Here is a 111356-nt window from a genome sequence, read left to right on the forward strand (position 1 = left end):
TGAAATCGAGTAGGACGGAGCACGAGAAACTTTGTCTGAATATGGGGGGACCATCCTCCAAGGCTAAATACTACTGACTGACCGATAGTGAACTAGTACCGTGAGGGAAAGGCGAAAAGAACCCCGGAGAGGGGAGTGAAATAGATCCTGAAACCGTATGCGTACAAGCAGTGGGAGCCTACTTTGTTAGGTGACTGCGTACCTTTTGTATAATGGGTCAGCGACTTATATTCAGTGGCGAGCTTAACCGAATAGGGGAGGCGTAGCGAAAGCGAGTCTTAATAGGGCGTTTAGTCGCTGGGTATAGACCCGAAACCGGGCGATCTATCCATGGGCAGGTTGAAGGTTAGGTAACACTGACTGGAGGACCGAACCGACTACCGTTGAAAAGTTAGCGGATGACCTGTGGATCGGAGTGAAAGGCTAATCAAGCTCGGAGATAGCTGGTTCTCCTCGAAAGCTATTTAGGTAGCGCCTCATGTATCACTGTAGGGGGTAGAGCACTGTTTCGGCTAGGGGGTCATCCCGACTTACCAAACCGATGCAAACTCCGAATACCTACAAGTGCCGAGCATGGGAGACACACGGCGGGTGCTAACGTCCGTCGTGAAAAGGGAAACAACCCAGACCGTCAGCTAAGGTCCCAAAGTCATGGTTAAGTGGGAAACGATGTGGGAAGGCTTAGACAGCTAGGAGGTTGGCTTAGAAGCAGCCACCCTTTAAAGAAAGCGTAATAGCTCACTAGTCGAGTCGGCCTGCGCGGAAGATGTAACGGGGCTCAAACCATGCACCGAAGCTACGGGTATCACCTTTTGGTGATGCGGTAGAGGAGCGTTCTGTAAGCCTGTGAAGGTGAGTTGAGAAGCTTGCTGGAGGTATCAGAAGTGCGAATGCTGACATGAGTAACGACAATGCGAGTGAAAAACTCGCACGCCGAAAGACCAAGGTTTCCTGCGCAACGTTAATCGACGCAGGGTTAGTCGGTCCCTAAGGCGAGGCTGAAAAGCGTAGTCGATGGAAAACAGGTTAATATTCCTGTACTTCCAGTTATTGCGATGGAGGGACGGAGAAGGTTAGGCCAGCCTGGCGTTGGTTGTCCAGGTTTAAGGTGGTAGGCTGGAATCTTAGGCAAATCCGGGATTTCAAGGCCGAGAGCTGATGACGAGTTGCCATTAGGCGACGAAGTGGTTGATACCATGCTTCCAAGAAAAGCTCCTAAGCTTCAGATAACTGGGAACCGTACCCCAAACCGACACAGGTGGTTAGGTAGAGAATACCAAGGCGCTTGAGAGAACTCGGGTGAAGGAACTAGGCAAAATGGCACCGTAACTTCGGGAGAAGGTGCGCCGGCGAGGGTCAAGGACTTGCTCCGTAAGCCCATGCCGGTCGAAGATACCAGGCCGCTGCGACTGTTTATTAAAAACACAGCACTCTGCAAACACGAAAGTGGACGTATAGGGTGTGACGCCTGCCCGGTGCCGGAAGGTTAATTGATGGGGTTAGCGCAAGCGAAGCTCTTGATCGAAGCCCCGGTAAACGGCGGCCGTAACTATAACGGTCCTAAGGTAGCGAAATTCCTTGTCGGGTAAGTTCCGACCTGCACGAATGGCGTAACGATGGCGGCGCTGTCTCCACCCGAGACTCAGTGAAATTGAAATCGCTGTGAAGATGCAGTGTATCCGCGGCTAGACGGAAAGACCCCGTGAACCTTTACTATAGCTTTGCACTGGACTTTGAATTTGCTTGTGTAGGATAGGTGGGAGGCTTTGAAGTGGGGACGCCAGTTCTCATGGAGCCATCCTTGAAATACCACCCTGGCAACTTTGAGGTTCTAACTCAGGTCCGTTATCCGGATCGAGGACAGTGTATGGTGGGTAGTTTGACTGGGGCGGTCTCCTCCCAAAGAGTAACGGAGGAGTACGAAGGTGCGCTCAGACCGGTCGGAAATCGGTCGTAGAGTATAAAGGCAAAAGCGCGCTTGACTGCGAGACACACACGTCGAGCAGGTACGAAAGTAGGTCTTAGTGATCCGGTGGTTCTGTATGGAAGGGCCATCGCTCAACGGATAAAAGGTACTCCGGGGATAACAGGCTGATACCGCCCAAGAGTTCATATCGACGGCGGTGTTTGGCACCTCGATGTCGGCTCATCACATCCTGGGGCTGAAGCCGGTCCCAAGGGTATGGCTGTTCGCCATTTAAAGTGGTACGCGAGCTGGGTTTAGAACGTCGTGAGACAGTTCGGTCCCTATCTGCCGTGGACGTTTGAGATTTGAGAGGGGCTGCTCCTAGTACGAGAGGACCGGAGTGGACGAACCTCTGGTGTTCCGGTTGTCACGCCAGTGGCATTGCCGGGTAGCTATGTTCGGAAGAGATAACCGCTGAAAGCATCTAAGCGGGAAACTTGCCTCAAGATGAGATCTCACTGGGATCTTGAATCCCCTAAAGGGCCGTCGAAGACTACGACGTTGATAGGTTGGGTGTGTAAGCGCTGTGAGGCGTTGAGCTAACCAATACTAATTGCCCGTGAGGCTTGACCATATAACACCCAAGCAATTTGAGCCTAAGACGCCAAATTGTGGTGGTGAAGATGACACGAACCGAAAGTTCGCAACAACCCACAAATATCGCATATCCGGATTCGCTGGGCTGTCCATCTGGACATTCTGGCTACAGAATTTCTTGACGACCATAGAGCATTGGAACCACCTGATCCCATCCCGAACTCAGTAGTGAAACGATGCATCGCCGATGGTAGTGTGGGGTTTCCCCATGTGAGAGTAGGTCATCGTCAAGATTCATTTCGCAAAACCCCTATCTGCGCATGCAGGTAGGGGTTTTGTCTTTGCAGCGCAAATACCCCAGTCCTGCCCGACTCCCTGTAGGAGCAGCCTTGTGCTGCGAAGAGGCCGGTAAGGCTAAAGATTATCTTCGACTGCAATGGCCTCTTCGCAGCACAAGGCTGCTCCTACAGGGATCTGTGGTAAGTCGCCTCCCACAATTCGAGCCAGAACACTAGAATAGGCCCACGCACCTATCCAGAAGCGCTATATGCCCAATCCTGTCGAACCCGAAGCCCTGGCCCAATTGCCGTTGGACGAGCTTGTCGCCTGCCACGAATGCGACCTGCTGCTGCGCAAGCCTGTGCTGCAGCGCGATGAAAAAGCCGAATGCCCCCGCTGCGGCTACGAGCTCTATGCCCACCGGCACAATGTAGTCAACCGCAGCCTGGCCCTGGTGCTGACCGCGCTGTTGCTGTTCGTACCTGCCAATTTTCTACCGATCATGCAACTGCACCTGCTTGGCCAGACCTCGGACGATACTGTCTGGAGCGGCGTACTGGGCCTGTACAATTCGCAGATGCGCGGTGTGGCGGTAGTCGTGTTCCTGTGCAGCATGGCCATCCCTCTGGCAAAACTGCTTTGCCAGCTGGCGGTATTGCTGAGTATCCGCTTGAACGTGGGGCGCAACTTCGGCCTGCTGTTCTACCGCATCTATCACCACTTGCGTGACTGGGGCATGCTCGAGGTCTATTTCATGGGTGTGCTGGTGGCTATCGTCAAGCTGGTGGACCTGGCAGAACTGACCGTGGGCCTGGGGCTGTTCTGCTTCATCAGCCTGTTATTGGTCCAGGTATGGCTGGAGGTGGTGATGTCGCCGCACCAGATCTGGAGTGCGCTATCGGGGGAGGACCTGCATGCGGGCGATTGATGCAGGCATTGTTGTCTGCAATGAATGTCATGAACTGAACCGGCAAGTGCCAGATGGCACTTCGCAGACCTGCACACGTTGCGGCGCCATTGTGCATGCCCGCCGCCCGAACAGTATCGTACGTACCTGGGCTCTGCTGATTGCCGCGTCGATCCTGTACATCCCGGCCAACCTGCTGCCGATCATGACCGTGAGTACACTCGGCCAGGGCAGCCCCGACACGATCATGTCCGGCGTCATCACCCTGCTCAAGCACGGCATGGTGCCGATTGCCGCGGTGGTGTTCATTGCCAGTATCCTGGTGCCCACCTTCAAGCTCGTGGGCATCGGCTTGCTGTTGTACTCCGTTCAGCGTCACCAGCCGCTTTCAGCGCGGCAACGGATATTGATGTACCGCTTCATCGAATTCATTGGGCGCTGGTCCATGCTCGATATCTTCGTCATCGCCATCCTGGTGGCAGTGGTGAATTTCGGCCGAATAGCCAGTGTCGAAGCCAATCTGGGCGCTGTCGCCTTTGCAACTGTGGTGATCCTGACAATGCTTGCCGCTTTAACTTTCGATCCCCGACTGATTTGGGATAACACGGAGTCGGATGACGACCATGAGTGATCTGCCAACGGCTAAAACCCGGCCAGCCTCGAACTGGTCGGCCATCTGGATCCTGCCTTTGATCGCCCTGATGATCGGTGGCTGGCTCGCGTGGCAGGCCTATAGCAAGGCCGGCGTGGAAATTGAAGTCCGCTTCGAGTCGGGTGAAGGTATCGTCGCCAACAAGACCGAAGTCATCTACAAGGGCATGCCGGTAGGCAAAGTGAAGAGCTTGTTGCTCGACGCCAAGGGTGACAACCAAGGTGTGATCGCCACCATCGAGATGAACAAGGACGCCGAACCACACCTGACCAAAGGCACGCGTTTCTGGCTGGTGAAGCCGAGTGTCAGCCTGGCGGGTATTACCGGCCTTGAAACACTGGTGTCGGGTAACTACATTGCCGTCAGCCCGGGGGAGGGTGAGCGTACCAAGCGCTTTACCGCCCTGAAGGTTGCGCCGCCGCTCTCGGATTCGGAGCCTGGCCTGCATCTGACCCTTAAAGCCGACAGGCTGGGTTCGCTCAACCGTGACAGCCCGATCTTCTACAAGCAGATCCAGGTGGGTCGGGTGAAAAGCTATCGCCTGTCCGAGGATCAGAGCACCGTCGAGATCAAGGTGTTCATCGAGCCCGCCTACGCCAGCCTGGTGCGCAAGCACACGCGTTTCTGGAACGCCAGCGGCGTCAGCATCGATGCTTCGCTGTCAGGTGTGAAGGTGCGCAGCGAGTCGCTGTCGAGCATCGTAGCCGGTGGTATTGCCTTTGCCACGCCGGAATACCGCAAGGACAGCCCGGCTACCGACCCTAGCCTACCGTTCCGCCTTTATGAAGACTTCGACGCCGCCCAGGCGGGTATACGGGTCAAGGTGAAGCTGAGCGATTACGAGGGCCTGCAGGCAGGCCGCACGCCGGTCATGTACAAGGGCATTCAAGTGGGCTCGTTGAAAGCCCTGAAGATGGAAGACAACCTGTCCAGCGCATCGGCCGAGCTGACGCTGGACCCGCTCACCGAAGACTATCTGGTCGAGGGCACGCAGTTCTGGGTGGTCAAGCCGTCGATTTCCCTGGCAGGTATCACCGGCCTGGAGGCGCTGGTCAAAGGTAACTACATCGCCATCCGCCCGGGTGAGAAGGGTGAACGGCCCGAGCGTGAGTTCGAGGCCCGCGCCAAGGCGCCGCCGCTCGACCTCAAGGCGCCAGGCCTGCACATGGTGTTGTTCGCCGATACCCTGGGTTCTCTGGAAATCGGCAGCCCGGTGATGTACCGCCAAGTCAAAGTGGGTAGCGTGCAGAGCTACCAGTTTGCTCGTAACAGCAACCGTATCCTGATCGGTGTGCATATCGAGAAGGAATACGAAAAGCTGGTCAACGGCTCGTCGCGCTTCTGGAACGTCAGTGGCATTACCCTGACCGGGGGGCTGTCGGGCATCAAGATCAAGAGTGAATCGCTGCAAACGCTGATGGCCGGCGGTATTGCGTTCGACACGCCACGGCCCGATGTGGCGCTGAAACGCCACATTCCACGCTTCCGTCTGCATGACAGCCAGGAAGCGGTAAACCGCGCGGGTACCTTGATCACCGTCCGTGTAGACCGTGCAGATGGCCTGAAGCCGGGTACGCCAATCCGCTTCCGTGGCCTGGATGTGGGCAGTATCGAGAGCGTCGACCTGACCGATGACTTGCAGGCAGTGCTGCTGCGGGCACGTATCACCGAGGCGGCGGGCCGTATTGCTCGTGCCGGTACGCAGTTCTGGGTGGTCAAGCCAGCCTTGGGCCTGGTACGCACCGAGAACCTCGACACGCTGATTGGCGGGCAGTACCTGGAGGTGCAGCCGGCAGCCAAGGACCGTGGCCCGCAGCGCGACTTCATCGCTTTGGCCGATGCCCCGCAAGTGGCTGGGCCTGAGGTGGGCTTGCCATTGACGCTCAGTGCGCCACGGCGTGGTTCGATCAAGCCCGGTGTGCCAGTGACCTATCGAGAGGTTGCGGTTGGCAAGGTGACGGGTTTCGAGTTGGGCCAGAGCGCTGACCGCGTGCTGATCCATATCCTCATCGAGCCGCGCTATGCAGCCCTGGTCCGTAGTGGCAGCCGCTTCTGGAACAGCAGTGGCTTCGGTTTCGACTGGGGGCTGTTCAAGGGGGCTACCGTGCGTACCGAGTCGGTGGAGACTCTGATCGATGGCGGTATCGCCTTTGCAACGCCGGATGGCGAGCAGATGGGCAACCCGGCGCGGCCGCAGCAGACCTTCGCGTTGTTCGACAAGGCAGAGGATGACTGGCTGCAGTGGGCGCCGAAGATTCAGATAGCCAAGTAATGTAAAAAAAGTAGGGCCGCCAACCGCGGCCCCGCTTTTTTGTGGGAGCGGCCTTGCGTCGCGAAAGGGGCGCGTAGCGGCCCCTCGGTCTTGGCGCAGAAGCTGAGATTGCCGGAGCTGCTCCGCAGCCCTTTCGCGGCGCAAGGCCGCTCCCACAGAGACCGAGTTTCATATGGGGCCGTGCCAGCAAGCATAAATCGCAGGCAACAAAAAACCGACCCTAGGGTCGGTTTTTCGAATAGCGCGTCGCTTAGGCAGCTGCAGCTTCTTTCAGCGCCTTGATGTGGCCATTCAGACGGCCTTTGTGACGAGCAGCTTTGTTCTTGTGGATGATACCTTTGTCGGCCATACGGTCGATTACAGGTACAGCCAGAACGTAAGCGGCTTGCGCTTTTTCGGCGTCTTTTGCGTCAATGGCTTTAACTACATTCTTGATGTAGGTGCGGACCATGGAACGCAGGCTGGCGTTGTGGCTGCGACGCTTCTCAGCCTGTTTTGCACGTTTCTTGGCGGAAGGTGTGTTGGCCACCGTCGAGCTCCTCGAAAGACTTTAGGTAAATAGCAAACAAAATAGGCCGCGAATCATGCCGATCAAGAGATCGATTGTCAAGGCCACCTGCAAGGTTCCGCCGAGCGGTGCGCCAACAAGAGGGAAAGATTCCTTTCTGCTGCGCGACCTGTACACTCGGGAATTTTTGGCTCCCCTGCGAAGGCGCGGGAGTATCGCACATTCGGACGCTGTCTGGCAGCGTCCTCTGCCATTGGCGTGAATCTTTTCGATGAACCTGCTCAAATCCCTGGCCGCAGTAAGCTCGATCACCATGATTTCGCGGGTGCTGGGCTTCGTTCGCGACACCATCCTGGCGCGCATCTTTGGTGCCGGCGTCGCCACCGACGCCTTTTTCATCGCGTTCAAACTGCCCAACCTGTTGCGGCGCATTTTTGCCGAGGGTGCGTTTTCCCAGGCCTTTGTTCCGATCCTGGCCGAATACAAGACCCAGCAGGGCGAGGAGGCGACACGTACCTTCATCGCTTATGTCAGCGGCCTGCTGACCCTGGTCCTCGCCCTGGTGACTGCCATCGGCATCCTCGCGGCGCCGTGGGTGGTGTGGGCAACAGCCCCAGGCTTTGTCGACAACGCAGAAAAATACGAGCTGACCACCTCCCTGTTGCGGGTGACCTTTCCTTATATATTGCTGATCTCGCTGTCTTCCCTGGCCGGTGCGATCCTCAATACCTGGAACCGCTTCTCGGTACCGGCCTTCACCCCGACCCTGTTGAACGTGGCGATGATTGCCTTCGCCGTGCTGCTGACGCCGTACTTCAACCCGCCAATCATGGCCCTGGCCTGGGGCGTGCTGGCGGGTGGCCTGGCGCAGTTGCTGTACCAGCTGCCAGCGTTGAAGAAGATCGGCATGCTCGTACTGCCGCGCCTGAACCTCAAGGACGCGGGTGTGTGGCGGGTACTTAAACAGATGCTGCCGGCGATTCTCGGGGTGTCGGTGAGCCAGATTTCGTTGATCATCAACACCATCTTCGCCTCGTTCCTGGTGGCCGGCTCGGTGTCGTGGATGTATTACGCCGACCGCCTCATGGAGCTGCCTTCAGGCGTACTGGGCGTGGCCCTGGGCACCATCCTGCTGCCCACCCTGGCCAAGACCTACGCCAACAAGGACCGCGAGGAATACTCGCGGATCCTCGACTGGGGCCTGCGCCTATGCTTCCTGCTGGTGCTGCCGTGCACCTTGGCCTTGGCCATCCTTGCCGAGCCGCTGACCGTTGCGCTCTTTCAATATGGCAAGTTCAGTGCGTTTGATGCGGCCATGACACAGCGGGCGCTGATGGCCTATTCGGTAGGTTTGCTGGCGATCATTCTGGTCAAGGTGCTGGCACCCGGCTTCTATGCGCAGCAGAATATCCGCACGCCGGTAAAGATTGCGATTTTCACCCTGGTCTGTACCCAGTTGTTCAACCTCGCCCTGGTCGGCCCGCTTGCACATGCCGGCCTGGCATTGGCAATCAGCCTGGGTGCCTGCCTGAATGCCGGCTTGCTGTTCTGGAAGCTGCGCAGCCAGCAGTTGTTCGAGCCACAGCCAGGCTGGGCAATGTTCCTGCTCAAGCTTGTCTTGGCAGTGGTGCTGATGTCGGCGGTACTGTTGGCCGGCATGCACTACATGCCGGCCTGGGAGCAGGGCATCATGCTTGAGCGCTTCCTGCGGCTTGGGGCGTTGATTGTGGCAGGTGTCGTGACGTATTTCGGCTGCCTGTACCTGTGCGGCTTCCGGCCCCGGCACTTCGCTCGCAAGGCCCTGCACTGAGGCGTCAGGCGGGTCAGGCGTCGGTTTTTCATATTCCACGCCGCCCTTGGGCGCTGCTGCCTGTCACCGGCGCCCGGGTGTGGTTATAATCGGCCACTTTATGAGCAAGAAGCGCGTTATGCAGCTGGTTCGAGGTCTTCACAACCTGCGCCCCGAGCACCGGGGCTGTGTCGCCACCATTGGCAACTTCGACGGGGTTCACCGCGGCCACCAGGCTATCCTGGCGCGCCTGCGCGAGCGTGGTCAGGCCTTGGGCCTGCCGACCTGCGTGGTGATCTTCGAACCGCAACCACGCGAGTACTTCGCCCCCGATACCGCACCGGCGCGCCTGGCCCGCCTGCGCGACAAGGTCGAACTGCTGGCCGCCGAGGGCATCGACCGGGTGCTGTGCCTGGCGTTCAATCAGCGCCTGAGCAAGCTCAGCGCCGATGCCTTCGTCAAAGCCATCCTGGTCGACGGCCTGGGCGTGCGCCACCTCGAAGTGGGTGATGACTTCCGCTTTGGCTGCGACCGCGCCGGCGACTTCGCCTTCCTGATCGAGGCCGGCAAGCAGTACGGCTTCACCGTCGAGGCCGCCAACACGGTAATCCAGGACGGCCTGCGGGTCAGCAGCACCGAAGTGCGCAAGGCCCTGTGCGAAGGTAACTTCGAGCTGGCCGAGCACCTGCTGGGCCGCCCGTACAGCATCACCGGCCGTGTGCTGCATGGCCAGAAGCTGGCCCGCCAGCTCGGCACACCTACCGCCAACATCCAGCTCAAGCGCCGCCGCGTACCGCTGTCCGGGGTCTACCTGGCCAGCATCGAAATCGACGGCAAGGCCTGGCCGGGTGTAGGCAATATTGGCGTGCGTCCCACCGTTGCCGGTGATGGGCGCCCGCACCTGGAGATTCATCTTCTCGATTTTGCCGGCGACCTGTATGGCCGGCGTCTGACGGTGGAGTTCCACCACAAGCTGCGTGAAGAGCAGCGATTCGCCTCCCTGGAGGCGCTGAAGTCGGCGATCGATGCGGATATCGCCGCCGCACGTGCACATTGGCACGCTCAACCGCTAACGAAGAGCCTGAAATGACCGACTACAAAGCCACGCTTAACCTTCCGGACACCGCCTTCCCCATGAAGGCCGGCCTGCCTCAGCGCGAACCGCAGATCCTGCAGCGCTGGGACAGCATTGGCCTGTACCAGAAGCTGCGCGAAATTGGCAAGGATCGTCCCAAGTTCGTCCTGCACGACGGCCCGCCCTATGCCAACGGCAAGATTCACATCGGTCATGCGCTGAACAAGATCCTCAAGGACATGATCGTCCGCTCCAAGACCCTGGCCGGCTACGATGCGCCGTATGTACCGGGTTGGGACTGCCATGGCCTGCCGATCGAGCACAAGGTCGAGGTTACCCACGGCAAGCACCTGTCTGCCGACCGCACCCGCGAGCTGTGCCGCGAGTACGCCGCCGAGCAGATCGAAGGGCAGAAGACCGAGTTCATTCGCCTGGGTGTACTGGGTGACTGGGACAACCCGTACAAGACCATGAACTTCGCCAACGAGGCCGGCGAAATCCGCGCCCTGGCCGAGATGGTCAAGCAAGGCTTCGTGTTCAAGGGCCTCAAGCCTGTGAACTGGTGCTTCGATTGCGGTTCGGCCCTGGCTGAAGCGGAAGTCGAATACGCCGACAAGAAATCCCAGACCATCGACGTGGCCTTCCCGGTTGCCGACGAGGCCAAGCTGGCTGCCGCCTTCGGGTTGGACGCGCTGGCCAAGCCAGCCGCCATCGTGATCTGGACCACCACCGCGTGGACTATCCCCGCCAACCAGGCGCTGAACATCCACCCGGAGTTCAAGTATGCCTTGGTCGATACCGGCGAGCGTCTGCTGGTGCTGGCCGAGGAGCTGGTCGAGTCGTGCCTCAAGCGTTACAACCTGGAAGGCTCGGTCATCGCCACTGCCCAGGGTTCGGCGCTGGAGCTAATCAACTTCCGCCACCCGTTCTACGACCGCCTGTCGCCCGTCTACCTGGCCGACTACGTCGAACTGGGCGCCGGTACCGGTGTGGTTCACTCCGCGCCTGCCTACGGTGAAGACGACTTCGTCACCTGCAAGCGCTACGGCATGGTCAACGACGACATTCTCACCCCGGTGCAGAGCAATGGCGTGTATGTCGAGTCGCTGGAGTTCTTCGGCGGCCAGTTCATCTGGAAGGCCAACCCGGCCATCGTCGAGAAGCTGAGCGAAGCCGGTGCGCTGATGCACACCGAAACCATCAGCCACAGCTACATGCACTGCTGGCGCCACAAGACCCCGCTGATCTACCGCGCAACCGCGCAGTGGTTCGTCGGCATGGACAAGCAGCCAAGCGCTGGCGAGCCGCTGCGTGAGCGCGCCCTCAAAGCCATCGAAGAAACCAAGTTCGTACCGGCCTGGGGCCAGGCGCGCCTGCACTCGATGATCGCCAACCGCCCGGACTGGTGCATCTCGCGTCAGCGCAACTGGGGTGTGCCGATCCCGTTCTTCCTGCACAAGCAGACCGGCGAGCTGCACCCACGTACCGTCGAACTGATGGAAGCGGTGGCCAAGCGCGTTGAACAGGAAGGTATCGAAGCCTGGTTCAAGCTGGATGCCGTCGAACTGCTGGGTGAAGAAGCAGGCCAGTACGACAAGATCACCGATACCCTGGACGTGTGGTTCGACTCCGGCACCACCCACTGGCACGTGCTGCGTGGCTCGCACGATATCGGCCACGCCACCGGCCCGGTCGCCGACCTGTACCTGGAAGGCTCCGACCAGCATCGTGGCTGGTTCCACTCGTCGTTGCTCACCGGTTGCGCCATCGACAACCACGCGCCGTACCGCGAACTGCTGACCCACGGCTTCACCGTGGACGAGAACGGCCGCAAGATGTCCAAGTCGCTGGGTAACACCATCGAGCCGGAGAAGGTCAACAACACCCTGGGTGCCGACATCCTGCGCCTGTGGGTTTCGGCCACTGACTATTCCGGTGAAATGGCGGTTTCCGAGCAGATCCTGCAGCGTAGCGCCGACGCCTACCGCCGTATCCGCAATACCGCCCGCTTCCTGCTGTCCAACCTGTCCGGTTTCGACCCGGCCCGCGACCTGCTGGCCCCGGAAGACATGCTGGCACTGGACCGCTGGGCCGTGGACCGTACCCTGCTGCTGCAACGCGAGCTTGAAGAGCACTACAGCGAGTACCGTTTCTGGAACGTCTACTCCAAGGTGCACAACTTCTGCGTGCAGGAGTTGGGCGGCTTCTACCTCGACATCATCAAGGACCGCCAGTACACCACCGGCGCCAACAGTGTCGCCCGCCGTTCCTGCCAGACCGCGCTGTACCACATCAGCGAAGCGCTGGTGCGCTGGATTGCGCCGATCCTGGCGTTCACCGCTGACGAAATCTGGCAATACCTGCCGGGCGAGCGCAACGAGTCGGTGATGCTCAACGGCTGGTATCAGGGCCTGAGCGAGCTGCCGGAAGGCACCGAGCTGGACCGCGCCTACTGGGACCGCGTAATGGCGGTGAAGGCATCGGTCAACAAGGAGCTGGAAAACCAGCGTACCGCCAAGGTCATCGGCGGCAACCTGCAGGCCGAAGTCACCCTGTATGCCGACGAAGGCCTGAGCGCCGACCTGGGCAAGCTGGGCGACGAGCTGCGCTTCGTGCTGATCACCTCGGCCGCCAGCGTGGTGCCGTTCGTGCAGGCACCGGCGGACGCCGTGGCCACCGAAGTCGAAGGCCTCAAGCTGAAAGTGGTCAAGTCCGGCCATGCCAAGTGCGGCCGTTGCTGGCACTTCCGCGCCGACGTAGGCAGCCACCCGGAGCACCCGGAAATCTGCAGCCGTTGCGTCGATAACCTGACCGGTTCGGGCGAGGTGCGTCACTATGCCTAACCCGGCAGTGGGGCGCTTCGGGCGCCTTGCATGGCTTTGGCTGAGCTTGCTGGTGCTGGTCGTCGACCAGGCCACCAAGCTGTATTTCAACAACGCCCTGACCATGTACCAGCAGATTGTGGTCATCCCTGACTACTTCAGCTGGACCTTGGCCTACAACACCGGCGCCGCTTTCAGCTTCCTCGCTGATGGCGCTGGCTGGCAGCGCTGGCTGTTCGCCCTGATCGCAGTGGTGGTCAGTGCCGTGCTGGTGGTGTGGCTCAAGCGCCTGGGGCGCAACGAAACCTGGCTGGCCGTGGCGCTGGCGCTGGTGCTGGGTGGCGCCATTGGCAACCTGTACGACCGTGTCGTGCTGGGCCATGTGGTCGACTTCATCCTGGTGCACTGGCAAAACCGCCATTACTTCCCGGCCTTCAACGTGGCCGACAGCGCCATCACCGTTGGTGCGGTGATGCTGGCGCTGGATATGTTCAAGAGCAAGAAGTCCGAGGATCCGGTCCATGACTGACACCCGTATCGGCCAGAACACCGAAGTCACCCTGCACTTCGCGCTGCACCTGGAAAACGGCGACACCGTCGACAGCACGTTCGACAAAGCCCCGGCCACCTTCAAGGTTGGCGATGGCAACCTGTTGCCGGGCTTCGAAAACGCGCTGTTCGGCTTCAAGGCCGGTGACAAGCGCACCGTGGTAGTGGCCCCGGAGAACGCCTTCGGCCAGCCCAACCCGCAAAACGTGCAAGTCATGCCGCGGTCCAACTTCGAGGGCATGGAGCTGTCCGACGGGCTGCTGATCATCTTCAACGATGCCGCCAACGCCGAGCTGCCGGGTGTGGTCAAAGCGTTCGATGACGACCAGGTGACCATCGACTTCAATCACCCACTGGCTGGCAAGACCCTGACCTTCGAGGTGGAGATCCTCGAGGTGAAGGCCCTGTAAGCCTGGAGCCGATCATGCAAATCAAACTCGCCAACCCTCGCGGCTTTTGCGCGGGGGTGGACCGGGCGATCGAGATCGTCAACCGCGCGCTGGAAGTCTTCGGCCCGCCGATCTATGTGCGTCACGAAGTGGTGCACAACAAGTTCGTGGTAGAAGACCTGCGCAACCGCGGTGCCATCTTCGTCGAAGAGCTGGACCAGGTGCCGGACGATGTCATCGTCATCTTCAGTGCCCACGGTGTTTCCCAGGCCGTGCGCCAGGAAGCGGCTGGCCGTGGCCTGAAAGTGTTCGATGCCACCTGCCCGCTGGTGACCAAGGTGCACATCGAGGTGGCCAAGTACAGCCGCGACGGCCGTGAGTGCATTCTCATCGGCCACGAAGGGCACCCGGAAGTCGAAGGCACCATGGGCCAGTACGACGCCAGCAACGGTGGTTCCATCTACCTCGTCGAAGACGAAGATGATGTAGCCAGGCTGCAGGTGCGCGACCCTGACCACCTGGCCTTCGTGACCCAGACCACCTTGTCGATGGACGACACCAGCCGCGTCATCGACGCCCTGCGTGCGCGCTTCCCGAACATCGGTGGCCCGCGCAAGGACGACATCTGCTACGCCACCCAGAACCGCCAGGACGCCGTCAAGCAACTGGCGGGCGAGTGCGACGTGGTGCTGGTAGTCGGCAGCCCGAACAGCTCCAACTCAAACCGCCTGCGTGAGCTGGCCGAGCGCATGGGCACCCCGGCCTACCTGATCGACGGTGCCGAGGACATGCAACAGGGCTGGTTCGAACAGGCGGCGCGTATTGGCATCACTGCGGGTGCTTCGGCCCCCGAAGTGCTGGTACGTGGCGTGATCGAACAGCTCAAGGCCTGGGGCGCTACCGGTGCTGAAGAGCTGGACGGGCGTGAAGAGAACATCACCTTCTCGATGCCAAAAGAGCTGCGGGTTCGCTCGCTGATCTGACTGAAGCCTGTACTGGCCTCATCGCCGGCAAGCCAGCTCCTACAGGTACTGCACAAGCCTTGAAGGCAGTGATATCCCTGTGGGAGCTGGCTTGCCGGCGATAGGGCCGGCAAGGTCGGCTCAAGGCTATGTACTTGCACAGCGAGTATTGTTTCGGTCCTCTGCAAGCAATCTGACTCTCCCGGTCGATGCCAGCACCACTTGATATCGGCTGCTGGCAGATGAGCGTTCACACACTTCCAGCGTTGTTCCCAACCAGCTGTTGTTCAGCGCCATTGGAACGCCCAGCGCACTGAACTTGAACTGCTCCCCGCGATTGCTCGTAACCTTGAGCGGCCTCGAAAGCCGCTGCTCGCGCAGCAGCTGCTGGTTATGCTCCAGCACCACCCGCCAACCATTCCCCCAATTACCGTCCAGCGCCTGCACCAGCACCGGCTGGCTTTGCAGCATCGCGTGGCTGCGTGCGCTGCGCAGTGCCTGTGCCAAATCACGCGCCGCGGCTGCCCTGTGTAGGTCGTCGCTCATCCTGGCGTAGGCCGGCATACCGAGCTGTGTCAGCAAGACAGCTATGGCCAAGGCCGACAACATTTGTATCAGTGTTACGCCTCGTTGCTTCACCGTGCATTCCTCCCTGGAAGTGCTTGGCTATAGCTTCACGTTCGCTGGCCAGGCGGTCTAGTCGGCCAGGTTCAGGGCTATTGCAGGAAAAGTCGCAGGAGGTGCAGGGATGCACGCGAGGCAACGGGGCATGACGCTCATGGAAGTGTTGTTGGCGGTCGTGGTTGTGGCCGTGGGCATGTTCGCAACGGCATCAATACAGTTGCAGGCATTGCAGGCTGCGGACAGCGCGCGTCGCGATGGGCAGGCGGCAATGGCGGCGCACAGTGAGCTTGAGAGGCGGCGATGAAGGCCCGTCAGAGCGGGTTCGGTTTACTTGAGGTGGTGATGGCGCTGGCCATCGGGTTGATGCTGCTGGCCGCAGCCAGCCAGCTCTTCGCTTCGGCACACCAGACGTGGCGCCTGCAAAGTACCGCGGTGCGCATGCAGGATGAGGCACGTCAGGCGTTGCTGCGTATGGCTCAGGATATTCGCATGGCCGGAATGTTCGGCTGCCTGCGCCTGCGACCTGACGACTTCAAGAGCTCCACTGCACAGCAGGCCTTCGCCCGTCCTCTGGAGGTGGCACCGTCCATGCTGAGCCTCGTGGTAGCAGAGCTGCCCGGGCAGGCAGGAGCACCTGACTGGTTCTTGCAGACAGACTGCCTTGAAAAGGTATCTGTGGAGGATGGGCAAAGCGCGAGCAAGCCCCACCCACTGGCGTATCCCGTTAGCAAGTACGTCTACCAGCTTAACGGCGATACCCTGAGCTTTAGACGACGAACCAGCTTCCAGCCGCTGGTGGAGAATGTGCGAGAAGTGCATTTCGAGCGTGTGCAAACGCTCCGGGGAGAGCGGGTAGATATCGCACTCACGTTGTACGAGCCCACGCTCAAACTCGAACAGCGCCATGAACTGAGCGTGGCACTGCGCAACCCGGTGCCGGGGCCATGAAGCGTCAACGCGGTGTTGTGCTGCTGTTGGCGTTGGTACTGAGCTTGCTGCTCGGCTTGTTGGCGGCCTCGGCCCTGCGCGAGGCCTTGATGGAGACGCGAATGGCTGGCTACATGCGCGATGGTCTGCTGGCGTTCGAAGAGGCCGAGGCCGCGTTGCAAGCAGGTGAGGGTGAGCTCAAGCGGGCACCTCCCGATCGGTGTACCGCGTGCTTGCCGCCAGCTCGACCGCACGATCTGGCCGGGCAGTGGCAGGGCACACAGAGCGGTTACTTCCATGTACAGAACCTGGGCACGAGCACCTGCGCTGCGCATATGCCGGATGAGCTGCTTGTCACCTTGTTCCGGGTAACGGCCGTCAGCAAGCAAACCCAGTCCCGGCATGTGCTGGAGGCCGTCTACGCCGTGGCCGGCGACACAACCCGGCGCATCACCTGGCGGCAAAGACTCAGGGGAGACTGACATGCAGCAAGGCTTGAGCCTGATCGAGTTGTTGATTGTGCTGGCCGTGACCGGCATTCTGGCAGCCATTGCCTACCCCAGTTACAGCGACCAGCTTCGGCGAGCCGCACGCAGCGAAGTGGTTGGCCTGCTGCATGATGCCGCCCTGCGCCTGGAGCGCCACCGCGTACGCACCGGCCAATATGCCGAGGGTGACCCGGCCTTGCCCGACGGTACCCGCTATTACAGCCTGCAGGCCCAGCGCGACAGCGACACCTTCACGCTGCGCGCCCGGCGGCTGCCCCATGGGCTGATGGCGCAGGATGGCTGTGGCGACTTCCAGCTCGACCAGGCCGGTGTGCAGCGCAACCCCGGTGCCGTTGACGGCAGCGAGCACTGCTGGGGAAGCTGAAGGTTGAATGGTGCCCGGTGCATCGCGGTTTTACTTCAGGTGTTGGATCGACAGATGAGCAAGCAAGTAGTGGTGGTCGGCGGCGGGGTGATCGGCCTGCTGACGGCGTTCAACCTGGCGGCCAAGGTCGGGCAGGTGGTGGTGTGTGATCAGGGCGAAGTCGGCCGTGAGTCGTCGTGGGCCGGGGGCGGCATTGTTTCGCCGCTGTACCCGTGGCGCTACAGCCCGGCAGTCACCGCCCTGGCGCACTGGTCGCAGGACTTTTATCCACAGCTGGGCGAGCGCTTGTTCGCCAGCACCGGCGTCGACCCCGAAGTGCACACCACGGGCTTGTACTGGCTCGACCTGGATGACGAGGCCGAAGCGCTGGCTTGGGCCGAACGTGAGCAGCGGCCGCTCAGTGCCGTGGATATCTCGGCGGCCTACGACGCGGTGCCGGTGCTGGGCCCGGGTTTCAAGCGCGCCATCTACATGGCCGGTGTAGCCAACGTGCGCAACCCGCGCCTGGTGAAATCGCTGAAGGCGGCGCTGCTGGCGTTGCCCAACGTAACCCTGCGAGAGAACTGCCAGATCACCGGCTTTGTTCAGCAGGGCGGGCGCGTGACCGGCGTACAGACCGCTGAAGGCGTGCTGGCGGCGGATGAGGTGGTGCTCAGTGCCGGGGCTTGGAGTGGCGACCTGTTGCGTACCCTTGGCCTTGAACTGCCGGTAGAGCCGGTGAAGGGCCAGATGATCCTGTTCAAGTGCGCCGAGGAATTTTTGCCGAGCATGGTGCTGGCCAAGGGGCGCTATGCGATCCCGCGGCGGGATGGGCACATTCTGGTGGGCAGCACGCTGGAGCATGCCGGGTACGACAAGACCCCGACCGAAGATGCACTGGAAAGCCTTAAGGCATCGGCGGTGGAGTTGCTGCCAGGGCTCGAAGGGGCCACGGTGGTGGGGCACTGGGCCGGGTTGCGGCCGGGCTCGCCCGAGGGTATTCCCTACATCGGGCCGGTGCCAGGGTACGAGGGGTTGTGGCTGAACTGCGGTCACTACCGCAACGGGCTGGTGCTGGCGCCGGCTTCCTGCCAGCTGTTTACCGACTTGCTGACCGGGGCCGAGCCAATCATCGACCCGGCGCCGTATGCACCAGCAGGGCGTCTGGGTTGAGATCGCCGGGGCTACAGAGAGTACACGATGCTTTGTAGGCGCGGCCCTATCGCGAGGCAAGGCCGCTCCTGCAGCGGTTTGGTGTTCAGCCTTGTTGGCCAGGCCCCTGTTGCAGGTGCGCCTGGCTGCAATACCACTCTTTGCCCTGCTGCAGCGCCCGGTCGTTGGGCAGGTGCACGCCGCAATGGGCGCAGCGCACCATCTGCAGGGGCGCATCCAGCTTCGCCTCGGGGTGCGACTGTTGGCTGACTTTGAACTTGCGCCACAGCCAGAACGCGGCGGCGATCAGGGCGATCCAGAAAAGTAGGCGAACCATGGTGTCCAGCTTGTCGATTGAAGAAGCTGACAGTCTAGGGCGCGGCCAATAAAAAAGGGAGGCCCAAGGCCTCCCTTTCATTTACCGCTGTGTGTCAGTCGAACAGACCAAAGGTCATGTAGCTGAACCAGGAACGGTCTTTTTCGGCTGCTTTCGGGCCTTCCGGCACGATCGGATCGCCGTTTTCGTCTTTCGGTAGCAGCTCTTGCGGCATCTCGTCACGCGCGTCCTGGAACTGCTTGACCACGTCCTGGTTGGCGCGGGTTTCGCCCGGCGGCAGCGGCGTATCGGTTTCGATCAGGCCCAGGGTGGCCTTGGACAGCCAGCCGCGCCCGTCAGACTCGGTCTGCTTGGGCTGGAACTCGCCATCGGCCAGGCTCGGGTGGTCCGGGTAGTTGAGCTTGAGGGTTTCCAGGCTGCTGGCGGCCAGTTCGTCCAGGTGCATCTTCTGGTACGACTCGACCATCACCGCCAGGCCGTCGCCGACCGATGGGGTTTCCTGGAAGTTTTCTACCACGTAGCGGCCACGGTTGGCGGCGGCCACATAGGCCTGGCGGCTCAGGTAGTAGTCGGCCACATGAATTTCATACGAGGCCAGCAGGTTGCGCAGGTAGATCATGCGCTGCTTGGCGTCGGGCGAGTAGCGGCTGTTGGGGAAGCGGCTGGTCAGCTGGGCGAACTCGTTGTACGAGTCGCGGGCGGCACCCGGGTCACGCTTGGTCATGTCCAGCGGCAGGAAGCGCGCCAGCAGGCCACGGTCCTGGTCGAACGAGGTCAGGCCTTTGAGGTAGTAGGCGTAGTCGACGTTCGGGTGCTGCGGGTGCAGGCGGATGAAGCGCTCGGCGGCCGACTTGGCAGCCTCGGGCTCGGAGTTCTTGTAGTTGGCGTAGATCAGCTCGAGCTGCGCCTGGTCGGCATAGCGACCGAACGGGTAGCGCGACTCCAGGGCCTTGAGTTTGTTCACGGCGCTGGTGTAGCTGGAGTTGTCCAGGTCAGCTTGCGCCTGCTGGTACAGCTCGGCTTCGCTGAGGTTCTCGTCAATGACCTCTTTATTAGAGGAACAGGCCGCGGTAAGCCCGAGGATGGCGATCAGCAGCAGGTGTTTCACTTGCATGGCGGCTTGCGTCCCTTTGACGGCCGCTGTCTTGGGCGGTGCCGTCCTGTTATGATGAGCGCCCCGGCCAACCCCGGGACAAAAGAAGCCGTATTTAACCACAAGCTCGCAGCCGAAACCAAAGGCTGTGCGCCCGCCGAATCGAGCATGTCCGAGATCATTCAACTTAGCGCAGAGGTACCGTCCGAACTGGGCGGCCAACGCCTCGACCAGGTCGCCGCCCAATTGTTCGCTGAGTACTCGCGTTCGCGGCTTACTTCGTGGATCAAAGAGGGCCGCCTGACGGTCGATGGCGCCGTTGTGCGCCCTCGAGACACCGTCTATGGTGGCTCGCTGCTAGCACTGCAGGCCGAACAAGAGGCCCAGGGCGAGTGGATCCCAGAAGATATCGAACTGGATATCGTCTACGAAGACGACCATATCATGGTAATCAACAAGCCTGCCGGGCTGGTTGTGCACCCGGCTGCCGGTCATGCCAGTGGTACGCTGCTCAATGCGCTGCTGCACCACGTGCCAGACATCGTCAACGTACCGCGCGCCGGCATCGTTCACCGGCTGGATAAAGACACCACCGGCTTGATGGTGGTGGCCAAGACCTTGCAAGCGCAGACCAGGCTGGTCGAGCAGATGCAGGCGCGCAAGGTCAGCCGCATTTATGAATGCATCGTGATCGGCGTGGTAACTTCCGGTGGCAAGATCGATGCCCCGATCGGCCGCCACGGCGGCATGCGCCAGCGCATGGCAGTCACCGACGGCGGCAAGCCGGCGGTCAGCCACTACCGCGTGCTCAAGCGCTTCCGCTCGCACACCCACGTGCGGGTAAAGCTGGAAACCGGCCGCACCCACCAGATTCGTGTGCACATGGCCCACGTTGGCTTCCCGCTGGTCGGTGACCAGACGTACGGTGGGCGCTTCCGCATTCCACCGGCTGCCAGCCCGACCATGGTCGAGGCGGTGAAAACCTTCCCTCGCCAGGCGCTGCATGCGCGCTTCCTGGCGTTGGCTCACCCGATCACCGGTGAAATCATGAAGTGGGAATCGCCACTGCCCGATGACTTCCTCTGGTTGCTGTCGCTGCTGAGCGAAGACCGCGAGAGCTTTATCGGATGAGTGGCCTGACGCAGTCGCTGCTGTTTCCCGACTGGCCGGCCCCGGCCTCGGTTCGCGCCTGTGTCACCACCCGTCAGGGCGGCGTCAGCCTGCCGCCCTACGAAACCTTCAACCTTGGCGACCACGTAGGGGATGACCCTGCTGCCGTTGCCGAGAACCGCCGTCGCCTCAGCGACACGTTCGCCATCCAGCCGGCCTGGCTCAAGCAGGTGCATGGGCTGGTGGTGGCGGATGCCGACCCGGCCGTGGTGGCCGAGGCCGACGCCAGCTGGACCGACCAGCCTGGCATTGCCTGTACGGTGATGACCGCCGATTGCCTGCCTGCGCTGTTCTGCGACCGGGCCGGTACTCGCGTGGCGGCGGCGCATGCGGGCTGGCGCGGGTTGGCGGGCGGCGTGCTGGAAGCCACCTTGGACCGCCTGGCACTGCCACCTGAAGAAGTGCTGGTGTGGTTGGGGCCGGCCATTGGCCCACAGGCTTTCGAAGTGGGGCTGGAAGTGCGTGATGCCTTTACCGCCGTGCACCCGCAAGCCGCTCGGGCATTCGTCGAGGGCGAACGGCCTGGCAAGCTTATGGCGAATATCTACGAGCTGGCGCGCATTCGTCTGGCTGCCCGTGGCGTAACTGCCGTGTATGGCGGCGGCTTGTGCACGGTCAGTGATGCGCGGTTCTTCTCCTATCGCCGTACCCCGCAGGGTGGGCGGTTTGCATCACTGGTGTGGCTGCAACCCCGCTAGCCTGTACTGGCCTCTTCGCGGACTCGCCCGCGAATGGCCTCCGTTAATCCAACAGGTTGACTTCGGTCAACCCCGCTACGCTTGAATCTTCCAGAATCAGCCTTATCTATAAGGTCATCTCAGGCAGGTTTCTTCATAAACAGGCGCTGTCCATCGCTCCGACCTGCCCTTTAAAGGAAGGTACACCATGCGAATAGACCGTTTGACCAGCAAGCTGCAATTAGCGATATCCGATGCTCAATCCCTGGCCGTTGGCATGGACCACCCAGCCATCGAGCCCGTGCACCTGATGCAGGCACTGCTTGAACAGCAGGGCGGTTCGATCAAGCCGCTGCTGATGCAGGTTGGCTTCGACATCAACAGCCTGCGCCAGGCACTAGTGAAAGAGCTCGACCAGCTACCGAAAATCCAGAACCCCACCGGCGACGTGAACATGTCGCAGGACCTGGCACGCCTGCTTAACCAGGCCGACCGCCTCGCCCAGCAGAAGGGCGACCAGTTCATTTCCAGCGAACTGGTGTTGCTGGCTGCCATGGACGAGAACAGCAAGCTCGGCAAGCTGCTGCTGAGCCAGGGCGTGAGCAAGAAAGCCCTGGAAAACGCCATCAACAACCTGCGTGGCGGCGCGGCAGTGAATGATGCCAACGCCGAAGAGTCGCGCCAGGCGCTGGACAAGTACACCGTCGACCTCACCAAGCGTGCCGAAGAAGGCAAGCTGGACCCGGTGATTGGCCGTGACGACGAAATCCGCCGTACCGTGCAGGTGCTGCAACGCCGTACCAAGAACAACCCGGTGTTGATCGGTGAGCCTGGTGTGGGTAAAACCGCCATCGCCGAAGGCCTGGCCCAGCGCATTATCAATGGTGAAGTGCCTGATGGCCTCAAGGGCAAGCGCCTGCTGGCGCTGGACATGGGCGCGCTGATTGCCGGTGCCAAGTACCGCGGCGAGTTCGAAGAGCGCCTCAAATCGCTTTTGAACGAGCTGTCCAAGCAGGAAGGCCAGATCATCCTGTTCATCGATGAACTGCACACCATGGTCGGCGCCGGTAAAGGCGAAGGCGCCATGGACGCCGGCAACATGCTCAAGCCAGCCTTGGCGCGCGGCGAGCTGCACTGCGTCGGCGCCACCACGCTGAACGAGTACCGCCAGTACATCGAGAAGGACGCCGCCTTGGAACGCCGCTTCCAGAAGGTGTTGGTAGAGGAGCCAAGCGAGGAAGACACCATCGCGATTCTGCGTGGCCTGAAAGAGCGCTATGAAGTGCACCACAAGGTGGCCATCACCGACGGTGCCATTATCGCAGCCGCCAAGCTCAGCCACCGCTATATCACTGACCGCCAGCTGCCGGACAAGGCGATTGACCTGATTGACGAAGCGGCCAGCCGCATCCGCATGGAGATCGACTCCAAGCCGGAAGTGCTCGACCGCCTTGATCGCCGCCTGATCCAGTTGAAGGTGGAATCGCAGGCGCTGAAGAAGGAAGAAGACGAAGCGGCGAAAAAACGCCTCGAGAAGCTGACCGAAGAAATCGAGCGGTTGGAGCGTGAATATTCCGACCTGGAAGAAATCTGGGCATCGGAAAAGGCCGAAGTGCAGGGCTCTGCGCAGATCCAGCAAAAGATCGAACAGGCCCGCCAGGAACTGGAAGCCGCCCGCCGCAAAGGTGACCTGAGCCGCATGGCCGAGCTGCAGTACGGGGTAATCCCCGACCTGGAGCGCAGCCTGCAGATGGTCGACCAGCACGGCAAGACCGAAAACCAGTTGCTACGCAACAAGGTGACTGAGGAAGAAATTGCCGAAGTGGTGTCGAAGTGGACCGGCATCCCTGTGTCCAAGATGCTGGAAGGCGAGCGCGAGAAGCTGCTGAAAATGGAAGCGCTGCTGCACCAGCGCGTGATCGGCCAGAACGAGGCGGTGACCGCCGTGGCCAACGCCGTGCGCCGCTCGCGTGCCGGGCTGTCCGACCCGAGCCGGCCAAGCGGTTCGTTCCTGTTCCTCGGCCCCACCGGTGTGGGCAAGACCGAGCTGTGCAAGGCGCTGGCCGAGTTCCTGTTCGACACCGAAGAGGCGATGGTGCGCATCGACATGTCCGAGTTCATGGAGAAACACTCCGTGGCTCGCCTGATCGGTGCACCACCAGGGTATGTAGGGTATGAAGAGGGCGGTTACCTGACCGAGGCCGTACGGCGCAAGCCATACTCGGTGGTGCTGCTGGATGAGGTGGAGAAAGCCCACCCGGATGTGTTCAACGTGCTGCTGCAGGTGCTGGAAGACGGCCGCCTGACCGACAGCCACGGGCGCACCGTGGACTTCCGCAACACGGTGATCGTGATGACCTCCAACCTGGGCTCGGCGCAGATCCAGGAACTGGTAGGCGACCGCGAGGCACAGCGTGCGGCGGTGATGGATGCAGTGGGCGCGCATTTCCGTCCGGAGTTCATCAACCGTATCGACGAAGTGGTGGTGTTCGAGCCACTGGGCCGCGAGCAGATCGCCGGCATTACCGAGATCCAGCTGGGCCGCCTGCGCAGCCGTCTGCTGGAGCGCGAACTGTCGCTGAGCCTGAGCCCGGAGGCCCTGGACAAGCTGATTGCCGTGGGTTACGACCCGGTGTACGGCGCACGGCCGCTGAAGCGGGCTATCCAGCGCTGGATCGAAAACCCGCTGGCGCAGCTGATCTTGGCTGGCCAGTTTGTGCCGGGTACCTCGATTACCGCCACAGTGGAAGGCGACGAAATCGTCTTTGGGTAATGTGTTTCACCATGAGCCCCGCTTTTGCGGGGCTTTTTTTTGCTTTCTCACAGGCGCTGTGGGGCCCCTGTGGCAGCGGGTTTACCCGCGAAGAGGCCGGCACAGCCCAGTAAAATCGGGGCTTTCGGGGAATTCAGGATAACTTGCTGAAATTTTTGAAATTTTTGCTTGCATCAAAATTCGAGTGACCCTAATATACGCCGCGTTGTCAGGCACTAAGCGAATCACCAGCAACATCGGTGACCGCAAAACAACTTACAAATCAGTAAGTTGAATGAAAAAAAGTGGTTGACAAGCAAAACGAAGAATGTAGAATAGCCGGCCTCAGCAGCGACAAAGCGAAAGCTAAGAAGCTAAAGAGTCCGAAGCGAACACAGCCTTCGGAGTAGCAAATCGGTAAGTTGTACCGAAGTTCAGTTCCGCGATAGCTCAGTCGGTAGAGCAAATGACTGTTAATCATTGGGTCCCTGGTTCGAGTCCAGGTCGCGGAGCCATCTCGGGGTGTAGCGCAGTCCGGTAGCGCGCCTGCTTTGGGAGCAGGATGTCAGGAGTTCGAATCCCCTCACCCCGACCATTTTCCGGGTCGTTAGCTCAGTTGGTAGAGCAGTTGGCTTTTAACCAATTGGTCGTAGGTTCGAATCCTACACGACCCACCATGTAAAGAAGGGCATCTCCAAGAGATGCCCTTTTTTTTGAAAGACCCGGGGTGTAGCGCAGTCCGGTAGCGCGCCTGCTTTGGGAGCAGGATGTCAGGAGTTCGAATCCCCTCACCCCGACCATTTTAGGGTCGTTAGCTCAGTTGGTAGAGCAGTTGGCTTTTAACCAATTGGTCGTAGGTTCGAATCCTACACGACCCACCATGAATAAAGGGCATCTCGAAAGAGATGCCCTTTTTCTTTTGCCTCAATTTAACCCACCTCTTACCGCAACACGGGCCCTTGTGGGAGCAGCCTTGTGCTGCGAAAGGGCCGGTACGGCAAAAGATTTTCTCTGCGGGTAATGGCCTCTTCGCAGCACAAGGCTGCTCCTACAGGTCAGTGCATTGCCTGCAGGAGCGAGTGCCTGTCAGTGCAGCTTCAGGCGCGGCTCGGTACCCCGGCCTATCTTGCTACCTAGCATCATCAACGCCGTGCGGAAGAACCCGTACAACGCCATCTGGTGCATGCGGTACAGCGACACGTAGAACATCCGCGCCAGCCAGCCTTCCAGCTTCACGCTGCCCATCAGGTTACCCATCAGGTTGCCCACCGCCGAGAAGCGCGACAGCGACACCAGCGAGCCGTAGTCCTTGTACTCGTAGGTTGGCAGGGTCTTGTTCTCCAGGCGCGCCTTCAGGCTTTGCGCCAGCATCGAAGCCTGCTGGTGTGCCGCCTGGGCACGCGGCGGCACATTGCGGTCGCTGCCCGGTTGCGGGCAGGCAGCGCAGTCACCGAAGGCGAAGATGTTGTCGTCGCGGGTGGTCTGCAGGGTAGGGCGCACCACCAGCTGGTTGATGCGGTTGGTTTCCAGCCCATCGATGTCCTTCAGGAAGCCCGGCGCACGGATACCCGCCGCCCACACTTTCAGGCTGGCCTGGATCACCTCGCCGTCCTTGGTTTTCAGGCCGTCCTCGGTCACTTCACTGACAGCCGCGTTGGTCATCACCTTCACCCCGAGTTTTTCCAGGGTCTTGTGCACCGGCACGCTGATGCGCTCCGGCAGCGCCGGCAGCACGCGTGGGCCTGCCTCGATGATGGTGATGTGCATGTCCTTGGGCTGGATGCGGTCCAGGCCATAGGCCGCCAGTTCGTGGGCGGCATGGTGCAGCTCGGCCGCCAGTTCCACACCGGTGGCACCGGCGCCGACGATCGCTACGCTGATCTGCTCGCTAGCCACGTCGCCGGCATGGGCGCGCAGGTAGTGGTTGAGCAACTGCTGGTGGAAGCGCTCAGCCTGCTTGCGCGTGTCGAGGAACAGGCAGTGCTGCGCCGCGCCCAAGGTGCCGAAGTCGTTGGTGTTGGAGCCCACGGCAATGACCAGCGTGTCGTAGCCCAGGGTGCGCGCAGGCAGCAGCTCGCGGCCCTCGTCATCGAGGGTGGCGGCCAGTTGAATCTGCTTGCCCTCACGGTCCAGGCCGCTCATGCGCCCCAGCTGGAAGTTGAAGTGGTTCCACTTGGCCTGGGCCACGTAGTTCAGTTCGTCTTCCGAAGAGTTCAGCGAGCCGGCGGCCACTTCGTGCAGCAGTGGCTTCCAGATGTGCGTGAGGTTGGCGTCGACCAGGGTGATTTCGGCCTGCTTGCGCTTGCCCAGGCTTTTACCCAGGCGGGTCGCCAGTTCCAGGCCGCCGGCGCCGCCGCCGACAATCACGATGCGATGAGTCATGGGGATATCTCATAAGGTTTACGGAATTCGTGGCCCTTTGGGCCGGCCGCAAACTGCACGAGGGGAGGGCGAGCGCGAAGCAGCTCATAGCACCAGTCCACTCAGCAGGCGGCTGATGAGACCCAACCCGATGGTCACGGCCACCACCAGCACAAGGAGCAGCCACGGCCGGAATGGCCTGCGCTCGACTTGGTGCTGGGGGGCTCGCAGATACTCATCGACACGACGCTGATCTTCCGGGTTCAGGCGGCTGGTCATGGTGGGCCTCGTCAGGTAGACGTTTGTGACTGCGCAAACGCTACAGCGTTCGTGCAGGCGCTTTGAAACAAATGATAATGCTTTCTATCTCTGGCGCCGAGTGTACGCCATCGCAAACACTCGCTGCACTGGATCAAAGACTGATGCCCACATCAAAAACAATGCTGCGCCCCAGGTTGCCACGCAGGAAGTCTGGCGCGTCGGGGTGGGCGAACAGCACCCGGGCAAACGTCGGCCCCACCAGCGACAACGAGCGCCAGCCTTGGCGCAGGTATTCGGTGGGCGGCGGGAAGTGGGTGTTGAGGTCGAGCACTTCGCGCTTGAGGCTGGAGAAGGCGATGATGTCCAGCTCGTTCAGCTCCAGCCCGCGTTCCCGGTAGTTGTGCGCTTTCTTGCGCAAGGTCGGCGCCAGGCGCGCCAGCAGCTCGGTGGCACTGATGCGCCGCGGACGCGCTTCACGGCGCACCAGTTGTGCCAGGGAAAACGCACTGCGCCGGCGCTGCAGCTCTTCGCGCCACTCATCGTTCAGCCGACGCCCCTCGTCGAGCACGAAAAACACCTCGAAGGCCGCATCGCGGAACAGCACATCGGGCGGCTCTTGTCCGGCCGGGGTGAAGTCCTCGCTGCGGTAGGGGATGTTCAACCCCTGCAACAGACGCTGGCACACCCAACGCTCCCGCTCCCACTTGCGGGCGTTGGAGAGAAAGGCGTTAGCTTGTTCGGCCTGGATGGTAAGCAGGCGCAGGTAGTCTGAGTCATCCATGCAGACAAGCTTAGCCGCTAATCGATGACGGTAAGATGCTGTTTAAGCGTGGGAATCAGCCCAGTACCGACAACGCTTGCACAGGTGCGCCCGATTTCTTCGGGCTTGACCGATGCTTCCTGGATCGAATGAGGGCACTAATCCACCGCAGCCGAAGGAAAGGGAGAATGGGTGTAGACTCGATCTTATCCACATGGCTGCAAAGGGTATTGTTCAGGTGATCAGCGCGCAGGTGTTGTCCGGCACCACCCTTACTCTTGGCTGGCTGGGTTTTGTGCCGTTGCTGATCTGGGCGGTAAGCCGGGTTCGCTGGGTTGAACTGTTCACCGACCGGCGCCGCCAGCATTTGCTGTTTGGCACGGTGTTCTGCCTGTTCGCGCTGTGGCTGGTGAGGCGCGATTTTGATACCGGGGTGTCGTACCACTTTATTGGCATGACCGCAGTCACCCTGTTGCTGGACTGGCCGCTGGCGGTGCTGGGCGGGTTCATGGCCCAGCTTGGCTTGCTGGCGCTAGGGCGACAGGACCTGGCGGCGCTGGGGGTGAACGGCTTGTTGCTGATTGGTTTGCCGGTGCTCATTACCGAGGTGTGCGCGATAGTGGTCGAGCGCGCCCAGCCGCGAAACCTGTTCGTTTATATCTTCTGTTCGGGGTTCTTCCCGGCAGCGCTCACCGTGCTGGTTTGCGTACCGGCGGCGCTAGGGTTGTTGTGGCTGGACGGGCGTTTTGCCCTGCCGGAGTGGCTCAGCGACTTTGTCGGCTACCTGTGGCTGATGATGTTCCCCGAGGCGTTCATCAACGGCATGGTGATCAGTGCGCTGGTGGTGTTTTGCCCGGAATGGCTGGAAACCTTCAACCGCACACGGTATCTGCAGGCGCCCTGGAAGGACGATGAGCGGTGATCATACGGCGGCTCTGCCATCATATCTAAAACCTGACGCGGTCTCTGTGGGAGGGCCCTTTCGCGACACAAGGCCCCTCCCGCAGGCCGGCACAGCCGCCTTGCAATCAGCTCAGTGCCGCGGCTCCAGGTCCCCCGAATACAGCTCATCTTCGGACTCTTCCGACCCCGCAATCTTGTGCTCCTCGGCTGCCCAGGCCCCCAGGTCGATCAGTTTGCAGCGGTCCGAACAAAACGGCCGGAACGCGCTTTTCTCGGCCCATTCCACAGGTGCGCCACAAGTAGGGCAATCGACGGTCAACGGCTGGCTCATGGCTGGCCTCCTTTCAAAGTCAGGTAAAAGTGGTGCAGGCGGTCAATCTGCTCATGCAGCGCGGCCAAATCGCCGTCGTTGACCACCACATCATCGGCATGGCGCAGGCGGTCTTCACGGGCCAGCTGGGCCTGCAGAATCGCCTGCACCTGTTCGGCACTGGTGTTGTCCCGCGCCAAGGTACGGGCTATTTGCAGTTCCTGCGGCGCATCGATCACCAACACGCGCTGAGTCTTGTGGTACTGGCCCGATTCGATCAGCAGCGGCGACACGTACACCGCATACGGCGACTGCGCCTTGGCCAGGTAGCTGAAAATCTCTTGCCCGATCAGCGGGTGCAGCAGTTGCTCCAGCCATTTGCGCTGCGCCGGGTCGGCGAAGATCAGCTGGCGCAGGGCGGCGCGATCAAGCTGGCCGTCCGCCTGCAACACACCCGGGCCGAAGCGCTCGACGATGCTGGCCAGGGCCGGGCGGCCAGGTTCGACAACCCAGCGCGCCGCCTGGTCGGCGTCGACCAGGTGCACGCCAAGCTCGACAAAGCGCTCGGCAGCAGCGCTCTTGCCGCTACCAATGCCGCCGGTCAGGCCGAGAATCCAAGGGGTAAAGGCTGCAGTGGCCATCAGTATCCAAGCAGTTGCATGTAAGAGGCGTATATTTCATCACCCCAGAGCACAGCAATCCACCCCGCAATCGCCAGATAAGGGCCAAACGGTATCGCCGTGCCCATCGCATGCCGGCGCAAACGCAGCAGGCACAGGCCAACCAGCGCCCCCACCACCGACGACAGCAGCAGCGTCAACGGCAGCACCTGCCAACCGCCCCAGGCCCCGATCAGCGCCATCAGCTTGAAGTCGCCGTAGCCCATGCCTTCCTTGCCGGTGACCAGCTTGAACACCCAGTACACCGTCCACAGGCTGAGGTACCCGGCCACTGCGCCCCACAGCGCGTCGGCCAGTGGCACATACAGGCCAAAGGCGTTCACGATCAGCCCAAGCCACAGCATCGGCAGCACCAGCACATCCGGCAACAGCTGGTGGTCCGCATCGATCAGGCTCAGGGCCAGCAGGCACCATGTGAGCGGCAGTGCCAGCAACGCCTCGGCCGAAGCGCCAAAACGCCAGGCCACCACCAGCGACAGCAGCGCGCTGGCTATCTCGACCAGCGGGTAGCGCGGGCTGATACGCGCTTTGCAGGCTGAGCACCGCCCGCGCAACGCCAGGTAGCTGAGCACCGGAATGTTCTCCCACGCACGAATCTGATGCGCGCAATGCGGGCAGCGGGATGCCGGCAGGCACAGGTCGAACCGTTCGTGTTGCGCAAGCGGCAGCCCCAATACCTCCTGCGCCTCACGCTGCCACTGGCGCTCCAGCATGATCGGCAGGCGATACACCAGCACGTTGAGAAAGCTGCCCACCAGCAAGCCGAGCACCGTGGCCAAGGTGAGGAAGTACGCCGGCTGCTCAGCCAGCAAAGTCCATAAAGTCATGTTCAGATCAAACTACCCAACTGGAAGATTGGCAGGTACATCGCCACCACCAGGCCACCCACCAGCAGGCCCAGGATCAGCACGATGGCCGGCTCCAGCAGGCTGGTCAACTGGTCCAGCGCCTGGCTGACCTGTTCCTCGTAATGGCTGGCGGCTTTTTCCAGCATCTGGTCCAGCGTGCCACTGGACTCTCCGATGGCGGTCAGCTGCACCAGCAGCGGTGGGAACAGCAACTCGCCCGCCATCGCCTGGTTCAGCCCTTGCCCATTGGCCATGCCCTGGCGCAGCCGCAACACCGCCTGCTCATGCAGCTCGCCCCCCATCACCCTGGCCACCGTGCCCAGCGCATCCAGCAACGGCACCCCGGCGCCGTACGACGTTGCCAGGCTACGCGCAAACCGCGCCAGCGCCGCCTCCCTCAGCAACTTGCCGAACACCGGCAAGCCCAGCACCCGCCGAGATATCCACAGGCGCGCTGGCGCATGCTGCCGATACAGCTGGCGCACGGCCAAACCCAGCACCACCCCCATCACCAGCAACAGCGGCGCAAACCGGCTCAGCCCTGTGGACAAGTCGATCACCCACTGGGTAAATGCCGGCAACGCCGCGCCCATCCCCGAGAACATGCTTTCGAATTTCGGGATCACCTCCAGCAACAATATCGCCGACACCCCCAACCCCGTCAGCAACAGCAGCAGCGGATAGACCATCGCCTTGCGCACCCTCTTGTGCAGCGCCCGGTGCTGTTCCAGCATGCCCGCCAGTTGCTCCAGCTGTCGGTCCAGCGTGCCGGACTGCTCACCTACCCGCACCAGGTTGCAGTACAACGCATCAAACCATCCCGGGTGACGCTGCAACGCATCCGCCAGCCCCAGGCCCGAGGCCACATCCTGCTTCAACCTATCCAGCAACGCCGCCTGCGCCGCATCGCAACCACTGCGCCCCATCACCTCGAACGCCTGCAACAGCGGCACCCCGGCCTTGAGCAAGGTCGCCAACTGCCGGCTGAACCCCGCCGGGTCCGCCTTCACCCGCCGCTTCGGCAAACTGAACGCCAGCCCGCTGGCCGGCCGCAAACTGGCCACTGTGATGCCCTGGCGAATCAGCCCGGCGCGCACATAAGCCGGGCTGCGCCCAGGCGTTTGGCCGCTGACCGGCGTGCCGTTGGCGTCGGTGCCGTGCCAGCTGTAAAGCAGTGAAGTTGAAGTCATGCAAAGGTCCTTTTTCTGCCCCGGCGACAAGCCTGGAAACAGCTTGCCGCGTCCATGCAAGGGCGCGCGTCCGTGATGCTCACTAGAGTAGTTCAGCGAAGATGACGCCCAAGCGGGCAGGGGTGACAAAAGGTGTCTGTTCAGGCCTACTGCGCCGCTGCCGGTTGGGGCGCAACCCACCTCAATGTGTAAGCGAATCAAAAAGGAAAGATGTTCATGAAAGGGCAACGCGGTATCACCCTGATCGAACTGATGATCGTTGTCGCGATCATCGGCATTCTGGCGACCATCGCCTTACCGATGTACACCAACCACCAGGCACGCTCCAAGGCCGCGGCCGGGCTGCTGGAGATCAGCGCGCTGAAGACGGCGATGGACCTGCGGTTGAATGACGGGAAAGACGTAGCGGCCGTGGCCGAACTGGGTGGCCAGCCGGCGACCGCGCATTGTGCGATCACCGCTAGCGGCAAGGCGGCAGATGGCAGCGGCAGCATTGCTTGCACGCTGGTGGATGCGCCGGCCAACGTGCTGGGCAAGGCACTGACCCTGACCCGTTCGGCCAGCGGCTGGGCGTGCACCACCGACATCGAGGAAGACCTGGCGCCCAAGGGGTGCAAGGGGGCTTGAGGGCAGGGCAATAAACCAGCGGAAACAGGGGTTTGCGTTGCGGGTGTGAGCAGTGGTACGTTGCGCTACACGCCGGTGTAGCTCAGTCGGTAGAGCAGCGCACTCGTAACGCGAAGGTCGCAGGTTCGATTCCTGTCTCCGGCACCAGAATCAGTTGGCCTATGGCGATTTCTCGCTACGTGGCACCAATAGAAGCCCGCCTTGTGCGGGCTTTTTTGTTCCCGCTTTTTTCCCGCGGATCTGCGTGTTTTTGACTTAATGGTTCGCAGTTTTCCACTTAGGGGTGTACGTGTTTTTAGATAATGGTTAGCTGTCGATCAGGTTTTGGCCAGTGTTTACGGGGTTAGAGCCGAAATTTTTCTAGATAATGATTTTCCCGTTTAGAGATAATTTTGAGATGCTCCAGTTTTCTCACCACGACCTGCAGCTACTGAACCCATCCTTCGACTCGCCGCTGGTTGACGTTCTGGCCGAGCTCGAATTTCTGCGCAGGCGGAGGCTGGAAGGGGACACTCCACCTCGCTACGCCTGGACCCTCGAACTGCTAGGCGAGGCCCTGGTCCAGCACGATGAAATGCTGGAGTGCGAACACAATCCGCAATTGAGCTTTCGCAACACGGCCGGTATCCATCAGGCGATTCGGATTATCAGCCGGTTGGCCAGTGAGCAGTGTGGGAAGGTGATGGAGCGGAACGGCCATGAGTTGGAGGATAGGGGGGCGTTGATGAGTGGGGGCCAGATGTCGGGGGTTGCAGCTGGCTCCTTCTATTGAAGGCCGATGGTGGGTTATTCCTGCCAGGCCGGGGTATGGGGCTGCTGCGCAGCCCATCGCAGGCAAGCCAGCTCTCACACCGGCCGCATTGAACTCATGCCTTGTGTACTACCGGGGGTATGGGGTAGCAAGAGGCGGTCGTTTCCCCGTCATGGTCAAGAAAAGGAAATCACCCTGTCCAACCACCACTGGAATGACTGGGCCGGCGGATTGACGCTAGTCCTTCAGGCAATCGTTTATATCCCGCTGCTTTACATCCTCCTGATGCCATGGCTTTGCCTGGCGCTGGTCAAGCTTGGGAGGATTCCTTTCTTGCCGAGCTTTTCCAGTCAATGGCCTCGACCGGGTGGCTGGTTGCTTCTGGGCTTGCGGGCCTGGTAGTACTGTTTGTTGTGGTTCGTAGCTTGCTCCGATGATTTACCGGCAGCTAGCTGCCCCAGTTCCATCCAACATCGAGAATACACCGCTATGGAAAGCACTTTCGCCCAAGTCAAAGACCGGCTGCACAATCGTCGTTTTGCAGTCGCCAACAATTCCCAGGGCCTGTCTGGCACTGGCACGGTTTTCCATTACCAGGTCGATGGTGTTGCGATCACCAGCACCTACCAGGGTGGCCGGATTCGGACCGGCCACCAGGTGGGTCGAATATCTGGCCCCGATACCATCGAGCTGCTTTACCACTGCATCACTAACGACGGCGAAATGCTCGCCGGTTGGTCACGTGGCAGGGTCATGGTCGATGATGCGGGGCGTACTACGCTCCATTTCGTATGGGGTTGGTTGTCGGGGGCTCAGGGTGGTGGGGAGTCAAACTACGTTGAAATCGAAGCGGCGGACGCTCTGATCAATTAAGCGAGGGTCGGTCATGAGCCCAGGCATGTAAGTAGAAATGCAGAAGTCCTCCGTATGGTTAGCAGCTGCTTCGGCGCCGTTCGTACATTATTCAGAGACGTTTCCTACAACTTCCATACTTGCCCGGCCAAGCAATGTGAGGCTAAATCTCTGCGTCACGGTAAATCCCGTGACCGGGCGTAGGAACCCGTTGGTAAACTTGGCGCATGCACTAGGCGCCCCTGCACCACAGCTGGCGCTTTTTTTGTGTCTGCCGTGCTGTGTCATGGCGGCTGTGTGTGGGCAGGCTTCGGCCTGGCCGGGTTTCCAAGTTTCCCGGTATTCCTACCCCGCACACAGCTGCCACCCAATCCCGTAGGAAGGATCGTGGCAGCTCCAACTAAAACTTGGAGCCTCATGCATGCTTACCTCAAGTCCAAGCAGGACCCTCGCATCCGATCTCCTCCGTCGTTCCTCGACGACCCTCAGCTATTTCACCGTCAGCCAATCCCGCTTCGTCTCCGCCCAATCGGAGGCACGCCATGACTGACCAAGAACGCCTCTCCACCATCCAAAGCTACGCCTGGACCCTCGAACTGCTCGGCGAGGCCCTGGTCCAGCATGACGAAATGCTGGAATGCGAACACAACCCGCAACTGAGCTTCCGCAACACTGCCGGCATTCACCAAGCTATCCGGATCATCAGTCGATTGGCCAGTGAGCAGTGTGGGAAGGTGATGGAGCAGAGTGGTCAGGCCCCGGCTGATTAGGCTGGGCCTTTGCTGACTGGCGCTTCCTGCGCAGTGCGCCGCCGGCTAGCCGTTGAGCAGGCATCACGGTGGGTGGCACGGGCTGCGCCCGTGTTCGCGGGCTCGCCCGCTCCCACAGGGATCTTGTCAGGTCTCAGGAGTTGAGCGGGGCAGCTGTCGTACACCCGGTGTTTGGTGCGGAGGTATAGATTACTGGGGCTGCTTTGCAGCCCTTTCGCGACACAAGGCCGCTCCTGGAAATGACCACTTTGGGGCGGGTTGGGGATATCTTTACAGGCATGGTAAATGGGGCTCATGCCTTGTGTACTAACGGCGGTATGGGGTACCAAGAGGCGGACGATTCCCCGTCACGTTCAAGATAAGGAAATCACAATGTCCAACCACCACTGGAATGACTGGGCCGGCGGATTGACGCTAGTGCTTCAGGCAATTGTTTATATCCCGCTGCTATACATCATCCTGATGCCATGGCTTTGCCTGGCGCTGGTCAAGCTTGGGAGGGTTCCTTTCTTCCCGGGGTTTTTCCAGGCAATGGCCTCGACCGGGTGGCTGGTTGCTTCTGGGCTTGTGGGCCTGATAGTACTGTTTGTTGTGGCTCGTCCCTTGGTCCGTTGATTTACCGGCACGAGGAAGGTGCTTTTGGAACCGTGTTGTTCACTGTTCGTAAGTCTTCAGGGCGAGGGTAAGCATTTCATGAATGTGCGCCCGCAAGGCAAGCGGCTCCAGCACCTCGATGTCGGCAGCATTGGCCATCAGAAACAACCGTAGCCCCTGGGTATCGCGAACCTTGCAGGTCAGCAGCCATTTGTCGCCGTCCTGCAACAGCTTCTGGTTTTTATCCAGCGGGTTTTCAGCAAGGCGGTTGTACAGGTTCTGGCTAAGCCGAAGGCGGGTTTTTTGCGCAGGGGAGTGGATGGTCACCAGGTCTGTCTGGGCTTCGTCTGCGTGAATATCGTAACCCTCCGGGTCGTCGATAGTCCGCTTGCCCGGCTCTACCTTGGTAATCCTGTGCAGCATCAGCGCGCAGAGTGTATTGGGCCCGTTGCTGCTGTACTTGCCTCGTGGCACGTCGGGCGCGGGTGCCTTACCCAGCCACTGCTCTTCGGTGACATAGGCAGACAGGTAGATATTGGAATCCTGGTGGGACAGGCCCAGTGGTTTGAGCTGGTAGACACACTCGACCCCGTCGGCATTACGCGGGCGGTACCAGACTTCAAGGGCTTCGTTATCGAGGATGGCCATCTGTATCTGCTTGAGGTGTTGGGCTTTGTACTTGCCCGGCTGTAGCTGGGTAAACCGCGTCCCTGAAGTAATACGCTTGGTGAAGTTCAGCTTGCGCACCGAGCCGTCCTGCATCACCAGTTCCGTATAGTCGCGCAAGCCCTTCAACTCATCGGTGGCTGATTGCAGGCCGAACCGTTCGGCATGCTGGAAAACCGCCCAGAGTGACATGGCGTCTGAAGGTGAAAGCACCAGCGAGTGGCTGCGGCCCACCGCAGACCAGAGCAACCCTCGTTTATCTTCTGGGTCCGTTTGCGACTGAACGTAGTTCAGCTCCTCCAGCGCCTTCAAATCCCTGATGGTGGTTTTATCACGTTGGTCATCAGCAGCATCCCCATGGCGCCCAACCCAGGCAACCAGCTTCGCGTGCACGTCTGCGGTGGAGAGAGGCTTAACCGCTGCACGAAGGATTTGCCGCAGATAGTCACGGCGATGGGCAAGATTGATCATTTTTTTTGAATCCGGACAAGAAGTGTCCCTATTGGAGTTCAAGATGTTCTTCGTTGGCAAGGCAACGACCTTGATCACGGTATTCCCGCGTCCTGCGTCGAGGATGCAGCAGAGATAAAGAGGGCATCGCGATGAGCGACATCGATAAGGTGAAAGCACTGATTGTTCAACACGCGGCCGGCGGCATCAGTGCTCCGGAACTGTTCCTGCGGCTAATGCCACAGGGTGCCCATCTGGCGGGAATTGAAATTCAGATGACCCTGTTCGCACTCCAGGAAGAGGGCCACCTTTACGGCCAGGAAGTAGAAGGCCAATGGTGGTACACCAGCATCGATCAGAACGACCCTGCCAGCGCAGCGCCGGAATACAGCCCTCAGTTTGCAGAACGCATCATTGCTGCATCCTGTGGAGCGTTTCAAGAGATCGACGCAGACGATCTGATCAAACAACTTGATGACATGATCGCTCAAGCGCGACGTGGCCAAACCGATACCCAGTAAGCGCCTGTCACCGGGCAACTGTCAGCCAACCAAGGAAGTACACACTATGGTCAGCACTGATGTGACCTCTGCCATTATCAACGCCAAGCCTGGCATCCAGAAATACCTGGCCCTGATGGACCAAGTGGAAACGGTGGATGTCTCGACCGACGCAGTGTTCCAGCGCATGTACAACGGGTTTTACCGCGTGCAGCGGCGTGAACGCTCCTGGTATGGCGCCTACTACCAGTTGATGCAGCAAATGAAGGGCGCGCAGCCTACGTTTGGCGACGTGCTCGATCATATGTACGAAGCCACCGGCCGTTACGAGCCTTCGTTCTCCAGCAAGCTGGTTGCGACGTTGAACCCTGGCAAACCGGTCTGGGATATTCATGTGCTACGCAACATCAACCAGAAGGCGCCGGCCTACTATTCGCGCAAAAAAATCGAGGACGCCAAGGGCTGCTACGCAAAGATGGAAGACTGGTACCAGGCCTTCCTCGCATCCAGCCAAGGCGCCAGCTGGGTTGACCAGTTCAACCAACTGACCCCAGAGCACAACAAGCTGACCGACCTGAAGAAAGTGGATTTCATTCTCTGGCAGATGCGCGGTTAATACCCCGTTTGATCCCCGGGCAGGGCAGGCCAGTGTCCCGTTAGTTGCCGGCCATCAGCCTTTGGGTGGCCTTTTCGCCTCGGCGGGTAATACTTCTCTGTATATGCAGGCGTGTTCCTGGTGGCGCGCGCCGCTGGGAGGTGTCAGGTGAACAAACTAACAATCGTGGGCGCCGGCTTGGTCGGCGAGGCAGCGGCGCAGATCATCGCGCGGGACGAGTTGTGCCGTGAATTGGTATTGATGGACGTACAGGGCGAGCTGGCGCAGGGCAAGGCGCTGGACGTGTGGCAGGCAGCCGTGGAATCAGGCTCCGATACCCGGGTTTACGGCGGGGGCAAAGCCGACATGCTGGACGGCTCCGAGCTGGTGGTAATTACCGCAGGCGTGCCGCGCAAGCCCGGCCAGTCGCGCCAGGATGTACTGAGCATCAACCTGCCAATCCTCGACAGCATCATGGCCGACATCAAGCACCATGCGCCGGCAGCCACGGTGCTGGTGGTGTCCAACCCGGTCGACGTGCTCACCTACCGCGCCTGGAGCGTCAGCGGCCTTGGGCGGGACAAGGTGTTCGGGCAAGCGGGGGTGCTGGATACCGCGCGCATGAAGTGTTTCATCGCCGAACAAACCGGGTTTTCTGCCCGGGATATCACCGCGCTGGTGCTGGGCGGCCATGGCGACAGCATGGTGCCGCTGATGCGCTACTGCCAGATCGGCTCGGTGCCGCTGTCGCACTTCCTGTCCAGCGAGCAGATCGAACAGATTGTCGAGCGCACCCGTAAGGGCGGCGGTGAGATTCTGGGGTTGAAGAAGACGGGGAGCGCCTGCGATGCGCCGGGCGTGGCCATTGCGCAGATGGTCGATGCGATCGCCAATGGGCGGAACCGTATTTTGCCGGCGGTGGCGATTCTCGAGGGCGAGTATGGGCGAACGGATATCGCCATGGGTGTGCCCTGCGTACTGGCAGAGAAGGGGCTTGCGCGGATTATCGAGTTGCCGCTGGATGCGCAGGAACAGGCGATGTTCGACCACTCTGCCGACCAGGTGGCGCGGGATATTGCAGAGATGAAGGCGTTGTAGGGCTTGAAGCGTCATGCATCGGGTGTGGCGGCTCGGGCAGTGGGGGAACATTTTGCCTCCGTACCTGTCACACCCGTTCATTGGGGTTCAGACCCACCATTACCAAGGAGAGGTAGGCATGGCTTTCGACGCTTTCATCCAAATCGACGACATCGCTGGCGAAGCGCTGGATGAGCAGTACACCAACTGGATCGAGATCAACGGCTACAACTTCGGTGTCAATCAAAGCACGTCGGCTACCGCAAGCTCTTCCGGCGGTGCAACATCGGGACGTACCACCTTGACCAACTTCACGTTCACCAAGTTTCTCGACAGCGCGAGTTGCAAGCTGCTGGAAGCCAGCTGCTCGGGCCAGCATCTCAAGGAAGTAAAACTTGCGCTTTGCCGGGCAGGCACCGACAAACTCAAATATTACGAGATCGTGCTGGAAGAGGTCATCATCGCCGACTACTCGCAGAACGCAAGCTCGGGCGTTCCCATCGAAATCGTCCAGTTGAACTATGGGCGTATCAAGACCACCTATACCCGCCAGAAACGCTCCGACGGCAGCGGTGGCGGTAATGTAGCCGGCGGTTGGGACCGGATCAACAACAAGAAGTACGCGTGAGGTAGGGCCATGTCCGAAGCACGCAGCTTCATCAACCCCAGAACCCAGTCTTATCAGTCGCTTAAAGCCAGCACACCGTTGTCGGGGTATGCCAAGAGCAAGTTCGATGTGTTGAATGCCCACATTGCCAACAGCGTTGTCATGGCCGGGGAGTTGGTCATCCTGGGTGACGCTGGTACTCCTTCCTGCACCAGCCACGAAGCATTACTGATGGCCAAAGCTGTCGAGGTGCACGCTGGCCTGCTGACTAGCGGCGTAGACGCGGATGATTTTTTTCTCGAGCACTTCGACTTGCTGCAGAGCTTGCTGGCTAACGCCTCGATGGGGGCGGGCGCCGCTAGCGAGGGCTGGAGCAAGCACCTGACCAATATCAAGACCACCCTTGAAGAAATCGAGAAACTGCACCGCGACTACCTCGGCTCTGGCACTCTCGCTGCCCGTGATGCTTTCTACGCCAAGCGCTCTGCACTTTTCATGAAGCTTGAAAAGCAATTGGGCAACGTTGCTGCGTATGGTTCGGGTTTACGCCGTCAGGGCAAGATCAAGCAGGCATTGGGCATCTCGACCCGCAGTTATCTGCATACCGGCGAGATTTCGGGTTATGCCGAAAAGGTGTCTGGCGTTGCCAGGGCGTCGAACTTGGTGAAAAGGGGCACTTATATCGGTACTGCGCTGGATGTGGCGTCCACCGGCCTCTCAATTCATAAGGCATGCACCACGGGCCGGGAGGATCAGTGTCGGCGCGCCAAGTATGTCGAAACCTCGACGTTGATGGGTAGCCTGGCGGGCGGCAGCGCCGGGGGCTATTTGGGGGGTATGGCAGGCACCGGTATTTGTGCCGTCGTTCTGGGGGTCACTACAGGCGGCCCCGGTGCACTGGCTTGTGCTGTCGTCGGAGGAGCAGTGGGCGGTAAAGTCCTCGGAGATGCCGGGGGCAAGGGGGGCGAGATATTTGGTGACTTTTTGTATGGCGAGGTATCGGAGTGAATGAAGTTGAGCCTGGGCTAATTGCGATTCTGATTCTTGCACCCATGATGCTGGCGATGGTCGTACAGTGTTTCATCGCACATAAATACACTGAGTACTACGAGTCGTTCCTAACGCGCTGTAGCTTCGTGACCGGCAATAAAATCACGTTTCAACATGCAGGCCTTCTGGGCAAGGTTATGCGTACGGGTTTGATCTCCATGGTGCTGGCTATACCGAGCCTCTTCGTGCGCAGGGGGTTGATTGACTTCGATGAAGTCAAACGTTTCCCCTCAAGCATGAGACGACTGCTGGTGAGTCTGTTGGTCATTCACATCCTGCTGGCTACCGCGCTGATTATTTTCACTTACGCGTAGCCTGGCCGCTCCTGCATGGGGCGCGGTCAGGCCTGTCGGTTTTGCACGGGCCGCAGCCCTCAGCGCTGATAAGCCTTGCCAAAATGCCGTTCCAGGCGCGCCTGCAGCAGTTCCAGCAGTATCGACAGCACCCAGTAGATCACTGCGGCGGTGGTCAGCATTTCCAGGTAGCGATAGCTCGAACGCCCATACGACTGCGCCAGAAACATCACCTCCCAAACCCCCATCACGGAAATCAGCGACGAGTCCTTGAGCATCGAGATGAACTGGTTGGCGGTGGGCGGAATGATCACCCGCATGGCCTGGGGCAGGATGATGTGGCAGAAGATCTGCGGCGTGCGCATGCCCAGCGCCAATGCTGCTTCACGTTGCCCACGGGCCACGCCGAGGATGCCGGCGCGGAAGATCTCGCTCAGGTAGGCCCCGTAGTTCAGCGACAAGGCAATGATGCCGGCGCTGATGGCGCCGGGTACCAGGCCCACCTGCGGCAGCCCCAGGTAGATCAGCAGAATCTGGATCAGCAGCGGCGTGCCACGGAAGAACGAGGTGTAGAAGCTGGCCACACCCACCAACACCGCGCTGTTGGATAACCGTGCCAGCGCGGCGGCAAAGCCGAGCAGCACGGATACCACCATCGAGCACAGGCACAGGAACAGGGTCAGTGCGGCGCCTTGCAGAAAACCATTGGGCCCCAGCTTGAAACCGGCCAGGTTGGGAAACTTCTCCAGAATGATGGCGAACTTCAGGTCAAAGCTGAGGAAGAAGGCGACAAACAGCCCGAACAGCGCCAGCCAGGTCAGCAGTAACCGGGTGCGAAAGCCGAACAGGCCGGCGCCCGCAGGCTTTGCCACGGGCTTGGGGGAGGGGGGGAAGGTGCTCATTTGCTGATGTCGGCGCCAATCCATTTCTGCGACAGCTTGGCCAAGGTGCCATCAGCCTTCAGCTCGGCGAACACCTGGCGTACCTTGGCATCCCACTCAGGGTCGCCTTTTTCGATGGCTACCGCGTTGGGCTCTTCATACAGCGGCGCGCCGGCCAGCTTGAAGCGCTTGTCTTGCTGCAGGCGCGGCTGCGCGGTCACCAGGTTGGTAATGATGGCGTCCAGGCGCACGCCAGTGCCCAGGCCCAAGTCCTGGAAGGCGACGTTGTCAGTGTCGTAGGGCGCAGCCTGCACGAAGTCGAACGGGTAATCGATCTTCTGGTCTTCCTTGCCTTCAATGACCAGGTTCTTGTTCAGGTAGCTTTCGTAGCTCGATGCACTGATCGAACCCACCTTGCGGCCTTCCAGGTCTTTGGCGCCATGGATGCGCTCATCCGAGGCATTGACCACGATCACGGCGGGCGATGCGTAGTACTCCACGGGGAAGTCGAACACCTCGGCGCGCGCCTTGCTTGGGGTCATCGAGCAAATGCAGATGTCGTAGCGCCCGCTCCAACGGCCAGCGGCAATCACGTCCCAGGACGGTGTTTCCAGGCGCAGTTTGACGCCGAGCTTGTCGGCCACTGCCTTGGCCACGTCCACGTCGTAACCGTCGAGCTGGTTGTGGTCATTGAGGAAGGAAAACGGCGGGTAGCTTTCCATCAGCACGTTGACCATTTCCTTGCGCGATTCAACCCGCTCCAACGTGGCGCCAGCAAAGGCTTGGGTGGCAGTTGCGAGCAGTACAAGGCCCGCACCCAGCAGAGAAGAAAATCGCATGTACATACCTGATATGTTGGGCAAATGGGTGATAGGGTATTTAATAGTTATAACCCCAAACCCCATAATGAATTTTATTCATAAGAACCTTCAGAGAAGTTATATGGCAGAGCGAACGATGGTAATTCTGGACGGTGGTATGGGCCGAGAGCTGCAGCGCAGCGGTGCACCGTTTCGCCAGCCCGAGTGGTCGGCGCTGGCGCTGAGCGAGGCGCCGGAGGCGGTCGTGGGCGTGCATGCAGCCTTCATCGATGCGGGTGCGCAGGTCATCACCAGCAACAGCTATGCGGTAGTACCATTCCACATCGGTGAAGAACGCTTTGCCGCCGAAGGGCGACAGCTGGCCCATATCGCAGGCCAGCTTGCGCGGCACGCGGCAGATAGCGGCGCGCACCCGGTCAGGGTAGCAGGTTCGTTGCCGCCGCTGTTCGGGTCCTACCGCCCCGACCTGTTCCAGCCCGAGCGTGTGGCAGAGGTGCTGACCCCGCTGCTCCAGGGCCTGTCCCCGCATGTTGACCTGTGGCTGGCCGAAACCCAGAGTTCCGTGGCCGAAGTGCGGGCCATTCGTAGCCATTTGCCAGCAGACGGCAGGCCGTTCTGGGTGTCCTTCACCCTGCAGGACGAGGACGTCGACGAGGTTCCGCGCCTGCGCTCCGGTGAACCGGTGGCCGACGCCATCGAAGCCGCAGTCAGCCTGGGGGTGGCTGCGGTGTTGTTCAACTGCAGCCAGCCGGAGGTGATCGGCGCCGCCATTGATGTCGCGCGCTCGGTCATCGAGCGACACAACGCCGAGATTGCCATCGGTGCCTATGCCAACGCCTTCCCGCCGCAGCCCAAAGAAGCCACTGCCAACGATGGCCTGGACGAACTGCGCGAAGACCTCGATCCGCCGGGTTACCTGGCATGGGCCAAGGACTGGCGTGCGCGTGGTGCCAGCATGGTCGGCGGTTGCTGTGGCATCGGCCCGGAGCATATCGCCGAGCTGAAGCGCAACCTGGCCTAAGCGCCCACGTGGCCGGGCGGCTTTTGCAGCGCCCGGTCCGCAGCCATTAAAAAAAACGCCAGTCAGACCCGGATTCCATCGTTTTTCAGGCCCCCGCCATCTCCCTATAGTCCGCTCAAGGCCGATGCTGCATCGGTGTACACAACTCAGCTGGGCGGGAACCGGATATGAACAACAACGAAAAATTCGAGGGCAATGCTGCGGCCGGTGTGGGGACGCGGGTCGTGTGGAGCGGGGAGCAGGTACAGCACCCGTACAACGCCACGCAGACCCCGATCGTGGTCAGCGCCGCTTATGGCTATAACGATATCGATGCCTGGTACGACGTGGCGCAGGGCAAGCAGCCGGGCTTCATCTACAGCCGCATGAGCAATCCCACGGTCGCCACGCTGGAAGCCAAACTGGCCGAGCTGGAGCAAGCCGAGTCGGCAGTCGCGTTCAGCAGCGGCATGGCGGCCATCAGTGCCGTGCTGCATACCTTCCTGTCCAACGGCAAACGCGTGGTGTCGACCCGCGACAGCTATGGCGGCACCAACAAGATCTTCGAAGAGTTCCTGCCGCGCATGGGCGTGCAAGTGTGCCTGTGCGATACCTTGGACACTGAAGCGCTGGAGCGCGAGATTGCCGCCGGCTGCGACCTGCTGTACCTGGAAACCCCCACCAACCCGACGCTGAAGGTGCTGGACATTCGTCGGCTGAGCGCCGCTGCGCACAAGGTGGGGGCGCTGGTGGTGGCCGACAACACCTTTGCCACGCCACTGAACCAGAACCCGCTGGCGCTGGGTGTTGATGTAGTGGTGCACAGCGCAACCAAGTTTCTGTCCGGGCATGGTGACGTGCTGGGTGGGGTGGTGTGCGGCGTGGAGGCGTTGATGGCTCAGGTGCGGCACTACCGGGAAATCAACGGTGCGGCGCTGGACCCGTTCTCGGCCTACCTGATCATCCGCGGTATCAAGACCCTGGCAGTGCGCCTGCGCCAGCAGCAAGCCAGTGCCATGGCGTTGGCCCTTTACCTGAGCACCGAGCCGCTGGTTGAAGCTGTCAACTACCCAGGTTTGCCGACGCATGCCGGGCATGCCATTGCCAAGGCGCAAATGCGCGGGTTTGGCGCCATTGTCAGCTTCGTGCTGAAGGGCGGCATGCCGACCGTGGCCCGTTTGCTGCCGCGGCTGAAGTATGCCCATCGGGCCGGCAACCTCGGCGCGGTAGAAACCATCTATGGCCCGGCGCGCACCACCAGCCATGTCGAGAACACTTTGGAAGAGCGCCTGGCGCTGGGCATTTCCGAAGGGCTGGTGCGCATTTCAGTGGGCATCGAGGAAACCGATGACCTGCTGGCGGACCTGGCACAGGCCTGTGCATCGGTGCGTGAGGAACTGGCCGTTGCAAAGGAATTGCACGCTGACGCAGACGCCTGCCAGCGCCCGGTGCAGGCCTGAGGCTGGCGTGTAGCACTCACCCGTGCGGTGGGTGCCACTTCATGAAGTCGAACAAAAACAATATGCAAGGCAACTCGATTCGCTCTGCCAAGACGAGGTCGTTGCTACGTCCTTGCCCGCCAACTTTCATGAGTAACCCACAATGTCCGTGCAGACAACCACAACTAGAAATGCCTCGGCGCATACCTTCAAGCAGGATATGCAAACCCGCCACATCGTCATGCTGGCACTGGGCGGTGTGATAGGCACCGGCCTGTTTCTCACGTCGGGCTACACCGTTAACCAGGCCGGCCCGTTGGGCGCGGTTATCGCCTACATACTCGGCGCAATCATGGTGTACCTGGTCATGATGTGCCTGGGTGAGCTGGCGGTACACATGCCGGAAGTCGGCTCGTTCAGCAGTTATGCCACGCGTTACCTCGGCCCGGGTACCGGCTACATGGTGGCCTGGATGTACTGGCTGACCTGGACGGTGGCCATCGGCTCCGAATTCACCGCTGCGGGCATCCTGATGGTGCGCTGGTTCCCCGACACGCCGGTATGGATGTGGAGTGCGCTGTTCGGCGCTGCGGTGTTCATCAGCAATATCATTTCGGTGCGATCGTTCGCCGAAACCGAATTCTGGTTGTCACTGGTCAAGGTGTTGGCCGTCATCGCCTTTCTGGTGGTGGGCGGCGGAGCCATTCTGGGTGGCTTCGAGATCCAGCAGGCGCACAGTGCAGGGCTGGGCAATTTTACCCGTGAAGGGTTGTTCCCCACCGGTTTCTGGTCAATTGCCATGACCCTGCTGGCAGTGGCCTTCGCGTTCTCGGGTACCGAGCTGATCGGCATCGCTGCCGGCGAAACCAAAGACCCGGAAAAGAACGTGCCCAAGGCCATTCGCACCACGGTGCTGCGCCTGGCGCTGTTCTTCATCGGCACCATCTTTGTGCTGGCCACCTTGCTGCCGCGTGAACAGGCCGGGGTTATTGAAAGCCCGTTCGTGATGGTCTTTGCGATGATTGGTATCCCGTATGCGGCCGATATCATGAACTTCGTCATCATCACCGCGCTGCTGTCTGCCGCCAACTCCGGCCTCTACGCCGCTTCGCGCATGCTCTGGACCCTCAGCGACCAAGGCAACATGCCCCGCCGTTACGCCACGCTGTCGCGCCGCGGCACACCCTTCAATGCAATCGTGCTGAGCATGGCTGGCGGCATGGCTTCGCTGTTGAGCAGTGTGTTTGCCCCCGACACCATCTACCTGGCGCTGGTGTCGATTTCAGGGTTGGCCGTGGTGGTGGTGTGGATCAGCATCGCGGCCAGCCAGATCGCATTCCGCCGTCATTACATCGCCAGCGGCGGCAAGCTCGAGGACCTCAAGTTCCGGGTGCGTGGCTACCCGTTCGTACCACTGGGGGCCATTTTCTGCTGCGTACTGGCCTGCGTCGGTATTGCCTTCGACCCTGCTCAGCGTGTTGCCTTGTACTTCGGCTTGCCCTTCATTGCCTGGTGCTACCTGGCCTATTGGCTGACGTGCAAATACCGCAGCCGCCGTACGGCCCCGCTGGAAATCGTCGCCCCAGGTTCCGAGGCCGCCTGAGCAGGTGATACTAGGCCACCGGAACCTAGCTACGAGAAGCCGCCGATGACCCAGAAAACTTTGCCCCCCCTGAACTGGCTGAGAGCCTTCGAAGTGTCGGCGCGTTACTTGAACTTCACCCATGCGGCAGAAGAGCTGCACCTTACCCAAGGGGCGGTGAGCCAACAGATTCGTCACCTGGAAAGCCAATTGGGTGTGGCGCTGTTCAAGCGCCTGCCGCGCGGGCTGGGGCTGACCGAAGAAGGGCAGTCCTACCTGCCGGTGGTGCAGGACGCCATCAGCCGCCTTGCGGTAGGCACCAATGAAATCTTCGGGCAACGCCAGCGTCGGCCCCTGAAGGTACGCGGCAGCCTGTCGTTCCTGCACTTCTGGCTGGCCCCCCGGCTGGCCGACTTTCGACGTTCGCACCCGCAGGTGGACATCCGCTACATCAGCAACCTGTGGGTCAAGGAGCTGGATGCCGAAGATGATCTGGAAATCCGCTGGGGCAGCGGGCAGTGGGCCGGGGTAGAGGCGCAGCGCCTGACCCGCGACATGCTGGTGCCGGTGTGCGCACCCGCGCTGCTGGCCGGTTGCCCGCTGCGCGACCCGCGCGACCTGGCCCATGTGCCGTTGCTGCATGTGCTGGGTTACGAGGAGGGGTGGGGCTACTGGCTGGAGCGGGTCGGCGCCGATCAGGTCGACTCTTCCAGTGGCCTGCAGTTCGACACGCTGGTGTCGACCCTGCGCATGGCGGAGCTGGGGCTGGGCGTGGCGCTGGCACGCTCGTCGCTGGTAGAGGACCTGCTGCAGGAGGGGCGGCTGGTCGCTCCCTTTGCCCAGCGTATCGAGGCAAGCGAGTCGTTTTTCCTGGTGCGCGGCCTGGGTGAAGCGTTGTCCCCGGATGCCCAGGCGTTCAGCCATTGGCTGGTGGCCATGGCGCATCGTTAACTTATGTAGCTATCTGGAGCACCGATGCAGTACACATCCACGCGCGGCAACGAGACACGGGTCGATTTCCGCACGGCATTGCTTTCTGGCCTGGCCGACGATGGCGGGCTTTATGTACCCACCTCGGTGCCAGTGTTCAGCCCACAGGAAATTGCCAGCTGGTCGTGGTTGCCCTTCGACGAACTGGCCTGGCGGGTAATGGCACCGTTTGTCGGCGATACCCTCGACGAGCCTACGCTCAGGGCGCTGGTCAGCGACAGCTATCGCGGGTTCCGCCACCGCGGCATTGCGCCGTTGCAGCAGCTTGGCCATAACGAATGGATCCTGCAGCTTTTCCATGGCCCTACCCGGTCCTCCAAGGACTTTGCCGCGCAGTTGCAGGCGCGCTTTGTCCGGCACTTTCTGGGGGCGGAGTGCGAGCGGGTCATGCTGGTCGGTGCCAGCAACGGCGATACCGCAGTAGCGGCTATCGAAGCGTTGCGGCATTGCCCTGCAGCAGGCTTGCTGGCGCTATACCCCAGCGCAGGCACGCCCGCCGACCGTGCTGCAGTGATGCGCAGCGCCGCATCCGACAGCGTGAGCTGCGTGGCCGTGGATGGCAGCTTTGACGATTGCCAGTCGCTGGTGTCGGCGCTGCTGCGTGACTGGCCATGCCCCGGGCTGATTCCGGTCAGCTTCAACTCCACCAACTGGGTCGGTGTGCTGGCGCAGATCGTGTTCTATTTCCATGCAGCGCTGCAGCTCGGTGGCGGGATACGCCCGGTCGGGTTCAGCATCCCCACGGCCAGTTTTGCCGAGATCTACGCAGGGTTCATTGCCCAGAAAATGGGCCTGCCGATCAACCAGATCATCGTCTCCACCAACCGCAACGATGCCTTGCACCGGTTCATCCACTGCAACCGCTACAGCCGTGGCTCCACCAGCCAGACCTTGTCACCGGTCATGGACTTTTCGCTGTTCTCCAACCTGGAGCGCTTCGTCTGGGAACTGTATGACCGCGATGGCGGGGCGACCCGGGCACTGATGGAGCACTTCGAGGCGTGTGGCGAGCTGAGCATCGGCAACCGCCAGTGGTTGCATGCGCGCATGCTGTTCGACTCCTATGCCGTGGACGACGTGCTGATTCGCGAAGAAATTGTCACGCTGTTCCACGAAACGGGCAGCGCAGTAGACCCCCATGCCGCGACAGGGGTATTCGCCGGGCGCCTGCACCGGCGCAACATCGGTGCGCCCATCGTTACGCTGGGGCAGTTTGCCCCCGAAAAGTCTGCCGGGCTGCTGGCGGAGCTGGGGGCCTGGCACGGTGAGGTGCCGGCCGGCGCGGTCGGCACAGCGGGTGATGGGCCGCTGTTGGCACCTGACGACCTGGCCGGTGTTCATGCCTTGTTAACCCGGTTGCAGGCTGGGCGATGAAGCGCATCCTCGATCCCCTGGACGAGCGCATTCTCGCCGAGCTCACCGCCAATGCGCGTATTGCCCACGCAGAGTTGGGGTTGAAGGTGAACCTGTCGCGCAATGCGGTACGCCAGCGCATCGAGCGCCTGGAGCGCGACGGCGCCATTCAGGGTTATACCCTGCGCATCGGTGAGGGCAGACGGCCGGCGTCGTTGATCAACGCGGTGATCTTCGTCTACCGCTATGACCGCATGCGCGGTGAGGCGGTACTCGATGCACTGCGCCAGATCCCCGAGGTGATCCAGTGTGAAGTGCTCAGCGGCGAGTTCGACCTGATGTTGCGCGTCGAGGCCTCCAGCCCGGAGCGGGTGCATCATGTGTGGAAGGAAATCGCTGCCATGCCCGGGGTGGAGAACACGGTGACTTCGTTCGTCCTGGCTGCGGTGGTCTGAACCGCGTCTTTGCATTGGCTAGCACAACGCCGCCTGGGTTCGCGCCCAGGCGGCGTTGTGCGTTTTGCCCCGGCGCAGGTGCGCGCTTTGCACTGGCCAAATTGGCCAATAAATACAGCGGATTGCCATATTCAACTGGCAGTGCACGGCTCTTACGCTAGTCCTCATCGACCCACTGCCTGAGCAGGACAGCAAACCATGACCGAATACAAAATTGCACTCGTTGGCTTTGGTGGCGTTAACCGCGCTCTTGCCCAACTGATCGCCGAACGCAATGCGCGCTGGCAGCAAGAGTTGGGCTTTGGCCTGAAAATCGTTGGTGTCACCGACTTGTTCCTGGGGTCGGTGATCGACCACGACGGCCTGGATGCCGCCATGCTGGTCGCGCTGCCGGCCCAGAAGGGCGCGCTGGCGCAAATCCCTCAAGGTTCGGCCGAGGCGTTCAATGAGGCGGTGATCAAGCAATCAGGCGCCGACATCATCGCCGAGGCCACATTCACCAACCCCAAGGACGGTGAGCCGGCGGCAACCTTCTGCCGCTGGGCGCTGGAGGCGGGCAAGCACGTGGTCACCACCAACAAGGGGCCGATTGCCTTGCATGCCCAGGCGCTCAAGGCCTTGGCCCAGGCCAACAATGTGTCGTTCGAATACGAAGGCGCCGTAATGAGCGGCACACCGGTGCTGCGCATGGCGCGCCAGACCCTGGCGGGCGCGGGCCTGGTGGGTTTCGAGGGCATTCTCAACGGGACTTCGAACTATGTGCTAACGCGCATGGAGGAAGGGCTTGGCTTCGACGAGGCGGTGGCCCAGGCACAAGCGCTTGGCTTTGCCGAGGCTGACCCGACCGCCGATGTGGAAGGCCATGACGTACGCCTGAAGGTGGTGATCCTCGCCAATGAGTTGCTCGGCGCCTGTCTGCAGGTGGGTGATGTGGCGTGCAGCGGTATCAGTGCCATCGACAGCGCGGCTATCGAGCGGGCACGGGCGGCGGGCGAGCGTTGGAAGCTGATCGGCAGTGCCCGCCGTGAGGCCGATGGCTCGGTGCGAGCCAGCGTCGAAGCGAAGCTGCTGCCTGGCCATCACCCCTTGGCAGGTATTTCAGGCGCCACCAATGCGCTGGCGTTCGACACCGAGTTGCTGGGGGCTGTAACCGTGTCCGGCCCGGGGGCGGGGCGCATCGAAACGGCTTTTGCCCTGCTGTCGGACATCATCGCCATTCACACGGCCGGCCATTCGGCCTGAGGAGCAACGTTCATGAGCCTGACTTCCGTTTCCCGGGCGCTTGTTCAGCAACCCGCCTTGATCGATGTGTACAACCCCTTCGATGGCAGCCTGGTCGGCAGCGTCGACAATCTCGGGGCAGAATCGGTGCCTGCCTTGCTCGCCCGTGCCCGTCAGGGTGTGCGTGAAAGTGCGGCGCTGCCCCGGCACCGCCGGGCCAGAATTCTGGAACACGCCGCTCAGCTCATTGAACGGGATGCGGCAGACTTTGCCGGCCTGATCGTCGATGAAGCGGGCAAGACCCTGCGGCAGGCCGAAAAAGAGGTCAAACGCTGCATCAACACACTCAAGCTGTCTGCCGAAGAGGCGCGGCGTAACGCCGGTGAGGTGGTGCCTTTCGATGCCTATGAAGGCTCCGAATCGCGTCAGGGCTGGTTCACCCGCGAGCCGTTGGGGCTGATCCTTGCCATCACGCCTTACAACGACCCGCTCAACCTGGTGGCGCACAAGCTGGGGCCAGCACTTGCAGGGGGCAATGCAGTCATTCTGAAACCCTCGGAACTGGCCCCTCTTTCTGCCCTGAAACTGGTGCAGTACCTGGTGGATGCAGGGTTGCCGGAGGCCGTCGTCACCGTAGCCACAGGGGGCGCCGAACTGGGCAAGGCGCTGGTGGCCGTGCGTGAGGTGCGCATGGTTTCCTTTACGGGCGGTTTCGCGACGGGCGAACAGATTGCGCACGGGGCTGGCTTGAAAAAGCTTGCCATGGACCTTGGCGGCAACGCCCCGGTGCTGGTGCTCAAGGACTGCGACCTTGAAGCCACGGTCGAGTCGTGTGTGTCTGGCGCGTTCTGGGCGGCCGGGCAGAACTGCATCGGCACCCAGCGCATTCTCGTAGATGCCTCGATCTACGAGGCGTTTCGTGCACGCTTCGTGGCATTGACCCAGGCGATGGTCTGGGGCGATCCGGGCCGGCGCGAAACCGATATGGGGCCGATGATCACCGAAGCGGCTGCACGGCAGATCGAAGCACGCGTCAACCAGGCGCTTGAGGGCGGTGCCCGCCTGCTCTGCGGCCACCAGCGTCAGGGGGCGGTCTATGCGCCAACAGTGCTCGAAAGCGTTGACCCCGTCAGCCGGCTGTGGCTTGAGGAGGTTTTCGCACCGGTGGTGATGTTGGCGCCCTTCGAGACTGTCGAGCAGGCGATAGCGCTGGCCAATGCCCCGGAGTACAGCTTGCATGCCGGTGTGTTCACCCGCGACCTGTCGCTGGCGTTGAACCTGGCCCGGCGTATCGAGGCCGGCGGTGTAATGATCAACGACTCTTCCGACTACCGCTTCGATGCCATGCCATTTGGTGGGGCCAAGTATGGGAGCCTTGGGCGTGAGGGGGTGCGGTTTGCCTACGAGGACATGACCCAACCCAAAGTCGTCTGCTTCAACCAGATGGGTTGAGGGGGAGGGTACCTCGATGATCACTCGCTACGGATCAAGCGCGCGGATGTCACTGGCGGTCAGTTACAGGGGCCTGTTTGAAACGGCAGGCATCGTGGCGGATGACCTGCAACAGGATGTGCAGGGGCAGTTGCGTCAGGCGCTGAGCGTGATCGACGGCCTGATGGTGCAGGCCAACGTCTGCAAGGCGCAGCTGACGCGGGTTCAGATGTGGCTTGCCGACTACCGCCACTTCGACCTGGTCAACGAAGTGTACGACGCCTGGTTGCAAGGCTGTGCAAAACCGGTGCGGGCCTGCGTGGGCGCAGCCCTGGGGGATGGCTACCTGGTAGAGGTGCAGGTGTTCGCTGTGTGCCCTGGGTGCCCGGATTCACTGTGACCGCTAGGCTGAAAGCGCAGACCAGTTGCTTGATATGGGCAGGCCTCGGCCTGATCGCAAAATCATCCCTGCCATGACCAAACCGGGCAGCGTTGCTTATCGCAATTGCCCGGCGTCATTCATCCACGCTACCATTGTGAATAATTCCTATTAGCATAATGGCCGGCCCCATGAATGCCTCTCCCAGTGCTCCAGCCCCTGGTTTCGACCTGGAGGAACTCTACCGTTCCCACCATGGCTGGATTCGCCAGTGGCTCCAGCGCAAGCTCGGCAATGCCCATGATGCGGCGGAACTGGCCCAGGATGTGTTCGTTCGGCTGTTGTCCAAACCCCGTGTGTTCAATGACCACGAGCATGCCCGTGCGTACCTGGGACGTATGTCGCGCAATGCGTGTGTGGACTTCTGGCGACGGCGGCGGGTGGAGCAGGCTTATCTGGAAGTGCTGGCCGCCCAGCCCGAGCAACTTGCGCCTTCGCTGGAACATCAGGCCGTTATCCTCGAAACCCTCGAGCAACTGCAGGCAATGTTCGAGCGTATGCCCCAGCGCGTGGCCGAGGCATTTTCCATGGCGCAGTTGCAGGGCATGAAGCAACGCGAGATCGCCGAGCAGTTGGGCGTGAGCGAGCGCAGTGTGAACAGTTACCTGGCTCAGGCTATGTACCAATGCCTGCTGCTGGAAGCCGAACTGGATGGCTCGCTGGCATGAGCAGGGCGCCACTCGACCATGGCGTACTGCAAGCGGCTGCCGGTTGGTTCGCACGGCTGCACGCGGCGCAGAATGACGCTGCGATCCAGGCGCAGTGGCATGCGTGGCTGAACGAGGATGCGCGGCATCGCCTGGCCTGGTCGTACGTAGAGAACATCAATCAGCGCTTTGGTGGCCTTGGCGGCCAGGCAGAGCAGGCTCGGCAAGTGTTCGACAGCGTGCGCCGTGACCGGCATTCGCGCAGGGCCGTGCTCGGTAGCCTCTGTGTGGCGGGTGTGGCAGGTGTGTTGGGTTGGGGCGGATGGCAGCGTGGTTGGGTCGATTCGCCACGTGCCTGGTTCGCCACTTACCGCACTGGCCTGGGTGAGGTGCGGCCGGTCACCCTGGCCGATGGCAGCCAGCTGTGGCTGAACGGCGGGACGGCGCTGGATGTGCAGTTCGATGAGGGATCAAGGCAATTGCGCCTGTATCGCGGAGAAATCCTGATCGAGTCCGGCAAGGACCCACGTCCACTTTCCGTGGTGACGAGGGCAGGGCGGGTGCAACCGCTTGGCACGCGCTTCAGTGTCCGGGACCAGGGGTTGCAGACCACCTTGAGCGTATTTGCCGGCGCCGTGCAGGCAACTTGCTCCGGCAGCGGCAGGCAAACCACGCTGCAAGCCGGGCAAATGATGGTGTTCGACGCGCAGCAAGTCGGCGCCCCATCAACTGCACAACGCTTGCGCGAGGATTGGAGCCGCGGTGTGTTGGTGGCGGAGGACATGCCGCTGGCTCAGATAATCGACATTCTGCGCGATTACCGCCTTGGCCACTTGGGCATCGACCCGGCGATTGGAAGCCTGCGTGCGGTCGGCACCTTCCCGTTGCTCGACACCGACCGTGCGTTGGCCATGCTCGAGCGTGCGTTGCCCATCCGGGTTGTGCGTACCTTGCCTTGGTGGGTCTCCATCGAGGCGGTCTGAAGTTTTTTCAAAATTCTTTTTCCGGTTTTGCGACGCTCATTCGCTTGGTGGGATGACGCTACTTCATCCTCTTTGCGAAAGGATTCTTCCATGCTGCTTCGCGACTCTGCTTCCGCGCACCGTCATCCGTTGGCCCTGGCCATTTTGCTAGCCCTTGGCGGCCACGTTGCCGTCGCCGAGGCCGACAGCAGTGCTGCAGCCCAAAGCGTGGTATTCGACATTCCAGCCGGGCCATTGGCGCGCCAACTGAACCTGTTGGCCAGCCAGGCCGGGCTGTTGATCGGCGGTGATGCGGCGCTGACGGCCAACAAGCAGAGCCAGGCGGTGCACGCCTTGAGCGTAGAGGTGGCGCTGGCGCAGATGCTGGCCGGCACCGGTGTGGCGGCCGTGCGCACGGGTGAGCGGGAGTTCCAGCTGGTGAGCCAGGCCGAAGATGCGGCAGGCGCGATGACCTTGGGCGCCACCACCATCTCGGGCCAGGGCCTGGGTGCTGTGACGGAGGGTACAGGGGCTTATGCGACGGGCCGTTCGTCCACTGCCACCAAGCTGCCGATGAGCCTGCGTGAAACGCCCCAGTCGGTCACGGTGGTCACCCGTCAGCGCATGAACGACCAGAATATGAAGAACCTTGACGACGTAATGCGTAACGCCACCGGCGTCACCATCATCAAGAACGGCAGCGAGCGCTCGCTGTACCAGGCTCGCGGGCAGACGGTCGACAACCTGCAGATTGATGGCGTGCCGACCAACATTGGCAACCCGTACTCGATGGATACCATTTCCAAGCCCAACACCGACATCTACGACCGCGTGGAAGTGGTGCGGGGCGCCACCGGCCTGATGGAAGGCGCGGGTAATCCGTCGGCCTCCATCAACCTGGTCCGCAAGCGGCCCACGGCCGAGCACCAGGCGTTGATCGAAACATCGGTCGGCTCCTGGGACGACTACAAGACCATGGTCGACCTGTCTGCGCCGCTGAACGAAGCAGGCACCCTGCGCGGCCGCTCGGTCATTACATACAACAATGCCAACAGCTACCTGGACACTGCCCAGAAAGAAAACCAGCTGTTCTACGGGATTATCGAGGCCGACCTGGATGAGTCGACCCTGGCCACCTTCGGTTTTACCTACCAGAAGGACCGCAACTCAGGTTATGACTGGTCGGGCCTGCCCAGCAAGCAGAGCGGCGCGTTCTACCCAGTTTCGCGCTCTACCTCGCTGACCGGCGAGTGGAACCACCTGGACAAGCGCAATACCACCGTGTTCGCCGACATCCAGCACACCTTTGCCAACGGCTGGAAGGGCGTGGTGGCCGTGAACCAGATGTGGGCCAAGTCGGACTTCCTGGGTAACTACACCTACCCGGGTGGTGGTACCGACCTGTTCACCCTCAACCCCCGCCACTTTCACTTCGATGATACCCAGACCAGCATCGACGGTTATTTCACCGGCCCGTTCCAGCTGCTGGGCCGCCAGCATGAGCTGATCGTTGGCGGCAACTGGAACAAGGACGACTTCGACTATCACGGCGGGCGCGACGCAACCTATCGCTACATCGTCGACATGAACAACCTGGCAGCCTTCGATCCACCCAGCCCGACTGCCCTCAACGTCAACCAGTGGCAATACAACCGCACCCAGGAGCAGAAGGGCGTGTATGTGGCCAGCCGGTTCAGCCTCACCAACAGCACCACATTCATCCTCGGCAGCCGCCTGAGCTGGTACAGCCACGATTCGCTGGACGATACCAATGGCGTGCGTGAAGCCTCCGACCGCAAGCACTTCTCCAAGAGTGGCGAAGTCACCCCTTATGCGGGCCTGGTGCAGGACCTGAACGAAAACTGGTCGGCCTACACCAGCTACACCGAAATCTTCAAGCCGCAGAGCGCGCAGGATGTGAATGGCACCACGCTCCTGCCAATGACCGGCAGCAACTACGAGATCGGCTTGAAGGGTGAGTTCCTGGACAAGCGCCTGCAAACGGCCATCGCGCTGTTCCAGGCTGACCAGACCGGCCGTGCCGAGCGGGTAACCTGTGCGCAGACCTGGGCTTGCTACCGCGCGTCCGACAAGGTGCGCAACAAAGGCATCGAGCTGGAACTGACCGGTGAGGTACTGCCGAACTGGAATGTATCGGCGGGGTATACCTATACCCAGTCCAAGTACATCGGCGGCCAGCAGAAAGGCGACGACTTCAACGGCGCCTCGCCACGCCACCTGTTCAAAGTTGCGACCGACTATCGTCTGCCCGGTGCGCTTGACCAGCTGCGGGTAGGTGGCAGCTTCTATGCGCAGAGCAAGATGACCCAGACCGAGGTTGGGGCAGACTACAAGCTCCAGCAGGACGCTTACCACCTGACCAACCTGCATGCGATCTACGAGATCAACAAGAACCTTGAGGTGCAGTACAACCTGGATAACGTGTTCGACAAGAAGTACTACCAGACCTTGGGCAACCCCAATTACTGGAACTTCTATGGCGAACCACGCAACTTCAACGTGGCGTTGCGGGCACGGTTCTAACCGGCCGACTTGACTCCCGCAACGCTGACATCGCCGCATCTGCTACATCCAGCACGCGCGCGGCGATTAACCGGCTACTAGAAACTGTACCGGGCAGTCAGTTTCACGTTACGTGGGTCACCGTAGATGTCGTATGGGCTCCACCCACCGTTGGCGACGCTACTGTAGTAGGTGCGGTCGAACAGGTTGTTGACGTTGACCTGCAGGTCTAGCTGCTCGCTAGCCTTGTAGCCTGCCACCAGCCCGACCACCGTGTACGAGCCCTGCTGGTTTTGCCATGCAGTAGCACCGGCGCCCCCAGAGGTACGGATGCGGCTCTGTTGGTAGATATCACCGCCAATGCGCCAGCGCTGCAGCTCGCCGGGCAGGTTGTAGATCGTGGACAGTTTGAATAGCTGGCGCGGTTTGGCACGGTCGAAGTCTTCGCCTTCGCGGGCCTTGTTGGCGTCGTTGACGTATTTTGTCTGGGTGTAGGTGTAGCCGGCAGCCAGCTGCCAGTTGTCGGTCAGGGCGCCTTGAATTTCCAGGTCGATGCCCTTGCTGCGTACCAGGCCGGCCGCCTCGTAGCAGGCACTGGCGGCGCCCGAACCGCAACCCTTGTTGTCAGGTAACTCCTGGGCGCGGTTCTTCTGGTCAATTTGAAAAACAGCCAGGCTGGCGTTCAGTGCGCCACCAAAGTACTCCCCCTTGATGCCCGCCTCGTAGTTTTCACCCACCACAGGGTCGAGCACTTTTCTGTCCATGCCTTTGCTGGTCTGCGGCTTGAAAATATCTGTGTAGCTGACATAGACCGAGTGATGGGCGTCCAGGTCGTAGATCAGGCCGGCATAGCGGGTCAGGTTACGCGTGATCTTGTAGTTGCCTTCACTGTTTTCGCTGTCATCGAATTCATACCAGTCGAGACGGCCGCCGAGAATCAGCGACAGTGGTTCAGTCAGGCGCAGGCGGCTGCTGGCATAAACGCTGTCCTGTGTGGTGGTCTCGGGCAGGCCGTCAGGGCCGGTAACGTAATCCGGTTTGGCATGACCACGGGGGTTCCATTCGAAGGGGTTGCTGCCGGTGTCGATGAAATCGCTCCAAGCCTTGCCAGAACGATAATCCAGCTGGCGCTTGCTGACGCCCAGGGTCAGGTCATGTGTCTGGCCGAGCAACTGGAAGGGGCCGCTGAGTGCCAGGTCGTAGCCTTTTTCCTTTTGCTCCATGGCTTCTGTCCATAGATAGTGGCGATCATATTCCCATACCGAAGAGGCCAATACGTCGGTGTCGGTTTTCGTCTGCATGGCCGCGAGGCGAAGCGACCAGTCATTGGCGAAGGCATGCTCCAGGGTGGCGAAATAGCCGGTGGTGCGATTGTCCGAATATTCCCAGTCATGGCCCAGGAAGGTGTCGCGCGGTAGCCCGAGGTGGCCGCCGCCCCGGGCCATGGGCAACCCGCCCCAGATATAGTTGGTGTGGTTCTTCTGGCGGTAGGCCCCCAGCGTGAGGGTGGTGCTTTCGCTAAGGTCGGCGTCGACTACGCCGTAGAACAGGTCGTGATCACTCTCTACCGAATCACGGAAGCTTTTGGCGTCCTGCCGGGAGACCACGGTGCGGGCACGCAGGGTGCCGTTTTCATTGAGCGGGCCGCCGACATCCAGCGTGCCGGTGTAATCGTCCCAACTACCAGCACTGCCGGTGAGCGTGCCCTGAAATTCATGGGTGGGGCGCTTGCGAATCAGGTTGATTGCACCACCGGGGTTGCCGGCGCCTTGGGCCAGCCCGGTGGCCCCGCGTACGATCTCCACCCGGTCATACATGGCCAGGTTTGCTTCCCCACTGGGCAGGTAGGTCAGGAAGCTGGTGGGAAACCCGTCGTACATGATGTTGTCGACGTCAAAACCGCGGGCGCTGAAAGATGGCCGCCCAGCGCCACCGGAGTTACTGAGAAAAATCCCCGGCGCACTTTTGACCACATCGCTGATAGTCGTCATGGCCTTGTCGTCCATGCGCTTGCGCGTAACCACGCTGACCGACTGCGGCGTTTCGCGCAGACTCAAGGGTAGCTTGGTGGCAGTCTGCATCGTGCCGGTGGTGTAGGAACCGCTGTTCTCGGTAGTTGCCGACAGGCCCTGCCCGGTAATGCTGGTAGCGCCCAGCTCCATGCCTGTGCCCATTGCCTGCGGGGTCAGCAGGTACAGACCATTGCCTTGTGGTGAAGCTTGCAGGCCTGTGCCTTGCAGCAGTTGGTGCAGGCCGTCTTGCACGCTGGTGGCGGCGTTCAGGCCAGGGCTGCGCAAACCTTCCACCAGCCCCGGTTCGATGGGAAGGGTGATATCCGCCTGGCTGGCGAACTCGGCGAGGACGCTGCTCAGGTTACCGGCTGGTACCTGAAAGGTACGGCTCTGCTGCGCGGTCTGCCCGGCGGCTTGCGACCCAACTGCCGCCAGGCTGCCACCGGTGATGATCAGGCCCAGTGCAGCAGCATGCACTGCCCGCGCCAATGGTTGCATGCCCTGTGTCGTCGCCATGTGTTCGTCCCCGCCCTGTGAAAGTGATGTGCTTACGGAAGGGACACGCAGCTTGAGGAAAACACGACAACGATTCTTTCTACGCGTTGGCACGCGCAGTGAGGGTGACCCAGTAAGGCGTCCGGTAGTGGACATCCACCGGCAATGTCTGGCTTAGGGCGCGCAGAATCTGATCGGTGTCGCGCAACTGGAAGGTGCCGGAAATCAGCAGCCCGGCCACGGCCGGATCGCACCGCAACAGGCCGGGGCGATAGCGCCCCAGCTCGCTGATGAAGTCATCCAGGCGCGTCTTTTCTACCCGCAGCACATGGCTGAGCCAGTCGAGATGATGCTGGGCCAGCGGCATGGGGGGCTGTGCAGCCTGGATGCTGACATGGGTTTGCTGGCCGGCAGCCAGGCGCACCAGGCCATCATCACCCGGTGACAACCGCGGGCGCACTTCGACAGCGCCCTCCAGTGCGGCGAGGAACGTGCTGCCTGGGTAATGACGCACTAGCAAACGGCTACCGAGCGTGGTGATTTGCGCTTCGGCGGTATCGACGATGAATGGGCGCCTTGCAGGCTCGCTCAGCACCTCGACCAGCATCTCACCGGTGATAAGGTGCACGCGGCGAGCACTGTCGTCGTAGGCGATATCGACGGCGCTGCCGGTATTCAGACGAATCTGCCCGCCATCCGGCAGGTGCACGGTGCGTAGCTCCCCGGCGGCGGTACGCGCGTCCGCACGCCATTCGCGCCACGGCAGCCCTCGGTAGGCTGCGAGGCCAAGCGGAGCGGCGGCGATCAGCAGCGCAAGGGTCTTGAGCGCATTCCGGCGTTCCTGGCTGCGCGGGCGCTCCAGGGCCGCCCGTGCGGGTTCACCGGTAAGCTGCTGTGCCCGGCTGCTGAAGCGCACGGCCAGTTGCCAGGCGCGTTCGTGGTCAGTGTGCCGCGCTCGCCACTCGGCACCGGCCGCATGCTCTGCGGCGCCGGCGCTGCTGTTCTGCAAGCGCACGAACCAATTGGCCGCTTCACGGGCAATGCGCCGGTCGATGGGCGTATTACTCATGTTGCACGCACAGGCTGGCGAGCACTATGCATTCCTCAAACGCCCGCGCAAGGTGGCGTTGTACCGTGCGTACGCTGAGCTTGAGCCGGCTGGCGATCTCTTCTTGTGTATAACCTTCCAGTTGCGCCATCAGAAACGCCTGCCGGCTTTGGGCTGGCAGCAGCGCAAGTACCTGGTCAACTTCGTCGAGGGCTTCGAGCACCAGCGCCTGATGTTCCAACGACGGTGCCAGTGCTTCCGGTGTTTCCGCCAGCGCGGCCAGATAGGCTTGCTCCAGTGACCGGCGGCGGTAGAAGTTGATGGTCAGGCGATTGGCAATGGTGGCCAGATAGGCGCGCGGAGCCGAGCAGTTCAGTGGTTCGCCAGCCGCACTGCAGAGAAGCCGCACGAACGTGTCCTGGGCCAGGTCTGCGGCATCGGCGGCACTGCCCAAGCGCTTGCGCAACCAGCTCTGCAGCCAACTGTGATGGTGGCTGTAGAGCTGATCGATGGCCTGATGCTGGTGGTGGTTTACCGATGAAGTGGATTGCACGGGATAGAATGAATGTTAATGAGAATTCATCGCATTCTATCAGGGTAGGGGCGCGCGCGTACAAGCAAAAGGTTCAGCTTCCCTCAATCTGCCTTTATTCATCAGCCTCGCACTAATGCGGGGACTACGCGCACATAAACCAGCTCACTCAACAGTTCCACCAGCGTCTGGGTAATCACTGCCGCTGCGGCCAGCCCGCGAATGTCCTCCGGCAAAGCTAACGCCAGCGGCAACACCACCAGCGAATTACGCGTGGCGGCGCTGAAGGTTACCGAACGTGCTTCGGTGGCCGGCAGGCGCAGCAGCCGCGCCGCGATGAAGCCGAGCGCTGGCGCCAGCAGCATGAAGCCGATGTACACCGGAATCACCGGCAGCAAGCGGTCGAAATCACGCAGCACCACGGCAATCTGCGAAGCGATCACGACCACCAGCACCAAGGCCATGGCTGGCACGGGCAACCACGCCCAGGCGTCATTCCAGGCCGCGACTGTGCGCGAGCGGCGGGCACCGAGGCTGGTGAGCACGGCAAGCAGCATGGGCAGCACGATCAGCAGCACGAAGGCTTCCACGAACGGGGTGATGGAAATGGCCACGTTGTTGCTGTCTCCCAGCATCAGGGCGAGGTAGATCGGCAGCAGTGCCAATTGCACCAGCAATAGCACGGGTGTGGCGGCCAAGGTCAGGCGCGAGTCGCCTTTGCCGATGTGGGTGAACACCACCACGTAGTCGATGCAGGGTGTAAGCAGTACCAGCAGCGCGCCAACAAGGATCGCCGTGTGCTCGACCAGCCCACGGGTAATTGCCCAGACCAGCAGCGGGACGAGGATGAAATTGGCCAGTAGCAGGGCAGCGATGAAACGCCGATTGCCCAGGCCCTGGCGCAGGTCGAGGAAGGGTATTTGCAGAAACATCGCGTACATCAGCACGGCAATGGCGGGGGTGACCAGGGCTTCCAGGTGGCGCGCGCTGTCACTGGCCATCAAGCCGAAGGCAACGGCTGCGAGCACGGCAGCGAAGTAGATCGGGATCTGGTGGGTCTCGAGTTGTTCTCTGGTCAAGGTGCGGCCTGTGTGGGGTGATGAACTGGGAACGCGGTCTTTGTGGGGGCGGCGGTGCGTGTGAAGCAACCGAAATCAAACAAAAAAGCCCGGCACTGGGCCGGGCTTTTTTACTTCAGGCTGGCGCCAATCAGTTGCCGTAAACCGGCAGCTTCTTGCAGATGGCCTTGACCTTCTCACGAACGGCGTCGATCACCGCTTCGTTGTTCAGGTCAGCCAGAATGTCGCAGATCCAGCCGGCCAGTTCCTTGCACTCGGCTTCCTTGAAACCACGGGTGGTAACGGCTGGGGTGCCGAAACGCAGGCCCGAGGTGACGAACGGCGAACGTGGGTCGTTCGGTACCGAGTTCTTGTTGACGGTGATGAAGGCTTTGCCCAAAGCGGCGTCAGCGTCCTTACCGGAGATTTCCTGCTTGATCAGCGACAGCAGGAACAGGTGGTTCTGGGTGCCACCGGACACCACGTCGAAGCCACGCTCGATGAATACGCTGGCCATGGCCTGGGCGTTTTTCACGACCTGCTGCTGGTAAGCCTTGAACTCAGGCTGCAGGGCTTCCTTGAAGCAGATGGCCTTGGCGGCGATGACGTGCTCCAGCGGGCCGCCCTGGGCGCCTGGGAAGACAGCGGAGTTCAGCTTCTTCTCGATGTCGGCGTTGGCACGGGCCAGGATCAGGCCGCCACGTGGACCGCGCAGGGTCTTGTGGGTGGTGGTGGTGACCACGTCGGCGAACGGAACAGGGTTCGGGTACACGCCAGCGGCAACCAGGCCGGCAACGTGGGCCATGTCGACGAACAGGTAGGCACCGACCTTGTCGGCAATGGCGCGGAAGCGGGCGAAGTCCAGAACCTGCGAGTAGGCCGAGAAGCCGGCAACGATCATCTTCGGCTTGTGCTCGACAGCCAGGCGCTCGACTTCGTCGTAGTCGATCAGGCCGTTGCCGTCGATGCCGTACTGGATGGCGTTGTACAGCTTGCCCGACGAGCTTACCGAAGCACCGTGGGTCAGGTGGCCACCGTGGGCCAGGCTCATGCCCAGGATGGTGTCACCGGCCGACAGCAGGGCCAGGTAGACAGCGGCGTTGGCCTGGGAGCCAGCGTGCGGCTGGACGTTGGCGTAATCGGCGCCGAACAGTTCCTTGGCACGGTCGATGGCCAGTTGCTCGACGATGTCGACGTACTCGCAACCACCGTAGTAACGCTTGCCTGGGTAGCCTTCGGCGTACTTGTTGGTCAGGACCGAGCCCTGAGCTTCCATGACTGCCGGGCTGGTGTAGTTTTCCGAAGCGATCAGCTCGATATGCTCTTCCTGGCGCAGGGCTTCTTGCTGCATGGCTTCGAAGAGCTCGGCGTCGTACTTGGCAATGGTCAAATCACGGCTGAACATGGCGGTCCTCAAGGATCGGGGTAGTTTGGGGGGGCATTCTAACCGATTGATTCGCGGCTGGCATATGAAGTGGCATCAAGTCGCGGACCAATGGGGCTCATGTTGCATCCCGCGCCGTATCTGGGCTGGGTGGGTGCCGGAGCTGACTCTCAGGTCCATTTTTTGGGGCGCATATGCCCGGCGATGAGGCCAGTGCAGGTACCGCATCAATGGAACATGAACAGTGTCTCGTTGGAGAACTGCGCCTCGAACTGGTGTGCCGGCATCGGCCGCCCGAACAGGTAGCCCTGCACTTCGTCGCAGCCATGCTCGCGCAGGAACTCCAGCTGCTCGTGGGTTTCAACGCCCTCGGCGATTACCGCCAGGTTGAGGCTGTGGGCCATGGCGATGATCGCCCGGGCTATCTGCGCGTCCTGCTCGCCCTCGGGCAGGCCGTCGACAAAGGTGCGGTCGATCTTCAGCACGTCGATGGGGAACTGCTTGAGGTAGTTGAGCGATGAGTAGCCGGTGCCGAAGTCGTCAACCGCAATGCTCAGGCCCAGGTTTTTCAGGCTGGCCAGAATCTGCAGCGCCTCGTTCACCTCGCGCATCAGGATACTTTCGGTCAGCTCCAGCTCAAGGCAGGCCGGCGGCAGGCCGCTTTCTTCAAGAATGTTGGCAATCCGCGTGCCCAGCTGGCCGTCGGAGAACTGTCGTGCCGAAATGTTCACCGACACCTTCGGCACCCGCACCTTCGCCTTGTGCCAGGCCTTGAGCTGGCGGCTGGCCTCGCGCAGCACCCAGTCACCCACGTCCACCACCAGGCCCAGTTCCTCGATCACCGGGATAAAGTCGCCCGGCGGCACCAGGCCCCGGGTGGGGTGGCGCCAGCGCAGCAGTGCTTCGGCGCCGGTCAGGCGCTTGCCGTCGCCGCTGAATTGCGGCTGGTAGTAAAGAATGAACTCGTTCTGCTCCATGGCGTGGCGCAGGTCGCTTTCCAGCTCCAGGCGCTCCAGGGCGCTGGCGTTCATCTCGGCCTGGTAGAACTGGAAGTTGTTCTTGCCGCGTTCCTTGGCGTGGTACATGGCGGTGTCGGCGTTTTTCATCAGCTGGCTCAGCTCACTGCCATCCTGCGGGCTGAGGGCGATGCCGATACTGGCCGTCACGAAGAACTCGCGGTTTTCCAGTACAAACGGCCGCACCAGGCTGCCGAGGATGTTCTCGGCCACGTGGATGGCGCGGTTCAGCGCCAGTTCGCGGCTGGCGCGCGGTTGCAGCAACAGGGTGAACTCGTCGCCGCCCATGCGCGCCACAGTGTCGTCGTCATCCACGCAGGCTAGCAGGCGCAGGGCCATGTCCTTGAGCATGCGGTCGCCGGCGGCATGGCCGAGGGAGTCGTTGATCGGCTTGAAACGGTCGAGGTCGAGGAACATCAGCACCACCCACGCCTTCTGCCGCTCGGCCTGCTGCAGCGCGTTGTACAGGCGGTCCTGGAACAGCGTGCGGTTGGGCAGGTGGGTGAGGGCGTCGTAGTAGGCCAGGCGGTGGATGCGCTGTTCGCTGGCCTTGCGTTCGCTGATGTCGGTGAAGAAGCACACGTAGCTGGCCAGGTCGCCTTCGTCGTCCAGTACCGCAGTAATGCCGACCCATGCCGGGTAGTGGTCGCCGTCACGGCGCTTGAGCCACACCTCGCCCTCCCAACTGCCGCGCTGGTGCAGTTGCTTTACCACATAGCGCAGGTGGCCTTCCTGCTGTTCGTCGACGGTGAGCATGCCCGGCAATTGGTCGAGCACTTCACTGACGGCGTAACCGCTGACGCGGCTGAACGCCTCGTTGGCCTGCACGATATAACCGGCCGGGTCGGTGATGAGAATGGCCGAAGTGGAATGCTCGAACACCGTCGCGGCCATGCGCAGGTCTTTTTCGGCGCGGCGTTGCTGGCTGATGTCACGGCCTACCCCAAGCACACCCTCGAAGCGCTGGTCGTCGTCCCACACCAGCACCAGGCGCAGCTCGATTGGGATCTTGCGGCCATCGCCGCGCAGGCAGTCGAACACGAACAGCTGGGTCGGCAGCTGGCTGCGCAGTTGGGCCAGCTGAACCGGGTCGCTCATGGCCTTGCTCACGCGCTCCATCAGGCTGTAGATGCCGGTGAGTTGGGCCGGGTTGGCGATGATCGACTGCCAGCCGTTGGCAAAAATCCAGTCGGCCTGGTAGCCCAGCACGCTCTGCACCGAAGGGCTGACATAGTTGAGCTTGAGCAGGCTGTCGGTGGAGAAGATCACGTCGCTGATGCTTTCGGCGAGCATGCGGTAGCGCTGTTCGCTGTCGCGCAGCGACTGGCTGGCCTCTATCTGCACCGTCACGTCCTTGCCCACGCCGATGATGCGCGTTACCAAGCCTTCGGCGTCTCGGGTCAGCACCTGCTCGCGGATGTCATAGCAGCGCCAGCCGCCATCACGGTGGCGAAAGCGTAACTGGCAGTGCAGCGGGTGGTCATGGCCGCTATCGCGCTGTTGCTGGCGCAGGGCCTGATAGTGCGCGGCGTCTTCGGGGTGCAGCAGCAATTCCCAGAAGCGGTCGCCCATTTGTGCAAGCTCGGTGCGGTCGTAACCCAGGGTCTGGCCCAGGTGGCGATTGCTGAAGATCATCCGCTGGCTGAGCACGTCCTGCACGTACAGTTGGTCGGGGACGGTGCGCACCACGTCCGACCAGAAGCTTTCGCGCTCCAGCAGCGACAGCTCTACCTGCTTGCGGCTGGTGATGTCGCTGATGCTGAGAATGACCGCCTGGTAGTCGCGGCGCTGCTGCGGCAGGCGTGCCATCAGCCACAGGTGCAGCTCGCCGCCCAGCGGCGCCGGCAGGCGTACTTCCAGCTCCAGCAGTGGCCGTTGTTCGATCAGCGCGTCGATCAGTTGCATGCCGATGCTGTCGCGGCCATCGCCCGTGCCGTCGATCAGCCGCTGCCAGGCACCTTCGTGGCAGTTGATGTTCAGCAACTGGCGCGCAACCTGGTTGACCTCGGTGATTTTCAGCTCCAGCAGCAGCGAGCGGCGCAGGTTCGGGTCCAGGGCCAGGCTGTGCTTGAGCGCGGCGCGGTTGCGCAGGTGGTAGCGGTCGAGCTGGCTGGGCAAGCTGGACAGGTCGAGCACACACAAGGCCACGCCGGTGCCTTCGAAAATTTCCTGGTAGCGCCGGCGGTCCTCCTGCAGCGCGCGCTGGCGGCGGCGCATGTTGATCAGGGCCAGCACTGGCAGCAGGGCGCAGAACAGCACCAGCAGGCATTTGCCGATCAGTGCAGGCAGCAGTTTCTGCTGGGTCAGCTGGGCGTCGAACAGGCCGCGCAGCTGCCAGGTGCTGTTGTCGATAAAGGCCAGCATCACGCTCTGTAGCGGCTCGCTGCCGGTGTCGGCCGGCGCGTGGCGTTGCAGTACCTCGCCGCTGCGGCTGTTTTCCAGCAGCCACAGGGGGTGGCCGGCGCCATCGAGGTGGACGGTGAGGGTGCGATAGTAGTCCGGCGAAAGGCGCAGCAGCCAGAAGCCACGGTCCTGCTCGGGGGACTGACGCAGTAGCAGATAGAGGGTGCGGTTGTCGGCGGAATTGGTGAAGAAGTACGGGCGGCCCTGGTTCAGTGTGAGCAACTCGTCAAGCAACTTCCGGTCAGGGCTGCCGGCCAGGCTGTCGCCGCGCAGTTGCCCTGCGCTGTCCAGCCAGGCCACGCTCTGCAGGGCAGGCAGGCGCTCGCGCAAGGTATGCACAAGGCCCGGCAGGGCGTCGGGCGTCGGCGGATTGACGTAAGGCTGCATCACATTTACCGCCTGCTGCGCCTTGAACGCCATGTTCAGGCTCAGGTGGTCGGCCAGTTCCGCGGTGGCGTCCAGGCTTTGTTTGCGCAGGTCGGCCTGGGTGTGGTTGAACTGGGCAAAAAGCTGCCACAGCAGCAGGCCTAGCAGTATCAGGGCAAGCATCGCCAGCGCACCCTTGACCGACCCGCGCAGGGTAGCGGCGGGCGCCTGTGACGCGGTACGCAATGTCGACGGATGAGTAAGGTTGGTCAAGCGTTGATCCTGCGATTGGGCTGGCGATGGCAGGGAAGCATCATGCACGGTGTATGCCGGTGTCTGGTGGCGCACAACGGTGGCGCACTATAAGGCCGGACACCCGAAACCGGCTAGCATGCCTAGGATTATGGCAAAGTGCCAGCCGTGTTGACCGATGGTGCCGGCCCGGTGGTTCGGCAAGCCCCTGCAACCTGTGCGAGAATAGCGCCCGCTATACATGACAACGCATCGGAGATGTTCGGTTTTGGTTACTCACTTTTCCTCCAATGGCCTCGATTCCGCCTGTGGGCGCAGCAGTCAGACCCTTGTCAGCACTGCCGTGACCGAGGACGTATCCTGCAAGTCTTGCCAGCGCTCGCTGGTCAAACCTGACGCTGGCGCCAGCGCCAAGAGCAAAGCGCCCTCGCTGGCTGAACTGCGCAAGACCGCCAAGGCGGCAGCAGCGCCAGCGCCGGCAGAGGCGGCGGTCAAGCCTGCTGCCAAGGTGGTCAGCACTGCGCCTGCGGCTGCCAAACCGGCCAAACCTGCCAATGTGGCCGAGCAGCAACCTGCCCGCAGCGGCGGCTTCAGCGTGAAGTCCGCCTGGGCCGCGCGCCTGGCCGGGCAGGGCGACCGTTGCCGTTTGCCGCGGGGCAAGGCCAAACAGCGCCACGTCTGAGCCATCTCGGCTGCTGTGCCGGCCGTTTCGCGGGCACGCCCGCTCCCACAGGGATCACGGATTGCTCAGGCCCTGTGGTGAACCTGTGGGAGCGGGCGTGCCCGCGAAGAGGCCGGTACAGGCAATAGCATCTTCTCTGGGATCCCCCCACCCTCGACCCCTCCTATGCAACGCCGCGCGTTGGCGTAGAATGGTCGACTTTGTTCAATGACACCCGAACACGCATCCCCCTGGCCATGCTGCCTGGGCGATCGTCGATGTCTTTACCTATCTGAATTAGAGGGCTTGGTTTTGGCTCAATACGTCTACACCATGCATCGGCTGAGCAAGGTCGTGCCGCCGAAGCGGGAAATTCTCAAGAACATTTCCCTGTCGTTCTTCCCGGGCGCCAAGATTGGCGTGCTCGGCCTGAACGGCGCCGGTAAATCGACCCTGCTGCGGATCATGGCGGGCGTCGACAAGGAATTCGACGGCGAAGCCCGTCCGATGCCCGACATCAACGTTGGCTACCTGCCGCAGGAGCCACAACTGGACCCGACCAAGACCGTGCGTGAAGTGGTCGAGGAAGCGGTCAGCGTGATCAAGGACGCCCAGGCCCGCCTGGACGAGGTCTACGCCGCCTACGCCGACCCGGATGCCGACTTCGACAAGCTGGCCGCCGAGCAGGCCAAGCTGGAAGCCATCCTGCAGGCCGCCGACGGCCACAACCTGGAGCGTCAGCTGGACGTGGCCGCCGACGCCCTGCGCCTGCCGGCCTGGGACGCAAAAATCGAACACCTGTCCGGTGGTGAAAAGCGCCGTGTGGCCCTGTGCCGCCTGCTGCTGTCGGCCCCCGACATGCTGCTGCTCGACGAACCGACCAACCACCTGGATGCCGATTCGGTGGCGTGGCTTGAGCGCTTCCTGCACGACTTCCCAGGCACTGTGGTAGCCATTACCCACGACCGTTACTTCCTCGACAACGTCGCTGGCTGGATCCTGGAACTGGACCGCGGCGCCGGCATCCCGTACGAAGGCAACTACTCGGGCTGGCTGGAAGCCAAGTCGGACCGTCTGGCGCAGGAATCCAAGCAGCAGAGCGCCCACGAGAAGGCCATGAAAGAGGAACTGGAGTGGGTGCGCAAAGGCGCCAAGGCTCGCCAGTCCAAATCCAAGGCCCGTCTGCAGCGCTTCGAAGAAATGCAGTCGCAGGAATTCCAGAAACGCAGCGAGACCAACGAGATCTACATCCCGGCTGGTCCGCGCCTGGGCGACAAGGTCATCGAGTTCAAGAACGTCTCCAAAGGCTACGGCGACCGCGTGCTGATCGACAACCTGTCGTTCGCCATGCCTAAAGGCGCCATCGTCGGCGTGATCGGTGGTAACGGTGCCGGTAAGTCGACCCTGTTCCGCATGCTGATGGGCAAGGAACAGCCGGACTCGGGCAGCATCGAGATCGGTGAAACCGTGCAACTGGCCTGCGTGGACCAGAGCCGCGAAGACCTGGACGGCGCCAAGACCGTGTTCCAGCAGATTTCTGACGGTTCCGACCAGATCCGCATCGGCAACTACGAGATCCCGTCGCGTACTTACGTTGGCCGCTTCAACTTCAAAGGTGGCGACCAGCAGAAGTTCGTCAAGGACCTGTCCGGTGGTGAGCGTGGCCGCCTGCACCTGGCCCTGACCCTGAAGGAGGGCGGTAACGTCCTGCTGCTCGACGAACCGTCCAACGACCTCGACGTCGAAACCCTGCGTTCGCTGGAAGAAGCCCTGCTGGACTTCCCGGGCGCTGCGATCGTGATTTCCCACGACCGTTGGTTCCTGGACCGTGTGGCTACCCACATCCTGGCGTACGAAGACGACTCGAACGTGGTGTTCTTCGAAGGCAACTACACCGAGTATGAAGCTGACCGCAAGAAGCGCCTGGGCGATGCTGCTGCCCAGCCGCACCGTGTACGGCACAAGAAACTGGCCCAGTAAGCCGGTTTTTTGATGCACAAGAATGGGGCCCTTGGTGGCCCCATTTTCGTGCTTCGCTCAAACGGGAAAACAGCTGATCGAGCGCGTGCTTTGTATACACTTATATAAAACGCACCAAATAATTTCAAAAAAACGACATTTCGCCCTATTCCAGTGCGATTGCTTCTTGGTACATTCGAAAAAAAACCAATAAGTCCAATCCTCTTGGTGAGATGTCTACCATGATCGAATCTGTCGACCATTTCCTTGCACGCCTGCAACAGCGTGACCCCGGCCAACCGGAATTCCACCAGGCGGTGGAAGAGGTGCTACGCACTTTGTGGCCGTTCCTTGAAGCCAACCCCCACTACCTGCAATCGGGCATCCTCGAGCGTATGGTCGAGCCTGAGCGCGCGGTGCTGTTCCGCGTTTCCTGGGTCGATGACCAGGGCAAGGTGCAGGTCAACCGCGGCTACCGCATCCAGATGAGCAGCGCCATCGGCCCGTACAAGGGCGGCCTGCGCTTCCACCCGTCGGTGAACCTCAGCGTGCTGAAGTTCCTGGCCTTTGAGCAGGTGTTCAAGAACTCCCTGACCTCGCTGCCCATGGGCGGCGGCAAGGGCGGCTCGGACTTCGACCCGAAAGGCAAGAGCGACGCCGAAGTGATGCGCTTCTGCCAGGCGTTCATGAGCGAGCTGTACCGTCACATCGGCGCTGACTGCGACGTACCGGCCGGCGACATCGGCGTGGGTGCCCGCGAAATCGGCTTCATGTTTGGCCAGTACAAGCGCCTGGCCAACCAGTTCACGTCGGTGCTGACCGGTAAAGGCATGACCTACGGCGGCAGCCTGATCCGCCCGGAAGCCACCGGCTTCGGCTGCGTGTACTTCGCCGAAGAAATGCTCAAGCGCCAGGACAAGCGTATCGACGGCCGCCGCGTGGCGGTTTCCGGCTCGGGCAACGTGGCCCAGTATGCGGCGCGTAAAGTGATGGACCTGGGCGGCAAGGTGATCTCGCTGTCCGACTCCGAAGGCACCCTGTACGTCGAAGCCGGCCTGTCCGATGCCCAGTGGGACGCCTTGATGGAGCTGAAGAACGTCAAGCGTGGCCGCCTGAGCGAACTGGCCGGGCAGTACGGCCTGGAGTTCCGCAAGGGCCAGACCCCGTGGAGCCTGCCGTGCGACATCGCCCTGCCGTGCGCCACGCAGAACGAGCTGGGCGCCGAAGACGCCCGCACCCTGCTGCGCAACGGCTGCATCTGCGTGGCCGAAGGCGCCAACATGCCGACCACTCTCGAAGCTGTGGATATCTTCCTGGACGCCGGCATCCTGTATGCCCCGGGCAAAGCCTCCAACGCCGGCGGCGTGGCTGTGTCGGGCCTGGAAATGTCGCAGAACGCCATGCGCCTGCTGTGGACTGCCGGGGAAGTGGACAGCAAGCTGCACAACATCATGCAGTCGATTCATCATGCTTGCGTGCACTACGGTGAAGAAGCGGATGGCCGTATCAACTACGTCAAAGGTGCGAACATCGCAGGCTTTGTGAAAGTGGCTGATGCGATGCTGGCCCAAGGCGTAGTCTGACCTGAAGTTTTTGGGGGCCGCACGGCGGCCTCCTCAGGGCTCACCCTCGATCCCGACCACTTCAATCACCTGATCCCCCACCGGCCGCCGCCAAACCACTTCATCCCCAGGCCCCGCGCCCAGCAACGCCCGCCCCAGCGGCGAACCCCAGTTGATCAACCCCCGCCCGGCATCCGATTCGTCCTCGCCCACCAGTTGCACCACCTGCTCCTGGTCCTTGGCATCGACAAACCGCACCCGGCTACCAATCTGCACCTTGCTGTGTGAGGTGGCTGCCGGCACCACCTGGGCACTCTGCACTCGCGCACTGAAGTAACGCAGGTCCCGCTCGGTATCGGCCAGCCGCTGCTTGTCGCCACGTTCGCCCTGCGCCTGCAGTTCGCTGCGCAAGGCATTAAGCTCGGCCACGCGGGCCTGGAGCTGGCGCAGGCCGTTTGCGGTGACGTAGTTGGGTTGTTCGCTGACGCGACGCTCGACCGGCTGGTCGGCCTGGGCGGCAGCCTGGTCTTCGTTGACGAATGCTCGGCTCATGCAGGGCCTCCTATGTGCAGGAGACCATCATGGCAGGCCGCCGGTTTCAAGGAATGTCCGTTTGCGACTCAGTTGTGGCGATAAGCCTTGGCGGCGCCGCGGTCCTTTTCCTGCTCCCAATCGCGGTCGCGCTGGTCCCAGAAGCGTTCGTGGTACTCGCGCTGTTCTTCACTGTTCTGCATGGCATGACACTGGCGGAAGCCGTCGTCCCAGCCGGTTTCGTACTGGCGTTCGTGCAGGTAGCGCGGCACGTTCTTGCTGAAGCCGCCCACCATCAGCCCGGCCGCCTGCCGGCCGCTGCTGCAGCCATCCTCAAAGCCATCGGCATAGGCAGGGGGGTAACCATGGTTGAGCATCTGCTCGTGAGTGGTTTCGCAACCTGACAGCAACAACGCAATGCACACGCCGAACCAGTACCGCGACATGACCACCAGACCCTCCCGTAGATAGTGGAAAGTCTAGGTGGCCATTTGTCGAGGAGCTGTCAAAACGGTGTCAAAGAGTCGATTGGATCACTCAGTAGTGGTACCACTTCAATTCGAGCATTATCTCGTTCTGTGCGGTAGCCAGGTGGCTGAACTCGCGCGAGGCACTCAACCGCAGCCCCAGGTTCTGGCTGAGCTCCCACTGCTGGTTCAAGCTCACACTGCGCCGCACTTCGCCGTTGGTGAAGTAATCACCCTTGGCCTCCAGCGTCAGGTTGCCCAAGCCGTTGCGCCACAGCAGGCCGCCATTGAACCCCGCCGCCGGGGCAATGAACTGGGCGAAGTCGTTGTGATGCTCGACCCGCACCGTACCCAGAGCAAAACCCAGCAACCCGTCGGCCAGTTGCCAGGTGCCACCGGCGCCGCCGTTCACGTGGCTTACCAGCACCTCGTCATCATGCTTGCCCGGCACTCGCTCCAGGCCGCCGGCCACCTGCCACGACCAGGGTTTGAGCAGCTCGTTACGAGGTGTCAGCGAGCGAATGGTAGCCAGGTCCAGGCGCTGCACCTGCCAGTCATTACCCTCGTACTGGCGCACCTTCAGCTGCAGGATCTCGATTTGTGCCCCCAGCGGGAAGCCGTAGGCATTGTCGTTCAGGTCGTGGTAGGCCATGCGCAGGCCGTACTCGGCGTAGGCGCGGTCTTCACGGGTGCCCACGCCCAGTTGCCAGGTGCGTGAGTCATGGCCATCCTCGGGCAGGCCGGGGCGCTCGATCTGCAAGGGCGGCGGCGGGTTGCTGTTGATCGCCCGCAGCAGCTCAAAGCTGCGTTTCGCCTGCCCAGGGTCGCGTTCCTGGCCATTGGCCCGGTAACGCTCAAGGCGATAGGCGGCGTCTTGTACCAACGCCTGGCGTTCGCGGGGCAGGGCCTTGAACTCAGGGCTCTGCAACTTTGCAGTGTTGGCACTCACGGCCAGCACCTGACGCTTTTCGTCGTGGTCCAGTGGCTCCGCCCGGGCCAGCAACTCACGTTCGCGGGAAGGGCGGTAGACCTCGCTGGCGACCAGGCCGGACTGTTTCACGGCCTTGACCGTATCGGTCGGGATGGCGGTCAGCGGGAACTGCGAGGTCAGGTCCAGGCTTGGCCGAGCCACTTGCAGCAGCTCCAGCAGCCGATAGGAGCAGTTTTCGTCGAAGAAGAAGTAGTCGAACTGGATCTGCTTCAACTCCCACACATGCTCGACCATGCGCCCGGTTTCTTCGGGGGTGAGGTCCAGCTGGTATTCCCACAGGTCGCGGTTTTCCAGGCTGCGGTATTCGGACAGTTTTTCCTGGTAGGGCATCAGCGCGAACAGCCCTGGGTAGCCGCCCATCAGGCCCTTCCAGGCGTACAGGATGCTGTTGTCGCTGCCTTCGATGTAGGCGCCGAAGTTGATCGCGTAGCTCAGCAGCGTGGTGTCGTCGTTGCGGGTGCTGGACTGGTCGATGCGCAGCAGGGTGTGGCCGAACATTGACGAGGGGCTGTTCAGGTAGGCCGCCGGGAAGATCAACGCGGCGCTGTGCGGGTCGATGGACTGGTACCAGGTCTTGAACTCCTGGCAGTCCGGCTGCGGCAAGCCTTGCAGGTCGAGCTGCTCGCGCAGCCAGCGGGTACGCGCGGGGAACACGCACTGCGCGTGCTTGTCGCCGAGGCTGGCCGGGGCATACAGCGCTTCGACCGTGGCTTGCAGCTCTTGGTCGGGGTGGTGCGCACCGTCCTCGGCGAGGAAGAAGGCATCATCATCCACATAGCTACGCCAGCCGCCGAGCTTGGCGGTTTCGTAGTGACCAATGGCGTGCCAGTAAGGGGTATTGGCCAGTTGCTGGAGACGGCCTTGATCCAGCACGGGCGCGGCATGAACAGGGGCGCAGGCACACAGCGCCAGGGAAGCGAGGCGTTTGAGCATATCGGGCAACTACTTCTTCACGATGCCGAAAAAGGCGAAACCCGCCCCCGTGGGGGGCGGGAACAGCAGTGCTTAGGCCTCGGTAGCGTATTTGGCCAGGCGTGGGTCGCTCTTCAGAACGGCCAGGGTGTTGGTGTGGACAGTTTCGGCAGTGACATCGGCGCTGCTGAAGATCTGGTTGAAGTGCTGGTGGGTAACCGAGTTGAAGTAGACGCGGTCTTCCGGGGCCACGCCAAGCACTACGGCATAGGTGGTCAGTGCTTCGCCCTGGCCCATGGCCATGTCTTCGGACAGCTCGTTCATCATGCCATTCATGGCAAACCAGGACTTGCCGCCGTAGGTCAGCGAAGCCTTGGTCGAGCAGCCGTTGGTGCCGGAGGTCATGCCGAAGGTGGCGTTACCGGATGTGCCGTTGGTGGTAGAAGCCAGGAAGTGTGCCGGAGTGCCACGCTGGCCTTCGAACAGCATGTTGCCCCAACCGCAGTTCGGGCCGCCTGGCGCTTCGGCCATGGCGTTCAGCGAGACCACGGTGAACAGAGTACCCAGAAGAATCCGTTTCATAGCATTTGTTCTCTTTGTCTTAACCAAGGGTCAGGGTTTCTGGCAACTCGGTTGCCAGGTCGGGAAAGCTTTTCACCCACCCGCGCAGCTTGGAGTTTAGGCACGATCTAAAGGTTGCGTTGTTGATTGCGAAAAATTTGCTGTGACATGACCTGCACCGGCTGCGACATAAAGTCCCATGGAGCCTTGCAAGGCGCGCGCGGGCAGCGCCAGAATGCTGCTCATCTGCCCCGCCGAAGTAAGGAAACCCAATGCCCGATCCTGTCGCTGCGCGCCTGCGTCTCGCGCCTGAAGCCCTGACCCGGCGTTTCTCCCCCGAGCAGTTTGCCTTTACCCATACCGACGATCTGGAGCCGTTTCGCGGAGTACTGGGCCAGGAACGTGCTGTCGAGGCCCTGCAGTTCGGCGTGGCCATGCCGCGCCCCGGTTACAATGTGTACGTGATGGGCGAGCCCGGCACTGGGCGCTTCTCGTTCGTCAAGCGCTACCTCAAGGCTGAGGGCAAGCGCCAGCAGACCCCGGCCGACTGGGTCTACGTCAACCACTTCGACGATACCCGGGAACCCCGCGCGCTGGAGCTGCCGTCTGGCAGCGCTGCCGAGTTCATCAGCGACATGGGCGGATTGATCGACAACCTGCTGTCCACCTTCCCGGCAGTGTTCGAGCACCCCTCGTACCAACAGAAGAAAGGCGCTATCGACCGTGCCTTCAACCAGCGCTACGACCGTGCCCTGGATGTAATCGAGCGGGCCTCGCTGGAAAAGGACGTCGCTTTGTACCGCGACGCCAGCAACGTCGCCTTCACGCCGATGGCCGATGGCAAGGCGTTGGATGAAGCCGAGTTCGCCCAGTTGCCGGAAGCGGTGCGCGAGCAGTTCCACCAAGACATTGCCTCGCTCGAGGAACAGCTGAACGAAGAGCTGGCCAGCCTGCCGCAATGGAAGCGCGAGTCGAACAACCAGCTGCGCCAGCTCAACGAAGAAACCATCACCCTGGCCTTGCAGCCGTTGCTCGCGCCGCTGTCGGAAAAGTACGCCGAGAACGCAGCGGTGTGCGCCTACCTGCAGTCGGTGCAGCTGAACCTGCTGCGCACCGTGGTCGAGCAACTGGTCGACGACAGCAAGACCGACGCCGCTGCGCGCAAGCTGCTTGAAGAGCAGTACGCTCCAAGCCTGGTGGTCGGCCACCATGCCGCCGGGGGCGCGCCGGTCGTGTTCGAGCCGCACCCGACGTACGACAACCTGTTCGGCCGTATCGAATACAGCACCGACCAGGGCGCGCTTTACACTTCGTACCGCCAGTTGCGCCCAGGCGCGTTGCACCGTGCCAACGGCGGCTTCCTGATTCTTGAAGCCGAGAAAATGCTCGGCGAGCCGTTCGTGTGGGATGCGCTCAAGCGTGCGCTGCAGTCGCGCAAGCTGAAGATGGAGTCACCCATCGGTGAACTGGGCCGTGTGGCCAGCGTCAGCCTTCAGCCGCAGATGATTCCGCTGAACGTGAAACTGGTGATCATCGGCTCACGCCAGCTGTACTACGCGCTGCAGGACCACGACCCGGACTTCCAGGAGATGTTCCGCGTGCTGGTGGACTTCGACGAAGACATGCCCATGGTCGACGAGAACCTGGAGCAGTTCGCCCAGCTGTTGCGCACCCGTACCAACGAAGAGGGCATGGCGCCGCTGACAAGTGACGCGGTAGCACGCCTGGCCACCTACAGCGCCCGCCTGGCAGAGAACCAGTCACGCCTGTCGGCGCGTATCGGCGACCTGTTCCAGCTGGTCAGCGAAGCCGATTTCATCCGTCAGCTGGCCAGTGACGAAATGACCGACGCCGGGCATATCGAACGTGCGCTCAAGGCCAAGGCCACCCGCACCGGGCGTGTTTCGCAGCGGGTGCTGGACGACATGCTGGCCGGCATCATCCTGATTGATACCGAAGGGGCGGCCATCGGCAAGTGCAACGGCCTGACCGTGCTGGAAGTGGGCGATTCGGCGTTCGGTATGCCGGCCCGTATCTCTGCCACCGTGTACCCGGGCGGCAGCGGCATTGTCGACATCGAACGCGAGGTCAACCTTGGCCAGCCGATCCACTCCAAGGGTGTGATGATCCTCACCGGATACCTGGGCAGCCGCTATGCCCAGGAATTCCCGCTGGCGATTTCCGCGAGTATCGCCCTGGAGCAGTCCTACGGTTATGTGGACGGTGATAGCGCCTCGCTGGGCGAAGCGTGCACGCTGATCTCGGCCTTGTCGCGCACGCCGCTCAAGCAGTGCTTCGCCATCACCGGTTCCATCAACCAGTTTGGTGAAGTGCAGGCCGTGGGCGGGGTCAACGAGAAGATCGAGGGCTTCTTCCGCCTGTGCGAGGCGCGTGGCCTGACCGGCGAGCAGGGGGTGATCATTCCGCGTGCCAACGTAGCCACCCTCATGCTCGACGAGCGCGTGCTGCAGGCTGTGGAGAACGGCATGTTCCACGTTTACGCGGTCAGCCAGGCCGATGAGGCGCTGAGCCTGCTGGTGGGCGAGGAGGCCGGGGTACTTGATGACCAGGGCCTGTTTACCGAGGGCAGCGTCAACGCCCGGGTGGTGGAACGCCTGCGTGAAATCGCCGAAATGATCAGCGAGGAAGACATCGAGAAGGCAGAAAAAGAACGCCTGGAAGAGGTGATTGCCCAGGCCAAACCGGCCTGAGTCAATAAACCGGCGCTGGCGGCGATGTGCTACCGTTCAGCGCCGGTTTTCCATCTTTTTGTGCTGTTATTCTATGCTGGAACTTAAGGACGGTATCAGCGTTCAGGATGGAAACAGCCTGGTGTTCAGGCTGAACAAGGCTTATTGGAGGGGACGCGGCCATGCGCAACCTCAGCCTCACACGCCAGTGCCTGGGCCTGGTGACCCGCATCGAATGCAGCATTCGCCCACTGGCCGGGGATAACGGCATGTGGACGCTGCTGTTCGCCGCCGGCATGGCCGGTGAGCAACCTTCCGCGATCAAGGCTCAAGGGCCGTTTCATGGGCCGTTGGTGGCCGAATCGGTGCTTAACGCCATTGTCGACAGCCTGACCTTGCATGGCTACCAGGTATCCGAAGACCCGCAGATCTGGTGCTTGCACCTGCAGGCCCAGTTGCGCCGGATCAATGGCGAGCGGTGCCGGAATCTGGGGGATTATCAGTTTCATCCTGAGACCTGATTGATGCCGGGGGCCGCTTTGCGGCCCATTCGCAGCACAAGGCTGCTCCTACAGGAGATCGCGGTCGGTTGTAGGAGCAGCCTTGTGCTGCGAATGGGCTGCAAAGCAGCCCCATTCACCGGGCTTTTGCTGTAACAGGTGGCTGGCTATACTCGCTGTCGTTTTTTTAGTCACCTGACGAGTCCCAAACCCTCCATGGAACGTATTCTCGAAAACGCGATGTATGCCTCGCGCTGGCTGCTCGCCCCCATCTACTTCGGCCTGTCCCTCGGCCTGCTGGCCCTGGCGCTGAAATTCTTTCAGGAAGTGGTCCACGTCCTGCCCAACGTCTTTGCCTTGAGCGAAGCTGACCTGATCCTGGTGATCCTCTCGCTGATCGACATGTCGCTAGTGGGTGGCCTGCTGGTGATGGTGATGATCTCCGGCTACGAGAACTTCGTCTCGCAACTGGACATCGACGACAGCAAGGAAAAGCTCAACTGGCTGGGCAAGATGGACTCCTCGTCGCTGAAGATGAAGGTGGCTGCGTCGATCGTGGCGATTTCGTCCATTCACCTGCTGCGGGTGTTCATGGATGCGCAGAACATCTCCACCGACTACCTGATGTGGTACGTGATCATCCACATGACCTTTGTGGTTTCGGCGTTCTGCATGGGCTACCTGGACAAGCTGACCAAGCACTGAGCCCCGTTGTTGCCTGCACCGCCCGTCTGTTGCAAAACGGACGGGCGGTGTCGTTTCTGGCTTGTGCTTTCGGCCCGCCTGTACGAAAAATGAGCACTCATGCGTGGTTCTCATCGCGAGGTGCTTACATGAACCTGCATCAGCTCAATCTCGAGGCCAGGGCTGGCCATGTCGACGAAGTGAACCTGATCGCCATCGAAGGCGGCGATTACCTCATTGAAGCCCGGCTCAAAGGCCGCGCCCACCCGCTGTCTGACACCCGTGGCGAGCGTTTGCGCGTGCACTCGGTGGAGGATGCCCGCAAGTTGCTGCAAACCATCCCCATGGTCTCGATGAACCTGGTGCACTGGTCGGTGCAGGATGAAATGTGCGGCATGGGTTCGCACCCGGAAGAAGACCTCAAGGTGCCGATTTCCCAGCGTTCGGCCTGGTAGCTGCTCGCAGCTCATCAGTGTGCTAGGCTGCTCGCCCTTTTCATCAAGGGCGCGGCTGCACTGCGCCCTGCAGTGGAGCACGACAATGTCCGAACTCAACCTGTCTACCGACGAAACGCGCGTCAGCTACGGTATCGGCCGTCAGCTGGGCGGCCAGCTGCGCGACAACCCGCCACCAGGCGTAAGCCTGGAAGCCATCCTGGCCGGCCTGACCGACGCCTTCAACGGCGCCGACAGCCGCGTCAGCGAAGCCGACCTGTCGGCCAGCTTCAAAGTGATCCGCGACATCATGCAAGCCGAAGCGGCTGCCAAGGCTGAAGCAGCTGCTGGCGCTGGCAAGGAATTCCTGGCTGAAAACGCCAAGCGTGAAGGCATCACCACCCTGGCTTCGGGCCTGCAGTTCGAAGTACTGACCGCAGGTGAAGGCGCCAAGCCGACTCGCGAAGACAACGTGCGTACGCACTACCACGGCACCCTGATCGACGGCACCGTGTTCGACAGCTCCTACGAGCGTGGCCAGCCGGCTGAATTCCCGGTTGGTGGCGTGATTGCTGGCTGGACCGAAGCCCTGCAGCTGATGAATGCCGGCAGCAAATGGCGCCTGTACGTGCCGAGCGAGCTGGCCTACGGCGCCCAAGGCGTTGGCAGCATCCCGCCGCACAGCGTGCTGGTGTTCGACGTCGAGCTGCTCGACGTTCTGTAATACCGCTTGGGGCCGCGTTGCGGCCCATTCGCGGCACAAGGCCGCTCCTGCAGGGGTACGCATTTTCCCATGGACATGCGTACCCCTGCAGGAGCGGCCTTGTGCCGCGAACGAGGGCGAAGCACTCGCCAGATCTGTCAGTTCCAGTCTGTTCCCATCGGGCGCAATGCCCGCGCATAGCAGAACAGAAACAGATTGCGCACCAGCTCCTTGAGCACCCCCGGTTCACTCGAATTCAGCCCGCTCATGTCCAGGTCGCCCTGGTCACGCAGTTCGTCCAGCGCTTCTTCTTCGAGCACCGCGCACACTTCGCCGGTTTCGCGATGAAGAATGCGCAGGTAGGGGTGAGGGCGGTCAAGCCAGGCGTCAATCAGATAAGTCATGGCTATTCTCCTTGGATATCAGTCCCAATGAGAATAATTCTTATTATCATAATAGCAAGCGCCTATTGGCCTTTTTTTCTGTAATCAGACTTTGCGAACGAACTCGGACTTCAGTTTCATGGCGCCGATGCCATCGATCTTGCAGTCGATATCGTGGTCGCCGTCGCACAGGCGGATGTTCTTGACCTTGGTGCCGACCTTCACCACCAGGGACGAACCCTTGACCTTGAGGTCCTTGATCACGGTGACAGTGTCGCCATCCTGCAGGACGTTGCCGACCGAGTCTTTCTTCACCGCCTCGTCGCTGGCCGCTTCGGCGTCGCCACTGGCAGACCACTCGTGGGCGCATTCAGGGCAGATCAGCTGAGTGCCATCCTCATAGGTGTACTCGGAATTGCATTTTGGGCAGGGTGGCAGAGTGCTCACTTCGGTTCCTCAAACAAACAGACGGGCGGTTAAAAACCCACATTGTAAAAGGTATTTTTCCAGAAGTGATTATGTCCGGACAAAAAGCATCGCGGGCAAGTTCGCTCCTCCAGGTGACGCAATCCTGTAGGAGCGGGCTTGCCCGCGAATGAAGACGATTCGGTCTGTCAGTGAGTACGCGCGACCGCAAACTCGCTCAGCTCGACCAGGGCATCCCGGTATTCACTGGCCGGCAGCACTTCGAGGCATGCAATGGCGCGCTTCACATAGTCGCGCGCCAGCTCTGCTGTGTACTTAAGCGCGCCCGACGCTTCGACCGCCACGCGGATCTGTTCCAGATCCTCAAGGCCACCTTTCTGGATCGCCTGGCGTACCAGCGCAGCCTGCTCGGCAGTGCCTTCGCGCATGGTGTAGATCAGCGGCAGGGTAGGCTTGCCCTCGGCCAGGTCGTCACCGACGTTCTTGCCCAGGGTTTGCGAGTCGCCCTTGTAGTCCAGCAGGTCGTCGACCAGCTGGAAGGCCACGCCCAGGTGGTCACCGAAGGTGCGCAAGGCTTCGCGCTGCTCGTCGGTGGCTTCGGCCAGCGCGGCGGCGCTGTGGGTCGAGGCTTCGAACAGCATCGCGGTCTTGCCGCGGATGACCTCCATGTAGATTTCCTCGGTGGTGCTGGCATCGCGTACCCGCGACAACTGCAGCACTTCACCTTCGGCAATCACACGGGTGGCCTTGGACAGGATCTGCATGACCGGCATCGAACCCAGTTCGACCATCATTTCGAACGAGCGCGAATAAAGGAAGTCGCCCACCAGCACGCTCGGCGCGTTGCCCCACAGGGCGTTGGCGGTGGAGCGGCCGCGGCGCATGCCGGACATGTCCACCACGTCGTCGTGCAGCAGGGTGGCGGTGTGCAGGAATTCGATGGTGGCAGCCAGCAGGCGCAGGTCGTCGCCTTCGCGGCCCAGGGCCTTGCCACACAGCAGTACCAGCAGGGGACGCAGGCGCTTGCCACCGGCCGACGTGATATAGTCGCCGATCTTCGATACCAGCGGCACGCGCGAGGTCAGCTGCTTCTTGATGATCTCGTCGACGGCGCTGAAATCATCAGCCACCGCGCGGTAGAAGGTTTGGGGTTGCATCGGCTGCTCCAGTGAGGTTGCGCGGCATGCTAGGTCGCGGGTACCGGTGTGTCAAGGCGCGGTGCCAGCGGGCCGGGGGCGGCACTTGCAAGCAAAACCAGGGTTGCGTACAATCGCGCACCCTAACTTCCTGGGCAGCACCTGCCTTACGCAATTGCGCCGGGCCGTTCCAGCCTTGTGCAGCCATGCCAGCCAATACTCATCATATAAAGCGCTGGGTGAGCAGGATTATCGGAGAAATACCATGTCTTACGCAGTAATCGTTACCGGCGGCAAGCAGTACAAAGTCGCTGAAGGTGAATTCCTCAAGATCGAAAAACTGGAAGTCGCCACTGGCGAATCCGTGACTTTCGATCGCGTTCTGCTGGTCGCCAACGGTGAAGAAGTCACCATCGGTGCTCCAGTTGTTGCTGGCGCTAAAGTAGTGGCCGAAGTCGTTTCGCAAGGCCGCCACGACAAGGTTCGCATCATCAAGTTCCGTCGTCGTAAGCACCACATGAAGCGTATGGGCCACCGCCAGTGGTTCACCGAGATCAAAATCACCGGCATCCAGGCTTAATCCCCTAGATCCCCTGAATTTATTTGGAGAATTGAACCATGGCTCACAAGAAGGCTGGTGGTAGTACTCGTAACGGTCGCGACTCAGAATCTAAACGCCTTGGCGTGAAGATGTATGGCGGCCAGGTTATCAAGCCAGGCAACATCATCGTCCGTCAGCGCGGCACTGAATTCCACGCTGGCTACGGCGTTGGCATGGGCAAGGACCACACCTTGTTCGCCAAGATCGAAGGCGTGATCAAGTTCGAGAAGAAAGGCGAGTTCATGCGCCGTTACGTGAGCATCGTCGCCGCTTAATCGCGACGTCGCTCCAGAAGCCCCGTCATGCGACGGGGCTTTTTCGTTTGTGGTGAGCCTCTTGCAAAGCTGTTTGTCTGGGTTGCCGGCGTTGGTTTCTACGGTCGTACGGGGCCGCCGCGCTCATTTTTGCAAGAGCCTCATGTTTTTGATTCATTCAACTCGTCTACCGACGAGAGGCGGTTTTAATGAAGTTTGTTGACGAAGTATCGATTCGGGTCAAGGCCGGTGACGGCGGCAACGGTTGCATGAGCTTCCGTCGCGAGAAGTTCATCGAGAACGGTGGCCCTAACGGCGGTGACGGCGGTGACGGCGGCTCGGTGTACATGGTCGCCGACGAAAACCTGAACACCCTGGTCGACTACCGCTACACCCGTCACCACGAAGCCCAGCGCGGCTCCAATGGTGGCAGCACCGACTGCACCGGCAAGAAGGGTGAAGACCTGTTCCTGCGCGTGCCGGTCGGTACCACCGTGATTGACGCTTCCACCCAGGAAGTGATCGGTGACCTGGTCACCCCTGGCCAGAAGCTGATGGTCGCCCAAGGCGGCTGGCACGGCCTGGGCAACACCCGTTTCAAGTCCAGCACCAACCGTGCACCGCGCCAGACCACGCCAGGCAAGCCGGGTGACCAGCGCGACCTGAAGATGGAAATGAAGGTGTTGGCTGACGTTGGCCTGCTGGGCCTGCCCAACGCCGGCAAGAGTACCTTCATCCGCTCGGTCTCGGCCGCCAAGCCGAAAGTGGCCGACTACCCGTTCACCACCCTGGTGCCAAACCTGGGCGTGGTCAGCGTCGACCGCTGGAAGAGCTTCGTCATCGCCGACATCCCCGGCCTGATCGAAGGTGCTTCCGACGGTGCCGGCCTGGGTATCCGCTTCCTCAAGCACCTGGCGCGCACCCGCGTGCTGCTGCACCTGGTGGACATTGCGCCGCTGGACGAAAGCAGCCCGGCCGATGCTGCCGAAGTGATCGTCAACGAGCTGACCCGCTTCAGCCCGTCGCTGGCCGAGCGTGAGCGTTGGCTGGTACTGAACAAGTCGGACATGGTGATGGACGACGAGCGCGATGAGCGTGTTCAGGAGGTGATCGATCGCCTGGAGTGGGAAGGCCCGGTCTACGTGATCTCGGCGATCTCCAAGCAGGGTACCGACAAGCTCAGCCACGACCTGATGCGCTACCTCGAAGACCGCGCCGACCGCCTGGCCAACGACCCGGCCTACGCCGCCGAGCTGGCCGACCTCGACCAGCGCATTGAAGACGAAGCCCGTGCCCAGCTGCAGGCCCTGGACGACGCGCGTACCCTGCGCCGTACTGGCGTCAAGAGCGTGCACGACATCGGTGACGATGACGCTTGGGACGATGATTTCGAGGACGACGAAGACGGTCCGGAAATCATTTACGTGCGCGACTGACCGGTTGCAGTACACTAAACGCCGCTCTCTGGAGCGGCGTTTTTGTATCCACGGTATCTACAGATTCGACATAGGTTGGAAGAAGATGCGAAGCAAGGTGACGGGCGCCAAGCGCTGGGTCGTGAAGATTGGCAGTGCTCTGCTGACCGCCGATGGCAAGGGCCTCGACCGCGGTGCCATGGCCGTTTGGGTCGAGCAGATGGTCGCGCTGCGTGAGGCAGGCGTGGAGTTGGTACTGGTCTCCTCCGGGGCCGTGGCTGCCGGCATGAGCCAGCTGGGTTGGACTTCGCGACCGAGCGCGATGAACGAGCTGCAGGCCGCTGCCGCGCTCGGCCAGATGCGCCTGGTGCAGGCCTGGGAGTCGAGCTTCGGCGAACACGGCAAGCACACCGCGCAAATCCTGCTGACCCATGACGACCTGTCCGACCGCAAGCGTTACCTGAACGCCCGCAGCACCCTGCGCACCTTGGTCGACCTGGGCGTGGTGCCGGTGATCAACGAAAACGACACCGTGGTCACCGACGAAATCCGCTTCGGCGACAACGACACCCTGGCAGCGCTGGTGGCCAACCTGGTCGAGGCCGACCTGCTGGTGATCCTCACCGACCGCGATGGCATGTTCGACGCCGACCCGCGCAACAACCCCGAAGCCCAGCTGATCTACGAAGCCCGTGCCGACGACCCGACGCTGGATGCCGTGGCCGGTGGTACCGGTGGTGCCCTGGGCCGTGGCGGCATGCAGACTAAACTGCGCGCCGCGCGCCTGGCCGCCCGTTCCGGTGCCCACACCATCATCATCGGTGGCCGCATCGAGCGCGTGCTGGACCGCCTCAAGGCGGGCGAGCGCCTGGGTACCTTGCTTTCGCCCGAGCGCGGCATGCTCGCTGCGCGCAAGCAGTGGCTGGCCGGCCACCTGCAGACCCGTGGCACCCTGGTGCTGGATGCCGGCGCCGTGCAGGCGCTGCGCCAGGCCAACAAGAGCCTGTTGCCGGTTGGCGTGAAGACCGTGCAGGGCAGCTTCCGCCGTGGCGAGATGGTGGTGTGCGTTGGCCCGGACGGTGTTGAAGTGGCCCGTGGGTTGGCCAACTACAGCGCCCTGGAGGCGCAGAAGATCATCGGTCAGTCGTCCGATGGTATCGAGTCGATCCTTGGCTATAGCGCTGAGCCCGAGCTGGTACACCGTGACAATCTGGTGCTGGTATGAGCCTGTTCAAGCGAGTGATTACCGTAGTGGCGCTGGCGCTGCCAATGCTGGCCGGGGCCGAGGAAGTCGGCCAGGTGTCCACTGTCTTCAAGTTCCTGGGGCCGAACGACCGCATCGTGGTCGAAGCGTTTGACGACCCCAAGGTGGAGGGCGTGACCTGCTACCTGTCGCGGGCCAAGACTGGCGGCATGAAGGGTGGCCTGGGGCTGGCGGAGGACCGTGCGGAGGCGTCGATTGCCTGCCGTCAGGTCGGGCCGATCAACTTCAAGGGTGAGTTGAAAGACGGCGAGGAAGTGTTCAAGGAACGCACCTCGCTGGTGTTCAAGACCATGCAGGTGGTGCGCTTCCTGGACAAGAAGCGCAATACGCTGGTGTACCTGGTGTACAGCGACCGCATGATCGAAGGCAGCCCGCAGAACGCAGTGACCGCGATTCCGATCTTGCCTTGGGCGCATTGATAGCCTGGTAGATTGCCGGGAGGCCTTCGGCCTCCATTCGCGGCACAAGGCCGCTCCTACAGGGATATGCGTCCCCTTGTGCCGCGAATGGGCCGCAACGCGGCCCCATACACAAATGTCAGGCCAGTTCCTCGGCCTTATCCTCGCGCACAACCGCCTTCACCTCATCCAGCCGGCTGATGAACTTCCAGTCCGCCTCGTCGATGTAGATGCCGTTCGGCCCGCTGCCGCCTTCCAGGTCGATCGCCACGTGCGCGGATACCTGGGGCTTCACACTCGCCAGAATCGGTACGAAGCCCAGCTGCAAACTGGTCTCCAGCAGTGCGGCCTGGTTGCGTTCGTCGATGTCCGCTGCTTCGTCCAGGTAGTACGGCAGGCGAATGCGCCCGGCCAGGTCGCGGTCCATCAGGTGCAGCAACAAGTACATGTTGGTCAGCGCCTTGATGGTCATGGTGGTGCCGTTGGACGCAGCGCCGTCGATGTCGGCGTGGATGATCGGCTGGCCGTTGACCTTGGTGATCTCGAACGCCAGCTCGAACAGGTCTTTCAGGCCCAGCTGGTTGTGGTTGGCTGCCACAAGGCGTGCCAGGTATTCCTTGGCCTCTTCGTTCTTGTTGTCCTGCTCGGCGCTTTGGGTCAGGTCGAACACCGACAAGGTTTCGCCTTCTTCGTACTGGCCGGCACTGTGGATGATCTGGTCGATGTGCTTGAGCGCTTCCTTGTTCGGCGCCAGCACCACGCGGAAGCTCTCCAGGTTGGAAACCTGGCGCTTGTTGATCTCGCGGTTGAACAGCGCCAGCTGGTGCTCGAGGCTGTCGTAGTCACTGCGGATGTTGCGCAGGGTCCGGGCGATGTCGGTGACCGCGGCGCGGCGTGCCTTGGCGAGGGTCAGGGCTTCTTCGGTACGGTGCGCATAGGCGTTCACCAGCAGCTGCAGGCGGCGCTCCATGTCGTCTTCGCTGTCGAATTTGGCCACGCCTTTCAGGCGCACCTGGGCATACAGCGCCTCGATCTGGTTGTCTACCCGTTGCAGGCCTTGCCAGCTGTCCTGGTAATCGTTGAGCAGGGGCAGCAGGTTGTCCATCGAGTCGTCGATGGCTTCCATGAACGGGGTGCCGTAAGGCAGGTCGGCCGGCAGCAGCTGGCGACGGCGCAGGGCGTCTTCCAGGGTGCGCTGCTTGGACTCGAGGTCGCCGATCTGGCGGCCGACCAGCTGCAGCTTGGCCGACAGCTGCTGGACGCGCTCGGTGAAGGCATCACTGGAGCGCTTGAGTTCGTCCTGGGCGGCTTCCAGTTGCGACAGCTGTTCCAGCTTCTCGGGCTCTTCGGCTGCCAGGGTTTCGCTGCGGCGGAAGTCTTCCAGCGCCTTCTGCGCGTCCAGCACTTGCTGGTACAGGGTTTCGGTCTGCGCCTTCGAGGCGGTGCGGTCGGCGGTTACAGCCTGCTGGGTCTTGAGCTGTTTCAGCTCCTTTTCCAGGCGCTCTTTCTGGTCGCGCAGGGCGGCGCGGTCGGCCAGGGCCTGCAGCGCCGGTGGGTCGATGTGGGTGAGGTCGATGGACAGGCCCGGGGCTTCGAAACGCTCGCCCTTGAAACCGTCCAACACCGCTTCCAGCGATTTTACCCACAGGGCGCTGTCGTCCAGCTCGATGCCACGGTCGCCCAGCGGCAGGCTGAACAGTGCACCGTTGAACAGGCGCATCAGGCGGTCGACGTCCTGCTGCGAGAACTCCTCGCGCAGGCGGGCGTAGCTGTTGTTGTCAGCGTGGTCCAGTTGCTGCTTGACCTGCTTCAGGCGTTTTTCCAGGTCGCGTACGCGCTCGTCCAGGTCTTCGGCACTGAACTGGCGCGACTGCGCCAGGGCGCCGGCCAGTTCGTCGTGGGCGTCCTTGGCCGCCAGCAGCTGCTGCTCCAGTACCTTGACGTCATCGACCAGGGCAAAGCGGTGCTTGAGCACCGACAGCTCGCCCAGCCAGCGCTGGATGCCGGTGATTTCACGCTCCAGGCGCATCAACTCCTGGGTGCCGCCGCGCTGGTCGTTCTGCAGGCGGTCCTGCTCGCCACGGTAGTGCTCGGACTGGATGACCAGCTCTTCCTTGCGCGCCATGGCGTATTCCTGCCAGGTGCCCAGCAGGGTGTCGAGCACTGGCGAAATGCGGTGCAGCTTGCCACGCAGGATGTCGCGCTGGGCTACACCACCGGCCAAGGCCTCGACCAGCGGGCCGGCGGCGACCAGGGCGTTGTAGTCCTGCTCCATGCGGCGCACGTCGCGGAAGGCTTCCTCGCACGCGGCGATGTAGTCGACGCTGCCCGAACGCAGGCTGTGCTCGAAGGCGTCCAGGAACAGCTGCTTGAGCTTGGCTGCGGTGATTTCGCGCATGTGCAGCAGGTTGATGAACAGCGCGCGGAAGGTTTTCAGGCTTTGCTCGCTGGTGGAGCGCAGCGGGATCATGGTCAGGTCCAGCGGCACCGAGGTGTGGCCGCCAACCAGCAGGCGGCGCAGTTCGTCCGGCTTCAGCTCGTAGGCTTTGATGCCCAGCCGCTCCAGGTTGGTGAACAGCTCTTTCTGGCGCAGGCAGGTGTCGTTCTTCTGGTAATGGGCCAGGTCCAATTCGCCTTTGTAGGCGAAGAACTGGTGACCGAAACCGCCGCCCGGGCCGCGGCCGACCACGCCGATCACGTGCGGGCCGTGGGGCAGGCTCAGTTCACAGAGAATGTACGAGGTGTCGCTGGCGAAGTAGAAGCGGCGCGACTGCTCGAGGCTGTACTTGCCGAAACTCATGTCTGACATGCGTGCCAGGATCGGGAACTGCAGGGCGTTGATCGACGCCGACTTACCCAGGTTGTTGGCACCGTAGACCGACAGCGGGTGTTCCAGCGGGAACAGGCCAAGGCTGTAGCCGGCGGTGTTGAGCAATGCAAAGCGGCGGATGCCGTAGCGTTCCTGGCTCATGCGTCAATCTCCTGTTGCTCTTCGCGGATGGCCCGGGCCAGGGCGTCCTCTTCGCTTTCCTCGCCCTCGAAGGGCGTGAGGTCGAGCGGATCGTCGGTGCGGTTGAGTTCTTCGGGGCTTTCTTCCTCGACCAGCACCGGGGTCGGCAGCGGCAGCACGCTATGCAGGGTGGCGGCCAGGTCGCGGTCCTGCTGCACCGAAAGGCACACATCGAGGAAGCGGTGCATCGGCGGCAGGAAGCGGTAGATGCCGCCTTCTTCATGGGCGAAGCCAAGTTGGGTCATGCGGCGCAGGATTTTTTCTTCCAGCTCGTCCACGGTTTGCACTTCGGCCTGCAGGAACAGGTCGCGGTACTTGTCCAGCAGCGAGGGGAGTTCGTCGCGGCCGATGCTGCCGCCGTCCAGCACGGCCATCGGGTCACGGCCCTGGTCGGCCAGGTGCTCGACCAGGATGAAGGTGAACAGCGACAGGCGCTGCGCGGTCTTGTTGACCTGCGCGGCGGTCATGTCCGGCACGAAGTAATAGAAACCGCGGGTGTCGCACACCAGCTCGAAGCCCAGGGCCTTGAACAGAGTGCGGTACTGGTCCTGGAAGTTTGACAGCTGCGCGTACAACTCGGGATCGCGGCGGCTGACGTGGAAGCCTTTGAACAGCTCGCGGAAGATCGGCGCGAGCTGGGACAGTTCGGAAAGATCAAGATGCATGGGCTGGGCTCGCGTTGGGTTCGGTAGTCGCGCTGGTGGCGTCTTCGCGGCTGGAGGTCAGGGCGTACGAGCGCAGGCTGACCAGGTGTTCCTGGGTGGTGTATTCGCGGCGGTCGAGGCGTTCGCGCTTGAAGCGCTTTTCCCGCGACAGGCGTGAGAACCAGTACAGCAGTTCGTCGGTGGCGCCTTCGGGTTCCTGCTCCAGCAGCCAGACCATCAGGTCGGGCAGCGGCAGGGCCTGTTCGCAGCGTTCGGCCATTTCCTTGACCGTGCGCGGTGCACGGGGCAGGGCGCCGGACTGGGTCTTGTGGGCCTTGGGGAAGCGCGCCGGCTTGGGCTCGAAGCGCGCCAGGGCGTACACATAGGCTTCGACCTGGCTGGCACTGCCGAGGAAGGTGCTCTGCGGGCGGGTGAACATCGGCATGGCCGCCTGCGGCACGGCGTCGATGCCCTTGCGCCGGATCACCGACAGGGCCAGCGCGGCGCCACGGGTCACGGCGTTGTGACGGCGGGCTTCTTCGCGCAGCGGCAGCAGCAGTTCACGGGCGTGGCGCAGGGTCAGCTGGGCGCTGGTCTGCATTTCCAGGATACGTGCGTGGGTGCGCAGCAGCATGTCGTCGTCGACCAGGTGGCCCAGGCGCGCCTGTTCGCCCAGCAGCTTCAGCAGCACGGTCTCGACCTTGCGCACGCCTTGTTCGAAGGCGCCGTCGGCGTTCACCAGCTGGATCATCGGCTCGACGTATTCGTCCCAGGTGGCCAGTACTTCGGCATAACGCTGGCGCAGCGGGATCTGGCGGTTGCTGGTCTTGGCCCGCTCGGCCACGGCGACCAGTGCCTGTTCGTCGTTATCGAGCTTTTTCAGCACATCGCGCACGCGCATGTCGAGCAGGCGCAGCTGGCGCGCCAGGTCGTCGCTGTCGCGGTTGTCGAAGGCGTCCTGGATATGGCCGGCGAGGCGTTCGAGGTGGCGCAGGTAGGCTTCGATCTCCAGGCACAGGCCCAGGCGGTGTTCGCGGCGCAGGTACGCAAGAAAGTCGTGGATCTGCGCGTTGAGCTCGAAGCGGTTCGGGCTCTTGGCCACCGGGACCAGGATATCCAGGCGGATCCATACGTCGAGTAGCTGGGTGATGTCCTGCGGGGTGCTTTCGAGCTGCTGGCGGCCCACATGCTGGCGCAACTCGACCAGGCTCAGGGTGCCCTGGTCGAAACGCTCGCACAGCGGCTCGATCAGGGCCCAGTGTTCGGCTAGGGCGCGCAGGACGCGCTTGGGTTCGATCATTGGCTTCGACTCGTTGCCAAGAAAAAGGGGGCGATTGTACTGCATCCGGGGGGGAGGTTTTCACCCCTTGGTCTGTAATGAGAGATAACCTTATGGCCAGTAGGTGTATGGCGTTGTTTTTGGGGTGGTTTTGAAATCGAGCGCCGCCCGCGCGGCGCTTCGCAGCACAAGGCTGCTCCTACATCTGTTTCAGGCCAGTGACGCCTGTACCCATGCGCGCGACCGCCTGGTTTGTTCGACACGATGTCCAGGTGAACACCAGGGGGCGCGCGCCTTTGTCTCAGGAATAACTGGCCCGAAACAGATGTAGGAGCAGCCTTGTGCTGCGAAGCGCCGCGCGGGCGGCGCTCGGTCTGATAGGCGCTGCAAAAACCACGGCGTACACGTTAGAATGCCCAACTGTCTTGAGCCCCCCGGATACCCGCCCCTTGCTGACCGAACCCCGTCGCCGCGCCTACCTTTCCGCCATGCAAGTGGTGCACTGGCTGCCGCGCGCCGAACTGCCGTTCGCCGCACCGTCGCGCCCCGAGCTGCTATTGCCGGTGGTGCCGGTCGAGGACATCGATTTCGAGGTCAGGCCGGCACCGGCTGCAAACGAAACGCCCGCCAGCCCCCAGGCCCGCTCCGGTGAGCGGCCGAAAATCGAGATCCCGCGCCCGGGTAGCGTGCCCAAGCCTGCCGCCAAGCCCGTCGAGGCCGAAGAGCAGCCCGCACCGCCACGGCCGGCCCCGGTGCCGCCACCGCGCTTCTCGCTGCAGTTGCTGCGCGCTGGCAGCTGCCTGCTGCTGGTAGAACTGGCCACCGGCCAGCCGTTCCAGAGTCGCGACCCGTCCTACCTGCTGCTAAAGGACATGCTGCGCGCCGCCGGCCTGCCTGACGCCCCGCAGATCATCGGCGAACCGGTGCGCTGGCCGTTGCTGGTACGCGGCAACATGGACCAGGGCCCCGAAGCCGCGCGCGACTTCGTCCAGGGCTTTGTCCAGGCGCGCCTGGAAGACGCCCCGAGTACCTGCCTGTGGCTGATCGGCTTGCCGGCACTGCGCTTTGCCGCCAATGCTGATGCCGAGGCCTATTACCAAACCCTTGAGCTGGACGGCCTGGGCGATGCCTGGGCGCTGCCGGGCCTTGAATTGTTGATGGACGAGCCGCAGCGCAAGGCGGACGTCTGGAAAGCCATGCGCCAGCTGATGGCGCGCTGGAAGAGCGTTGAATGAGTGAATCGATCAGTTTTCGCCCGATGACCGAGGCGGATCTGGATGCCGTACTTAAGATCGAATATGCCGCGTTCAGTCACCCCTGGACCCGCGGGATCTTTCAGGATGCGCTCAAGTCGTACGAAGTCTGGCTGATGTTCGATGGCCAGCAGCAGGTTGGCCATGGGGTGATCAACGTGATCATCGACGAGGCGCACCTGCTCAATATCACCGTCAAACCGGAAAACCAGGGGCGCGGCCTGGGCCTGCGCCTGCTGGAGCACCTGATGGCCCGGGCTTACCAGCTCAATGGCCGCGAATGCTTCCTGGAAGTACGCGCCAGCAACCAGTCGGCCTATCGTTTGTACGAGCGCTACGGTTTCAACGAAATCGGCCGCCGTCGCGACTATTATCCGATTGCCGGGGGCCGTGAAGATGCCCTGGTGATGGCCTGCACGCTGCTTGAAGACTGACCTCGCACAGTCGGCGCCATCCACCGCGTAGCTTTCTTTGTTCTCTATGCAGGGATGGATAAAGAATGAAAAAACTGCTTCTGGCGGCAGGCCTGCTGATAGCGGGTACTGCCCACGCCGACCAACGCGACCTGTGGATGTTCGCCCAGTGGGCCGGCGACCATCAAACCCGTCCCTTCCGTGAAATGCTGGTGGATGCCCGTCTTTACGGTGTGGTGCCTATCCACCAACTGCTGCGTTCGGCCTCGGACTGGAAGCTGTGCCACGCGTCTCCCTTCGCCGTGCCGCCTGTGAGCAACTGGCCGGCTGTACGCTCGACCCTCTCGCTGATCAAGGTGCTCGACGGCCAAGGCATCCTGCGTCAGTTCGAGGTGGTTTCGGCCTATCGCGACCCTCGTCTGAATGCGTGCGCAGGCGGTGCTGCCGACAGTGCCCATACCCGCGCCTTCGCCGTCGATATTCTGTTGCCGGCCTGGGCTGACCCTAACCCGCTGTGCCGTTTCTGGCAGCAGCATGGCCAGGCGTGGAGCATGGGCCTGGGGCGCTACCCGTCGGGGCGCATCCATCTGGATACCGCGGGCTATCGCACCTGGGGCGGCGATGGCAGCGCGGGGTCGTCGTTTTGCGTCAAACCCAGGTGAGCCAGGCAGCGCTGGCACTCGCCCATTACCCACTCTGCGAAGCGCTGGCGCTTGCCGCTGTCGTCCAGGGGCTGTGGGCTAAGCAGGTGATAAGCCGAGCCATCGCGCACAAAACCGAACGGTGCCTGCAGCTGCCCGCTGTCGAGTTCGTCGCGCACCATCAGGGCTGAGGCCATGGCCAGGCCCAGGCCGGCGCTGGCGGCCTGGATCGTCAGGTAGAAGTGTTCGTAGTCGCTGCGTTCGTTGTGCCGCGCCTGCTGGCCGCTGAGGCGCAGCCAGGTGGGCCAGGCAGCGGCGCGGGTGGTGCTGTGCAGCAGGCGTTGGCCGTCGAGCTGGGTGGGGGAGGTGGGGTGGCACACCGGGCCGATCCATTCGTCGCAGATTTTTTGATTGAACAGCTGGTTGTCCCAGTGGAAGTCGTCGCGGCGGATGGCCAGGTCGACACCGCTGCGGGCGAAGTCCAGCGGCCCGCCGGCGGCCACCAGGTGCAACTGCAGGTCGGGGTGGTCCGCATGGAAGCGGGGCAGGCGCGGGATCAGCCAGCGCATGGCGATGGTCGGCTCGCAGGACAGCACCAGCACATTGTCGCGGGCCTGTTGTTGCAAGCGCTGCACGGCGCCTTCGAGCTGTTCGAAAATCGCCTGGGTGGTGCCTTGCAGGGCACGGCCGGCGGAGGTGAGGAAAATGGCCCGGTTACGGCGCTCGAACAGCGCCACGCCAAGGCTTTCTTCAAGCAGGCGTATTTGGCGGCTGACCGCGCCGTGGGTGACGTGCAGGTGCTCGGCGGCGCGCACGAAGCTCTCGGTCTGGGCGGCGATGTCGAAGTAGCGGAAGGCGTTGAGCGGCGGCAGTTTCATGGCATCCCTTTTTGCCTGTGCCGGCCTCTTCGCGGGTTCACCCGCGAAGAGGCCGGTACAGGGTCTAAATATCTGTGAGGAAAACTATCAGATATGCCTCACTATAAATCGATTTTTCCTGGTTCATAAGCCCTCGATAATCCCCAAGTCTGTGCATTTTCATCGCCTATCGAGAGCCATCAGCATGACCGAAATTATCGCCGTCGCCCTGTTCACCTTGCTCGCCGTCATCAGCCCTGGCGCCGATTTCGCCATGGTCACCCGCAGCAGTTATGCACAAGGCCGCAAGGCCGGGCTGGCCGCCGCGATCGGCATCGCGTTGGGGGTGCAGGTGCACGTGCTGTACACGGTGCTGGGCATTGCCGTGATCATCAGCCAGAGCCCGGCGCTGTTCCTGGTCATGAAAGTGCTCGGTGCGGGTTACCTGATCTACCTGGGCTACAAGTCGCTGACCAACACTCAGCGCATCCACCTCGAGGGCGGCAGTCAACCCGCTGCCAGCGTGCTGAACGCCCTGCGCACGGGCTTTCTGACCAATGCCCTGAACCCCAAGACCATGTTGTTCGTTATCAGCGCTTTCACCCAGGTGGTGCAGCCGGGCAGCCCGCTGGCGCTGGATTTCGCCTACGGCGCGTTCATGTCCTTTGCCCATTGGCTGTGGTTCAGCCTGGTTGCAGTGTTTTTCTCCAGTACTGCGTTGCGCAAGGCGATGATCGACCGGCAAGTGCTGGTGGACCGCGTCATCGGGCTGGCGCTGATCGGCCTTGGGCTGGCAGTGGCGGTGACGGGGATTCGTTGAGGGGCGATTGCATGTTAGGGGTAGCTGCTTGCTCAAATTGAAAGCGTGCAGCTTTTTCGCAGGCAAAGAAAAAGGGCTTACCTTGCGGTAAGCCCTTCGTCTTGTTTGGTGGCTACACAGGGACTTGAACCCCGGACCCCAGCATTATGAATGCTATGCTCTAACCAACTGAGCTATGTAGCCGATGGCGCGCATTATTCTCTTGAACGGACCCTCTGTCAACACTCATTTCAAAAAAAATTTGCACGCTTTCAAAAACTTAGCGGCCGGGCTTGGTTTCAGTGCACCACAAGCCAGTGCCCGAGCACGCCCTGAAGCTGCAGATGCTGGGCCGCCGCCAGGGATTGCAGGCTTTCGCGAGGGTGGTCTAGGTTGAAATCACCGCTCACGCGCCGATGGGCCATTTGTTCATCCACCATCCACACGCGCTGCCCTTGGTAGCTGGCCAGGCGCTCCAGCACCTGGCCCAATGGCATGTCGGTGGCTTTCAGACGGCCGTTGCGCCAGCTGTCTGAGGTTTTCAGGTCAGCCTTCTGCACCGGGTCGATGCGTGTGTCATTGAAGGTGACCCGCTCGCCCGCAGAGACCATGCGCTGTTCACCCCCCTGGGTGACCATGGCCTTGCCACTGAGTACCACAAGTTCATCATGACCGGCATGGCGGGCTACCTGCAGGCGGGTGCCGAACACCTGGATGCGTGCGTTGCCCACGTCCACTTCCATGGCCCGGCCGTCGAGCACGACTTCCAGGTACACCTGGCCCTGCACCAAATGCAGTTGGCGGGTGCGGCCGCGCAGGTCGATGTTCATTGCGCTGGCGCTGTCCAGGTTCAGGGTCGTGCCATCCGCCAGGCGTGTGCTACGCCGCTCGCCCACGTCGGTGTGCAGCTCGCTGGCCAGGCGCTGCAGCAGCGGCCAGTACAGGTAGGCTGCGGCGCCCAACCCGACCAGGAACCCCAGCGCCAGCCATTTACCCAGGTGGCTGCGGCGTACCGTGACGTGCCGTGGGCGAGGGCGGGCGGGTGGTGGCTGCAGTTGTTGCCAGAACGTTTCCAGCTCGGCGTAGGCCTGGGAGTTTTCGGGTGCCTGGCACCAGGCTGCGAATGCCTGGCGCTGGGTTTCGTCGCAACCGGGCTGGCGCAACAGCGAAAACCATTCCAGCGCTTCCTGCTGTGGGTCGGGCTGCTGCAGCTGCTTGGCGGGCATCGGGCTCATGGGTTCAGTCTGCTCACGATAGGGGCCGTTTCGCCCAACGATGACAGGGGTATGGGCCGAGGATGCTAATTATATTGAGAACCATTTTCAAGTACGTTGCGACGGAGGGATAAAAAAGGTAGCTATGTATCTATTTGTTTCCCGATAATCGGATCCCAAACTGAGGACGGAGATTCAGGCACATGGCCACCAGTAGCGCCTCCACGGCATCCACCAGCGCAGCGGCGAGCCAAGCGACGCCGCTGGTAATGCGCATCATCGGCTTCTGCGCCCTGGCGCACTTGATCAACGATCTGATCCAGTCGGTGCTGCCGGCGATCTACCCGATGCTCAAGGCCAATTACGACCTGAGCTTCGCCCAGATCGGCCTGATCACCCTGACGTTCCAGATCACCGCTTCGCTGCTGCAACCCTGGGTCGGCTTTTTTACTGACCGCCGGCCAGCGCCGAACCTGTTGCCGATGGGCACCCTGTGCACGCTGGTGGGGATCGTGATGCTGGCCTTCGTCGGCAGCTTCCCGATGATTCTGCTGGCTTCGGCGCTGGTGGGCATCGGCTCGTCGACGTTCCACCCGGAAACCTCGCGTATAGCGCGCCTGGCCTCTGGCGGGCGCTTCGGCCTGGCCCAGTCGACCTTCCAGGTGGGCGGCAACACCGGCTCCGCACTGGGCCCACTGCTGGCGGCGGCCATCGTCATTCCGTTCGGCCAGACCCACGTGGCCTGGTTCGGCCTGGCCGCATTGTTCTTCCTCGGTGTAACCCTGATGCTGCGCGGCTGGTACAAGGAACACCTCAACCAGGCCAAGGCGCGCAAGGCGGTGCAGGCCACCCATGGCATTTCACGGAATCGGGTGATCGCGGCGCTGATCGTGCTGGGCCTGCTGGTGTTCTCCAAGTACTTCTACATGGCCAGCTTCACCAGCTACTTCACCTTCTACCTGATCGAGAAGTTCGATGTGTCGGTGGCCAGCTCGCAGTTGAACCTGTTCCTGTTCCTGGGTGCAGTGGCGGCGGGCACGTTCTTTGGCGGCCCGATCGGGGACCGCATCGGGCGCAAGGCCGTGATCTGGTTCTCGATCCTGGGGGTGACGCCGTTCACCCTGGCGCTGCCGTATGCCGACCTGTTCTGGACCACCGTGCTGAGCGTGGTGATCGGCTTTATCCTGGCCTCGGCGTTTTCCGCGATCGTGGTGTATGCGCAGGAACTGGTGCCGGGTAGCGTGGGCATGATCGCCGGCATCTTCTTCGGGCTGATGTTCGGCTTTGGCGGCATTGGCGCGGCGCTGCTGGGGTATGTGGCGGACCTGCGCGGTATCGAGTATGTGTACGGGCTGTGCTCGTTCCTGCCGTTGTTCGGGTTATTGGCGGTGTTCTTGCCGTCTACAGGTAAACGCTGAAATCGCTGGGGGCTGCTTTGCAGCTCATTCGCAGCACAAGGCTGCTCCTACAGGCAGCACGCGCTCGTTGTAGGAGCAGCCTTGTGCTGCGAATGGGCCTCGTAGAGGCCCCAGGGCGGTTGACTACCCTCCTTCAGGTGGCTAGAGTGCCGCCTCTTTTTACCCACCACCTGCGTAGTAGCCAGAGCAATGCGCCGTAACCCGTCCCTCCCACATGCCCGCCAGCCTGCCCTCCAGGCCTTGCGTCGTGCCTGGCCGAGAGACACGGTGCTCAAGCGTCGCCGCAGCGTGCTGTTCGCCTTCACCTTCTCGCCACACCTCGCCTGAACTGATCTGCGCTTTTGCGTCGCTCGCCCCCCCGGCGAGCGCGCCTGTGTCTGCACGTCTTTCTGGTTTGCAAGGAGTGGTACATGAACATGCGTTTGCTGGCGGGCCTGTTGTTCGCCGTTTCCGTCGTGGGTTTCAGCCTGGGGGCCAGCCTGCCGCTGGTGTCGTTGCGCCTGCATGAGGCCGGCGCCAGTACCCTGGAAATCGGCATCATCTCGGCCATCCCCGCTGCGGGCATGATGCTCTCGGCGTTTCTGGTCGACGCCTGCTGCCGCCACCTCACCCGGCGCACCATCTACCTGCTGAGTTTCAGCCTGTGCACCGTCAGCATCGCCCTCCTCGAATCGGCCTTCGGCTCGCTGTGGTTGCTGGCCCTGCTGCGCCTGGGCCTGGGGCTGGGCATGGGTATCGCGATCATCCTCGGCGAGTCGTGGGTCAACGAGCTGTGCCCTGAGCACAATCGCGGCAAGATCATGGCCCTTTATGCCACCAGCTTTACCGGCTTCCAGGTGCTGGGCCCGGCCATGCTCGCGGTGCTGGGCGCCAACAGCCCGTGGATCACCGGAGTGGTCACCGTCTGCTATGGCCTGGCGTTGCTGTGCATCGTGCTGACCGTTCCCAATGACCATGTCGAACATGAAGAGGGCGACAAGAGCTTCGGCCTGGCCGGCTTCTTCCGCGTGGCACCGGCGTTGTGCGTGGCGGTGCTGTTCTTCTCGTTCTTCGATGCCGTGGTGCTGTCGCTGTTGCCGGTGTACGCCACCAGCCATGGCTTTGCCGTGGGCGTGGCGGCGCTGATGGTGACGGTGGTGTTTGCCGGCGACATGCTGTTCCAGCTGCCGTTGGGTTGGCTGGCCGACCGAGTGGAGCGCACCGGGCTGCACCTGGTGTGCGGGTTGATGGCGATGTCGATTGGCATCGGCCTGCCGTGGCTGCTGAACATGACCTGGCTGCTGTGGCCGCTGCTGGTGGTGCTGGGCGCGGTTGCGGGGGGCATTTATACCCTGGCGCTGGTGCTGATCGGGCAACGTTTCAAAGGCCAGGATCTGGTCACTGCCAATGCCAGTGTGGGGTTGTTGTGGGGCGTTGGTAGCCTGATCGGCCCGCTGGTGAGTGGTGCGGCGATGGATGTGGCCCCGCACGGCCTGCCTATGGCGCTGGCGCTGATGGCCGGGTTGTTCGTGTGTTTTGCCCGGCAATCGTACCGACGCGCGGGCCGGATGCGCGCCGTGGCGGAGTGAAGTGCTTTTCAGGCTGCGCCAATGCTTACCCAGTAGCGCGTTTTGTAGTCGACACGCACCGGCAGGCTGCGGGTGAGCAACTGCAGGATCTGAGCGGTATCGGCCAACTGATAGGTGCCTGACACCTTCAAGTTCGCCACCTCAGGGGCGCAGCGCAACAGGCCCGGGCGGTAGCGGGCGAGCTCTGCGACAAACTCGCCCAGTGGCATCTGCTGCACGCTGAGCACGCCGTCGGTCCAGCCCCAAGGGTCGCTGTGCAGCGCCACCGCGTGGACACTGCCATTGGCCCCAACCTGTACCGTTTCGCCCGAATGCACCTGACGCGGTGAGGCCGACGTGGGAAACAGCGTAACTTCACCACGTCGCACTGCCAGCAGCAGGCCTTGGTTGTTTTCACGCAGCAGCAACTGGCCGTTGAGGGTGGTCAGCGGGCCGATGCGGGTGTCGATGTAGAACGGGCGGGTATCGTTGGGGTTGCTGTCCAGGCTGACCTCGCCACGTACCAGTTCCAACTGGCGTTGCTCGGCGCTGTAATGCAGGTCGATGGCGCTGGCAGTGTTTAGCAATATGTGGCTGCCATCGCTGACTTGCCACTGGCGCCGTTCACCCGTGGCGGTGCTGCTGTCGGCCAGCAGTTGCGGCAGGCCCAGAGGTTCGCGCGTGGCCCAACCCAGGCTGCCACCCACGGCCAGCAGGGCCAGTAGCTTGAGGTGGTCACGCCGGCTGCTGCGCTGGCGCTGGCTGCCGTCCAGGGTGCGCCGGCTCAGGTCCTTGGGCAGCCCGGCCAGTTCGTCGCCGAGTTGACTGACCCGTTGCCAGGCCAGCGGGTTGTGCGGGTGGCTGGCCAGCCAGTGCTGAAATTGCTGCTCGGTACGTGGGCTGGGGCGGTCGAAGCGCAGCTTCACCAGCCAGTCGATGGCCTGGTCGACCTGCGACTGCGCTGGCGCGGGCTCATGCATCGGCATAACGTAACCGGTAGCAGACGCCCAAGGCTTTGGCCAGGTCGCGCTCGACGGTGGCCCGCGACACTTCCAGCTGCTGAGCGATCTGCACGATGCTCAAGCCGTCCAGTTGAGCCAGCAGAAACGCCTGGCGAACACGCGGCTTGAGCTGGTGCAGGGCACGGTCGAGGCGGCCCAGGGCATCGAGAATGACCAGGCGGTGCTCTTCGCTGGGTACCTCGGCTTCGGGCAGGTGGGCCAGGCTTTGCTGGTAGGCGTGCTCCAGTGCGCGACGGCGGAACTGGTCGATCATCAGGCCACGGGCGATGCTGCTGAGATAAGCGCGTGGCTCTTTCAGCGGTGAAACCTGGCGGGCCCGCAGCAGCCGCACGAAGGTATCCTGGGCCAGGTCGGCGGCATGCTCGCTGCAACCTACCCGGTTGCGCAACCAGCCGCGAAGCCAGCTATGGTGGGCCTGGTAGAGCAGAGCGACCTCGGTCGGCTTGAGCGTGTCGTTGATCTGCATCGTAGCGAAGGCCCGGCCCTGTGAACTGTGCGATTGTGAATAGTTCTCAATTCTATGCGGGGAAAGCGGCGCAGGGCAATGGTATGCCAGGAATTCGCCGCGCAAGAACCGGCGTTTACCCGATGAACGGCTGAGCTAAGCTGGGCCTGCGTTCAACCTGTTGGAGGCGTCATGATCCTGGCCGACCTTTCGCCCGAGGCCTACTGCGAGGCCACTGAATACCTGGCAGCACTCGACTCGGACTGGTCGCGGCACATTGCTGCAATCGGGCCTTGCCTGCACCAGGCCACGCCCGGGCGTGAGCCCTACGAGGCATTGGTGCGGGCCATCGCCTACCAGCAACTGCATGCCCGTGCTGCCGAAGCAATCCTTGGCCGGTTGCTGGCGTTGTTCCCGGAGGTTGCGTTCCCGACGCCACAGCAGTTGCTGTCGGTCAGCCCGCAAACCTTGCGCGCCTGTGGGTTCTCGGCAAGCAAGATGGCCACGGTGCAAGGCATTGCCCAGGCACGGCTGGAAGGCCTGGTGCCGACGCGGGAAGAGGCATTGGCCATGGCCGACGAGGCACTGATCGAACGCCTGGTGGCCTTGCGTGGGGTAGGGCGATGGACGGTGGAGATGCTGCTGATCTATAGCCTGGAGCGTTCGGACATTCTGCCGGTGGACGATTTTGGCGTGCGCGAGGGGTACCGACGGCTGAAGGGGCTGGACAAGGCGCCGACACCTGCGCAGATGCGCTCGCTGGGCGGCGGCTGGCGGCCGTTTCGAACCGTGGCGGCCTGGTACCTGTGGCGGGCCTGAGGTTTTTGCATCGCCTGAACGGGCCCCTTCGCGGGCATGCCCGCGAAGGGGGCCCGTTCAGGCGACAACTTATCTGGATGCTAACCCATGAATCTCTACACCACCCCCGACCAACGCTGGCAAGCCGTGGAGTCCCGTGACTCCACCGCCACGGGCCACTTCGTCTACGCCGTACGCACCACCGGCGTCTACTGCCACCCCGGCTGCAAATCACGCATGGCCAAGCGCACCAATGTCGAGTTCTACGACACCCCTGCTGGTGCCGAAGCTGCGGGCTACCGTGCCTGCAAGCGCTGTATCAGCAAGGCCAGCACCACCCGCCGCAGCCAACTGGTCACCCGCGCCTGCCGCCTGATCGAAACCAGCGACCCCGCCCCCAGCCTCGACCAGCTCGGTGCGCAACTCGCCGTCAGCCCCTTCCACCTGCACCGCCTGTTCAAGGCCGAAACCGGCGTTACCCCCAAGGCCTATGCCACCGCCTTCCGTGCCCGGCGCCTGCGTGAGCACCTGGAAGACGGGCAGCGTTCAGTCACCGACGCCATCTACGATGCCGGCTTCAACTCCAACAGCCGCTTCTACGAAAGCGCCGATCAGCGCCTGGGCATGCGCCCCCGCCAGTACCGCGCCGGTGGCGCAGGGGCCACCATCCACTTCGCCCTCGGCCAGTGTTCGCTGGGGGCGATCCTGGTGGCCCAGAGCGAGAAGGGCATTTGCGCGATTTTGCTGGGCGACGACCCTGAAGGCCTTCTGCACGACCTGCAGGACCAGTTCCCCAAGGCCCGCCTGATTGGTGGCGATAGCGCCTACGAACAATTGGTCGCCGAAGTGGTGGGCTTTGTCGAAGCCCCGGCGTTGGGCCTGGCGCTGCCGCTGGATGTGCAAGGTACGGCGTTTCAGGAGCGGGTGTGGCAGGCGTTGCGCGAGGTGCCGGCCGGCAGCCGGGTCAGCTACACCGATATTGCCGAGCGTATCGGTGCGCCCAAAGCGGTACGCGCGGTGGCCAAGGCCTGCGCGGCCAACCACATCGCGGTGGCCATCCCCTGCCATCGGGTGGTGCGCCGGGACGGCGACATCAGTGGCTACCGTTGGGGTGTCGAGCGCAAACAGCAACTCCTCAAGCGAGAGACGGCACTCTCCTGATTGCCTGAAGCCGCGTAGAATCCCCCGCCAAATCGAGTTGTGAAGAGGAAACTTCGATGAGGCGTGTCAGCCTTGCCCGTTATTGCCCAGGCCTGATGGCCCTGCTGGCCCTGATGCTGGTTATTGCCAGCCCGGCCTGGTCGGCCCCGGCCACGCCATTGTCTAATCTGGCGGCTGCCGAAGCGCCAGCGCTGGATGAAAACGCCAGCATCGAACAGCTGAGCGACCGGCTGGACCTGATCCGCCAGGGCGTCACCAGTGAGGCCAACGACGACTTGCTGTCGCAGTTGCGCCTGGCGGCGATGCAGGTTCAGCGCCAGGCTGATGCATTGAGTGCACAGCGCACCGCCGACCTGGAAAAGCTCGAGGACAAGCTCAAGGTCATCGGCCCGGTGCAGCCGGACGAGGCCGCCACCCTGACCCAGCAGCGCAAAGCGCTGGAGGCCGAGAAAAAAGCGCTGGTAGCGCAGCAGGACCAGGCCACCAAGCTGAATCAGTCGGCCCGCGACCTTTCCACGCAAATCGTCAACCTGCGCCGTAGCCAGTTCAACTCGCAAATTACCAGCCGTGCGGCCTCGCCACTGACCCCGGCGTTCTGGCAGAGCATCATCCGCCCCACCCAGGACGACGTGGCGCGTCTGCGTGACCTGCGCGGCGAGGCGGCCGACGCCATCGGCAGTGCCTTCAGCGCCGAAAACCGCTGGCTGTTCATTACCAGCCTGGTGGCGGCGATTCTGGTCTGGACCTTGGTGCGGCGCGTGCTCGAGCGCCTGCTGGCCAGTGCCATGGTCGGCTGGTTGCCCGAGGGCCGCTTGCGCCGCAGCGCCCTGGCGCTGGGCGTCAGCCTGGCAACCCTGGGTACCATTGCCGGCTCTGTATCGCTGCTGCGCTGGGGGCTGGAGAGCAGCGCCGAGCTGGGCTCGGATATCGCCAGCCTGGTCAACCACATTCTCACCCTGGTGGTGTTCAGCGCCTTCATCACCGGCCTGGGCCGCGCCATGCTGATGCTGCAGCGCCCGTCCTGGCGCCTGCCGCCGATGCATGACGAAGTGGCCAGTGCGCTCGGTTGGTTCCCCAAGGTACTGGCCTTGGCGCTGATGGTGATGATGACCATGGAGCGCATCAACAGCGTCATCGGCGCCAGCCTGGCGTTGACCGTGGCGGTCAATGGCCTCACCGCGCTGGTCGTGGCGTTGATCTTTGCCGGCGCGCTGCTGCGTTATCGCCGAACCCTGCGCAAGCATGACCTGGAGCGCCCCACCGGTCTGGTCGGGCTGATCCCGTTCGTGATGGTCGTCTGGCTGACACTGATCTTGCTGGCACTGCTTACCGGCTACCTGACGCTCGCCTATTTCCTCACCGCCAAATTGCTGTGGGTCAGCCTGGTGGTCACCTGTGCGTACTTGCTGACCACCTTCTTCGGTGACCTGTGCGAAACCTTGCTGTCGCCACGTCAGCCAGGTGGTTTGGCGCTGGCCTCCACCTTGGGCCTGGCGCCTCGCCACCAGGCGCAGGCCAGCACCATCCTGGCCGGCATCGGCCGTACCATCGTGCTGTTCCTGGCACTATTGCTGGCGCTGATGCCGTCGGGCACCAGCCCCAGCGAGCTGCTGATGAGCCTGGGCGACTGGGACGGCACCGGCGGCAAGCTGCTTGGCAATCTCAACATCGTGCCGCAGGACATCCTGCTGGCCTTGGCGATTTTCTTCGGTGGCCTGTTCGCCATTCGCGTAGTCAAGCGCTGGCTGAGTGAACGCCTGCTGCCGGAAACCGATATGGACGCCGGCATGCGCGCCTCGCTGGTGACCCTGGTCGGTTACCTGGGCTTCCTGTTCCTGGCCATGCTGGTCATGTCGACCCTGCGCATCAACCTCACCAGCCTCACCTGGGTAGTCAGTGCCCTGTCGGTAGGTATCGGTTTTGGTCTGCAGCAGATCGTGCAGAACTTCATCTCCGGCCTGATCCTGCTCACCGAGCGCCCCGTCAAGGTGGGCGACTGGGTCAGCCTGGCGGGCGTCGAGGGTGATATCCGCCGCATCAATGTGCGTGCCACCGAAATCCAGATGTCCGACCGCTCGACGGTGATCGTGCCCAATTCGCAGTTCATTTCGCAGAACGTGCGCAACGTGACCATGGGCAATGCGCTGGGCGTGGTCGGCATTACCCTGACCCTGCCACTGGAGACCGATGCCAACCGGGTACGCGAGTTGCTGCTGACGGCGTACCACGAGCATGAGGCGATTCTGGATGCGCCCGCCACTTCGGTGTCGTTCAAGGACCTGACGGCCAGTGGCATGGTGATTGGCGTCAGTGGTTACGTGGCGGGGCCGCGGCAGGTGTCAGGCACCCGTAGCGACCTGCTGTTCACCATTCTTGGTCGCCTGCGTGATGAAGGCATTCCGCTGTCTTCGCCGCAGAGCATGGTGCTGGTGCAAGAGGGTACGCGCCCCGCTGACGAGTCGGTGTAAAGCGCGGGGCTGCTGCGCAGCCCTTTCGCGGCACAAGGCCGCTCCTACAGGGAATGCGAACGCTATCAGGGCACGCGATCCCTTGCAGGAGCGGCCTCGTGCCGCGAAAGGGGCGCATAGCGCCCCCGAATTCAATGCTGCTTGGCCTGCTTGATCCTCAGCAGAATCACCAACAATACCAGCAGCACCGGCGGCGCCATGGCCAGCAACCCATCCCGCGCCGTCAGCCCCAACCCCAGCACATTCAGCCCGCCATACAGCAGCTTGAACAAATTCAGCAGGTAGTAGGTGATGGCAATGATCGACAGCCCCTCCACCGCCCGCTGGATCTTCACCTGGGCATCGGCCCGGGCATTGAGGCTGCGCAGGATCTCGGCGTTCTGTTCTTCCATTTCTACCTGCACCCGCGCCTGCAACAGGTCGCCCAGGTTTGCCACGTTCTTCGCCAGTTGCTCCAGCCGCTGCTCGGTCGCCGCGCAGTAGCGCACAGTCGGCTTGAACCGACGCTCGATGAACACCCCCAGGCGCTGGCAGTCGCCCACATGGCTTTCCCGCAGCTCGCCCAGGCGTTCGAACACCAGTTGCGCATAGGCCTGGGTGGCGCCGAAGCGGTGGCGGGTTTTTACCGTGTGGCTGACCACCTGGCGTGACAAGTGGGCAATGGCGTCCAGCAGCCCTTTGGAGTCATGGCCGCCCCCCCCGGCACTGCGCTCCGAGAGGCTGACCAAAGTCTTGTCGAAAGTGTCCAGTTCTTGGCTCAGGGCCTTGGCCGTGGCCAGGGTCAGCGAGGCCATCATGCGGTACGTCTCGATTTCCAGCAGACGGCGGATCATGCGGCCCTGGCGGTAGGCATTGAGGCGGCGGTTGATGAACAGGAAACGGTTGGTGCCATCTTCGGTCAGGCGGAAATCGCTCCACACCACCGCATCGCTCCCGCCAACGCACGAGCCGCACGGGTCTTTGAAACCGTAGCGAGGCAGCTCAAGCCCCTGTTCGTCACGCACCAGCACCTGCACGGCGTTGATCACCTGCGCCGCCTGCGGGGCGATGGCTTCGGCCAGCACGGGAGGCAGGGGCCGCCATTCGGTGTCGGTGGCAGCGCACGGCACCACCAGTGTCAGGGTGAAGAACTCGGTGTGCCGTTCCCACTTGAACGGGTGGCCATCCAGGCGGGTAATGCCTTGGGCGGCAGCGGTGTCCAGGGCCTCCGGGCAGCAGCGTTGCAGCAGCGCTGCACAGGCAGCATCACCGCCGAGCAAGGCCAGGTGGAAGACATGCGCAGGGCCGTCGAAGTACAGCGACGGGCGGGCGTGCAATTCGTTGTGCAAGGCGGTGCGTTGAGGGTGCATGGGTGGTCCGGCCTGGTGTTGTGATTGTTGGGGTACCAGGAAGTGGGACTTTGCAGCGGGCGGGGAAAGTCACGCGGGGCGGAGTTTTGTTCCACCTGTGACGGCCTCTTCGCGGGCACGCCCGCTCCCACAGGGGAGCACACAGCCTGAGGTATATGCGGTCGAGGTGGAGGCTGGCTTGCCTGCGAAAGGGCCGCAAAGCGGCCCCTGATAATTCAGCCCAGACACCGGGTCACATGCTTGACCGATTGGTAGGCGGACAACCCCCAAGGCCCCAGCTCGCGGCCGATGCCGCTACCCTTGGTACCGCCCCACGAGGTTTCGACGAACACCGCCTGCACCGAGTTGATCCACACATGGCCAACCTCCAGCGCATCGGCCACACGCTCGGCGCGTTGCAAATCGGCAGAGCACACGGTCGCCACCAGCCCGAAGCGGCTGTCGTTGGCCTCGGCAATCGCCTGCTCTTCACTGGCAAACCGGCGTGCGCACAGCACCGGGCCAAAGATTTCCTCGGTCCACAAGCGGCTGTGTTTCGGCACATCGGTATACAGCGTAGGGCTGACGAACCAGCCGTCGCGGTCCAACGCCTTGCCACCGGCCAGGCACTGCAAGCCTTCTTCCCGCGCCGTGGCAAAGTAGCTGGCCACCTTCAGCCACTGGGCCTGGCTGGTCAGCGGGCCCATGTCGACCTCTTCGGTCAACGGGTTGCCAACCCGCAGGTTTTCCAGTGCCGCCTGCAAGCGTGGCAGCAGCGCATCGGCAATACCGTCCTGCACCAGCAGCCGCGAGGTGGCCGAACACATCTGCCCCGCGTTCCAGCTGATACCAGCAACAATCCACTCGACCGCCTGATCGACATCGCAATCGTCAAACACCACGATGGCCGACTTGCCGCCCAGCTCCAGCGTCACCGGCCGGCACTGTGCCGACGCGCTGCGCATTACCTGGCTGCCGACGCTGTTGCTGCCGGTGAACGACAGTTTGTCCAGGCCATTGTGATTGCTCAGCGCGGCGCCGGTCTCGGCCTTGCCGTTGACGATGTTCAGCACCCCGGCCGGCAGGCCCAGGGCGTCGGCGATGTGGCCGTAGGCCTGTTCGATCAGCGGGGTGACTTCCGATGGCTTGAGCACCACGGTGCAGCCGGCAGCCAGCGCCGGAGCTAGCTTCCAGGCGCTGGTCACCAGCGGGAAGTTCCATGGCACGATCAGGCCGACTACACCCACCGGCTCAAGGCGAGTGCGCGAGGTGAAGCCTGGGGCGGCCAGTGGCACGTCGCGATTCTTCGCAGGCAGTTGCTCGGCCAGCTCGGCGTAGTAGCCGAAGGTGGCGATGGCGTCGTCCAGGTCGATCTCGGCTTCGTGGCGCGGCTTGCCGTTGTTGCGCATTTGCAAGGTGATTAACGCTTCGCGGCGTTGCCCGAGCTGTTCGGCAAAGCCGCGCAGGTAGGCCGCGCGTTCGCTGGCGCTGGAGGTTTTCCAGGCGGGCAGGGCGCTGCGGGCAGCGGTTACGGCCTGGTCGACCTGGGCCACGCTGGCAGCCATGAACTCGGCGAACGGTTGCCCCAGCGCAGGGTCGTTGACGCTGATGCAGTCGCTGCCTTGGCCTTCGACCCAGCGGCCGGCGATGTAGTGGGAATTGGTCATGGTCGGTTTCCAGTCAGGCCATTTCGGCAGTGGTCACAGGCGTGTGCGCGGTGCTTTTGCAACGCACCCAACGCGGGCCCCGGGGGCCATACACGCCAGCAGGTTCAGGGAACAGGTTGAGCAGCAGCAGGTACAGCACGCCAGCCAGCCCCAGGGTGACCGGCAGGCTCAGGTCGATGCCGCCAGCCAGGTCGCCCAGCGGGCCGACGAACTGCCCCGGCAGGTTGACGAAGCACAGGCCGACCGCCGCGCTGGGCAGCCACGCCCCCATGCCGCGCCAGTTCCAGCCATGCAGGAACCAGTAATGGCCGCCACGCTGGCCGCGGGTGAATACCTGCAGGTCATCGGCGTGGTAGAAGCCGCGGCGAGTGATCAGGCCGAGGATCATGATCACCATCCACGGGCTGGTGCAGGTGATGATGAGTACCGCAAAGGTCGACACGCTCTGCACCAGGTTGAAGGTGAAACGGCCGACGAAGATGAAGCCGATCGCCAGCACACCGATCAGCAGCGTGGCGCCGGCGCGGCTGAGCAGGCGCGGGAACACGCTGGACATGTCCAGGCCAGTGCCATACAGCGCAGTGGTGCCGGTGGACATGCCGCCGATCACCGCAATCAGGCAAACCGGCAGGAAGAACCAGCTTGGCGCCACCGCCAGCAGGCCACCCACATAGTTGTTGGCGGCAATGTAGTCCGGTGCCTGGGTCGCTACCAAGGTGGCGGTGCACAGGCCGAACAGGAACGGAATCAGCGTTGCGCCCTGGGCGGCAATTACCGCCAGCATGATGCGCGTCTTGGGTGTTGCACGCGGGATATAGCGCGACCAGTCGCCCAGGAAGGCGCCGAACGACACCGGGTTGCTCATGGCCAGGATCGCTGCGCCGACGAACGCCGCCCAGAAGCCCGCCTGGCCGTGGTTGACGCTACCTGCGTAGCTGGCGTCGAACGGCCCGGCAAAGGCAACGATGCCCAGCAGGAACAGCAGGCTTGAAGCCCACACGGCAATCTTGTTGACCCACAGCATGAAGCGGAAGCCGAAGATGCACACCACCAGTACCAGCACCGCGAACAGGCCGTAGGCCAGGCCCAGGGTGAGGTCGGTTTCCGGCAGGCCGGCCAGGCGCTTGGCGCCGCCGACCAGGGCATCGCCCGAGCTCCACACCGACAGCGAGAAGAACGCCACCGCCGTGAGCAGCGACAGGAACGAGCCGACGATACGCCCGTGCACGCCAAAGTGTGCGCCCGACGACACGGCGTTGTTGGTGCCGTTAAGCGCACCAAACAACCCCATTGGCGCAAGAATCAGCGCGCCCACGCCAACGCCGAGCAGAATGGCCCACACGCCCGCCTGGAACGACAGCCCGAACAGCACGGGGAAGCTGCCCAGCACGGCGGTGGCGAAGGTATTGGCCCCGCCGAAAATCAGGCGGAACAGGTCCAGCGGGGAGGCGTCGCGTTGATCGTCGGGGATCTGTTCGACGCCGTTGGTCTCGATACCGGTCGAGTGGCTCATGGTGATGCTCCAGCGCGGTTGTTGTGGGCCTGCGCGTGCGCGGGCCTTCTTGTGGGTGCGATGGCAGGGCGGCAGGGCCGCGTAAAAAGGTGATCAGGCCGGCGAGACGACCGACAGGTGCTCATGGCAGGCCAGCCACTGGTCACCCTGGCGGCGGAAGACGATGGTCTCGCGTTCGCTCAACTGGTGTTCTTCGCCGGCGATGCGGATATGCGTGGCCACATCGTGCATGAAGATCGCTACGTCACCTTGCAGGCTCACGTGGGCATTGCCCGACTCGCAGGCGAGCACGGCAAAACCTTCGGCCTGCCACTGCGCCCAGAGGTCTTCGTAGGCACGGCGCGACAGCAGCGGTTGCGGCAAGGTGTGGAAAAGGAACGTGGCGTCTTCGCTGAAGCAGGCGAAATAGCGGGCGGTGTCGTTGCTGGCGAACGCGGCAACGAGGTCGGCGGCGGCTTGGCGCACCTGAAGGGTCTGGTCCACGGGAGTGGCCTCACGGTTTTTGTGATTATGGTGAAGCGATTCTGGTGATGGTTGGCGAGGGAACAAATCGCTGGAGGCAAATAATCAGTTCAGGAATTTGTGAAGTGATGTCAGGGTGCAGATGCTATACGGCCTGCACTCTGTGAGAGCGGGCTTGCGCGGTGCCCAAGCAAGACACAGTACCTTGTGGGAGCTGGCTTGCCGGCGATGAGGCCGGTACAGGCAGCAACAAGCGAACCGACTGACGGTCTACCCCACCCTTGATCCTTGCCTACGCTGATACTCCCAACCCGCTGAAGCAAGGAGTTCACCGTGACCTACCAATACAAGCGTCTGGACAAGAACAACGTCGCCGTGCTGCTGGTCGACCACCAGACCGGCCTGCTCTCGCTGGTAAGGGACATCGACCCCGACCGCTTCAAGAACAACGTGCTGGCCCTGTCCGACCTGGCCAAGTATTTCAAGCTGCCAACCATCCTCACCACCAGCTTCGAGACCGGCCCCAACGGCCCGCTGGTGCCGGAGTTGAAAGAGCAGTTCCCTGACGCCCCCTACATCGCACGCCCCGGCAACATCAACGCCTGGGACAACGAAGATTTCGTCAAAGCGGTAAAAGCCACTGGCAAGAAGCAGCTGCTGATCGCTGGTGTGGTCACCGAGGTGTGCGTGGCCTTCCCGGCCTTGTCGGCGCTGGAGGAAGGCTTTGAGGTGTTCGTCGTCACCGACGCCTCCGGCACCTTCAACGAACTGACCCGTGATTCGGCCTGGCGGCGCATGGAGGCGGCCGGGGCGCAGTTGATGACCTGGTTTGGCGTGGCCTGCGAGCTGCACCGCGACTGGCGCAATGACATCGAAGGGTTGGGGACGCTGTTCTCCAACCATATCCCGGACTATCGCAACCTGATGACCAGTTATAACAAGTTGGCCAAATAGCGCCTCGTGGGGGCTGCAAGGCAGCCCCTCACCAATCTGCAAGCGAAGCGGCAAACCGTCATGAATCGACCATACTGACTCTTCATTCGCCTTCAGGAGAGTGTCATGTCGAAGCCGTCCAGGAAGAAACCCACCCAGGAACAGCCAGAGAAACTGGGCGGCAAGGCGTACGAGAAAGCGCTCAAGCACCTGCATGTGGAGCTGGTGAAGTTGCAGGAGTGGGTGGTGGCCAAGGGGCTGAAGGTATGCATCGTCTTCGAAGGCCGCGATGGCGCCGGCAAGGGCGGCACCATCAAGGCCATTACCGAGCGCGTCAGCCCGCGGGTGTTTCGCGTGGTGGCGCTGCCGGCACCGACCGAGCGGGAAAAAACCCAGATGTACCTGCAGCGCTACCTGGGGCATTTGCCCGCAGCGGGCGAGGTGGTGATCTTCGATCGCAGTTGGTACAACCGGGCGGGCGTCGAGCGGGTAATGGGCTTTTGCTCCGACGAACTCGTCGACAAGTTCCTCACCGGTGTGCCCGTGTTCGAAAAGGTCATGGTCGAGTCGGGGATCATCCTCATCAAGTACTGGCTCGAGGTAAGCGCCGAGGAGCAGACCCTGCGCCTGCAGGATCGCATCAACGATGGCCGCAAGCTGTGGAAGCTTTCGCCCATGGACCTCAAGTCGTATACCCGCTGGGATGACTACACCCAGGCGCGTGACGACATGTTCACCGCCTCGGATACCGCCTGGGCGCCGTGGTTCATGGCCCATTCCAACGATAAACGCCGCGCCCGCCTGAACATCATCAGCCATCTGCTCAGCCGGATTCCGTACAAGGACATCACCCGTGACCAGGTGGTGAAGCTGCCCAAGCGGGGCAAGATCGGCAAGTACAAGGCTGTGGCCTACCCGTTCAAGGTCGTCGAAGAACGCTTCTGAACCCCTCCCTGCGGGGAGCTGCGAGGGTAAGAGCTCATGCCACATGACGGCAGCCTGTTGCAGGCGACGGTGGTGTTCCTGCTGGCCGTGGTGCTTCTGGTGCCACTGGCGCAGCGTTTGCGGATGGGCGCTGTGCCAGGGTATCTGCTGGCAGGCATGCTTATCGGCCCATCAGTGTTCGGCCTGCTGAACAACCCCGACAACGTGGCGCGTCTGTCGGAGATGGGCGTGGTGATGCTGTTGTTCGTCATTGGTCTGGAG

At 62.1% G+C, this 111356-nt stretch carries 104 protein-coding genes, 7 tRNA genes, 2 rRNA genes and 2 pseudogenes (2 of these 115 running past the window's edge); 76 read left to right on the forward strand and 39 right to left on the reverse strand.

Features of this window, described 5'->3' with window-relative positions; all coding sequences use genetic code 11:
- From MRBLPB4O_RS03040 to MRBLPB4O_RS03060, 5 genes are all read left to right on the forward strand, one after another.
- Nucleotides 1-2540, forward strand: a 23S ribosomal RNA gene (locus MRBLPB4O_RS03040); it begins 353 nt to the left of the window's first position.
- Between the two features lie 140 nt (nt 2541-2680).
- Nucleotides 2681-2796: ribosomal RNA gene (gene rrf, locus MRBLPB4O_RS03045) — 5S ribosomal RNA — on the forward strand.
- Between the two features lie 254 nt (nt 2797-3050).
- Nucleotides 3051-3710 carry a paraquat-inducible protein A gene (locus MRBLPB4O_RS03050; protein WP_049277607.1) on the forward strand — a complete coding sequence of 220 codons (660 nt, stop codon included), beginning with the start codon at nt 3051-3053 and terminating at the stop codon, nt 3708-3710.
- Nucleotides 3697-4320, forward strand: a complete 624-nt coding sequence (locus MRBLPB4O_RS03055) for a paraquat-inducible protein A (protein ID WP_016501601.1) — start codon at nt 3697-3699, stop codon at nt 4318-4320. The genes MRBLPB4O_RS03050 and MRBLPB4O_RS03055 overlap by 14 nt, the downstream gene beginning before the upstream one ends.
- On the forward strand, nt 4313-6613 hold the full coding sequence (locus tag MRBLPB4O_RS03060) for an MlaD family protein (RefSeq protein ID WP_341797486.1): 2301 nt from the start codon (nt 4313-4315) through the stop codon (nt 6611-6613). Before MRBLPB4O_RS03055 ends, MRBLPB4O_RS03060 begins: the two co-directional genes overlap by 8 nt.
- 250 nt (nt 6614-6863) lie before the next feature.
- On the opposite strand, the gene rpsT is transcribed toward MRBLPB4O_RS03060, so the two are convergent.
- Nucleotides 6864-7142 (reverse strand): 30S ribosomal protein S20, encoded by a 279-nt coding sequence (gene rpsT / locus MRBLPB4O_RS03065; RefSeq protein ID WP_003247625.1) that lies wholly within the window; start codon nt 7140-7142, stop codon nt 6864-6866.
- Nucleotides 7143-7392: 250 nt separating this feature from the next.
- On the opposite strand from rpsT, the gene murJ reads away from it, so the two are divergent.
- The 6 genes from murJ (at nt 7393) to ispH (ending at nt 14728) form a co-directional block, all read left to right on the forward strand.
- A complete protein-coding gene (murJ, locus tag MRBLPB4O_RS03070) occupies nt 7393-8931 on the forward strand; it encodes a murein biosynthesis integral membrane protein MurJ (RefSeq protein WP_049277614.1) in 1539 nt (512 codons plus the stop codon).
- Nucleotides 8932-9049: 118 nt separating this feature from the next.
- Nucleotides 9050-10000: a bifunctional riboflavin kinase/FAD synthetase gene (ribF, locus tag MRBLPB4O_RS03075; RefSeq protein WP_016501598.1), complete on the forward strand. Its 951-nt coding sequence runs from the start codon at nt 9050-9052 to the stop codon at nt 9998-10000.
- Nucleotides 9997-12828 (forward strand): isoleucine--tRNA ligase, encoded by a 2832-nt coding sequence (ileS, locus tag MRBLPB4O_RS03080; RefSeq protein ID WP_341797487.1) that lies wholly within the window; start codon nt 9997-9999, stop codon nt 12826-12828. Before ribF ends, ileS begins: the two co-directional genes overlap by 4 nt.
- Nucleotides 12821-13336, forward strand: coding sequence for a signal peptidase II (gene lspA, locus MRBLPB4O_RS03085; RefSeq protein ID WP_016501596.1), 516 nt, complete (start codon nt 12821-12823; stop codon nt 13334-13336). The genes ileS and lspA overlap by 8 nt, the downstream gene beginning before the upstream one ends.
- Nucleotides 13329-13766: an FKBP-type peptidyl-prolyl cis-trans isomerase gene (gene fkpB / locus MRBLPB4O_RS03090; protein WP_016501595.1), complete on the forward strand. Its 438-nt coding sequence runs from the start codon at nt 13329-13331 to the stop codon at nt 13764-13766. The genes lspA and fkpB overlap by 8 nt, the downstream gene beginning before the upstream one ends.
- 14 nt (nt 13767-13780) lie before the next feature.
- Nucleotides 13781-14728 (forward strand): 4-hydroxy-3-methylbut-2-enyl diphosphate reductase, encoded by a 948-nt coding sequence (gene ispH / locus MRBLPB4O_RS03095; protein ID WP_341797488.1) that lies wholly within the window; start codon nt 13781-13783, stop codon nt 14726-14728.
- 126 nt (nt 14729-14854) lie between these two features.
- On the opposite strand, the gene MRBLPB4O_RS03100 is transcribed toward ispH, so the two are convergent.
- Complete coding sequence (locus MRBLPB4O_RS03100) at nt 14855-15346, reverse strand: GspH/FimT family pseudopilin (RefSeq protein ID WP_341797489.1); 492 nt, start codon at nt 15344-15346, stop codon at nt 14855-14857.
- Between the two features lie 109 nt (nt 15347-15455).
- On the opposite strand from MRBLPB4O_RS03100, the gene MRBLPB4O_RS03105 reads away from it, so the two are divergent.
- The 5 genes from MRBLPB4O_RS03105 to thiO are packed head-to-tail and all read left to right on the forward strand — an operon-like array spanning nt 15456 to nt 18283.
- Nucleotides 15456-15635 (forward strand): prepilin-type N-terminal cleavage/methylation domain-containing protein, encoded by a 180-nt coding sequence (locus tag MRBLPB4O_RS03105; protein WP_016501592.1) that lies wholly within the window; start codon nt 15456-15458, stop codon nt 15633-15635.
- The gene (locus MRBLPB4O_RS03110; RefSeq protein WP_341797490.1) at nt 15632-16279 is read left to right on the forward strand and encodes a prepilin-type N-terminal cleavage/methylation domain-containing protein; all 648 of its coding nucleotides are present in this window, start codon (nt 15632-15634) and stop codon (nt 16277-16279) included. Before MRBLPB4O_RS03105 ends, MRBLPB4O_RS03110 begins: the two co-directional genes overlap by 4 nt.
- Nucleotides 16276-16740 carry a PilX N-terminal domain-containing pilus assembly protein gene (locus tag MRBLPB4O_RS03115; RefSeq protein ID WP_341797491.1) on the forward strand — a complete coding sequence of 155 codons (465 nt, stop codon included), beginning with the start codon at nt 16276-16278 and terminating at the stop codon, nt 16738-16740. Before MRBLPB4O_RS03110 ends, MRBLPB4O_RS03115 begins: the two co-directional genes overlap by 4 nt.
- A gap of 1 nt (nt 16741) precedes the next feature.
- Entirely contained in the window at nt 16742-17131 is a 390-nt protein-coding gene (locus MRBLPB4O_RS03120; protein WP_341797492.1) for a type IV pilin protein, read from the forward strand.
- A 54-nt stretch (nt 17132-17185) separates the two neighbouring features.
- On the forward strand, nt 17186-18283 hold the full coding sequence (gene thiO, locus MRBLPB4O_RS03125) for a glycine oxidase ThiO (RefSeq protein WP_341797493.1): 1098 nt from the start codon (nt 17186-17188) through the stop codon (nt 18281-18283).
- Between the two features lie 85 nt (nt 18284-18368).
- Here the strand turns inward: thiO and MRBLPB4O_RS03130 are convergent, their stop codons facing one another.
- Together MRBLPB4O_RS03130 and MRBLPB4O_RS03135 are read right to left on the reverse strand one after the other, a co-directional pair.
- Nucleotides 18369-18599, reverse strand: a complete 231-nt coding sequence (locus MRBLPB4O_RS03130) for a PP0621 family protein (RefSeq protein WP_016501587.1) — start codon at nt 18597-18599, stop codon at nt 18369-18371.
- A gap of 94 nt (nt 18600-18693) precedes the next feature.
- Entirely contained in the window at nt 18694-19713 is a 1020-nt protein-coding gene (locus tag MRBLPB4O_RS03135; RefSeq protein ID WP_049273319.1) for an outer membrane protein assembly factor BamD, read from the reverse strand.
- A 147-nt stretch (nt 19714-19860) separates the two neighbouring features.
- On the opposite strand from MRBLPB4O_RS03135, the gene rluD reads away from it, so the two are divergent.
- From rluD to MRBLPB4O_RS03175, 8 genes are all read left to right on the forward strand, one after another.
- A complete protein-coding gene (gene rluD, locus MRBLPB4O_RS03140) occupies nt 19861-20823 on the forward strand; it encodes a 23S rRNA pseudouridine(1911/1915/1917) synthase RluD (protein ID WP_041168125.1) in 963 nt (320 codons plus the stop codon).
- Complete coding sequence (gene pgeF / locus MRBLPB4O_RS03145) at nt 20820-21560, forward strand: peptidoglycan editing factor PgeF (protein WP_341797494.1); 741 nt, start codon at nt 20820-20822, stop codon at nt 21558-21560. Before rluD ends, pgeF begins: the two co-directional genes overlap by 4 nt.
- Before the next feature lie 187 nt (nt 21561-21747).
- Nucleotides 21748-24312 carry an ATP-dependent chaperone ClpB gene (gene clpB, locus MRBLPB4O_RS03150; RefSeq protein WP_016501583.1) on the forward strand — a complete coding sequence of 855 codons (2565 nt, stop codon included), beginning with the start codon at nt 21748-21750 and terminating at the stop codon, nt 24310-24312.
- 418 nt (nt 24313-24730) lie between these two features.
- Nucleotides 24731-24806: transfer RNA gene (locus MRBLPB4O_RS03155), tRNA-Asn, on the forward strand.
- A 3-nt stretch (nt 24807-24809) separates the two neighbouring features.
- Nucleotides 24810-24886, forward strand: a tRNA-Pro gene (locus MRBLPB4O_RS03160).
- 6 nt (nt 24887-24892) lie between these two features.
- Nucleotides 24893-24968: transfer RNA gene (locus MRBLPB4O_RS03165), tRNA-Lys, on the forward strand.
- A 46-nt stretch (nt 24969-25014) separates the two neighbouring features.
- A tRNA-Pro gene (locus tag MRBLPB4O_RS03170) sits at nt 25015-25091 on the forward strand.
- A 5-nt stretch (nt 25092-25096) separates the two neighbouring features.
- Nucleotides 25097-25172 (forward strand) — tRNA-Lys (locus tag MRBLPB4O_RS03175).
- Between the two features lie 205 nt (nt 25173-25377).
- On the opposite strand, the gene MRBLPB4O_RS03180 is transcribed toward MRBLPB4O_RS03175, so the two are convergent.
- The 3 genes from MRBLPB4O_RS03180 to MRBLPB4O_RS03190 all read right to left on the reverse strand — a co-directional run bounded on the left by MRBLPB4O_RS03180 (nt 25378) and on the right by MRBLPB4O_RS03190 (nt 27694).
- Nucleotides 25378-26673 (reverse strand): NAD(P)/FAD-dependent oxidoreductase, encoded by a 1296-nt coding sequence (locus tag MRBLPB4O_RS03180; protein WP_234229745.1) that lies wholly within the window; start codon nt 26671-26673, stop codon nt 25378-25380.
- 84 nt (nt 26674-26757) lie between these two features.
- Nucleotides 26758-26931: a DUF3094 family protein gene (locus MRBLPB4O_RS03185; protein WP_013970765.1), complete on the reverse strand. Its 174-nt coding sequence runs from the start codon at nt 26929-26931 to the stop codon at nt 26758-26760.
- Nucleotides 26932-27064: 133 nt separating this feature from the next.
- Nucleotides 27065-27694 carry a DUF1780 domain-containing protein gene (locus tag MRBLPB4O_RS03190; protein ID WP_016501581.1) on the reverse strand — a complete coding sequence of 210 codons (630 nt, stop codon included), beginning with the start codon at nt 27692-27694 and terminating at the stop codon, nt 27065-27067.
- A gap of 193 nt (nt 27695-27887) precedes the next feature.
- Between MRBLPB4O_RS03190 and MRBLPB4O_RS03195 the strand changes: the two genes are divergently transcribed.
- Nucleotides 27888-28595 carry an energy-coupling factor ABC transporter permease gene (locus tag MRBLPB4O_RS03195; RefSeq protein WP_016501580.1) on the forward strand — a complete coding sequence of 236 codons (708 nt, stop codon included), beginning with the start codon at nt 27888-27890 and terminating at the stop codon, nt 28593-28595.
- Nucleotides 28596-28706: 111 nt separating this feature from the next.
- On the opposite strand, the gene yacG is transcribed toward MRBLPB4O_RS03195, so the two are convergent.
- The 4 genes from yacG to MRBLPB4O_RS03215 are packed head-to-tail and all read right to left on the reverse strand — an operon-like array spanning nt 28707 to nt 31604.
- Entirely contained in the window at nt 28707-28907 is a 201-nt protein-coding gene (yacG, locus tag MRBLPB4O_RS03200; RefSeq protein WP_016501579.1) for a DNA gyrase inhibitor YacG, read from the reverse strand.
- A complete protein-coding gene (coaE, locus tag MRBLPB4O_RS03205; RefSeq protein ID WP_341797495.1) occupies nt 28904-29527 on the reverse strand; it encodes a dephospho-CoA kinase in 624 nt (207 codons plus the stop codon). The genes yacG and coaE overlap by 4 nt, the downstream gene beginning before the upstream one ends.
- On the reverse strand, nt 29527-30393 hold the full coding sequence (locus MRBLPB4O_RS03210) for an A24 family peptidase (RefSeq protein ID WP_341797496.1): 867 nt from the start codon (nt 30391-30393) through the stop codon (nt 29527-29529). The genes coaE and MRBLPB4O_RS03210 overlap by 1 nt, the downstream gene beginning before the upstream one ends.
- Nucleotides 30394-30395: 2 nt before the next feature.
- Nucleotides 30396-31604, reverse strand: a complete 1209-nt coding sequence (locus MRBLPB4O_RS03215; RefSeq protein ID WP_341797497.1) for a type II secretion system F family protein — start codon at nt 31602-31604, stop codon at nt 30396-30398.
- Nucleotides 31605-31820: 216 nt separating this feature from the next.
- Here MRBLPB4O_RS03215 and MRBLPB4O_RS03220 point away from each other — a divergent pair, with 216 nt between their 5' ends.
- The 7 genes and pseudogenes from MRBLPB4O_RS03220 to MRBLPB4O_RS03250 all read left to right on the forward strand — a co-directional run bounded on the left by MRBLPB4O_RS03220 (nt 31821) and on the right by MRBLPB4O_RS03250 (nt 35219).
- A complete protein-coding gene (locus MRBLPB4O_RS03220; RefSeq protein WP_016484801.1) occupies nt 31821-32231 on the forward strand; it encodes a pilin in 411 nt (136 codons plus the stop codon).
- Nucleotides 32232-32302: 71 nt separating this feature from the next.
- Nucleotides 32303-32378, forward strand: a tRNA-Thr gene (locus MRBLPB4O_RS03225).
- Between the two features lie 250 nt (nt 32379-32628).
- Nucleotides 32629-32754, forward strand: a pseudogene (locus tag MRBLPB4O_RS03230) (Fic family protein); the annotation flags it as partial.
- Nucleotides 32731-32925 (forward strand): annotated as a pseudogene (locus tag MRBLPB4O_RS03235) (hypothetical protein); the annotation flags it as partial. The pseudogenes MRBLPB4O_RS03230 and MRBLPB4O_RS03235, both read left to right, overlap by 24 nt.
- A gap of 546 nt (nt 32926-33471) precedes the next feature.
- Nucleotides 33472-33855, forward strand: a complete 384-nt coding sequence (locus tag MRBLPB4O_RS03240) for a hypothetical protein (protein WP_341797498.1) — start codon at nt 33472-33474, stop codon at nt 33853-33855.
- 521 nt (nt 33856-34376) lie between these two features.
- A complete protein-coding gene (locus MRBLPB4O_RS03245; protein WP_049278030.1) occupies nt 34377-34604 on the forward strand; it encodes a hypothetical protein in 228 nt (75 codons plus the stop codon).
- A 372-nt stretch (nt 34605-34976) separates the two neighbouring features.
- A complete protein-coding gene (locus MRBLPB4O_RS03250) occupies nt 34977-35219 on the forward strand; it encodes a hypothetical protein (protein ID WP_341797499.1) in 243 nt (80 codons plus the stop codon).
- Between the two features lie 39 nt (nt 35220-35258).
- Here the strand turns inward: MRBLPB4O_RS03250 and MRBLPB4O_RS03255 are convergent, their stop codons facing one another.
- Nucleotides 35259-36413 (reverse strand): WYL domain-containing protein, encoded by a 1155-nt coding sequence (locus MRBLPB4O_RS03255; RefSeq protein WP_341797500.1) that lies wholly within the window; start codon nt 36411-36413, stop codon nt 35259-35261.
- A gap of 53 nt (nt 36414-36466) precedes the next feature.
- Between MRBLPB4O_RS03255 and MRBLPB4O_RS03260 the strand changes: the two genes are divergently transcribed.
- From MRBLPB4O_RS03260 to MRBLPB4O_RS03285, 6 genes are all read left to right on the forward strand, one after another.
- Complete coding sequence (locus MRBLPB4O_RS03260) at nt 36467-36835, forward strand: hypothetical protein (RefSeq protein ID WP_341797501.1); 369 nt, start codon at nt 36467-36469, stop codon at nt 36833-36835.
- A 46-nt stretch (nt 36836-36881) separates the two neighbouring features.
- The gene (locus tag MRBLPB4O_RS03265; RefSeq protein ID WP_341797502.1) at nt 36882-37430 is read left to right on the forward strand and encodes a hypothetical protein; all 549 of its coding nucleotides are present in this window, start codon (nt 36882-36884) and stop codon (nt 37428-37430) included.
- A 147-nt stretch (nt 37431-37577) separates the two neighbouring features.
- On the forward strand, nt 37578-38507 hold the full coding sequence (locus MRBLPB4O_RS03270; RefSeq protein ID WP_197864624.1) for a malate dehydrogenase: 930 nt from the start codon (nt 37578-37580) through the stop codon (nt 38505-38507).
- A 118-nt stretch (nt 38508-38625) separates the two neighbouring features.
- Nucleotides 38626-39114 carry a type VI secretion system tube protein Hcp gene (locus tag MRBLPB4O_RS03275; RefSeq protein ID WP_047605116.1) on the forward strand — a complete coding sequence of 163 codons (489 nt, stop codon included), beginning with the start codon at nt 38626-38628 and terminating at the stop codon, nt 39112-39114.
- 9 nt (nt 39115-39123) lie between these two features.
- Nucleotides 39124-40101 (forward strand): hypothetical protein, encoded by a 978-nt coding sequence (locus MRBLPB4O_RS03280; protein ID WP_341797503.1) that lies wholly within the window; start codon nt 39124-39126, stop codon nt 40099-40101.
- On the forward strand, nt 40098-40457 hold the full coding sequence (locus MRBLPB4O_RS03285; RefSeq protein ID WP_341797504.1) for a hypothetical protein: 360 nt from the start codon (nt 40098-40100) through the stop codon (nt 40455-40457). The genes MRBLPB4O_RS03280 and MRBLPB4O_RS03285 overlap by 4 nt, the downstream gene beginning before the upstream one ends.
- Before the next feature lie 59 nt (nt 40458-40516).
- Here MRBLPB4O_RS03285 and MRBLPB4O_RS03290 read toward each other — a convergent pair whose 3' ends face one another.
- Nucleotides 40517-41338 (reverse strand): amino acid ABC transporter permease, encoded by an 822-nt coding sequence (locus tag MRBLPB4O_RS03290; protein WP_003247513.1) that lies wholly within the window; start codon nt 41336-41338, stop codon nt 40517-40519.
- A complete protein-coding gene (locus MRBLPB4O_RS03295; protein ID WP_341797505.1) occupies nt 41335-42156 on the reverse strand; it encodes an ABC transporter substrate-binding protein in 822 nt (273 codons plus the stop codon). The genes MRBLPB4O_RS03290 and MRBLPB4O_RS03295 overlap by 4 nt, the downstream gene beginning before the upstream one ends.
- Before the next feature lie 118 nt (nt 42157-42274).
- Here MRBLPB4O_RS03295 and MRBLPB4O_RS03300 point away from each other — a divergent pair, with 118 nt between their 5' ends.
- From MRBLPB4O_RS03300 to MRBLPB4O_RS03355, 12 genes are all read left to right on the forward strand, one after another.
- Nucleotides 42275-43159, forward strand: coding sequence for a homocysteine S-methyltransferase family protein (locus MRBLPB4O_RS03300; RefSeq protein WP_341797506.1), 885 nt, complete (start codon nt 42275-42277; stop codon nt 43157-43159).
- Nucleotides 43160-43326: 167 nt separating this feature from the next.
- Nucleotides 43327-44598, forward strand: coding sequence for a cystathionine gamma-synthase family protein (locus tag MRBLPB4O_RS03305; protein ID WP_341797507.1), 1272 nt, complete (start codon nt 43327-43329; stop codon nt 44596-44598).
- A gap of 142 nt (nt 44599-44740) precedes the next feature.
- Nucleotides 44741-46180: an amino acid permease gene (locus MRBLPB4O_RS03310; protein ID WP_010951918.1), complete on the forward strand. Its 1440-nt coding sequence runs from the start codon at nt 44741-44743 to the stop codon at nt 46178-46180.
- Nucleotides 46181-46225: 45 nt separating this feature from the next.
- Nucleotides 46226-47110 (forward strand): LysR substrate-binding domain-containing protein, encoded by an 885-nt coding sequence (locus MRBLPB4O_RS03315; RefSeq protein WP_121782831.1) that lies wholly within the window; start codon nt 46226-46228, stop codon nt 47108-47110.
- A gap of 24 nt (nt 47111-47134) precedes the next feature.
- Nucleotides 47135-48523 (forward strand): threonine synthase, encoded by a 1389-nt coding sequence (locus MRBLPB4O_RS03320; protein ID WP_341797508.1) that lies wholly within the window; start codon nt 47135-47137, stop codon nt 48521-48523.
- The gene (locus MRBLPB4O_RS03325) at nt 48520-48957 is read left to right on the forward strand and encodes an Lrp/AsnC family transcriptional regulator (RefSeq protein ID WP_010951921.1); all 438 of its coding nucleotides are present in this window, start codon (nt 48520-48522) and stop codon (nt 48955-48957) included. Before MRBLPB4O_RS03320 ends, MRBLPB4O_RS03325 begins: the two co-directional genes overlap by 4 nt.
- A gap of 198 nt (nt 48958-49155) precedes the next feature.
- On the forward strand, nt 49156-50199 hold the full coding sequence (locus MRBLPB4O_RS03330) for a homoserine dehydrogenase (RefSeq protein WP_341797509.1): 1044 nt from the start codon (nt 49156-49158) through the stop codon (nt 50197-50199).
- Nucleotides 50200-50211: 12 nt separating this feature from the next.
- Complete coding sequence (locus MRBLPB4O_RS03335; RefSeq protein ID WP_341797510.1) at nt 50212-51630, forward strand: aldehyde dehydrogenase family protein; 1419 nt, start codon at nt 50212-50214, stop codon at nt 51628-51630.
- 16 nt (nt 51631-51646) lie between these two features.
- The gene (locus MRBLPB4O_RS03340) at nt 51647-52009 is read left to right on the forward strand and encodes a RidA family protein (protein WP_341797511.1); all 363 of its coding nucleotides are present in this window, start codon (nt 51647-51649) and stop codon (nt 52007-52009) included.
- 170 nt (nt 52010-52179) lie between these two features.
- On the forward strand, nt 52180-52716 hold the full coding sequence (locus MRBLPB4O_RS03345) for a sigma-70 family RNA polymerase sigma factor (protein WP_010951925.1): 537 nt from the start codon (nt 52180-52182) through the stop codon (nt 52714-52716).
- Entirely contained in the window at nt 52713-53678 is a 966-nt protein-coding gene (locus tag MRBLPB4O_RS03350; protein WP_341797512.1) for a FecR family protein, read from the forward strand. Before MRBLPB4O_RS03345 ends, MRBLPB4O_RS03350 begins: the two co-directional genes overlap by 4 nt.
- 90 nt (nt 53679-53768) lie before the next feature.
- Entirely contained in the window at nt 53769-56201 is a 2433-nt protein-coding gene (locus MRBLPB4O_RS03355; RefSeq protein ID WP_341797513.1) for a TonB-dependent siderophore receptor, read from the forward strand.
- 77 nt (nt 56202-56278) lie between these two features.
- Here MRBLPB4O_RS03355 and MRBLPB4O_RS03360 read toward each other — a convergent pair whose 3' ends face one another.
- The 6 genes from MRBLPB4O_RS03360 to MRBLPB4O_RS03385 form a co-directional block, all read right to left on the reverse strand.
- The gene (locus MRBLPB4O_RS03360; protein ID WP_341797514.1) at nt 56279-58708 is read right to left on the reverse strand and encodes a TonB-dependent siderophore receptor; all 2430 of its coding nucleotides are present in this window, start codon (nt 58706-58708) and stop codon (nt 56279-56281) included.
- A 79-nt stretch (nt 58709-58787) separates the two neighbouring features.
- A complete protein-coding gene (locus MRBLPB4O_RS03365; protein WP_341797515.1) occupies nt 58788-59756 on the reverse strand; it encodes a FecR domain-containing protein in 969 nt (322 codons plus the stop codon).
- On the reverse strand, nt 59749-60288 hold the full coding sequence (locus MRBLPB4O_RS03370; RefSeq protein ID WP_258655093.1) for a sigma-70 family RNA polymerase sigma factor: 540 nt from the start codon (nt 60286-60288) through the stop codon (nt 59749-59751). The genes MRBLPB4O_RS03365 and MRBLPB4O_RS03370 overlap by 8 nt, the downstream gene beginning before the upstream one ends.
- 101 nt (nt 60289-60389) lie before the next feature.
- Nucleotides 60390-61346, reverse strand: a complete 957-nt coding sequence (locus MRBLPB4O_RS03375; RefSeq protein WP_341797516.1) for a bile acid:sodium symporter — start codon at nt 61344-61346, stop codon at nt 60390-60392.
- A 130-nt stretch (nt 61347-61476) separates the two neighbouring features.
- Nucleotides 61477-62730 carry a serine hydroxymethyltransferase gene (gene glyA / locus MRBLPB4O_RS03380; protein ID WP_012270418.1) on the reverse strand — a complete coding sequence of 418 codons (1254 nt, stop codon included), beginning with the start codon at nt 62728-62730 and terminating at the stop codon, nt 61477-61479.
- Between the two features lie 206 nt (nt 62731-62936).
- Nucleotides 62937-66767: an EAL domain-containing protein gene (locus MRBLPB4O_RS03385; RefSeq protein WP_341797517.1), complete on the reverse strand. Its 3831-nt coding sequence runs from the start codon at nt 66765-66767 to the stop codon at nt 62937-62939.
- Between the two features lie 247 nt (nt 66768-67014).
- Here MRBLPB4O_RS03385 and MRBLPB4O_RS03390 point away from each other — a divergent pair, with 247 nt between their 5' ends.
- From MRBLPB4O_RS03390 to gdhA, 3 genes are all read left to right on the forward strand, one after another.
- Nucleotides 67015-67428 (forward strand): hypothetical protein, encoded by a 414-nt coding sequence (locus MRBLPB4O_RS03390; protein WP_341797518.1) that lies wholly within the window; start codon nt 67015-67017, stop codon nt 67426-67428.
- 291 nt (nt 67429-67719) lie between these two features.
- Nucleotides 67720-69387 carry an energy-dependent translational throttle protein EttA gene (gene ettA, locus MRBLPB4O_RS03395; RefSeq protein WP_016501553.1) on the forward strand — a complete coding sequence of 556 codons (1668 nt, stop codon included), beginning with the start codon at nt 67720-67722 and terminating at the stop codon, nt 69385-69387.
- A 221-nt stretch (nt 69388-69608) separates the two neighbouring features.
- Complete coding sequence (gdhA, locus tag MRBLPB4O_RS03400) at nt 69609-70949, forward strand: NADP-specific glutamate dehydrogenase (protein ID WP_341797519.1); 1341 nt, start codon at nt 69609-69611, stop codon at nt 70947-70949.
- Nucleotides 70950-70982: 33 nt separating this feature from the next.
- Here the strand turns inward: gdhA and MRBLPB4O_RS03405 are convergent, their stop codons facing one another.
- The 4 genes from MRBLPB4O_RS03405 to MRBLPB4O_RS03420 all read right to left on the reverse strand — a co-directional run bounded on the left by MRBLPB4O_RS03405 (nt 70983) and on the right by MRBLPB4O_RS03420 (nt 74411).
- Nucleotides 70983-71480, reverse strand: a complete 498-nt coding sequence (locus MRBLPB4O_RS03405; protein WP_341797520.1) for a GreA/GreB family elongation factor — start codon at nt 71478-71480, stop codon at nt 70983-70985.
- A gap of 68 nt (nt 71481-71548) precedes the next feature.
- Complete coding sequence (locus MRBLPB4O_RS03410) at nt 71549-71905, reverse strand: lipoprotein (protein WP_041167873.1); 357 nt, start codon at nt 71903-71905, stop codon at nt 71549-71551.
- Between the two features lie 91 nt (nt 71906-71996).
- On the reverse strand, nt 71997-73850 hold the full coding sequence (locus tag MRBLPB4O_RS03415; RefSeq protein WP_341797521.1) for a DUF4105 domain-containing protein: 1854 nt from the start codon (nt 73848-73850) through the stop codon (nt 71997-71999).
- A 72-nt stretch (nt 73851-73922) separates the two neighbouring features.
- On the reverse strand, nt 73923-74411 hold the full coding sequence (locus MRBLPB4O_RS03420; RefSeq protein WP_016501548.1) for a DUF3015 domain-containing protein: 489 nt from the start codon (nt 74409-74411) through the stop codon (nt 73923-73925).
- Between the two features lie 251 nt (nt 74412-74662).
- Between MRBLPB4O_RS03420 and MRBLPB4O_RS03425 the strand changes: the two genes are divergently transcribed.
- The 5 genes from MRBLPB4O_RS03425 to MRBLPB4O_RS03445 all read left to right on the forward strand — a co-directional run bounded on the left by MRBLPB4O_RS03425 (nt 74663) and on the right by MRBLPB4O_RS03445 (nt 79422).
- The gene (locus tag MRBLPB4O_RS03425) at nt 74663-77101 is read left to right on the forward strand and encodes an AAA family ATPase (protein ID WP_341797522.1); all 2439 of its coding nucleotides are present in this window, start codon (nt 74663-74665) and stop codon (nt 77099-77101) included.
- 161 nt (nt 77102-77262) lie between these two features.
- Complete coding sequence (locus MRBLPB4O_RS03430) at nt 77263-77601, forward strand: hypothetical protein (RefSeq protein ID WP_016484826.1); 339 nt, start codon at nt 77263-77265, stop codon at nt 77599-77601.
- Between the two features lie 195 nt (nt 77602-77796).
- Nucleotides 77797-78285, forward strand: coding sequence for a TIGR00645 family protein (locus MRBLPB4O_RS03435; protein ID WP_016501546.1), 489 nt, complete (start codon nt 77797-77799; stop codon nt 78283-78285).
- A gap of 128 nt (nt 78286-78413) precedes the next feature.
- Nucleotides 78414-78719, forward strand: coding sequence for a DUF6482 family protein (locus tag MRBLPB4O_RS03440; protein ID WP_016501545.1), 306 nt, complete (start codon nt 78414-78416; stop codon nt 78717-78719).
- Nucleotides 78720-78804: 85 nt separating this feature from the next.
- Nucleotides 78805-79422, forward strand: a complete 618-nt coding sequence (locus tag MRBLPB4O_RS03445) for an FKBP-type peptidyl-prolyl cis-trans isomerase (RefSeq protein WP_132846719.1) — start codon at nt 78805-78807, stop codon at nt 79420-79422.
- A 137-nt stretch (nt 79423-79559) separates the two neighbouring features.
- On the opposite strand, the gene MRBLPB4O_RS03450 is transcribed toward MRBLPB4O_RS03445, so the two are convergent.
- The 3 genes from MRBLPB4O_RS03450 to MRBLPB4O_RS03460 form a co-directional block, all read right to left on the reverse strand.
- Nucleotides 79560-79805 (reverse strand): hypothetical protein, encoded by a 246-nt coding sequence (locus MRBLPB4O_RS03450; protein ID WP_016484829.1) that lies wholly within the window; start codon nt 79803-79805, stop codon nt 79560-79562.
- Between the two features lie 84 nt (nt 79806-79889).
- Nucleotides 79890-80231 carry a zinc ribbon domain-containing protein YjdM gene (locus tag MRBLPB4O_RS03455; RefSeq protein WP_019470643.1) on the reverse strand — a complete coding sequence of 114 codons (342 nt, stop codon included), beginning with the start codon at nt 80229-80231 and terminating at the stop codon, nt 79890-79892.
- Between the two features lie 167 nt (nt 80232-80398).
- The gene (locus MRBLPB4O_RS03460; RefSeq protein ID WP_016501544.1) at nt 80399-81367 is read right to left on the reverse strand and encodes a polyprenyl synthetase family protein; all 969 of its coding nucleotides are present in this window, start codon (nt 81365-81367) and stop codon (nt 80399-80401) included.
- A 244-nt stretch (nt 81368-81611) separates the two neighbouring features.
- Here MRBLPB4O_RS03460 and rplU point away from each other — a divergent pair, with 244 nt between their 5' ends.
- From rplU to MRBLPB4O_RS03485, 5 genes are all read left to right on the forward strand, one after another.
- Entirely contained in the window at nt 81612-81926 is a 315-nt protein-coding gene (gene rplU / locus MRBLPB4O_RS03465) for a 50S ribosomal protein L21 (protein ID WP_003247466.1), read from the forward strand.
- A gap of 38 nt (nt 81927-81964) precedes the next feature.
- Nucleotides 81965-82222 (forward strand): 50S ribosomal protein L27, encoded by a 258-nt coding sequence (gene rpmA, locus MRBLPB4O_RS03470; protein WP_003247464.1) that lies wholly within the window; start codon nt 81965-81967, stop codon nt 82220-82222.
- Nucleotides 82223-82410: 188 nt separating this feature from the next.
- The gene (gene cgtA / locus MRBLPB4O_RS03475) at nt 82411-83637 is read left to right on the forward strand and encodes an Obg family GTPase CgtA (protein WP_016501543.1); all 1227 of its coding nucleotides are present in this window, start codon (nt 82411-82413) and stop codon (nt 83635-83637) included.
- Nucleotides 83638-83722: 85 nt separating this feature from the next.
- On the forward strand, nt 83723-84841 hold the full coding sequence (proB, locus tag MRBLPB4O_RS03480; RefSeq protein ID WP_016501542.1) for a glutamate 5-kinase: 1119 nt from the start codon (nt 83723-83725) through the stop codon (nt 84839-84841).
- The gene (locus tag MRBLPB4O_RS03485; protein ID WP_016501541.1) at nt 84838-85299 is read left to right on the forward strand and encodes a CreA family protein; all 462 of its coding nucleotides are present in this window, start codon (nt 84838-84840) and stop codon (nt 85297-85299) included. The genes proB and MRBLPB4O_RS03485 overlap by 4 nt, the downstream gene beginning before the upstream one ends.
- 118 nt (nt 85300-85417) lie before the next feature.
- On the opposite strand, the gene mksF is transcribed toward MRBLPB4O_RS03485, so the two are convergent.
- The 3 genes from mksF to mksB are packed head-to-tail and all read right to left on the reverse strand — an operon-like array spanning nt 85418 to nt 90232.
- Nucleotides 85418-88249 (reverse strand): Mks condensin complex protein MksF, encoded by a 2832-nt coding sequence (mksF, locus tag MRBLPB4O_RS03490; RefSeq protein WP_341797523.1) that lies wholly within the window; start codon nt 88247-88249, stop codon nt 85418-85420.
- On the reverse strand, nt 88246-88953 hold the full coding sequence (gene mksE / locus MRBLPB4O_RS03495) for an Mks condensin complex protein MksE (RefSeq protein WP_016484836.1): 708 nt from the start codon (nt 88951-88953) through the stop codon (nt 88246-88248). The genes mksF and mksE overlap by 4 nt, the downstream gene beginning before the upstream one ends.
- Entirely contained in the window at nt 88943-90232 is a 1290-nt protein-coding gene (gene mksB / locus MRBLPB4O_RS03500; RefSeq protein ID WP_341797524.1) for an Mks condensin complex protein MksB, read from the reverse strand. Before mksB ends, mksE begins: the two co-directional genes overlap by 11 nt.
- A 428-nt stretch (nt 90233-90660) precedes the next feature.
- Here mksB and MRBLPB4O_RS03505 point away from each other — a divergent pair, with 428 nt between their 5' ends.
- From MRBLPB4O_RS03505 to MRBLPB4O_RS03515, 3 genes are all read left to right on the forward strand, one after another.
- Complete coding sequence (locus MRBLPB4O_RS03505) at nt 90661-91446, forward strand: energy transducer TonB (RefSeq protein WP_341797525.1); 786 nt, start codon at nt 90661-90663, stop codon at nt 91444-91446.
- A complete protein-coding gene (rimI, locus tag MRBLPB4O_RS03510) occupies nt 91443-91898 on the forward strand; it encodes a ribosomal protein S18-alanine N-acetyltransferase (RefSeq protein ID WP_341797526.1) in 456 nt (151 codons plus the stop codon). Before MRBLPB4O_RS03505 ends, rimI begins: the two co-directional genes overlap by 4 nt.
- Before the next feature lie 65 nt (nt 91899-91963).
- On the forward strand, nt 91964-92539 hold the full coding sequence (locus MRBLPB4O_RS03515; protein ID WP_341797527.1) for a D-Ala-D-Ala carboxypeptidase family metallohydrolase: 576 nt from the start codon (nt 91964-91966) through the stop codon (nt 92537-92539).
- Here MRBLPB4O_RS03515 and MRBLPB4O_RS03520 read toward each other — a convergent pair.
- Complete coding sequence (locus MRBLPB4O_RS03520; RefSeq protein WP_341797528.1) at nt 92479-93396, reverse strand: LysR substrate-binding domain-containing protein; 918 nt, start codon at nt 93394-93396, stop codon at nt 92479-92481. The two genes, MRBLPB4O_RS03515 and MRBLPB4O_RS03520, sit on opposite strands and share 61 nt — an antisense overlap.
- A 184-nt stretch (nt 93397-93580) precedes the next feature.
- Between MRBLPB4O_RS03520 and MRBLPB4O_RS03525 the strand changes: the two genes are divergently transcribed.
- The gene (locus MRBLPB4O_RS03525; protein ID WP_341797529.1) at nt 93581-94195 is read left to right on the forward strand and encodes a LysE family translocator; all 615 of its coding nucleotides are present in this window, start codon (nt 93581-93583) and stop codon (nt 94193-94195) included.
- A 106-nt stretch (nt 94196-94301) separates the two neighbouring features.
- Here MRBLPB4O_RS03525 and MRBLPB4O_RS03530 read toward each other — a convergent pair.
- Nucleotides 94302-94378 (reverse strand) — tRNA-Met (locus MRBLPB4O_RS03530).
- Between the two features lie 95 nt (nt 94379-94473).
- Nucleotides 94474-95400 carry a FecR domain-containing protein gene (locus MRBLPB4O_RS03535; protein WP_341798854.1) on the reverse strand — a complete coding sequence of 309 codons (927 nt, stop codon included), beginning with the start codon at nt 95398-95400 and terminating at the stop codon, nt 94474-94476.
- A 191-nt stretch (nt 95401-95591) separates the two neighbouring features.
- Between MRBLPB4O_RS03535 and MRBLPB4O_RS03540 the strand changes: the two genes are divergently transcribed.
- From MRBLPB4O_RS03540 to MRBLPB4O_RS03550, 3 genes are all read left to right on the forward strand, one after another.
- Nucleotides 95592-96806, forward strand: coding sequence for an MFS transporter (locus tag MRBLPB4O_RS03540; protein WP_341797530.1), 1215 nt, complete (start codon nt 95592-95594; stop codon nt 96804-96806).
- 189 nt (nt 96807-96995) lie between these two features.
- Nucleotides 96996-97133, forward strand: a complete 138-nt coding sequence (locus MRBLPB4O_RS03545) for a hypothetical protein (protein WP_341797531.1) — start codon at nt 96996-96998, stop codon at nt 97131-97133.
- Nucleotides 97134-97216: 83 nt separating this feature from the next.
- A complete protein-coding gene (locus MRBLPB4O_RS03550) occupies nt 97217-98374 on the forward strand; it encodes an MFS transporter (RefSeq protein WP_341797532.1) in 1158 nt (385 codons plus the stop codon).
- An 8-nt stretch (nt 98375-98382) separates the two neighbouring features.
- Here the strand turns inward: MRBLPB4O_RS03550 and MRBLPB4O_RS03555 are convergent, their stop codons facing one another.
- Both MRBLPB4O_RS03555 and MRBLPB4O_RS03560 read right to left on the reverse strand, forming a co-directional pair.
- Nucleotides 98383-99339 carry a FecR domain-containing protein gene (locus tag MRBLPB4O_RS03555; protein WP_341797533.1) on the reverse strand — a complete coding sequence of 319 codons (957 nt, stop codon included), beginning with the start codon at nt 99337-99339 and terminating at the stop codon, nt 98383-98385.
- Nucleotides 99326-99841, reverse strand: a complete 516-nt coding sequence (locus tag MRBLPB4O_RS03560; protein ID WP_059396029.1) for a sigma-70 family RNA polymerase sigma factor — start codon at nt 99839-99841, stop codon at nt 99326-99328. Before MRBLPB4O_RS03560 ends, MRBLPB4O_RS03555 begins: the two co-directional genes overlap by 14 nt.
- 171 nt (nt 99842-100012) lie before the next feature.
- Between MRBLPB4O_RS03560 and MRBLPB4O_RS03565 the strand changes: the two genes are divergently transcribed.
- The 3 genes from MRBLPB4O_RS03565 to MRBLPB4O_RS03575 all read left to right on the forward strand — a co-directional run bounded on the left by MRBLPB4O_RS03565 (nt 100013) and on the right by MRBLPB4O_RS03575 (nt 104247).
- Nucleotides 100013-100639 carry a DNA-3-methyladenine glycosylase gene (locus tag MRBLPB4O_RS03565; protein WP_341797534.1) on the forward strand — a complete coding sequence of 209 codons (627 nt, stop codon included), beginning with the start codon at nt 100013-100015 and terminating at the stop codon, nt 100637-100639.
- An 87-nt stretch (nt 100640-100726) separates the two neighbouring features.
- Nucleotides 100727-101779: a bifunctional DNA-binding transcriptional regulator/O6-methylguanine-DNA methyltransferase Ada gene (gene ada, locus MRBLPB4O_RS03570; RefSeq protein ID WP_341797535.1), complete on the forward strand. Its 1053-nt coding sequence runs from the start codon at nt 100727-100729 to the stop codon at nt 101777-101779.
- A gap of 56 nt (nt 101780-101835) precedes the next feature.
- Nucleotides 101836-104247: a DUF3772 domain-containing protein gene (locus MRBLPB4O_RS03575; protein ID WP_341797536.1), complete on the forward strand. Its 2412-nt coding sequence runs from the start codon at nt 101836-101838 to the stop codon at nt 104245-104247.
- Nucleotides 104248-104378: 131 nt separating this feature from the next.
- On the opposite strand, the gene MRBLPB4O_RS03580 is transcribed toward MRBLPB4O_RS03575, so the two are convergent.
- The 4 genes from MRBLPB4O_RS03580 to MRBLPB4O_RS03595 all read right to left on the reverse strand — a co-directional run bounded on the left by MRBLPB4O_RS03580 (nt 104379) and on the right by MRBLPB4O_RS03595 (nt 109238).
- Entirely contained in the window at nt 104379-105596 is a 1218-nt protein-coding gene (locus tag MRBLPB4O_RS03580; RefSeq protein WP_341797537.1) for a DUF3422 domain-containing protein, read from the reverse strand.
- A 215-nt stretch (nt 105597-105811) separates the two neighbouring features.
- Nucleotides 105812-107242, reverse strand: a complete 1431-nt coding sequence (locus MRBLPB4O_RS03585) for an aldehyde dehydrogenase family protein (protein WP_341797538.1) — start codon at nt 107240-107242, stop codon at nt 105812-105814.
- A gap of 13 nt (nt 107243-107255) precedes the next feature.
- Nucleotides 107256-108755, reverse strand: a complete 1500-nt coding sequence (locus MRBLPB4O_RS03590; RefSeq protein ID WP_341797539.1) for a cytosine permease — start codon at nt 108753-108755, stop codon at nt 107256-107258.
- Between the two features lie 93 nt (nt 108756-108848).
- Entirely contained in the window at nt 108849-109238 is a 390-nt protein-coding gene (locus MRBLPB4O_RS03595; protein ID WP_341797540.1) for a nuclear transport factor 2 family protein, read from the reverse strand.
- 312 nt (nt 109239-109550) lie between these two features.
- Here MRBLPB4O_RS03595 and ycaC point away from each other — a divergent pair, with 312 nt between their 5' ends.
- The 3 genes from ycaC to MRBLPB4O_RS03610 form a co-directional block, all read left to right on the forward strand.
- Nucleotides 109551-110171, forward strand: coding sequence for an isochorismate family cysteine hydrolase YcaC (ycaC, locus tag MRBLPB4O_RS03600; protein WP_341797541.1), 621 nt, complete (start codon nt 109551-109553; stop codon nt 110169-110171).
- A 105-nt stretch (nt 110172-110276) separates the two neighbouring features.
- Nucleotides 110277-111095, forward strand: coding sequence for a polyphosphate kinase 2 (ppk2, locus tag MRBLPB4O_RS03605; protein ID WP_341797542.1), 819 nt, complete (start codon nt 110277-110279; stop codon nt 111093-111095).
- Nucleotides 111096-111131: 36 nt separating this feature from the next.
- Nucleotides 111132-111356, forward strand: the beginning of a protein-coding gene (locus MRBLPB4O_RS03610; protein WP_341797543.1) for a monovalent cation:proton antiporter-2 (CPA2) family protein. It continues 972 nt past the right edge of the window; only the first 225 of its 1197 coding nucleotides appear in the window; the start codon lies at nt 111132-111134; its stop codon lies beyond the right edge, outside the window.

The organism is Pseudomonas sp. LPB4.O, assembly GCF_038383825.1.
GTDB lineage: Bacteria > Pseudomonadota > Gammaproteobacteria > Pseudomonadales > Pseudomonadaceae > Aquipseudomonas > Aquipseudomonas putida.

Bases quoted from the DNA above. Each gene is read 5' to 3' on its own strand.
- MRBLPB4O_RS03050 (WP_049277607.1), top strand. From the start codon at position 3,051: ATGCCCAATCCTGTCGAACCCGAAGCCCTGGCCCAATTGCCGTTGGAC.
- MRBLPB4O_RS03055 (WP_016501601.1), top strand. From the start codon at position 3,697: ATGCGGGCGATTGATGCAGGCATTGTTGTCTGCAATGAATGTCATGAA.
- MRBLPB4O_RS03060 (WP_341797486.1), top strand. From the start codon at position 4,313: ATGAGTGATCTGCCAACGGCTAAAACCCGGCCAGCCTCGAACTGGTCG.
- murJ (WP_049277614.1), top strand. From the start codon at position 7,393: ATGAACCTGCTCAAATCCCTGGCCGCAGTAAGCTCGATCACCATGATT.
- ribF (WP_016501598.1), top strand. From the start codon at position 9,050: ATGCAGCTGGTTCGAGGTCTTCACAACCTGCGCCCCGAGCACCGGGGC.
- ileS (WP_341797487.1), top strand. From the start codon at position 9,997: ATGACCGACTACAAAGCCACGCTTAACCTTCCGGACACCGCCTTCCCC.
- lspA (WP_016501596.1), top strand. From the start codon at position 12,821: ATGCCTAACCCGGCAGTGGGGCGCTTCGGGCGCCTTGCATGGCTTTGG.
- fkpB (WP_016501595.1), top strand. From the start codon at position 13,329: ATGACTGACACCCGTATCGGCCAGAACACCGAAGTCACCCTGCACTTC.
- ispH (WP_341797488.1), top strand. From the start codon at position 13,781: ATGCAAATCAAACTCGCCAACCCTCGCGGCTTTTGCGCGGGGGTGGAC.
- MRBLPB4O_RS03105 (WP_016501592.1), top strand. From the start codon at position 15,456: ATGCACGCGAGGCAACGGGGCATGACGCTCATGGAAGTGTTGTTGGCG.
- MRBLPB4O_RS03110 (WP_341797490.1), top strand. From the start codon at position 15,632: ATGAAGGCCCGTCAGAGCGGGTTCGGTTTACTTGAGGTGGTGATGGCG.
- MRBLPB4O_RS03115 (WP_341797491.1), top strand. From the start codon at position 16,276: ATGAAGCGTCAACGCGGTGTTGTGCTGCTGTTGGCGTTGGTACTGAGC.
- MRBLPB4O_RS03120 (WP_341797492.1), top strand. From the start codon at position 16,742: ATGCAGCAAGGCTTGAGCCTGATCGAGTTGTTGATTGTGCTGGCCGTG.
- thiO (WP_341797493.1), top strand. From the start codon at position 17,186: ATGAGCAAGCAAGTAGTGGTGGTCGGCGGCGGGGTGATCGGCCTGCTG.
- MRBLPB4O_RS03130 (WP_016501587.1), bottom strand. From the start codon at position 18,599: ATGGTTCGCCTACTTTTCTGGATCGCCCTGATCGCCGCCGCGTTCTGG.
- MRBLPB4O_RS03135 (WP_049273319.1), bottom strand. From the start codon at position 19,713: ATGCAAGTGAAACACCTGCTGCTGATCGCCATCCTCGGGCTTACCGCG.
- rluD (WP_041168125.1), top strand. From the start codon at position 19,861: ATGTCCGAGATCATTCAACTTAGCGCAGAGGTACCGTCCGAACTGGGC.
- pgeF (WP_341797494.1), top strand. From the start codon at position 20,820: ATGAGTGGCCTGACGCAGTCGCTGCTGTTTCCCGACTGGCCGGCCCCG.
- clpB (WP_016501583.1), top strand. From the start codon at position 21,748: ATGCGAATAGACCGTTTGACCAGCAAGCTGCAATTAGCGATATCCGAT.
- MRBLPB4O_RS03180 (WP_234229745.1), bottom strand. From the start codon at position 26,673: ATGACTCATCGCATCGTGATTGTCGGCGGCGGCGCCGGCGGCCTGGAA.
- MRBLPB4O_RS03185 (WP_013970765.1), bottom strand. From the start codon at position 26,931: ATGACCAGCCGCCTGAACCCGGAAGATCAGCGTCGTGTCGATGAGTAT.
- MRBLPB4O_RS03190 (WP_016501581.1), bottom strand. From the start codon at position 27,694: ATGGATGACTCAGACTACCTGCGCCTGCTTACCATCCAGGCCGAACAA.
- MRBLPB4O_RS03195 (WP_016501580.1), top strand. From the start codon at position 27,888: ATGGCTGCAAAGGGTATTGTTCAGGTGATCAGCGCGCAGGTGTTGTCC.
- yacG (WP_016501579.1), bottom strand. From the start codon at position 28,907: ATGAGCCAGCCGTTGACCGTCGATTGCCCTACTTGTGGCGCACCTGTG.
- coaE (WP_341797495.1), bottom strand. From the start codon at position 29,527: ATGGCCACTGCAGCCTTTACCCCTTGGATTCTCGGCCTGACCGGCGGC.
- MRBLPB4O_RS03210 (WP_341797496.1), bottom strand. From the start codon at position 30,393: ATGACTTTATGGACTTTGCTGGCTGAGCAGCCGGCGTACTTCCTCACC.
- MRBLPB4O_RS03215 (WP_341797497.1), bottom strand. From the start codon at position 31,604: ATGACTTCAACTTCACTGCTTTACAGCTGGCACGGCACCGACGCCAAC.
- MRBLPB4O_RS03220 (WP_016484801.1), top strand. From the start codon at position 31,821: ATGAAAGGGCAACGCGGTATCACCCTGATCGAACTGATGATCGTTGTC.
- MRBLPB4O_RS03240 (WP_341797498.1), top strand. From the start codon at position 33,472: ATGGAAAGCACTTTCGCCCAAGTCAAAGACCGGCTGCACAATCGTCGT.
- MRBLPB4O_RS03245 (WP_049278030.1), top strand. From the start codon at position 34,377: ATGACTGACCAAGAACGCCTCTCCACCATCCAAAGCTACGCCTGGACC.
- MRBLPB4O_RS03250 (WP_341797499.1), top strand. From the start codon at position 34,977: ATGTCCAACCACCACTGGAATGACTGGGCCGGCGGATTGACGCTAGTG.
- MRBLPB4O_RS03260 (WP_341797501.1), top strand. From the start codon at position 36,467: ATGAGCGACATCGATAAGGTGAAAGCACTGATTGTTCAACACGCGGCC.
- MRBLPB4O_RS03265 (WP_341797502.1), top strand. From the start codon at position 36,882: ATGGTCAGCACTGATGTGACCTCTGCCATTATCAACGCCAAGCCTGGC.
- MRBLPB4O_RS03275 (WP_047605116.1), top strand. From the start codon at position 38,626: ATGGCTTTCGACGCTTTCATCCAAATCGACGACATCGCTGGCGAAGCG.
- MRBLPB4O_RS03280 (WP_341797503.1), top strand. From the start codon at position 39,124: ATGTCCGAAGCACGCAGCTTCATCAACCCCAGAACCCAGTCTTATCAG.
- MRBLPB4O_RS03290 (WP_003247513.1), bottom strand. From the start codon at position 41,338: ATGAGCACCTTCCCCCCCTCCCCCAAGCCCGTGGCAAAGCCTGCGGGC.
- MRBLPB4O_RS03295 (WP_341797505.1), bottom strand. From the start codon at position 42,156: ATGCGATTTTCTTCTCTGCTGGGTGCGGGCCTTGTACTGCTCGCAACT.
- MRBLPB4O_RS03300 (WP_341797506.1), top strand. From the start codon at position 42,275: ATGGTAATTCTGGACGGTGGTATGGGCCGAGAGCTGCAGCGCAGCGGT.
- MRBLPB4O_RS03305 (WP_341797507.1), top strand. From the start codon at position 43,327: ATGAACAACAACGAAAAATTCGAGGGCAATGCTGCGGCCGGTGTGGGG.
- MRBLPB4O_RS03310 (WP_010951918.1), top strand. From the start codon at position 44,741: ATGTCCGTGCAGACAACCACAACTAGAAATGCCTCGGCGCATACCTTC.
- MRBLPB4O_RS03315 (WP_121782831.1), top strand. From the start codon at position 46,226: ATGACCCAGAAAACTTTGCCCCCCCTGAACTGGCTGAGAGCCTTCGAA.
- MRBLPB4O_RS03320 (WP_341797508.1), top strand. From the start codon at position 47,135: ATGCAGTACACATCCACGCGCGGCAACGAGACACGGGTCGATTTCCGC.
- MRBLPB4O_RS03325 (WP_010951921.1), top strand. From the start codon at position 48,520: ATGAAGCGCATCCTCGATCCCCTGGACGAGCGCATTCTCGCCGAGCTC.
- MRBLPB4O_RS03330 (WP_341797509.1), top strand. From the start codon at position 49,156: ATGACCGAATACAAAATTGCACTCGTTGGCTTTGGTGGCGTTAACCGC.
- MRBLPB4O_RS03335 (WP_341797510.1), top strand. From the start codon at position 50,212: ATGAGCCTGACTTCCGTTTCCCGGGCGCTTGTTCAGCAACCCGCCTTG.
- MRBLPB4O_RS03340 (WP_341797511.1), top strand. From the start codon at position 51,647: ATGATCACTCGCTACGGATCAAGCGCGCGGATGTCACTGGCGGTCAGT.
- MRBLPB4O_RS03345 (WP_010951925.1), top strand. From the start codon at position 52,180: ATGAATGCCTCTCCCAGTGCTCCAGCCCCTGGTTTCGACCTGGAGGAA.
- MRBLPB4O_RS03350 (WP_341797512.1), top strand. From the start codon at position 52,713: ATGAGCAGGGCGCCACTCGACCATGGCGTACTGCAAGCGGCTGCCGGT.
- MRBLPB4O_RS03355 (WP_341797513.1), top strand. From the start codon at position 53,769: ATGCTGCTTCGCGACTCTGCTTCCGCGCACCGTCATCCGTTGGCCCTG.
- MRBLPB4O_RS03360 (WP_341797514.1), bottom strand. From the start codon at position 58,708: ATGGCGACGACACAGGGCATGCAACCATTGGCGCGGGCAGTGCATGCT.
- MRBLPB4O_RS03365 (WP_341797515.1), bottom strand. From the start codon at position 59,756: ATGAGTAATACGCCCATCGACCGGCGCATTGCCCGTGAAGCGGCCAAT.
- glyA (WP_012270418.1), bottom strand. From the start codon at position 62,730: ATGTTCAGCCGTGATTTGACCATTGCCAAGTACGACGCCGAGCTCTTC.
- gdhA (WP_341797519.1), top strand. From the start codon at position 69,609: ATGATCGAATCTGTCGACCATTTCCTTGCACGCCTGCAACAGCGTGAC.
- MRBLPB4O_RS03405 (WP_341797520.1), bottom strand. From the start codon at position 71,480: ATGAGCCGAGCATTCGTCAACGAAGACCAGGCTGCCGCCCAGGCCGAC.
- MRBLPB4O_RS03410 (WP_041167873.1), bottom strand. From the start codon at position 71,905: ATGTCGCGGTACTGGTTCGGCGTGTGCATTGCGTTGTTGCTGTCAGGT.
- MRBLPB4O_RS03415 (WP_341797521.1), bottom strand. From the start codon at position 73,850: ATGCTCAAACGCCTCGCTTCCCTGGCGCTGTGTGCCTGCGCCCCTGTT.
- MRBLPB4O_RS03420 (WP_016501548.1), bottom strand. From the start codon at position 74,411: ATGAAACGGATTCTTCTGGGTACTCTGTTCACCGTGGTCTCGCTGAAC.
- MRBLPB4O_RS03425 (WP_341797522.1), top strand. From the start codon at position 74,663: ATGCCCGATCCTGTCGCTGCGCGCCTGCGTCTCGCGCCTGAAGCCCTG.
- MRBLPB4O_RS03430 (WP_016484826.1), top strand. From the start codon at position 77,263: ATGCGCAACCTCAGCCTCACACGCCAGTGCCTGGGCCTGGTGACCCGC.
- MRBLPB4O_RS03435 (WP_016501546.1), top strand. From the start codon at position 77,797: ATGGAACGTATTCTCGAAAACGCGATGTATGCCTCGCGCTGGCTGCTC.
- MRBLPB4O_RS03440 (WP_016501545.1), top strand. From the start codon at position 78,414: ATGAACCTGCATCAGCTCAATCTCGAGGCCAGGGCTGGCCATGTCGAC.
- MRBLPB4O_RS03445 (WP_132846719.1), top strand. From the start codon at position 78,805: ATGTCCGAACTCAACCTGTCTACCGACGAAACGCGCGTCAGCTACGGT.
- MRBLPB4O_RS03450 (WP_016484829.1), bottom strand. From the start codon at position 79,805: ATGACTTATCTGATTGACGCCTGGCTTGACCGCCCTCACCCCTACCTG.
- MRBLPB4O_RS03460 (WP_016501544.1), bottom strand. From the start codon at position 81,367: ATGCAACCCCAAACCTTCTACCGCGCGGTGGCTGATGATTTCAGCGCC.
- rplU (WP_003247466.1), top strand. From the start codon at position 81,612: ATGTCTTACGCAGTAATCGTTACCGGCGGCAAGCAGTACAAAGTCGCT.
- rpmA (WP_003247464.1), top strand. From the start codon at position 81,965: ATGGCTCACAAGAAGGCTGGTGGTAGTACTCGTAACGGTCGCGACTCA.
- cgtA (WP_016501543.1), top strand. From the start codon at position 82,411: ATGAAGTTTGTTGACGAAGTATCGATTCGGGTCAAGGCCGGTGACGGC.
- proB (WP_016501542.1), top strand. From the start codon at position 83,723: ATGCGAAGCAAGGTGACGGGCGCCAAGCGCTGGGTCGTGAAGATTGGC.
- MRBLPB4O_RS03485 (WP_016501541.1), top strand. From the start codon at position 84,838: ATGAGCCTGTTCAAGCGAGTGATTACCGTAGTGGCGCTGGCGCTGCCA.
- mksF (WP_341797523.1), bottom strand. From the start codon at position 88,249: ATGAGCCAGGAACGCTACGGCATCCGCCGCTTTGCATTGCTCAACACC.
- mksE (WP_016484836.1), bottom strand. From the start codon at position 88,953: ATGCATCTTGATCTTTCCGAACTGTCCCAGCTCGCGCCGATCTTCCGC.
- mksB (WP_341797524.1), bottom strand. From the start codon at position 90,232: ATGATCGAACCCAAGCGCGTCCTGCGCGCCCTAGCCGAACACTGGGCC.
- rimI (WP_341797526.1), top strand. From the start codon at position 91,443: ATGAGTGAATCGATCAGTTTTCGCCCGATGACCGAGGCGGATCTGGAT.
- MRBLPB4O_RS03515 (WP_341797527.1), top strand. From the start codon at position 91,964: ATGAAAAAACTGCTTCTGGCGGCAGGCCTGCTGATAGCGGGTACTGCC.
- MRBLPB4O_RS03520 (WP_341797528.1), bottom strand. From the start codon at position 93,396: ATGAAACTGCCGCCGCTCAACGCCTTCCGCTACTTCGACATCGCCGCC.
- MRBLPB4O_RS03525 (WP_341797529.1), top strand. From the start codon at position 93,581: ATGACCGAAATTATCGCCGTCGCCCTGTTCACCTTGCTCGCCGTCATC.
- MRBLPB4O_RS03535 (WP_341798854.1), bottom strand. From the start codon at position 95,400: ATGCCCGCCAAGCAGCTGCAGCAGCCCGACCCACAGCAGGAAGCGCTG.
- MRBLPB4O_RS03540 (WP_341797530.1), top strand. From the start codon at position 95,592: ATGGCCACCAGTAGCGCCTCCACGGCATCCACCAGCGCAGCGGCGAGC.
- MRBLPB4O_RS03545 (WP_341797531.1), top strand. From the start codon at position 96,996: ATGCGCCGTAACCCGTCCCTCCCACATGCCCGCCAGCCTGCCCTCCAG.
- MRBLPB4O_RS03550 (WP_341797532.1), top strand. From the start codon at position 97,217: ATGAACATGCGTTTGCTGGCGGGCCTGTTGTTCGCCGTTTCCGTCGTG.
- MRBLPB4O_RS03555 (WP_341797533.1), bottom strand. From the start codon at position 99,339: ATGCCGATGCATGAGCCCGCGCCAGCGCAGTCGCAGGTCGACCAGGCC.
- MRBLPB4O_RS03560 (WP_059396029.1), bottom strand. From the start codon at position 99,841: ATGCAGATCAACGACACGCTCAAGCCGACCGAGGTCGCTCTGCTCTAC.
- MRBLPB4O_RS03565 (WP_341797534.1), top strand. From the start codon at position 100,013: ATGATCCTGGCCGACCTTTCGCCCGAGGCCTACTGCGAGGCCACTGAA.
- ada (WP_341797535.1), top strand. From the start codon at position 100,727: ATGAATCTCTACACCACCCCCGACCAACGCTGGCAAGCCGTGGAGTCC.
- MRBLPB4O_RS03575 (WP_341797536.1), top strand. From the start codon at position 101,836: ATGAGGCGTGTCAGCCTTGCCCGTTATTGCCCAGGCCTGATGGCCCTG.
- MRBLPB4O_RS03580 (WP_341797537.1), bottom strand. From the start codon at position 105,596: ATGCACCCTCAACGCACCGCCTTGCACAACGAATTGCACGCCCGCCCG.
- MRBLPB4O_RS03585 (WP_341797538.1), bottom strand. From the start codon at position 107,242: ATGACCAATTCCCACTACATCGCCGGCCGCTGGGTCGAAGGCCAAGGC.
- MRBLPB4O_RS03590 (WP_341797539.1), bottom strand. From the start codon at position 108,755: ATGAGCCACTCGACCGGTATCGAGACCAACGGCGTCGAACAGATCCCC.
- ppk2 (WP_341797542.1), top strand. From the start codon at position 110,277: ATGTCGAAGCCGTCCAGGAAGAAACCCACCCAGGAACAGCCAGAGAAA.